General features: G+C 57.8%; 109 protein-coding genes and 3 tRNA genes (2 of these 112 cut by a window edge). 54 read left to right on the forward strand and 58 right to left on the reverse strand.

The window, feature by feature from the left end:
* Together WC529_01150 and WC529_01155 are read right to left on the reverse strand one after the other, a co-directional pair.
* Positions 1-184, reverse strand: the beginning of a protein-coding gene (locus WC529_01150) for a hypothetical protein (protein MFA5112882.1). 986 nt of this gene lie to the left of the window's left edge; the window shows 184 of its 1170 coding nt (coding positions 1-184); the start codon lies at positions 182-184; its stop codon lies beyond the left edge, outside the window.
* Between the two features lie 6 nt (positions 185-190).
* Positions 191-694, reverse strand: a complete 504-nt coding sequence (locus tag WC529_01155) for a hypothetical protein (GenBank protein MFA5112883.1) — start codon at positions 692-694, stop codon at positions 191-193.
* A gap of 52 nt (positions 695-746) precedes the next feature.
* Between WC529_01155 and WC529_01160 the strand changes: the two genes are divergently transcribed.
* From WC529_01160 to WC529_01190, 7 genes are read left to right on the forward strand one after another with little or no spacing between them, the layout of a single operon-like run.
* Positions 747-1388, forward strand: a complete 642-nt coding sequence (locus WC529_01160) for an HAD-IA family hydrolase (protein MFA5112884.1) — start codon at positions 747-749, stop codon at positions 1386-1388.
* Positions 1385-1963, forward strand: a complete 579-nt coding sequence (locus tag WC529_01165) for an MBL fold metallo-hydrolase (GenBank protein ID MFA5112885.1) — start codon at positions 1385-1387, stop codon at positions 1961-1963. Before WC529_01160 ends, WC529_01165 begins: the two co-directional genes overlap by 4 nt.
* Before the next feature lie 22 nt (positions 1964-1985).
* Positions 1986-2621, forward strand: coding sequence for a hypothetical protein (locus WC529_01170; GenBank protein ID MFA5112886.1), 636 nt, complete (start codon positions 1986-1988; stop codon positions 2619-2621).
* Between the two features lie 7 nt (positions 2622-2628).
* Positions 2629-3552 carry a DUF475 domain-containing protein gene (locus WC529_01175; protein ID MFA5112887.1) on the forward strand — a complete coding sequence of 308 codons (924 nt, stop codon included), beginning with the start codon at positions 2629-2631 and terminating at the stop codon, positions 3550-3552.
* Between the two features lie 31 nt (positions 3553-3583).
* Positions 3584-4708, forward strand: coding sequence for a hypothetical protein (locus WC529_01180; GenBank protein MFA5112888.1), 1125 nt, complete (start codon positions 3584-3586; stop codon positions 4706-4708).
* Between the two features lie 57 nt (positions 4709-4765).
* Entirely contained in the window at positions 4766-5770 is a 1005-nt protein-coding gene (locus tag WC529_01185; protein MFA5112889.1) for a choloylglycine hydrolase family protein, read from the forward strand.
* Positions 5767-6648, forward strand: coding sequence for a UbiA family prenyltransferase (locus WC529_01190; protein ID MFA5112890.1), 882 nt, complete (start codon positions 5767-5769; stop codon positions 6646-6648). Before WC529_01185 ends, WC529_01190 begins: the two co-directional genes overlap by 4 nt.
* Here WC529_01190 and WC529_01195 read toward each other — a convergent pair.
* The gene (locus WC529_01195) at positions 6621-7754 is read right to left on the reverse strand and encodes a radical SAM protein (GenBank protein MFA5112891.1); all 1134 of its coding nucleotides are present in this window, start codon (positions 7752-7754) and stop codon (positions 6621-6623) included. The genes WC529_01190 and WC529_01195 overlap by 28 nt on opposite strands.
* Positions 7755-7854: 100 nt before the next feature.
* Between WC529_01195 and WC529_01200 the strand changes: the two genes are divergently transcribed.
* Positions 7855-8592: a hypothetical protein gene (locus WC529_01200; protein ID MFA5112892.1), complete on the forward strand. Its 738-nt coding sequence runs from the start codon at positions 7855-7857 to the stop codon at positions 8590-8592.
* Here WC529_01200 and WC529_01205 read toward each other — a convergent pair.
* Entirely contained in the window at positions 8567-9400 is an 834-nt protein-coding gene (locus WC529_01205) for a hypothetical protein (protein ID MFA5112893.1), read from the reverse strand. The two genes, WC529_01200 and WC529_01205, sit on opposite strands and share 26 nt — an antisense overlap.
* 107 nt (positions 9401-9507) lie before the next feature.
* On the opposite strand from WC529_01205, the gene WC529_01210 reads away from it, so the two are divergent.
* The gene (locus WC529_01210; protein MFA5112894.1) at positions 9508-10326 is read left to right on the forward strand and encodes an SDR family oxidoreductase; all 819 of its coding nucleotides are present in this window, start codon (positions 9508-9510) and stop codon (positions 10324-10326) included.
* Positions 10323-10772, forward strand: a complete 450-nt coding sequence (locus WC529_01215) for a flavodoxin family protein (GenBank protein ID MFA5112895.1) — start codon at positions 10323-10325, stop codon at positions 10770-10772. Before WC529_01210 ends, WC529_01215 begins: the two co-directional genes overlap by 4 nt.
* Here WC529_01215 and WC529_01220 read toward each other — a convergent pair.
* The 3 genes from WC529_01220 to WC529_01230 form a co-directional block, all read right to left on the reverse strand.
* The gene (locus WC529_01220; protein ID MFA5112896.1) at positions 10765-11289 is read right to left on the reverse strand and encodes an ORF6N domain-containing protein; all 525 of its coding nucleotides are present in this window, start codon (positions 11287-11289) and stop codon (positions 10765-10767) included. The two genes, WC529_01215 and WC529_01220, sit on opposite strands and share 8 nt — an antisense overlap.
* A 128-nt stretch (positions 11290-11417) precedes the next feature.
* Positions 11418-11819, reverse strand: coding sequence for a copper resistance protein NlpE (locus WC529_01225; GenBank protein MFA5112897.1), 402 nt, complete (start codon positions 11817-11819; stop codon positions 11418-11420).
* A gap of 27 nt (positions 11820-11846) precedes the next feature.
* Positions 11847-12821 carry a hypothetical protein gene (locus tag WC529_01230; protein MFA5112898.1) on the reverse strand — a complete coding sequence of 325 codons (975 nt, stop codon included), beginning with the start codon at positions 12819-12821 and terminating at the stop codon, positions 11847-11849.
* A gap of 82 nt (positions 12822-12903) precedes the next feature.
* Between WC529_01230 and WC529_01235 the strand changes: the two genes are divergently transcribed.
* Both WC529_01235 and WC529_01240 read left to right on the forward strand, forming a co-directional pair.
* Complete coding sequence (locus WC529_01235; protein MFA5112899.1) at positions 12904-13914, forward strand: linear amide C-N hydrolase; 1011 nt, start codon at positions 12904-12906, stop codon at positions 13912-13914.
* Positions 13914-15119, forward strand: a complete 1206-nt coding sequence (locus WC529_01240) for a serine hydrolase domain-containing protein (protein MFA5112900.1) — start codon at positions 13914-13916, stop codon at positions 15117-15119. Before WC529_01235 ends, WC529_01240 begins: the two co-directional genes overlap by 1 nt.
* Here WC529_01240 and WC529_01245 read toward each other — a convergent pair.
* Together WC529_01245 and WC529_01250 are read right to left on the reverse strand one after the other, a co-directional pair.
* On the reverse strand, positions 15079-15570 hold the full coding sequence (locus WC529_01245; protein ID MFA5112901.1) for a DUF6790 family protein: 492 nt from the start codon (positions 15568-15570) through the stop codon (positions 15079-15081). The two genes, WC529_01240 and WC529_01245, sit on opposite strands and share 41 nt — an antisense overlap.
* Before the next feature lie 12 nt (positions 15571-15582).
* Positions 15583-15924, reverse strand: coding sequence for a hypothetical protein (locus tag WC529_01250; GenBank protein MFA5112902.1), 342 nt, complete (start codon positions 15922-15924; stop codon positions 15583-15585).
* 74 nt (positions 15925-15998) lie between these two features.
* Between WC529_01250 and WC529_01255 the strand changes: the two genes are divergently transcribed.
* Complete coding sequence (locus WC529_01255) at positions 15999-16370, forward strand: EamA family transporter (protein ID MFA5112903.1); 372 nt, start codon at positions 15999-16001, stop codon at positions 16368-16370.
* Positions 16371-16376: 6 nt separating this feature from the next.
* On the opposite strand, the gene rsgA is transcribed toward WC529_01255, so the two are convergent.
* From rsgA to WC529_01300, 9 genes are all read right to left on the reverse strand, one after another.
* A complete protein-coding gene (rsgA, locus tag WC529_01260) occupies positions 16377-17372 on the reverse strand; it encodes a ribosome small subunit-dependent GTPase A (protein ID MFA5112904.1) in 996 nt (331 codons plus the stop codon).
* A gap of 97 nt (positions 17373-17469) precedes the next feature.
* Entirely contained in the window at positions 17470-19002 is a 1533-nt protein-coding gene (locus WC529_01265) for a recombinase family protein (protein MFA5112905.1), read from the reverse strand.
* Positions 19003-19005: 3 nt separating this feature from the next.
* A complete protein-coding gene (locus WC529_01270) occupies positions 19006-19134 on the reverse strand; it encodes a hypothetical protein (GenBank protein ID MFA5112906.1) in 129 nt (42 codons plus the stop codon).
* Between the two features lie 274 nt (positions 19135-19408).
* On the reverse strand, positions 19409-21889 hold the full coding sequence (locus WC529_01275; GenBank protein MFA5112907.1) for a toprim domain-containing protein: 2481 nt from the start codon (positions 21887-21889) through the stop codon (positions 19409-19411).
* A gap of 56 nt (positions 21890-21945) precedes the next feature.
* Positions 21946-22512: a hypothetical protein gene (locus WC529_01280; protein ID MFA5112908.1), complete on the reverse strand. Its 567-nt coding sequence runs from the start codon at positions 22510-22512 to the stop codon at positions 21946-21948.
* A 120-nt stretch (positions 22513-22632) separates the two neighbouring features.
* A complete protein-coding gene (locus WC529_01285) occupies positions 22633-22803 on the reverse strand; it encodes a hypothetical protein (GenBank protein ID MFA5112909.1) in 171 nt (56 codons plus the stop codon).
* 123 nt (positions 22804-22926) lie between these two features.
* Positions 22927-23547, reverse strand: a complete 621-nt coding sequence (locus tag WC529_01290) for a hypothetical protein (GenBank protein MFA5112910.1) — start codon at positions 23545-23547, stop codon at positions 22927-22929.
* Positions 23548-23742: 195 nt separating this feature from the next.
* Positions 23743-24606 carry a hypothetical protein gene (locus WC529_01295; GenBank protein ID MFA5112911.1) on the reverse strand — a complete coding sequence of 288 codons (864 nt, stop codon included), beginning with the start codon at positions 24604-24606 and terminating at the stop codon, positions 23743-23745.
* A 136-nt stretch (positions 24607-24742) separates the two neighbouring features.
* Positions 24743-25282 (reverse strand): recombinase family protein, encoded by a 540-nt coding sequence (locus WC529_01300; GenBank protein ID MFA5112912.1) that lies wholly within the window; start codon positions 25280-25282, stop codon positions 24743-24745.
* Between the two features lie 140 nt (positions 25283-25422).
* Between WC529_01300 and WC529_01305 the strand changes: the two genes are divergently transcribed.
* Complete coding sequence (locus WC529_01305) at positions 25423-26394, forward strand: hypothetical protein (GenBank protein MFA5112913.1); 972 nt, start codon at positions 25423-25425, stop codon at positions 26392-26394.
* 60 nt (positions 26395-26454) lie between these two features.
* Here WC529_01305 and WC529_01310 read toward each other — a convergent pair whose 3' ends face one another.
* The 5 genes from WC529_01310 to WC529_01330 form a co-directional block, all read right to left on the reverse strand.
* Positions 26455-26661, reverse strand: a complete 207-nt coding sequence (locus tag WC529_01310) for a hypothetical protein (GenBank protein ID MFA5112914.1) — start codon at positions 26659-26661, stop codon at positions 26455-26457.
* Between the two features lie 667 nt (positions 26662-27328).
* Entirely contained in the window at positions 27329-27964 is a 636-nt protein-coding gene (locus WC529_01315; protein MFA5112915.1) for a hypothetical protein, read from the reverse strand.
* Positions 27965-28307: 343 nt separating this feature from the next.
* On the reverse strand, positions 28308-28733 hold the full coding sequence (locus WC529_01320) for a very short patch repair endonuclease (GenBank protein MFA5112916.1): 426 nt from the start codon (positions 28731-28733) through the stop codon (positions 28308-28310).
* Positions 28734-28741: 8 nt separating this feature from the next.
* Positions 28742-29752: a restriction endonuclease PLD domain-containing protein gene (locus WC529_01325; protein ID MFA5112917.1), complete on the reverse strand. Its 1011-nt coding sequence runs from the start codon at positions 29750-29752 to the stop codon at positions 28742-28744.
* Positions 29749-30753 carry a DNA cytosine methyltransferase gene (locus WC529_01330; GenBank protein MFA5112918.1) on the reverse strand — a complete coding sequence of 335 codons (1005 nt, stop codon included), beginning with the start codon at positions 30751-30753 and terminating at the stop codon, positions 29749-29751. Before WC529_01330 ends, WC529_01325 begins: the two co-directional genes overlap by 4 nt.
* Positions 30754-31019: 266 nt before the next feature.
* On the opposite strand from WC529_01330, the gene WC529_01335 reads away from it, so the two are divergent.
* The 7 genes from WC529_01335 (at position 31020) to gatB (ending at position 38278) form a co-directional block, all read left to right on the forward strand.
* Entirely contained in the window at positions 31020-31424 is a 405-nt protein-coding gene (locus WC529_01335; protein ID MFA5112919.1) for a hypothetical protein, read from the forward strand.
* A gap of 278 nt (positions 31425-31702) precedes the next feature.
* Positions 31703-32731: a tRNA (adenosine(37)-N6)-threonylcarbamoyltransferase complex transferase subunit TsaD gene (tsaD, locus tag WC529_01340; GenBank protein ID MFA5112920.1), complete on the forward strand. Its 1029-nt coding sequence runs from the start codon at positions 31703-31705 to the stop codon at positions 32729-32731.
* Positions 32732-32746: 15 nt separating this feature from the next.
* Positions 32747-34027, forward strand: a complete 1281-nt coding sequence (locus WC529_01345) for a HAMP domain-containing sensor histidine kinase (protein MFA5112921.1) — start codon at positions 32747-32749, stop codon at positions 34025-34027.
* Between the two features lie 18 nt (positions 34028-34045).
* The gene (gatC, locus tag WC529_01350; protein ID MFA5112922.1) at positions 34046-34327 is read left to right on the forward strand and encodes an Asp-tRNA(Asn)/Glu-tRNA(Gln) amidotransferase subunit GatC; all 282 of its coding nucleotides are present in this window, start codon (positions 34046-34048) and stop codon (positions 34325-34327) included.
* Positions 34327-35778 (forward strand): Asp-tRNA(Asn)/Glu-tRNA(Gln) amidotransferase subunit GatA, encoded by a 1452-nt coding sequence (gene gatA / locus WC529_01355; protein MFA5112923.1) that lies wholly within the window; start codon positions 34327-34329, stop codon positions 35776-35778. The genes gatC and gatA overlap by 1 nt, the downstream gene beginning before the upstream one ends.
* A complete protein-coding gene (locus tag WC529_01360; GenBank protein ID MFA5112924.1) occupies positions 35751-36857 on the forward strand; it encodes a hypothetical protein in 1107 nt (368 codons plus the stop codon). Before gatA ends, WC529_01360 begins: the two co-directional genes overlap by 28 nt.
* Positions 36839-38278, forward strand: a complete 1440-nt coding sequence (gene gatB, locus WC529_01365) for an Asp-tRNA(Asn)/Glu-tRNA(Gln) amidotransferase subunit GatB (GenBank protein ID MFA5112925.1) — start codon at positions 36839-36841, stop codon at positions 38276-38278. The genes WC529_01360 and gatB overlap by 19 nt, the downstream gene beginning before the upstream one ends.
* On the opposite strand, the gene WC529_01370 is transcribed toward gatB, so the two are convergent.
* The gene (locus tag WC529_01370; GenBank protein ID MFA5112926.1) at positions 38270-40153 is read right to left on the reverse strand and encodes a hypothetical protein; all 1884 of its coding nucleotides are present in this window, start codon (positions 40151-40153) and stop codon (positions 38270-38272) included. The two genes, gatB and WC529_01370, sit on opposite strands and share 9 nt — an antisense overlap.
* Before the next feature lie 57 nt (positions 40154-40210).
* Here WC529_01370 and WC529_01375 point away from each other — a divergent pair, with 57 nt between their 5' ends.
* A complete protein-coding gene (locus tag WC529_01375; GenBank protein MFA5112927.1) occupies positions 40211-40822 on the forward strand; it encodes a TatD family nuclease-associated radical SAM protein in 612 nt (203 codons plus the stop codon).
* Positions 40812-42134 carry a dihydrolipoyl dehydrogenase gene (lpdA, locus tag WC529_01380; protein ID MFA5112928.1) on the forward strand — a complete coding sequence of 441 codons (1323 nt, stop codon included), beginning with the start codon at positions 40812-40814 and terminating at the stop codon, positions 42132-42134. The genes WC529_01375 and lpdA overlap by 11 nt, the downstream gene beginning before the upstream one ends.
* Here the strand turns inward: lpdA and WC529_01385 are convergent.
* Positions 42131-43402: a 6-phosphofructokinase gene (locus WC529_01385; protein ID MFA5112929.1), complete on the reverse strand. Its 1272-nt coding sequence runs from the start codon at positions 43400-43402 to the stop codon at positions 42131-42133. The two genes, lpdA and WC529_01385, sit on opposite strands and share 4 nt — an antisense overlap.
* Before the next feature lie 86 nt (positions 43403-43488).
* Here WC529_01385 and WC529_01390 point away from each other — a divergent pair, with 86 nt between their 5' ends.
* A complete protein-coding gene (locus WC529_01390) occupies positions 43489-44097 on the forward strand; it encodes a hypothetical protein (protein MFA5112930.1) in 609 nt (202 codons plus the stop codon).
* A complete protein-coding gene (locus WC529_01395; protein MFA5112931.1) occupies positions 44094-44681 on the forward strand; it encodes a hypothetical protein in 588 nt (195 codons plus the stop codon). Before WC529_01390 ends, WC529_01395 begins: the two co-directional genes overlap by 4 nt.
* Here the strand turns inward: WC529_01395 and gpmI are convergent.
* The 4 genes from gpmI to WC529_01415 are packed head-to-tail and all read right to left on the reverse strand — an operon-like array spanning position 44658 to position 50617.
* Positions 44658-46301: a 2,3-bisphosphoglycerate-independent phosphoglycerate mutase gene (gene gpmI / locus WC529_01400; GenBank protein MFA5112932.1), complete on the reverse strand. Its 1644-nt coding sequence runs from the start codon at positions 46299-46301 to the stop codon at positions 44658-44660. The genes WC529_01395 and gpmI overlap by 24 nt on opposite strands.
* 26 nt (positions 46302-46327) lie before the next feature.
* Complete coding sequence (locus tag WC529_01405) at positions 46328-48259, reverse strand: fructose-bisphosphatase class III (GenBank protein ID MFA5112933.1); 1932 nt, start codon at positions 48257-48259, stop codon at positions 46328-46330.
* 13 nt (positions 48260-48272) lie between these two features.
* Positions 48273-48476 carry a Com family DNA-binding transcriptional regulator gene (locus tag WC529_01410; GenBank protein ID MFA5112934.1) on the reverse strand — a complete coding sequence of 68 codons (204 nt, stop codon included), beginning with the start codon at positions 48474-48476 and terminating at the stop codon, positions 48273-48275.
* 59 nt (positions 48477-48535) lie between these two features.
* Positions 48536-50617 (reverse strand): hypothetical protein, encoded by a 2082-nt coding sequence (locus tag WC529_01415; protein MFA5112935.1) that lies wholly within the window; start codon positions 50615-50617, stop codon positions 48536-48538.
* A 67-nt stretch (positions 50618-50684) separates the two neighbouring features.
* Between WC529_01415 and WC529_01420 the strand changes: the two genes are divergently transcribed.
* Both WC529_01420 and eno read left to right on the forward strand, forming a co-directional pair.
* Positions 50685-50760: transfer RNA gene (locus tag WC529_01420), tRNA-Gly, on the forward strand.
* Between the two features lie 38 nt (positions 50761-50798).
* Positions 50799-52133 (forward strand): phosphopyruvate hydratase, encoded by a 1335-nt coding sequence (gene eno, locus WC529_01425; protein MFA5112936.1) that lies wholly within the window; start codon positions 50799-50801, stop codon positions 52131-52133.
* Here the strand turns inward: eno and WC529_01430 are convergent, their stop codons facing one another.
* The 8 genes from WC529_01430 to metG form a co-directional block, all read right to left on the reverse strand.
* Positions 52134-52856 (reverse strand): ATP-binding cassette domain-containing protein, encoded by a 723-nt coding sequence (locus tag WC529_01430; GenBank protein ID MFA5112937.1) that lies wholly within the window; start codon positions 52854-52856, stop codon positions 52134-52136. It lies immediately after the preceding gene.
* A complete protein-coding gene (locus WC529_01435; protein MFA5112938.1) occupies positions 52847-53641 on the reverse strand; it encodes an ABC transporter ATP-binding protein in 795 nt (264 codons plus the stop codon). The genes WC529_01430 and WC529_01435 overlap by 10 nt, the downstream gene beginning before the upstream one ends.
* The gene (locus WC529_01440; GenBank protein ID MFA5112939.1) at positions 53628-54422 is read right to left on the reverse strand and encodes an ABC transporter permease; all 795 of its coding nucleotides are present in this window, start codon (positions 54420-54422) and stop codon (positions 53628-53630) included. The genes WC529_01435 and WC529_01440 overlap by 14 nt, the downstream gene beginning before the upstream one ends.
* Entirely contained in the window at positions 54406-55320 is a 915-nt protein-coding gene (locus WC529_01445; GenBank protein MFA5112940.1) for an ABC transporter permease, read from the reverse strand. Before WC529_01445 ends, WC529_01440 begins: the two co-directional genes overlap by 17 nt.
* Positions 55317-56855, reverse strand: coding sequence for a peptide-binding protein (locus WC529_01450; GenBank protein ID MFA5112941.1), 1539 nt, complete (start codon positions 56853-56855; stop codon positions 55317-55319). Before WC529_01450 ends, WC529_01445 begins: the two co-directional genes overlap by 4 nt.
* Positions 56818-57225 (reverse strand): DUF3939 domain-containing protein, encoded by a 408-nt coding sequence (locus tag WC529_01455; GenBank protein MFA5112942.1) that lies wholly within the window; start codon positions 57223-57225, stop codon positions 56818-56820. Before WC529_01455 ends, WC529_01450 begins: the two co-directional genes overlap by 38 nt.
* A 26-nt stretch (positions 57226-57251) precedes the next feature.
* On the reverse strand, positions 57252-58271 hold the full coding sequence (locus WC529_01460) for a type II secretion system F family protein (protein ID MFA5112943.1): 1020 nt from the start codon (positions 58269-58271) through the stop codon (positions 57252-57254).
* A 65-nt stretch (positions 58272-58336) separates the two neighbouring features.
* The gene (gene metG / locus WC529_01465; GenBank protein ID MFA5112944.1) at positions 58337-59839 is read right to left on the reverse strand and encodes a methionine--tRNA ligase; all 1503 of its coding nucleotides are present in this window, start codon (positions 59837-59839) and stop codon (positions 58337-58339) included.
* 58 nt (positions 59840-59897) lie between these two features.
* Here metG and WC529_01470 point away from each other — a divergent pair, with 58 nt between their 5' ends.
* Entirely contained in the window at positions 59898-60842 is a 945-nt protein-coding gene (locus WC529_01470) for a hypothetical protein (protein ID MFA5112945.1), read from the forward strand.
* Positions 60843-60845: 3 nt separating this feature from the next.
* Here the strand turns inward: WC529_01470 and WC529_01475 are convergent, their stop codons facing one another.
* The 15 genes from WC529_01475 to WC529_01545 are packed head-to-tail and all read right to left on the reverse strand — an operon-like array spanning position 60846 to position 77287.
* Positions 60846-61985 carry a hypothetical protein gene (locus tag WC529_01475; GenBank protein MFA5112946.1) on the reverse strand — a complete coding sequence of 380 codons (1140 nt, stop codon included), beginning with the start codon at positions 61983-61985 and terminating at the stop codon, positions 60846-60848.
* Positions 61982-63469, reverse strand: a complete 1488-nt coding sequence (locus WC529_01480; GenBank protein MFA5112947.1) for a leucyl aminopeptidase — start codon at positions 63467-63469, stop codon at positions 61982-61984. Before WC529_01480 ends, WC529_01475 begins: the two co-directional genes overlap by 4 nt.
* A gap of 2 nt (positions 63470-63471) precedes the next feature.
* On the reverse strand, positions 63472-64035 hold the full coding sequence (locus WC529_01485) for a LemA family protein (protein MFA5112948.1): 564 nt from the start codon (positions 64033-64035) through the stop codon (positions 63472-63474).
* Positions 64036-64051: 16 nt separating this feature from the next.
* Positions 64052-64918, reverse strand: a complete 867-nt coding sequence (locus tag WC529_01490; GenBank protein MFA5112949.1) for a TPM domain-containing protein — start codon at positions 64916-64918, stop codon at positions 64052-64054.
* Positions 64902-65699, reverse strand: coding sequence for a TPM domain-containing protein (locus WC529_01495; GenBank protein MFA5112950.1), 798 nt, complete (start codon positions 65697-65699; stop codon positions 64902-64904). The genes WC529_01490 and WC529_01495 overlap by 17 nt, the downstream gene beginning before the upstream one ends.
* On the reverse strand, positions 65699-66103 hold the full coding sequence (locus WC529_01500; GenBank protein MFA5112951.1) for a nucleoside-diphosphate kinase: 405 nt from the start codon (positions 66101-66103) through the stop codon (positions 65699-65701). Before WC529_01500 ends, WC529_01495 begins: the two co-directional genes overlap by 1 nt.
* Positions 66090-67484 carry an argininosuccinate lyase gene (gene argH / locus WC529_01505; protein ID MFA5112952.1) on the reverse strand — a complete coding sequence of 465 codons (1395 nt, stop codon included), beginning with the start codon at positions 67482-67484 and terminating at the stop codon, positions 66090-66092. Before argH ends, WC529_01500 begins: the two co-directional genes overlap by 14 nt.
* Positions 67481-68818 (reverse strand): histidine kinase N-terminal 7TM domain-containing protein, encoded by a 1338-nt coding sequence (locus WC529_01510; protein ID MFA5112953.1) that lies wholly within the window; start codon positions 68816-68818, stop codon positions 67481-67483. Before WC529_01510 ends, argH begins: the two co-directional genes overlap by 4 nt.
* On the reverse strand, positions 68815-70128 hold the full coding sequence (locus tag WC529_01515; protein ID MFA5112954.1) for a histidine kinase N-terminal 7TM domain-containing protein: 1314 nt from the start codon (positions 70126-70128) through the stop codon (positions 68815-68817). Before WC529_01515 ends, WC529_01510 begins: the two co-directional genes overlap by 4 nt.
* Positions 70125-71324, reverse strand: a complete 1200-nt coding sequence (locus WC529_01520; GenBank protein ID MFA5112955.1) for an argininosuccinate synthase — start codon at positions 71322-71324, stop codon at positions 70125-70127. The genes WC529_01515 and WC529_01520 overlap by 4 nt, the downstream gene beginning before the upstream one ends.
* On the reverse strand, positions 71308-72249 hold the full coding sequence (gene argF / locus WC529_01525) for an ornithine carbamoyltransferase (GenBank protein MFA5112956.1): 942 nt from the start codon (positions 72247-72249) through the stop codon (positions 71308-71310). The genes WC529_01520 and argF overlap by 17 nt, the downstream gene beginning before the upstream one ends.
* Complete coding sequence (locus WC529_01530) at positions 72250-73173, reverse strand: hypothetical protein (protein ID MFA5112957.1); 924 nt, start codon at positions 73171-73173, stop codon at positions 72250-72252.
* Between the two features lie 18 nt (positions 73174-73191).
* Complete coding sequence (gene lon, locus WC529_01535) at positions 73192-75624, reverse strand: endopeptidase La (protein MFA5112958.1); 2433 nt, start codon at positions 75622-75624, stop codon at positions 73192-73194.
* Positions 75624-76241, reverse strand: a complete 618-nt coding sequence (clpP, locus tag WC529_01540; GenBank protein MFA5112959.1) for an ATP-dependent Clp endopeptidase proteolytic subunit ClpP — start codon at positions 76239-76241, stop codon at positions 75624-75626. Before clpP ends, lon begins: the two co-directional genes overlap by 1 nt.
* Positions 76238-77287, reverse strand: coding sequence for a trigger factor (locus WC529_01545; protein MFA5112960.1), 1050 nt, complete (start codon positions 77285-77287; stop codon positions 76238-76240). Before WC529_01545 ends, clpP begins: the two co-directional genes overlap by 4 nt.
* A 57-nt stretch (positions 77288-77344) precedes the next feature.
* Between WC529_01545 and WC529_01550 the strand changes: the two genes are divergently transcribed.
* The 7 genes from WC529_01550 to WC529_01580 all read left to right on the forward strand — a co-directional run bounded on the left by WC529_01550 (position 77345) and on the right by WC529_01580 (position 83977).
* Entirely contained in the window at positions 77345-79123 is a 1779-nt protein-coding gene (locus tag WC529_01550; protein MFA5112961.1) for a phosphoenolpyruvate carboxykinase (GTP), read from the forward strand.
* Positions 79124-79143: 20 nt separating this feature from the next.
* A tRNA-Met gene (locus tag WC529_01555) sits at positions 79144-79217 on the forward strand.
* Positions 79218-79231: 14 nt separating this feature from the next.
* A complete protein-coding gene (gene rpoN / locus WC529_01560; protein MFA5112962.1) occupies positions 79232-80572 on the forward strand; it encodes an RNA polymerase factor sigma-54 in 1341 nt (446 codons plus the stop codon).
* On the forward strand, positions 80569-81927 hold the full coding sequence (locus WC529_01565; GenBank protein ID MFA5112963.1) for a sigma-54 dependent transcriptional regulator: 1359 nt from the start codon (positions 80569-80571) through the stop codon (positions 81925-81927). The genes rpoN and WC529_01565 overlap by 4 nt, the downstream gene beginning before the upstream one ends.
* Positions 81928-82317 carry a hypothetical protein gene (locus tag WC529_01570; protein ID MFA5112964.1) on the forward strand — a complete coding sequence of 130 codons (390 nt, stop codon included), beginning with the start codon at positions 81928-81930 and terminating at the stop codon, positions 82315-82317.
* Positions 82318-82426: 109 nt separating this feature from the next.
* Positions 82427-82762, forward strand: a complete 336-nt coding sequence (locus tag WC529_01575) for a hypothetical protein (protein MFA5112965.1) — start codon at positions 82427-82429, stop codon at positions 82760-82762.
* 3 nt (positions 82763-82765) lie between these two features.
* Positions 82766-83977 (forward strand): response regulator, encoded by a 1212-nt coding sequence (locus WC529_01580; protein ID MFA5112966.1) that lies wholly within the window; start codon positions 82766-82768, stop codon positions 83975-83977.
* Between the two features lies 1 nt (position 83978).
* Here the strand turns inward: WC529_01580 and WC529_01585 are convergent.
* The 4 genes from WC529_01585 to WC529_01600 form a co-directional block, all read right to left on the reverse strand.
* Positions 83979-84063, reverse strand: a tRNA-Leu gene (locus WC529_01585).
* 8 nt (positions 84064-84071) lie between these two features.
* Positions 84072-84479 (reverse strand): S1 RNA-binding domain-containing protein, encoded by a 408-nt coding sequence (locus WC529_01590; protein ID MFA5112967.1) that lies wholly within the window; start codon positions 84477-84479, stop codon positions 84072-84074.
* A 17-nt stretch (positions 84480-84496) separates the two neighbouring features.
* Positions 84497-84757: a septum formation initiator family protein gene (locus WC529_01595; GenBank protein ID MFA5112968.1), complete on the reverse strand. Its 261-nt coding sequence runs from the start codon at positions 84755-84757 to the stop codon at positions 84497-84499.
* A gap of 4 nt (positions 84758-84761) precedes the next feature.
* Entirely contained in the window at positions 84762-85538 is a 777-nt protein-coding gene (locus tag WC529_01600) for a prepilin peptidase (GenBank protein ID MFA5112969.1), read from the reverse strand.
* A 34-nt stretch (positions 85539-85572) separates the two neighbouring features.
* Here WC529_01600 and WC529_01605 point away from each other — a divergent pair, with 34 nt between their 5' ends.
* The 11 genes from WC529_01605 to WC529_01655 are packed head-to-tail and all read left to right on the forward strand — an operon-like array spanning position 85573 to position 94150.
* A complete protein-coding gene (locus WC529_01605) occupies positions 85573-86640 on the forward strand; it encodes a PilT/PilU family type 4a pilus ATPase (GenBank protein ID MFA5112970.1) in 1068 nt (355 codons plus the stop codon).
* Between the two features lie 9 nt (positions 86641-86649).
* The gene (gene lipA, locus WC529_01610) at positions 86650-87531 is read left to right on the forward strand and encodes a lipoyl synthase (GenBank protein MFA5112971.1); all 882 of its coding nucleotides are present in this window, start codon (positions 86650-86652) and stop codon (positions 87529-87531) included.
* On the forward strand, positions 87497-88678 hold the full coding sequence (locus tag WC529_01615) for an LL-diaminopimelate aminotransferase (protein MFA5112972.1): 1182 nt from the start codon (positions 87497-87499) through the stop codon (positions 88676-88678). The genes lipA and WC529_01615 overlap by 35 nt, the downstream gene beginning before the upstream one ends.
* The gene (gene pdxA, locus WC529_01620) at positions 88671-89588 is read left to right on the forward strand and encodes a 4-hydroxythreonine-4-phosphate dehydrogenase PdxA (protein MFA5112973.1); all 918 of its coding nucleotides are present in this window, start codon (positions 88671-88673) and stop codon (positions 89586-89588) included. Before WC529_01615 ends, pdxA begins: the two co-directional genes overlap by 8 nt.
* Complete coding sequence (rsmA, locus tag WC529_01625; GenBank protein ID MFA5112974.1) at positions 89588-90394, forward strand: 16S rRNA (adenine(1518)-N(6)/adenine(1519)-N(6))-dimethyltransferase RsmA; 807 nt, start codon at positions 89588-89590, stop codon at positions 90392-90394. Before pdxA ends, rsmA begins: the two co-directional genes overlap by 1 nt.
* Positions 90395-90402: 8 nt before the next feature.
* On the forward strand, positions 90403-91326 hold the full coding sequence (mdh, locus tag WC529_01630) for a malate dehydrogenase (GenBank protein ID MFA5112975.1): 924 nt from the start codon (positions 90403-90405) through the stop codon (positions 91324-91326).
* A gap of 2 nt (positions 91327-91328) precedes the next feature.
* Positions 91329-92171: a fumarate hydratase gene (locus WC529_01635; protein ID MFA5112976.1), complete on the forward strand. Its 843-nt coding sequence runs from the start codon at positions 91329-91331 to the stop codon at positions 92169-92171.
* On the forward strand, positions 92140-92652 hold the full coding sequence (locus tag WC529_01640) for a FumA C-terminus/TtdB family hydratase beta subunit (protein MFA5112977.1): 513 nt from the start codon (positions 92140-92142) through the stop codon (positions 92650-92652). The genes WC529_01635 and WC529_01640 overlap by 32 nt, the downstream gene beginning before the upstream one ends.
* The gene (locus tag WC529_01645) at positions 92642-93430 is read left to right on the forward strand and encodes an ABC transporter substrate-binding protein (protein ID MFA5112978.1); all 789 of its coding nucleotides are present in this window, start codon (positions 92642-92644) and stop codon (positions 93428-93430) included. The genes WC529_01640 and WC529_01645 overlap by 11 nt, the downstream gene beginning before the upstream one ends.
* The gene (locus WC529_01650; GenBank protein ID MFA5112979.1) at positions 93427-93651 is read left to right on the forward strand and encodes a DUF4911 domain-containing protein; all 225 of its coding nucleotides are present in this window, start codon (positions 93427-93429) and stop codon (positions 93649-93651) included. The genes WC529_01645 and WC529_01650 overlap by 4 nt, the downstream gene beginning before the upstream one ends.
* A complete protein-coding gene (locus WC529_01655) occupies positions 93626-94150 on the forward strand; it encodes a YqeG family HAD IIIA-type phosphatase (protein MFA5112980.1) in 525 nt (174 codons plus the stop codon). Before WC529_01650 ends, WC529_01655 begins: the two co-directional genes overlap by 26 nt.
* On the opposite strand, the gene ruvA is transcribed toward WC529_01655, so the two are convergent.
* Both ruvA and ruvC read right to left on the reverse strand, forming a co-directional pair.
* Positions 94122-94718 carry a Holliday junction branch migration protein RuvA gene (gene ruvA, locus WC529_01660; GenBank protein MFA5112981.1) on the reverse strand — a complete coding sequence of 199 codons (597 nt, stop codon included), beginning with the start codon at positions 94716-94718 and terminating at the stop codon, positions 94122-94124. The two genes, WC529_01655 and ruvA, sit on opposite strands and share 29 nt — an antisense overlap.
* Positions 94715-95206: a crossover junction endodeoxyribonuclease RuvC gene (ruvC, locus tag WC529_01665; protein ID MFA5112982.1), complete on the reverse strand. Its 492-nt coding sequence runs from the start codon at positions 95204-95206 to the stop codon at positions 94715-94717. Before ruvC ends, ruvA begins: the two co-directional genes overlap by 4 nt.
* Before the next feature lie 63 nt (positions 95207-95269).
* Between ruvC and WC529_01670 the strand changes: the two genes are divergently transcribed.
* From WC529_01670 to WC529_01705, 8 genes are all read left to right on the forward strand, one after another.
* Positions 95270-95974, forward strand: coding sequence for a type III pantothenate kinase (locus tag WC529_01670; protein MFA5112983.1), 705 nt, complete (start codon positions 95270-95272; stop codon positions 95972-95974).
* On the forward strand, positions 95959-97452 hold the full coding sequence (lysS, locus tag WC529_01675) for a lysine--tRNA ligase (GenBank protein MFA5112984.1): 1494 nt from the start codon (positions 95959-95961) through the stop codon (positions 97450-97452). Before WC529_01670 ends, lysS begins: the two co-directional genes overlap by 16 nt.
* Positions 97439-98296, forward strand: coding sequence for a methylenetetrahydrofolate reductase [NAD(P)H] (metF, locus tag WC529_01680; protein MFA5112985.1), 858 nt, complete (start codon positions 97439-97441; stop codon positions 98294-98296). Before lysS ends, metF begins: the two co-directional genes overlap by 14 nt.
* Positions 98297-98356: 60 nt before the next feature.
* Entirely contained in the window at positions 98357-100594 is a 2238-nt protein-coding gene (locus WC529_01685) for a hypothetical protein (GenBank protein MFA5112986.1), read from the forward strand.
* 97 nt (positions 100595-100691) lie between these two features.
* Positions 100692-100883 carry a hypothetical protein gene (locus WC529_01690; GenBank protein ID MFA5112987.1) on the forward strand — a complete coding sequence of 64 codons (192 nt, stop codon included), beginning with the start codon at positions 100692-100694 and terminating at the stop codon, positions 100881-100883.
* A 172-nt stretch (positions 100884-101055) separates the two neighbouring features.
* Positions 101056-104034 (forward strand): hypothetical protein, encoded by a 2979-nt coding sequence (locus WC529_01695; GenBank protein ID MFA5112988.1) that lies wholly within the window; start codon positions 101056-101058, stop codon positions 104032-104034.
* Between the two features lie 338 nt (positions 104035-104372).
* Positions 104373-114092, forward strand: coding sequence for a hypothetical protein (locus WC529_01700; protein ID MFA5112989.1), 9720 nt, complete (start codon positions 104373-104375; stop codon positions 114090-114092).
* Positions 114093-114147: 55 nt separating this feature from the next.
* Positions 114148-114271, forward strand: partial view of a hypothetical protein gene (locus tag WC529_01705; GenBank protein MFA5112990.1) — the 5' portion only. 866 nt of this gene lie beyond the right edge of the window; the window shows 124 of its 990 coding nt (coding positions 1-124); its start codon is at positions 114148-114150; its stop codon lies off the right edge, out of view.

Genomic DNA, 114271 nt, shown 5'->3' on the forward strand with positions numbered 1-114271 from the left:
TCTCGCCGGAAAACATGACGAGAGAAATGCGGAAGTCGGCGCCGGCCAGCTCAACAATGTCGCGCAGGGAGTAAAAAAGCGCCGGCCCCTCTTTGGGCTTGACGCGCAGGCCGTCCTCAAGCAGGGCAAGCTGGCATTCCGCCGGCGGGGCCGCGTTCAGCGCGTAACTGCCATTTAGCTCCACGGCCGGTTAAATGTTGAAGCTTTGCGAGAAACCGCCCTGGACGTACGCGGTGGAGTTGGAGGTGGAAGTGGACTTGGTGGCATCGGGTACCATATAGCGATACTCAATACCGGCCGTCAATCCGCCAACCCCCATTCTGGCCCCGATCTCCGCCTGATAACCGGTCGTCGAGTTGGTCGACCCGCCTCTGGTGACCGAATGGTAACCGAGACCGGCGCCGGCGTAGGGAGTGACCACCCCGGCAAAAGTCTGGCTGAAGATCAGGTCGACGGTCGCCGGCATGTAAGTGACCGAGCCGAGCGCGTCATTGTAAGTGGTGGTATCGACTGCGCCGCGGAGCGAAACGTTCGGCACTAAAGTGTACTCAGCCGCCACGCCGTACATCATTGAAGAGCTGACGCCGGACCCGGGATTGTACATACCCGCCCGGCCGGAAACGTTGAGCGTATTCGCCAGTACCGAACCAGCCATGAGACCAAGCACCAAAGCAACCAATAAACATTTTTTCATTTTACCCCCCTGTTTTGGGTAGATAATAGCACTATGTTATACTTAAAATCAAATGATACCGGTCGACCTGCTCCTCTTTGACTTTGACGGCACGCTGGCGGACTCGCTGCCGGCGGCGGTCGCCGCGATCCAGGCGATGCTGGAGGAACTTAAGTACCCGCCCAAAACCGCCGCGGAGATCAACAGCTACATCGGCTTTGGCGAAGTAGCCCTGGTCGCCGGCGCGATCGGGAGCGACGACCCGGCTAAGCTCCGGCAGGCGCGCGACCGTTATTACCATCAGGTCCGGGCCAGGGTCCCGGAGATCCGGCTTTACCCCCACGTCCGGGAAACTCTTAAATACTTCAAGGACAAGATCAAGATCGTCCTCTCCAACAAGCGGGACGAATTCATCCACCTGATCCTGGAGGAACAGGGGGTACGCCCCTACTTCACGCAGATCCTGGGCGGCGATTCCTCGACCTGCCTTAAGCCCGACCCTTGCACGATCAACGAACTCGTAAAAAAGGAGCGGATCAGCAAAGAAAAAACGCTCCTCGTCGGCGACATGACCGTGGACGTCGAGACCGGCAAGAACGCCGGAATCCGCACCTGCGCCGTCACCTACGGGTTCGACAGCCGCGAAAAGTTGGCCGCCCAAAAGCCGGACTTCCTGATCGACGATTTCGGCAAGCTCCGGGAGCTGGTCGGGTGAAGGTCCAGCGGCTCAAGGCCGGTCCGATCCGGACCAACTGCTATGTCGTGGCAGACGAAGCGAGCAAGCAGGCGTTGGTCATCGATTGCGGCGGGGAACCGGAAAAGATCCTCGCCCTGCTCGCCAAGAACGGGCTGAAATTAACGCTGATCGTCGCCACGCACGGCCATTGGGACCATCTGGAGGGGATCCGCTTGCTCAAGGAGAAGACCGGCGCCCGCTTCCTGATGCACCAGGCCGACCTATTCGGCTTAAAAACGACCGACGCCCCCCAGCCCGACGGCTTGCTCCAGGACGGGGATAAGGTGGAATGCGGAACGCTGAATTTTGCGGTTATGCACACGCCGGGCCATTCGCCCGGCGGCATCTCGCTTTACAATGAACGGGAAAAAGTCCTGTTTAGCGGCGACACGCTCTTCCTCGGGACATGCGGCCGGGTCGATCTCCCCTATTCCGACGAAGCGGCCATGGTCGATTCGCTCAAGCGTTTGCTCAAGCTCCCGCCCGAGACCGCCGTCTACCCCGGCCACGGCAACCCGACTACTATCGCCGCTGAACAAAACATTATGCTATAATCCGCCCAGGAGGCGATGAAAAATGATAGCAGAAAGTGCCAAACAGGCCCAGGCGATCCTCCGCGATCCCGCGCATTTTCAATGGTACGTTGTTCCGCTGCTCCTGGTCGTCCTGTACATCTATTCCGTCGAGGTCGAAAGAAAGAACTGGAACATCGTGTTTGGCGGCCTGGCCCTGTGGGGGATGGACTGGTTCAACGAGATCTGGAACGGGCTCTTTTTCCATTTCAATAAATTCGCTCCGGTCTGGGGAACGCCGGGCGCCACCGCTTACAATATATTGATCGGCCTGAATATCGAGATCACCTTCATGTTCGCCATTATGGGCGTTTACGCCTGCAAAATGCTTCCGGCCGACAAGAAGCTGAAGATCTGGGGCATCCCGAACCGCTGGTTCTTCGCCGTGCTCAATTCCCTGCTCGCCGTCGGCATCGAAGTCGTTCTCAACCTGGTCGGCGCGCTGACCTGGGAGTTCCCGTGGTGGAACCTTGGGGCGCCGTGGCTGATCTTCCTGATCGGTTATCTCCCCTTCTTCGTGGTCTGTTTCTGGGTCCACGATATGAAGAAGGTCCGGGATAAGGTGGTTGCCGTCAGCGCGATCCTCGGCTTTGACGCGCTTTGCTTGATCGTTTTCGGCGCGGTCCTGGGCTGGATCTAGAGTCCTGATGAACCTTTTTTCAGCCTTGTTAGTGATCGCCGGGCTTTGCCTGTTCGAGATCATCTCGAGCATTGATAACGCCATTATCAATGCCGAAGTCCTGACCACGATGGGGCAAAAAGCGCGGCGCTGGTTCCTGATTTGGGGCATTCTGATAGCGGTCTTTGTGATCCGCGGTTTCCTCCCCTGGTTAATTGTCTGGTCGGTCAATCCCGCGCTCGGCCCGCTTGGCGCGCTGACCGCCTCTTTTTCCAGCGACCCGGCGGTCGTGGCGGCGGTTGAAAGTTCCGCTCCGATCCTCCTGGCCGGCGGCGGGATATTTCTGATCTTTCTCTTTCTCCATTGGCTTTTTCTGGAGGACAAGAACTTCGGCCTGCCGAAGACGGAAAAATTCTTTCTCCGTCAGGGGGTCTGGTTTTACGCCGTCGTTTCCCTCATGCTGACGCTGGTTTCCTGGTTCGCGCTGCAGCGCGACGCGATGATGGCGTTCGGGGCGATCGTCGGCTCGACCGCTTTCTTTATCACCCACGGCTTCAAGCAAAACGCCGAGGAGAACGAAAAAAAGCTGCTCGGCAGCAACTACTCTGATATCAGCAAGATTTTTTACCTGGAGATAATTGACGCCACCTTTTCGATCGACGGGGTACTGGGGGCGTTCGCCTTTACGCTGTCGATCCCGCTGATCCTGATCGGTAACGGCCTGGGCGCCATAGTCGTCCGCCAGCTAACGATCACCGGCATCAGCCAGATCAGGAAGTATCTCTATCTGAAGAACGGGGCGATGTACTCGATCGTGGCGCTGGGGATAATCATGTTATTACGCGCCTTTGGCTTTCAGCTGCCGGAATGGCTCTCCCCGGTCATTACCTTCGGGATAATTGGCTTCTTCTACTCCAAGTCGCGGCAGCACCTGGCCAGCGTTTCCGCCTGAAATCACCCGGGTTTCCGGGCGATAAAAGGGCATGGTAAGCGTTTCCACCATCGCCCCCCGGCGGACAATGACGCTCCGGAGCAGCGAACTGCTCAATGACCACGGCAGTTTTTCCGGAGCGAACCGGGCCCGCGCGCTGTTCGACCAGCTCCGGCCGGATCACCCGGAGGTGGGCGCCCAGTTGGGCAACGCTTTTACCAGGCGGTATTCCCTCGCCCTGCTCGGCCTGGAAAAAAACCTGCTGGCCGAAGCCGACCGGGTCAAGGGGCTGACCGGCCGCGAACCGCTCGATTACGAAACCAATCCAACGGCCACTTTTTCCTCCCAGCTGAACTATATGCGGAACTTCGCGCTGCTTAGCGCCTTTGTCCGCTCCGGCGGAACGCTGGAGCTCGACCTGCTGTCCGACAATCTCGGGATGGACTTCTTCCAGTTGTTCATCGCCCTGCAGCGGGGGAAAAAATACGGCCTGGCCCGGAGCGAGAACGGTTTTAGCCTGCGGCGGTTCGCCGGGGAGCCGAGCAGCGCCCCATACCTGCAAAAGGTCAGGGATTCCCTGCTGCTGGGCGGCGACCACGACCTGACCCCCCTGGAAAAAAAGGTTTTCGAGATCGCCCTGCAAAAGTCGAACGTCAGGCTGATCGCCGATCCCACGCGCGCCGAATCCCTCCCCCTCGTCACGGGGAGCACCGGCCAGATCTTCATCGGCAATACGCTGACGCTCCCCCGCCCGATCAAGCCGAGCGAACGGCACCTGGCGCTGAAAGACGGGCACGGCGCGTATCTCTTTGCCGGGCTGCCGGGGATCACCGACGACGCGTCGCTTATCCTCCCGAAGATCAGCCGGATGGACAACCGGGATTTTGTCGGCGCGGACGGCGAACACAGCGAGTGCGTTAAGATGTTCTCGCCGGTTTTCCTCGAGCTTTACGGCGACCGGGTCTACCGGGCGGCCGTCAGTTACACCGGGGGATACGTCCGGCTGGCGATCACCGGCCTGGTCAAATCGTTCGATCCCGCCGTTCCGGCGGAATTCTTCGTCCGGGAAAACGACCTGCCGAAGATCGCGCTCGCCTGCCGGCGGGCGTTCGGCGAACAGTTCTCCCGGTTCGATCTGGTCTGCCCCTTTTCTCTCCCTCTATCCAATCTACTGTAAGGCCCCGGCCATTTTGCTATAATACTGCCCGGACCCCGCACTAACCGGGAGGAAAAAATGAACAAATCAAGATCGGTCTTCGTGCTCCTGCCCCTGATCGTCTGTTTGCTTGCTCCGCTTGCCGCCGCCTGCAGCGATTTCCGGGTCAAAGCCCAGGACGGCACGATCGTGGTCGGTCGTTCAATGGAATTCCCGGTCGATCTTAAATCCGAGGTCTGCGTCGTCCCGCGCGGCGCCGGGCAATACGGTTTCCTGGCGATCAACGCGTTCGGCATCAAGGACGCTTACGTGGAAGGCTTCAACGAAAAAGGGCTGTCGCTCGACGGGCTGATGTACGCCGGCGCGGAATATGAGCCGGCAGTCGCCGGCCGCTCCCTGCCGGTCGACTCTTTCGGCCCCTGGCTGCTCGGCAGCTTTGCCACCGTCGACGAAGTGAAAGCGGCGCTGACGACGGTCAGCATTACCGCCCCCCGCAACAAAAAGCTCAAGGACCTGGGGATGCACATCGCCGTGCACGACGCGTCCGGCCGCAGCCTGGTGATCGAGTTCATCGGCGGGAAAAGGCAGGTCTATGACAATCCGCTCGGGGTGATGACCAACCGCCCCGGTTTCGACTGGCAGCTGAGCAACCTGCGTAATTACGTCAACCTGAACGCCCGCGACGTCGCGGCGAAAACGCTCAACGGCGTCAAGATCGAAGCGACCGGCGTCGGCAGCGGTTTGCACGGGTTGCCGGGCGACTGGACGCCGCCCTCCCGCTTCGTCCGCCTGGCCTTCGCCCTGGACGCCGCCCTCCCGCCGAAAAACGCGGCCGGGGCCGTCAACCTGGCCGAACACCTGCTTAACATCGTCGATATCCCGAAAGGGGCGGTCAAGGAACCGACCGAAGTGCCCGACGTCTTTTTATACGGCTTCGCCCAGTGGGTAGTGATTAAAGACCTGACCAATCGGGTCCTTTACTTCAAGACCTACGATAATACCGCCTGGAAAACGGTCGACCTGAAGAAATTCAACCTGGCCGCCGGCGCACCGCGCCAGTCCTTCGCCATAGCGGTTAAATGAAACAATTTAAAGCCTATCTCGACCTGCTCCGGCTCCATTTCCTTCCCGCCTGGCCGGCGATCTTCTGCGGCGGGCTGTTCCTCGGCTTTATTCTCCACGGCGGCTTCTCGGTCGGACTGGTCGTCAAGGCGGTCCTGATCGCCGCGTTCGGCTTTGAATGCGGTTTTATCCTGAACGACCTGATCGACGTCGATCACGACAAGAAAGACGTCGAACCGGACCTGACCAATTATTTCCGCCCCTTCCATACCCGGCCGCTGGCCAACGGCACGATCAGCGTCCGCGCCGCCTGGGGGTTGTTCGCCGCCTGTTTCCTGGGCGCGGTCGGCTTAACGCTCTCGCTTCCTTTCCCGCACTCGCTCTACGTCATGGCGATCGGCTGTTACAGTTTTGCGGCGGAGGCTTTCTACCAATTGAAGAAACGGCGGCAGTCTTTCCCCTGGTCGCAACTGATCGGCCGGACCGATTTCGCCCTCTTTCCCGTCGCCGGCTACTTGTGCGTGGCGCATCCCGACCCGGCGGCGCTGCTGATCTTCCTCTTTTTCTATCCGCTGGCGGAAGCTCACCTGGGGATCAACGACTTGATCGACGTGAAGAACGACCGGGCCCGGGGGATGAAGGCGATCCCGATCCTGTACGGGATCAACGGGGCAAAAGCGTGGATCGCCGGGTTTTCACTGCTCCACCTGCTGGTCGGCGGCTCACTCTTGTATTTTTATGGCAGCGTCGTTCCCGTCTGGTTCCTGCTCGGCTTTATCCTGATCATTATCGCCAATGTTATCTGCCTGCAGGAAAAACTGCCGATCCCGAAGCTGGCCGCCTTGCCTCTCATCCACCTGACGATGTTCGTCTATTCCCTGGCGGTGATCTTCAGGTAATCGGCCGCTTTGTCCATGATCGCCAGGGCTTTGTCCGGCTCTTCCAGAATGTCGGCGATCACTTCGAACGGGTCGGCGCACGTTGCCGTTAACCGGCCGAACTCGGGATAGAGGTTAGCAGCCAGCCGATACAAGTCGCCCGCCATTCCCCGGCTGATCATGATCAGGACCGGGTCAAAATTGGCGTCGGCAATGATCCGGGGAAGCGTGTTCTCGACCAGGTCGCCGATCGGGTACAACCCGAGATACATGTATAATCCGGCCGGGTAGACAAAACCGAGCGGATCAACGGCAATAGTATCCTCGGCGATTTGCTCGACCCGGCGGTAAGAATCGAGCTCCAGCAACGGACTATTTTCCCGGATGATCGCCCCGAGCGGCATTTCTCTTAGGACCTTCGCGCGGCCTACCATTAAAGGGAAATTGTTCAAGACCCTGAGGCGCTTCTCTCCGGTCTGGAACAGGTACCCCAAACCGGTTAGCCTGTCGCCCAACCGGTGATTCATGATCTCGATCCCTTCCTCTGCGGGGATCGGCTGGTCGTGCAAAGCCTCGATGACGATCTGTCCATTAAGGCCGCTCTCACCGAACAAGCGGACAAAATTAATAAGCCCCCTGGCTTCCTCTTCGGAACGCGACAAAGCGTAAGAAAGGTTGAATTGTAAAACGTTCTCTGTCCGGCTTCCCCACCCGTTCTGCCAGAGCCGGTCGAACAATCTGACGGCGGTCAACTCCGGCATTTTGGTGTTGGTCTGGATCGCCAGCAGCCATGCCGCCCTGATAGCCAGCGCCGCCGCTCCCAGTAAAGTTTCAAAGCGGGTGGTCGGTTCTCCGCCGGTCAAAACGACCGCGGGAATACCGCTCTCTCTTGCTCCAACAAGCGCTTTGGCCATGATCTCCGGCGACATTAACTCTTTCCCGTCAGGCCCAACGCTGGCGGAACAGTAAGCGCACCGAGAATTACAGCGATCGGTCAAGCCAAGGCCGAGTTTTAACGGATGGAAATCGCCCGCCCCGCCAACACCGGCGCTTTTGACCCGGTTGATAATCGCCTGCCGGGTGGCAAGAAAATTACTGGCCTGCCTGGTTTTGTTTGCCGCGAGCATACCCTTTTTATCGCCCGGCAGTCCCCGACATTTCACCCATTAATGCTTTTGGTTCCTCAGTTCCCCAGTCCCTTTTCCCCATTTCTGTTATAATACCAGCGTGAAAAAACGAGCCGTTGATCTTTTCCTGCTGGCGATCGGCCTTTTTGCGCTTGTCGGTTGCGGCCAGCAAAGCCAACCCTCGACCGGCCCGATCTTTACCGATCCGCTCGTTAAACTGGCCGAACTTTCCAGCCAGGACTTTACCACGAAGCTTTTTTATGAAGCGGTGGTGCTGGAACCGAAACTGCAACGGGCCGGCGTCCGCGTCAGCTACGGGTTCTGGTCGCGTTCGCCGAACCGCGACAACCTGATCGTGCTCCTTAACGCGATCAACGGCTATACCTCGACCGAAACTTACCGGGCGATCTGGGATGAAGGGACGACGACGTCGACCGCCCAGCAATATCCCTCTTATATCACGATGAACAAGGAATACTGGTACGAACGCGCTTACCCGCTGAGCGACGGGACCGTCTCGATCGAAGGGGTCCATTACACCGACCCGCACCCGGTCACCACGTTTGAAGCCGACCTGATCTGGGGAGAATATTCCCAGCGTTATGCCGATATGGCGACATTGATCCGGCAGGCAACGGGGATAACAGTGGAGGCGTGGTGTTTCGTCCAGGGGGCGCGGGCGACCAGGATATTTTACGCTTTTGAGTTACCGGAGCTGACCTTGCTGGAAGCGGCCGGCGATGCTTATGTCCACTTCGCGACGACCTACGAAGCGAGCTGGTTGAACCCGGGCCAGTGGATAACGGGGACGACTAACGCGCCGACGCCGGAGCCTTGATCCCTTTCTCCAGCCGGTCCGCGAGCTGGGAATAAGACGTCCGTTTCTCCGGATCACTTACCTGCCGCGCGTAACGCCGGTAGGCGGACACCGCTCTTTTCAACGGGCTAACCGCTCTCGGCAGGGCCGCCAAGGCATCTTTGATCAGCTCGTACATGGCAAGCGCTCGTTCGGCGGCTTTTAAGTAACATTCCGCGTCGAACCGTTCCCCTTTTTCGAAATAGAGCGAGACCAGGTTATCGAGCTCAAAGGTCGCGCCGCGCATTTCCCGCTTATCGGAGAACAACCGGTAAGCCCGCTCCTTATTCTCGATCACCTCTTCCAGATTGGCGAGCGTGTCGAATCCCGGGGCGTTCTTGCGCAGGAAGCTCAAGGCGTTGGCCCGGTAAGAGAGCGCGTAGGCGATCTGCAGGGTCGATCTTTTCAGCCGCTGGAACTGCTGCAGCGATGCGGTGCGCAAAGCGAGCGCTTCCTGCAAAAGGGTAACCGCTTCCGGCTGGCTCACCGGCAGGGGGTCGCCCGTCCGCTCCTGCACCAGAAAATATTTGGCAAAAATTTCGACGGCGGAAGAGGCGTGGCCGAGCTGGAAACCGGCGTTCAGGAAATCGTTCCCGGCGGCGTATTCCGCGGCCGCCTGTTTACGGCCTTCGACGATCTCCCTGACCAGTCCTTTGACCGACGGGTCCCGGAAACCGCTCAGTGGCAGCCGGTTGAATTGCTCCTGTTTCCGCCGCGTGATCCGTTCGAAATTGTTTACCGGCCGGGTCGGGCCGGCCGTGCGCGCCGGTCCAACAGTTGTAACCCCCATTTATTTGCTCCTTATTGCGCCAAAACCGTTCAAAGCTATTTTCGGCGATGTTCGGCGGTTATTTCAACATATTTGACAGAAAGGGTCGCGGGTGGGAAAATCGTGATATGGACAAGAAAACCATTTTGCTCACTGGCGCTTCGCAAGGAATCGGCAAAGAAACGGCCCTCCTCTTCCAGGCGCGCGGCTGGAACGTGGCGGCGACGATGCGCCAGCCGGGGAAAAGCGCCCTGCCGGGGATCTTTTGCCCGGCGCTCGACGTCACGGAACCGGAAACGATCGAGGCGGCGGTCGCCGCGACGATCGCCAGGTTCGGCGGGATCGACGTCTTATTGAACAACGCCGGCTACGGCGCGGTCGGTCCTTTTGAGGCGGCGACCCGGGAGCAGATCGTGCGCCAGTACGAGACGAACCTGTTCGGTTTAATGGCAGTTACCAGAGCGGTCCTTCCCCATTTCCGTCAGCGCCGGAATGGCCTGATCATCAACGTCACTTCGGTCGCCGGGCGGACGACTTTCCCGCTCTACACGCTTTACAATTCGACCAAATGGGCGGTGGAAGGTTTTTCCGAAGCGCTCCGTTTTGAGCTGGAACCGTTAAATATCAAGGTGAAGGTCGTCGAGCCGGCGGGGATCAAGACCGAGTTCAGCCACTCCTCGGCCGATATTCTGGTCGACCCCAAGCTGACCGATTACGAGCCCTTTATCGCCCGGGTCAAACCGTGGATCGAGCAGATGGATAAGGGCGGCCACCCGCCCCGGGAAGCGGCCGAGGTGATCTACCGCGCGGCCTCCGACAACCGCAACAAGTTCCGCTACGTGGTCGGAACGGACGGCAAATTCCTTTTGTTCCTGAAACGCCTGCTGCCCGACAACTGGGTCTTCGCTTTCTCGAAAATGCTGTTCGTTAAAGGAGCTTCCCGATGAAAACGTTACTAATCTGCGCTTCCTACCATCACCAGAACACGCTAAAGGTCGCCCGGGCGATAGCCGAGGTCCTGGGTGCGAAGATCGCGGCGCCGGCGGATGTTGATCCGACCTCCCTAGCCGGCTACGACCTGATCGGGTTCGGTTCCGGGGTTTACGACAGCAAATTCCATGTCGGCATCCTGGACCTGGTCGCCAGGCTGCCCGAGCTAAAAGGGAAAAAGGCCTTTGTTTTTTCCACCAACACGTTCGGTTTGAAACTTTTTAACGACCGGTTCAAACCGCTGTTGGCACAAAAGGGGTTTGCGGTGATCGGTGATTTTACCTGCCCGGGGTTTATCGACTTCAGTTTCATCAAGTACTTTTTCGGCGGCATCAGCAAGGGCCGGCCGAACGAAAAGGATATCCAAAACGCGCGGGAATTTGCTAAGCAGCTTCTCAAATAAACCCTATTCGCTTCTTTGGCCTCTCTTCCACGATCAACATTTTGCGGATCGCTTCAAAGATCGCGCCGATCTCCCGCTCATGCTTATCCAATCGTTTGCCAAACCGCTCTTCCAATAGGTCGAGCTTCAGCGCCAGTTCCTTATGGAAAAATAGCGCCTGTTTGAACTTCACAAACGCCCGCATGATCTGAATATTAACCTGTATTGCCCGTTCGCTATTAAGGACCGATGAAAGCATTGCGACGCCTTGTTCGGTAAAGGCGTAAGGGCGCCACCGCAACCCCATCCTATCCGCGTTGGAGGTCACAAATTGTGACCTCCAATCATCGAACTCTTTCCGATCAAGTTCAAACATGAAGTCCTCTGGAAACCGGTCCAGATTCCTATTTACCGCTTGTTTTAGCACTTTAGTCGCCACTCCATACAGGGCGGCCAGATCCCGATCCAGCATCACCTTTTGTCCCCTGATCAAGTATATTTTGCTTTCGATCCGCTCAAGCGGGACAAGTTCGTTCATGTCCAGCCTATAGCAATCTTATTGCCACGAGGAACAACGGGGGAAATGTAGTGATTTTCGACAGTTGATCTTAAGACACTTCTACAAACAGATTATCTGATATTTATAAGCCAAACAGACGAGTCTTATTATTTCTTTCTGCTCAACGTCAAATTCATCGGACAATCGATCATTTTTAGCTCTTTATCGACAACGACAAGATGATCGGCGTCTTTTTGGCGGAAGTTGTAGATCTCTTGCGGTTTGTTGTAGTTCAACTGGATGATCTCGTACTTACCGAACTTGACCGTCTGCCACTTACCGGCGGAAGTGAATGTTTTGTCCCCGTCCCGCGTCGCCAGATAGGTTTCCTTCAAGAAATAAGTGCCGTCCTGGTACAAAGTCAGCTCGGTCTTTAAGCCCGCGCAATCGGCGCCGGGGAGGACGCCCTCGTAGGTTGTCCCCGGCTCTTTCCGGTTAATAAAGAAAAACCCCAAGCCGAGGCAAATCACGATCAGCAAGATCAACGCGAGGCCAAGCCATTTATTCATGACTCATCATTATAATCCGGGTTTTTGTTAAAGAACAGCGTCAAAGGGGTAATAAGGGACGGCGGCTTGCCGCTCGCCGGCCGCGTGGAAGATCCGCGCGTCGCCGAATTCGGTCAGCGGCCGGCTGTCCTTGACCAGCAGCGCCAGCTCGTCGAGCATGACATCTTCGCCCCAATTCCAGCCGAGATCTTTTTTCATGGTCGACGGAATGACCAGATAATCCGCGGCGGTCGCCCGAGCACGCACATGGTCAACAACGGCCCCTGAATGGCAGGCCATAAAAACCAGCACCTTTTTACCGGCAATGGCGTCGAGCTTGTCCAGCAGCTCCCGGTAAAGCAGGTCCCCGATCCGGTCCGGCAGGCCGTGCGCCCGGACAAACATGAGCGTCAAAGTATCCTTATCCGCGACTTGCGAGAAAGACGCCAGCGCGCGGTAAACGGCGGCCTGGGGATCCGCCAGGTCGGGGAATACTTTGAGGATTTGTTCATAAGCAACCCTTGAGCCGGCCCGATATTTGTAAACATCAACGGCACAATGGATATTGAAGCACATCTGCGCCAGCCCCCAACTTAGGTCGTCGGAAAAATTCGCCCGCCGCTCGATCACTCCGTATCCCCAGGCCGGGTCTTTATTGTCGATCATTTCATTGTAAGCGATCTCGACCGTCCCGCAGGCCTCAGCTACGCGCCGGTCGCGCTCCGGCCCGGTTATTTTCTCCCGGTGTTCCAGATGATAGGCCGCGTCCGACCGGAGGTCCAGCCGCCCGCCCCTTAGGGCCGCTTCCAGCTGATAGATCGAGCAATTCCCTCTCCCCCAGTTCCCTGACCGGGCCAAGATCCGGGAATACGGGATCGACCAGTCAGCCGGCTGGTCCGCCTGGTTGACCAATAGGGCCAGCCTTCTTTTGGGCTGGATTATTCGCGGTGCGATCCTGGCAATTGCCATGTTAACTTCCGGATAACTGTCGTCATAAAGAAGACAATATTTCAACATTTTCATCTTTATTGCTCTATCGCGTCGCGGACTCCATTGACAAGGAAAGGCGGGAGTGGCAAAATCATTCTTAACTATGGAGGTTTCAATGAAAAAAACATTGTTCGTTCTGCTGGCCGCGGTCTTGGCCCTGCCCGCCCTCGCCTGTTCCGACTTCCTGCTTAATAATTCCGGTTCCCAGGTGGTCTCCGCCCGGACAATGGACTTTGGTCTCGAACTGCAGGCGCAGGTCGTGGTCGTCCCCCGCGGCGAGAAGTGCGTTTCCGCCCTCTCGGAGACCGACACTTACATGAAGTGGACGTCAAAGTACGGTTTTGTCGGGACCAACGTCGCCCACCTCCCCGCTTTTACCGATGGCTTGAACGAGAAAGGGTTATCAATCGGGACCCTTTGGCTGACGGCGACCAAATATCCCGACGTCTCCAAAGTTGACCGGAGCAAAGTGATCCAGATCGGCGACGTCGCCCACTGGATACTTGGCAGTTTTGCCACCGTCGACGAGGTCAAACTGGCGTTAACAAAAACGGTCGTCACCGGCGTGCCGTATAAACAGATGAATAACATGCTCCTGCCGCTCCATCTGGCGATTCACGACCGGAACAAGAAGAGCCTGGTCGTCGAGTTCGTCGGCGGCAAGTGGCAGATCTACGATAATCCGTACAACGTCATGACCAACGACCCGCCGTTCCCGGAGATGGTCAAAACCCTGGCCCGGTACAATAAACTGAACAACGACCGGGGCGGTATGCTCGGTTTACCGGGCGACTCGCTCCCGCCGAGCCGTTTTGCCCGGATCTATGTTTTAAACAAGTTCGTCGCCCGGTCCAGGAATGCCCGCGAGGCGGTCAATAACGCCAGGCATATCCTCGATCGGGTAACGCTGGTCAACGGGGAAGTGAAGAACAGCATCACCGAATACGGCCTGGTCCGCGACCATAAGAACCTCGTTTATTACGTGATCGACGATGAAAATACCAACCTAAGGGCCATCGACCTGAAGAAGCTTGACTTCAAACCGGGCGCGAAACAATCGGCAACGCCGATCGCGGCCGACAACTGGTTCGTCCCGGCCAACGGTGAATTAACGCCGTTATTATAATGAATAACAAATTATTTATTCTGGGCCTGGCCGCGATCCTTGGTCTCTCGCTCCTCTCCGGTTGCAGCACCAGCAGCTCCGGGCCCGGCCAGTACCAGCCGTACCTTAATGCCTTACTGGCGGCCGAGTGGGCGAACTATAGCGCGGGGAAAGCGAACTTTGGCGGCGGTTTGGCGATGTACATCATTTCCCCCAAAGGGAGTTTCTACGTGTCGGCCAACATGCCGGGCGGGACCGCGGACACCCATTTCCGCGGGGCCAGTACTACTAAGAGTTATACCGCGGCGGCCATTATGCTCCTCCATCAGCAGGGGAAGCTGAATATCGACGACCTGATCACCGCTAACATCCCCGGCTCGACCGAACCATATGTCCCGAACACCGCCAATTATAATATCCCCAACAAGAACGCAATCACGATCAAGCTGCTCCTCAACCACCGGGCCGGCGTGTGGGACATCACTAACCAGGATATTCCTTCCACGGAAACCGAGCCGTATGCCGGGTATAACTACCTCGATTACGTCAAGGGAATCGATCCGGAGCATACATTCACCTGTGACGAGCTGGTCGGGGTCGTGGCAACCTGTGAACTATGCAATTTTACCCCCAGCGCTTCTTACGAATACAGCGATACCGGCTATTCCCTGCTCGGTAAGATCATCGAGCGGGTTTCCGGCCTGCGCTACGATCAGTTCATGCAGGCAAACCTGTTAATACCGAACGGCTTGACCAAGACCAGTTTCCCTTACCTGGGGACGGACCGAACTATCCCCACTCCGTTCGAGACCGGGTACCAGTACCTGTCCGGCGCCCTGACCGACGTCACGGTCGATAACATGTCCGGCCATTTGGCTGAAGGGAACGTGATCACCACGCCGGCCGACCTGGCTAAGTGGATGAGAGCGCTGATCGAAGGAACAGCGGGCTTGAACGCCGCGACCGTCGGCCTGATGACGACCGAAGCCACGGCCAGGAACTACGGCCTGGGGATCTTTAGGATACCGGGGCTTGGTTACGGTCATAACGGGGCGCATAACGGATATTTAACGACCGCGCTCTGCGATCCGGTCCAGGATGTGACGGTCGTCATGTCCGCCTCCGTCATCAACTGGAACGACCTGGCGGGCGAAATGGCCTGTCTCTATAACACCAGCCGCGCGGTCAAGAACCTGCTCGGCTATTCCACCGCCGAAGGATACTGACCAGCGTTAAGAGGGCGATAGGCATCAGAACAGTCTCGATCCAGATGCCGAGGCCGGCGTTATACGGCGACCAGTTGTTGTTGTAGATGATCTCCCGCACGTGACCAACGCCGCAGCCGACCATCGTAATCGAAGCAACGATCGCGGTCGCCAGCCAGAAATCTTTCCGGAACCAGATACAGAGGATCCCAAGCACGCCCTGGCCCAAGTTCATCATCCCGACCTCGTACTGGAACGGGCTGCCGGCCGGCCAACCGATCAGCGCGGCGATCGCCGCCCCGTTCCACACATGGTTAATATAAGCCAGCAGGCCCATGACCCCGACCTGGAAAACCAATAGATAAAGCAGGATGATCTCAATGATATTCGCCGCCGTCCGGGGTTTCTTGGACCAAACAATATTAACGGTCGAGAAGATGGCAACCAGAGCCAGACAAATTAACCAGATCAAAATAACTCCTCCTTATTTTCCCGGGGTGTGGAACTTATGCAAGAAACGGTGGATGATCGGCGCTAGGAGGATCGCCGCCGTGGTCAAAAAGGCGATGCCGCTGTAAAGCGCGTAAAATGTGGCAAAGACTTTGCCGGACGATGTCCGCAATACGTCAACCGGTCCCATGCCGGCCAGGATCATGGAGGCGTTGAGCGTAGCGTCCAGCCAGGATAATCCCTCCGTATAATGATAACCGACCGCGCCCAGCCATAACGAGAAGGCGATAAAACCGAGGGCGATAAAGATACTCTTGGTTAGCCGAACGATAAAATGCTTAAAGGGGAGCAGCGGCTGTTTATGGTGCTCGTACATCGGGACTATTATATTACTTTACAGCGGTCAGGAGCAAGGGGGGTGAATCATTAATATGCTATAATTCACCAGTCATGCGGCATTTATTGACCTGGATGTTTATTTATACTTTGGTCATGGCTTTAGGCCAGATATTCCTGAAACTGGGAATGAGCAAAATGGCCGGCTTTTCGCTGCAAAGCACCAAAGACGCTTTTCTAATCTTGCCGGGCTTGTTAAGAAGTCCCTACATATTGCTGGGCGCCGGACTGATGGCCGCTTCCTTTGTTCTCTGGCTGTTCATTCTCTCCTGGTTCAGATTAAGCCTGGTTTTTCCCTTGACCGCCCTGACTTACGTCTTTGTCGTTCTGCTCTCCTATTTTATGCTTGGGGAAAAGTTGTTAAGCCAAAATTACGCGGGCATCGTCCTGATCGCTTTCGGGATCTTCTTTCTGCTCTACAAATAAAAGGCGTTAGCCAGCTTGCTTCTTATAGTTCTTGAGCATTCGCCCAAAACTGCGCTCTTTCTGCTTCCTTTCCAGGCTCGATAGATCATAATGAGCGGATTCCTTTTTCAGCTTAAGATAGTTCTGATACTTGGCCTCGCTTAATTCCCCGGAGCGGACCGCAGCCAGAACGGCGCAACCCGGTTCGTGGTCGTGGGTGCAATCGGCAAATTTACAAGCCTTAGCTATCGCAGAGATATCACTGAAAACATCCGCCACCGCTTCGCCTACCTGAGCCAAGCCAACCTCCCTGATCCCCGGATTATCGATGACCATGCCGCCGTTTTTAAGGACAAACAGTTCACGGTGAGTGGTGGCATGTCTCCCCTTTTTGGTGGAGGCGCTGATCATTTTCGTCTTTAACAGCTCTTGGCCCAGCAACTCGTTAATAAGCGATGACTTGCCCACCCCGGAAGATCCGACAAAACAATAGACCTTTCCTTTGCTGATGGCTTGACGCAATCCGGCGATCCCGGAGCCGTCGGCCGCGCTGGTCGTGACGATCTCGATATCCCGGAATCGCTCTTTGAGCTGCGCGACTTTGTCCGCTAATTCCTCTTCTGACGCCAGATCGCTTTTGTTCAGCACAATGACCGGCTCGATCTTGCCCGCTTTAACGATCGTCAAATACCGCTCCAACCGGTTCAGATTGAAGTCCCGGTCAACCGCCTGGACCACAAAAGCCACATCTATATTAGCCGCGATCGGCTGTACATCATCCTGGCCCGCAGCTTTACGGGACAGAATAGTTCTGCGGGACAATATTTCCCGGATCACCGCATGGCCGGGCTCCAACTCTGATATTATGACCAGATCGCCAACGACCGGATAATCGGTCTTGGCTGCGGCGGAGAACATCATTTTGCCGGTCACTTCGGCCCAGCACTCGGCGGCGCCGCTTCTGACGCGGTATTTACCCCGATACTGGGCGACGACCCGGGCGGTTAGATCCTGATCTGGCATATAGTAACTGATTATAGCAAAAATGTTATAATTAATTATGCTGATCCTTGCCGTCGAAACTTCATTAGCCCCATAAACACATCAGTGATTATTTGGCTTAATAGCCATGAATTATTTTCTCTGTTTCCCATCCATTTAGCTTTAAATGCTTGAATTTAATCACCGCCCTATCCTTCTTTACGATTATTACCTCGATCAATTCTCGTAAGAACATCTTGCGCTTTACGTCAGTCATCTTTCTCCAGATTGATGTGAATTTTTTCATTTTACCTATTGAGACGGCTTGCTTGGTTTCATTCTTTGATGATTGGAACAGGTCTGCCTTCTCTTTATCCAAAGCCTCTTTTCTTTGTTTTAGCTGATCCAGAGTAATTAATCCATTTTCATACATCTCAATTTGCTTGCTATATTTCTCATTGAGCCGCTTAACATATGGCTCAATGTCGACAATTTCTTTCTTTTTCCTGCTTTTGAGGTGCTCATTAAACTCATCAACAAAAGTTGTCCCCTCAATATTCTCTTTTACCGCTTGAACAACAGCATCATTTAATCGCTTATAATTAGCATTAACACCTTTACAGTAATGTTTCCCCCCATAAAGATATCCACGACAGTAATATGTGCTAAATGACGTCTTCCTGGGGTGCTTAGGGGTTGATCTACATGTTTTAACTCCCATTGAATAGCCACACAAACCACAACGGATTAGCCCGGTTAAAAGATGATACCTTTTGAGCCGACTAAAAGATGCGGTCTTTTTCCTTTCTCCCAGCATCTTTTGAGCCGTTCTGAATTCCTCTTCATCAATTATCGGCTTATGTAATCCCTTAGCTATTTGCCAGTCTTTTGATTCTGCTTGTTTCCACCATCTCTTGTCGCTTCTCGTAGTACTTAAAACAGGCCTTCGTCTACCATAAGCAATTTTACCGGTGTAGATCGGATTCCTTATAACTGCTAAGACTCTTTGGCTCATCCACATTTTGCCGGCCTTAGTGAACACTTTCATCGCATTTAACTTGTCGGCGATCGCCCTTCCGCTCAATAAGTCTTTTGTAAACCAACGAAATATCATTTTGATCGTTGATGACTCATCACTATTGATCTTTAGCCCTTTATTATCCTTATCGTCTTTATCATAGTCATAACCATAAGGCGCATATTGCCCTCCTGTCCATCTACCAGAAGCTGCTGTTGCCGCATTAGTCTCCCTTATTCTTTCCCCATCTAATTTAGCTTCAAATTGTGCGATTGATGAGACAATGTTGACTAAAAGATCTCCGATAGCATTAGAAGTATCTATATGCTCCGAAAGAGAAACGAACTTTACGTCCTGCTGTTTATATACCTTTAGCTTTTCGCTACAATCAGCAACATTTCTGAACATCCGGTCAAGTCGGTTAACAACAATATAATCGAACTCTTTAAGCTTCTTTATTAGCAGCTTCCCCGATTCTCTGTTGTTGATTTCAATTGTGCCCGAACAAATATCAGAAAAGACTTCGTGATCAAAGCCTGATGGAAATTGATGTTTACACCATTCAATACATCGCAGCTGTTGGGTATCCAAAGACCGATCCTCGCGATCCTCTTTTTCAGCAGATATTCTTATATATATTGCAACCCTTACCAATGGTTACCCCTTGCTCGATTGTTCGCCTTCTTCGTCCTCCCTGACCCACCCTTCCAATAGCTCATAGATATCTTTCATCTCTTTCCCCGTCACTTCAGTATCATATTGATCAATATCCGGATCTTGGAACATGTTTATTGCCCCCTTTTTTTAGACAGTCCGTCAACCTATAAACCTATAAAAATCATATAAAAATCAATTTTTATAACTTTTTTATTATCCTGCCAAGAAATAATGAAACCTAGAAACTAATAAAAGCCAACCTTATACATTTATTTATTAATCCACTTCTAAAATATTTCCTATAGCCTTCCCTTTCTATCTTTTCAACGTTATTGTTTTTGTTATAGCAATAACAAATAACCTATAAATAACTAATATTTAAAGCTTTTTTCATACCTTTATTCTACGGCTCGTCCTCCGGCCCTCCTGGCTCAGATCCATGCTCTGAAGCTGTTGCCTCACCTTCCTGCTCATCATCATCGTCTTCTTCTCCAAACAAGGATTCCTTCGCATCCTCAGCCGCCTTAATAGCTTTTTCTAATAATATTTGCTTTTCATAGTCGCCCTTTTCAATTTTATCTTTGAGTTCTTCTGGCGTAAGCAAGACACTTACAAACATCTTCTCTCGCGAGATTAACCTGTAGTGGCAGAGCCTTCCTCTCCCGCCCTCAACCAAAATAATCGCCCCTGTTGAGCATGCTTCCTTGAGATACTTCGTAATGGTCGGCACCGACCAATCCAATCTTGTCGTTATGTCTTCAACGGTAAATGTTTGTTTGCGATAGTCTTTCTCTTCCCATTTACGAGATATGTCTATGAGCATTGCATCGACCACCTGAACCAGTTGTTCTGTTTTTGGCGCAACTTCCTTTGCGGTTCGCAGAATGACCTGCTCGGCCATTTTATACGCCACAGCATAGTCATCAAGGGTTGCGATAATGTATTTATCTCCGCTAATATCATGCTTTTCTCTCTGATACTGATGTAACAAGGCGGAGGTTTCGATCAACGCCAAGAATCTTGGAAAATCCCTTCGGCTTCGAAGCAATTCCTGCGAGAATTCAATGTATCTAACGTAAGGGATCATTACCTTATTCGTCTCCAGCAGCCTCTGGCTATTGCGGTGGAGATTTATAATATTTTCTGTCCGCTTCGCCGATAGCTTCTCTTCCGGCAAATACTCTGATAATTGAATTTGCTGGATTCTTTTGGTTTGCTCAACAGATTCATCAATAAATAGATCGAAATTACGAGTTTCGTTCTCCGGGTGGATAGATACTTTGGTTGTTGTTTCAATATAACAAACAGGCCCCTCAATGCTCTTCTCTACGGTGATCATCTGTTTTGTCTCAGGATTAACTTGGACTACGGACATAGACAGGCCACCCTCGCTCTGCAAACTACGGATAGAGTAATCGCTCGATTCAGCACCATTTCTCTCATAAATAATAAGCACCCTGTGCTTCAGCGCATTTTTATCCTCTAAATAGAACAGAGCTTTGGCTGAAACCATCGTTCTGGCTATGACATCTTCTTCAGGGAATAAATCGGATACTTTCTCTACTATGTATGACTTTCCGCCCGAGCTTTCCCCCTTTACCACAAGGCTTATCGGTCGTTTTAACTTCCTTGATGTCATCGAAAGATACAGCAATAGCTTATTAAGGTTTTCTCCCACGCACCCTAGCGATTCCAGGTCCGCAAGCACCTGATCAATTAGCTTCGGATTCCTCAGGAACGCCATAGCTTCCTCTTTTTCTTCGGCGCTGAGCACTTTAACGGCCTTGCTTTTATCTGCAACGCTTTTCTTATTAAACGCTATCAATGCTTTTTCAAGCATGACCAACTGCTTCTCAATGTCGGGGGCAGCCTTCATTTTGCATTTCTTCATAAAAGCGTCCCGTGAAGACCCTTTCCACAGCTTGACCTCATCTTTATTAATCAGATCCTTGCTGGAATAAAGCTCGATTACTGCCGTTATGTTCCCGCCTTTCCCAGCAAATGAATGCTCCTTAACAAGGTAATCCAGTTCACCAATCCGATAAATCAGCTCATCTTCGCCATGCCGATCTAAGAACGGCTCATAACATGCCGCCCTTTTTGCGCCACGGAGCAGGTCACCATAATCCTTCTTGCTGTTTCCTTCCTTAAAATAGCTATTAATATCAACTTTTGTCTTGTCCTCAGCTGGCAGCTCAACTATCCGAGCGTCAGGGATAATCCTCCCTAGCTCTAACGCCGCTTTTCTGCCCCTGTTGATCTTTTGATCTGAGTCATTATCAAAACATATAAATACTTTCTTGCCTCTTAGCTTTCTTAACAGGTCGATTTGTTCTTCGGATGGCTTGATCCCGCATACCGCCATTGCGCCAGGGTAACCTCTGCTTATAAGCGTCATACAGTCAATAATGGACTCAGTTAATATAATCGCCTCCGCCTCTTTACCAGCATCATAATTAAATATCCCCTTCCCAAGCCCCTTGAGGAACAGGTGCTTTGCTTGCCGATCTGAAAGCGCCCTGCTATAGAGGTTAACAACTAAACCATCCCGAACAATAGGGACAATCAAACTATCCTTAAAGAACCAGCTATGCTCATCCCCCATAAATTCATAGCAGTTAATTTCTTCCGCTTTGCCTCCTGACAGCAAAAGCATTTCCCTGATCTCCCCGCAAGAATGATCGGAATGGTATGCCCTGAGCCCCGACAAGTCGTCAATGCTAATGCCCCGTTCCTTTCTTAAATATTTGGTCGCCTTGTCATTGTCCCCCTCGGCCTCCAAGAACTTCAGAACCTTGGTTAACACACCATTCAGAGCCTGACTCTCCTTGGTCGTCAGCCGTCTAATGTTTTGATCTTTGCCCGCCGCTTCATAATCGGACATTTCATTCCCCTCCTATCGAGAATAGATTATAATCATCTTTTCAGCTCCCGAACACGTTAATTGTCGTCGCTATTAGCCATTATGGTATCTATAATGGTCAACATTTCAGCCTCGGTCCTATCGCCCCGCTTGATCAACCATTCCAGGTCTACCTCCTTGATTCGATCAATTTCTGCCTGTGTCAGCAGAACCGGGAGTTTAACAATCGGGATCATTTCATATGTATCTTTCCCCTTTTTTCCTTCATTACGCTTAATAACAAAATCGCTCTGCGTAATACTGCCGTTCAGCTTATAAAACTGTAACAGCGTATTTTTGATGGTTCGCCCTCCCTCGAATACCCTGACCTTGTCATCGGTTCGGTCAATTAACGGGGCAAGGAACGTATCCTTGGCCTTGGTGATCGGAGCGCCCCACTCAGCGCTCGCCTTTGAGCACAGCGGGCAGTCGGCTCCTATACAATGAATATAGCCATACCCCTTTGCCCAGTGCCTTGTTATAACGGCCATGTCTTCAGGTTCTTGCAGGAGCCGCACTAGCGCCTTCCCTCCCGCCTTCAGCAGCAACAAATCATTATTCACGGAATTATCCTTGAAGCTCTCTAATCCATATCTTTTGGTCATTTTATTTACCTCCTAAGTGTTTTCCAACCAAGAGACGAAACATGAGCCCAATAAGGTCAAATTGGCGCTTGAGCGGCTAGCTGATACTTGCTAGCGCCCATGTTTATCTGAACACGGACCTTATTTCTTATTGTGAATGGTCTTTTTCTTCGGGACAAAAGCCATCTCACGATCCTCAGCTTCCATCAAGGCAAAGAATTCCTTTACCAATTCAAGATGCTCGGGGCGTACAACATATTCAACAACAGCATTCATACATAACCGATCCAACGGCGACATTTCGTCATCCATGAATATTTTCACCTCCTTGACCCAATATTTTGCGCATCGGCAAAAAAAATGCCGACCACATTATTGGTCGACATTCATTTTAAATTGGGGAAGGAGGCCTGGATAGGTTGCAGAAAAGGGATTTTATGTGTCCGGCTGTTTTTTGTTGATCTGAAGCCTATTTATATATCTTCTACATGCTTTTCCGACCTCGTCATGTGATAAGTGAAGGCCCATTATTTCCGATATTTCCTTATACGATTTTCCTTCATTATGCAACGAATATATTTCTCTGTCTCGGCTCAGATTTTCAATGGGCTTCAAACTGGCTCGGTCTTTGCCAAAAACCATCTTTTTAAATTTCTCGATAACTGACCAATTATCTCTTATGTCATTGATTGTCGAATTAACACCAAGCTCAATAATAATTTTTTGTTTCAACGGATCATACTGGATGTTAATTCGTGAGGGGGGCGGGAAGATTTTTTCCCCCGAGAATATGTACTCCAATATGCCGAACTCCCACTCGGGGCCCAAGCGGAATTCTTTTCGGATTACCGCTAAGTCATCTTCATACATATTTTTTACCTGATAACGGTCTTCCCCTTCTATCTCAGCCTCCCACCAGTTTTTTGTGCCCCATTTTTGTTTAAAGCTTTCGCAGAGCTGCTTAAATCTTGGGCTTTGTTCTAGGATGGCAATAGTGTCTTTTTGCTTTAAATAGGTATTTCGTGACGCTGAGCTTTCCGTCCGTTTCTTTTTCATAAGATATTGATATTATACCGCGAATCTGGTTATTAGTAGACTAGAGTTAGCCGCCATAATCTAAGCAATATTAGGTTGGTTGCCCGGGAGCGCCTCCCAATGGTCATGCTGAACTGCCAACTACGAGGATATATTTACACACTACGATGAAAGACCTGAGAAAAGCCGCTGAAAAACATCCTCTTGAGTAACTATTTAAATAATATTATGGCCAATCCTAACCATAGCTATTTTATTTATGAGTACGCCCAAAGGTTTATAAAGGTTCACAAGCAACCCGTAATAAGAAAGGAAATACTCCTTAAATTGTTCGTCGTGGATGTCCTTGTTCAGATACTCAAGATCCCTATAGTTGGCTTTTATCCTGTACCAATAGAAGAAGTCGAATAGGCTTATGAAGCTTTCATCTATATATTTTGAATACATAGCCTTACTTTTCTTATTATGCAACGTTTTTATCCTATTCGTTCTTCTAAATTCCTCAATACTATAATTTGCTAATTTCTTAAATATTTGCGTCAGCCTTTCCTCAACATCAACGGGCGATCTCTTAATGTTTGAGCCTGATTTAATCTTTAGCTTTAATGCCTCCCTAATATTCACAAGCCGGTTGAATTTCTCATCACTAAATAATATCTCTTTTCTCTCAATGTGGTCTTTGAGCCAGCCCAAGACACTTGAATGGGTAGAATTAAACGCATCCTTATTACAGGTTACAAGGTACTTCAACAACAGACACATATTGAATATAACGTAATATGCCTTTACGGATATCCAAGATACACAGACCACGGCATATTCCGGGTTCTTTTGTATAAGAACCTTTTCTTGTTCGAGGCTGTCCAAAGTCAGCTTGATTAGATTTACCTTGTTTTTTACATTGATATTGCATTCAATAGCTTTTTCAATGCTTAAACTCGTATCTAAAGATATATCCTTAGAAATAGCTTCTAAGCATTTAACATAATTCAAATGCGTAATAAAATCTGGCGGGTTTTGTTTTTCGTATTCCTCGCCCAATTGTTTTGCGATTTCCTTGAAACTATATACAATTTTCATACTAATGTAGTCAATTATGAATTAGTAACAAACGGACTTCAAGCAGGAGGGATAAAACAAACCATAGTAAATATACCACCGGTTGTTTATTTAGGGATAAATATGATCAAAAGAGGTTAAATAAGCGGGGGGAGGATTATTTACTGCCCTGTTTAGCCCATCTCTGATGATAACCAGACACTTTTCTTCGTTTGGTATCCTTACTACCTTGAGGTCTGCCTAATACCTTCCCCTGCTTAACAGCCCTGTAAAGACCAGCCTTTGTCCTGGCGACTATCAGCTCCCGTTCATATTCAGCGAAAACACCCAGCATCTGCCAGAACATCTTCCCCTCAGGTGTTTGCGTATTGATATTTTGTGTTATTGAGATAAATTCGACCTTTTGGCTCTTGAATTCCTCAAATAGGTTTAACAAGTGCTGTAATGAACGCCCTATCCGATCTAGCTTGTATACAACGACGCAACCAATCTTGTTTGCCCTTATATCAGTTATAAGCCGCTCAAAAGCTGGTCTTTTATCGTTTTTACCGCTATACCCATCATCAACATAATGAGCTGTAACCTTATATTTCATTCTGGCGCAATACTCTCTTATCGCCAACATCTGATTCTCAGGGGTCTGCTCCGTTGTTGAGGTCCTTGCATACAAAACCACTTCTTTTTCTCCATTAATCATATCGCCCTCCTATTTACGGGTTTTTAGAGGGATATCTTAATATAGTCTTCAGCGCTTGTACATCCGCGGTCTGTTCTATTGACTTAGAATAGCGAGGGACTATAATCATAATCATCTTCAACTCATAAAGCCACTAATTTATGGTTATCATAACTAATATATTAAGTGATCCGCAAGAATTTACTGTATATAAGAATTATATTGTTGCTCTCGATCTATTAATTAGGAAACTATTTAAGGATGATTACCGCCTCTTACGAGACAGCTTTAATAAGCGCCTAAACAATGTGGACTGTTCCAACGATTTAGATATATTAAGAAAGCTTCTTTATAACGCTTGGAATACGGAAGTCTTGCTTAATCTGCCTTCGAGATTTGATAACCAATATATTAGGCTGACCAATCATTGGGCGCCTGTTCAAGGCTATTATGTTTTGTATCTCCTCTTAAGGGCATTGATTATCGCAAAAGGCATGCGTCCAAAAGCTGAGCACCGAAAGATATTAAATATTGTTGCTAACAACCTATTGTCTCAAGAAAAGATATTCCCCAATCCATGGGGGATATGCTGTAGTGAAGACTGCGATATACCCAAATACACCAATTTGCCAGCAGAATATATTCCTACCACAATATGTAGCTTATCGAATCCAATGCTATTTAATGATAATGATCTTTATAGCTCATTATGCATGTTATTAAGAACAACAAGAGAAAGAATATTAGAGCAGAGAGGCAATGATTGGAAACAAAAGAACCCAACTACCCGGGGACCAAGAAAGAATCTTCCAAGAGGGGTCAAAGAGACATTGGATCACAATTTACCGCCAACTTCAGTATTCGATGCCTTCTACAGACTAAGAACAAGGTCGAATTACAGGGATGCAGATGCATTCTTGTTAACAGTAAATGAAAACAGCTCCAGATTGTTTTTCAATTCATTGACAAATGTCATAGACAAAACAGCGTTCATGATTGAACAATTAATCGTGGATTTAACAACCAAGACAACATTCAGCAAGTTAACAGATGCGTATTTCTCTATAGGGGACAAAGACCTTCTCAGCAAAATGCCCTTTGGCATATATAAAAGGCATCAACATTTCAACTAATCCTTGTTCTTTCCTGGCGTCTTTTCCATAGCTGAGCCTCATACACAGCCCAATTGCCTGTTATAGATCAATTACAACTCCGCACTTTGAACATTTGATCGTTGCATCCATGATATCAAGCTCTGGACAACCACCTTCAACGATCATTCCCATTTTTCCGGCTGAGATCGTTACTTTATCCTTGAACTTTGCCATGCCTTCCTGAATGAATGCATTGTTACCACAGCCTGGGCATACATATGCAGACTTATTGCTATTATTCTTCATTTCAGTTTACCGTGCTTTCGATGTTACTTTGCCTTGAAAACATATATATTCTGTTGTCTATTTTATACACATAGCCATTCAGATAATACGCCGTACCGCTCACATATTCTAATATTCTCTTGGCGTCATTTTTCCCAACCTTAGTCAGAACTAAAACAACGTCATTCCCATCTATAAGGCTATTTGATATATATTTCACATGCTCATATCTACGAGGCAAGCAAACAATCGTTCCTTTGTCGTTCAATTTAGTTCCCTCAAGTAGAACCCGATCTGGATATTACATTTTTTGCACATAAACAGCCACCCTGCTCTTCCATATAAGGCAGCCCAGGTCTCCTGTGGGCTCCTAAAATACAGGCGTAATAGATCGCTACTGTTGCATTTCGGGCATTGAACCTTCGTTTGATTAAGCTTTTTTAATAGCTCACTATCATTATTCACCGCCTCAGTTTGCATGTCGTGATCCTGAATACATGTATTAATATCTTCACATGGGAAATTGATATTATTATTAACACTACCTGTGATTAAGGGGAGATTATAGTAAGAATCATTATTTAATTTATATTCGCTCATATTATTACTCGTACAACTGATTGCCTTTGGATTATATTCCTTTTTGATCAACTCGAACATCTTTCACAACGCTTTTGCATATATCAGGTCAGCGCCGCTCAGCCTTACTAATTTCCTCAAATAGTGGCTCAATATGATTAGCGATATTGTCTGGGCCTATAATATCTTCCTTGATTTTCGTTCCCGCAATAGGATCGCCCTTTGTCAGCACCCAAACATCATTTGGCTTGTCTTGTATATCCCAATTGGTCGCGCTCATAACAACCATCTGTATCCTTTCACCTGGCAGTTTAAATATTTTACTAAGCTCTTTTTTCCTTTTTATAAAGTCTGCGCCCCAGGTCAGTCTCGTTCTGCCCAATTGAGTTTTTGCTTCCAGTATATATATTGGTTTTCCTGCTTTTTTAATAATTATGTCGGGTCGATATTGCTTCATTTTTTCTTCAATAACTACGTCATATTTATTACCCAGATATGCTTTTAGATATGAAGCCACAGCGTCCTCGAAATAGTTTGATCCGGCAGGCTTGAGGTTTCTATTTATATTATCGCAATATTCTTCCTGCGCCTTATAGAAATAATACATTCTTAGCAATATGCCAATTGTAAATGCTTTTGATTTCAATCCGAGCTTTTTTGATGGTAATTTTGCTTTTGCTAAACTGTTTAGATAGCCCTGATAATGCCCATAAATCTGCTTCTCATTATTATCAATATTACTCATTTTATGCCCCCCACTCAACCACTGGCTCTGGCCCTATGGATACTATCGGTTGTGTTGATAATTATAGTCCGCGGATACAATAGTGTCCACAATGAAAGCATCCTCGTTCTATAAACCAGACGCTGAGTTGCTTAAGGCTATAGCCCTTGAGCTTAAGAATCTTCGCCAAGCAAAAGGGCTAACATTTGAAGGATTGTCCGAGCGCTCTGGCCTCCATGAGAAATATCTCCAGACCATCGAAAGAAATCACAGAAACATGTCTATAGCAGTATTTGTTCAGATAGCCAAATCGCTCCATGCGTCACCGGTCAAATTACTTGAGAAGGCAATGAAATCTAAATAGCTACTTAGAAGAACGAATAATCTTAACGATACTTGCGACTTCCCTCAAAGGAGCTTTTTTGATCTGATGCTCCCATATTCTTATTACCCTCCATCCCATCTTTTGTAGCGTGCGGTTTATTTTTCTGTCTCGCGATATATTCGATTCGATTTTATTTAGCCAGTATCTTCTGGGCAATCGCTGTTTTTGCACCCTAAACTTGTAGCCGTGCCAAAAATCTCCGTCAATAAATACAGCAATCTTTTTGCTCACAAATACTATGTCCGGCTTGCCCGGAAGTCCAGCGTAATGCTTTCTATATCTCAGACCTTGCGGATAAATAACAGAGCTTAATAATTGAAGAAAATGCTGTTCTAACTTAGTGTTCTTGCTTCTAATGAGGCTCATTATTCGACTTCGTTCAGGCCGAGAAAACACGTCAACCATAAAAAGCCTTAGAATTCCATGTAATATTCGCCGTCTCTAATTTTATAAAAACGGATTGTATCGTTTCCATACCTATCTAAGGTCTCTTGTGTTACGGGCGTTAGAGGGATAAGCGCCCCTGACCTTTGAAGCTTGTTTTTTATCCACTGGCCAAGAATCTGAAGATTGCTTCGTGAGCGGATATTTTTAAAATAATCACCGCTTGTTTTCATTGGGATAATATAGTCATCATCAGTATATGCTAGAAAATCGCCTTTTGGATATAAAGGATTAGCACTAATGCTTACTGGCGCAATAAGCTCGACTTCATACCATGGACGAGGAATAACCTTGCCTGTCGTACGCGCCCACCTACCCTTACCGAAATAAACATTTAAGCTAGATTTATCAGAAGATACAATGCGGGATAATGGGTAATCGAACCCATGCAAGACCGATTTATCAATAGTTGAAGAGTCGTACCTGTCCAGATCATCAAGATTTTGTGGCAATAGCTCGCGAGAGCCTGGGATGGTAATTTCAGCTTTCAGAATTGATGTTGATGTATCTTCTGAAAACAGAAATTCAATAAACGATTTTGCCTCTGCCTTTGTCCGCTCATCAATTATTTCTGCCGTACATTCAAGATTTTGCGATAAGCCGCTTCGAGAAAAGTTAGACGAACCAACGTAAACATTTTCATGATGACCGGGATGGCTAAAATAGTAGACCTTGCCATGGAAACGACGAGTATAGCAAACAAATATTCCGCTGTTTCCTTCAATGCTTCGCAGTCGATTTTCGACACTCAGTAAGTGCCTTAGATTTCTTTCTGCTAGGCCCTCATAAAAGGCCATGCCAACGAGAAGCCTAACAATTCCGCCTTTGTCAGCTATGCGATAGAAATCCTCTTCATATCTAGTGATAATATCGTCTGAAACATAACCGCTAGCGATAGCAACAGAACTTGAGCTTTTTATTTGCTTATCAACAACCTCAAGTAATTCTCCGCCATGGTCGTCATTATTCGCGTAAATCATTTCAACTTCCTAAAAAACTCATAAACTGCTTTTGCGATTGGTCTAATCCCTAAAGGTGGCACGGAATTGCCGATTTGTCTTCTTACTTCGGTTATTGACCCTGCAAATATAAAATCATCAGGATACCCAAACAAACGAGCGCGTTCCCGATTTGTTAAAGGACGAGGTTCTGCATAGTGGTACCCCCAAGTTCCTCCACCCCCACCAGCGATTATTGTAGTTGAAGGCTCATCTGGGTGTAACCGGCGATAAACATGGCTAATCATTCCTTTAACATAATAAGGCGAAGATTTTGGGATCGATGTGAAATTGCCTCCCGGCGGAATAAGCTCTAGCATTTTGCGGGTTTTATTGGCTATGTTTTGATGCTCATTGTTATGGGATACTTTTTCTACGCCAGCAAGAGCTTTTTTCGAAGACATATAATTATCAGGGGAATGGGTGGGCAAAGGCATCTCAAAATCAATGCGAATATTTTTTCGAACCCCAACAATTAATACCCGGTGCCTTTGCTGTGGTGCGCCATAATCAGCAAAGTTAATTCTATTAACCTTAACCCTGTATCCAACCTTGTCGAAATCGCCTACAATTTGCTCAACCGCCTTCCCGTCATTAGCGGTTAAAATCCCTTTAACATTCTCAGCAATAAACATTTGAGGCCTTTTTGCGTCAACCATTCGAACATAATGTCGATACAGGTTGCCACGCTCTGTGTTTATTCCACCTCGTTTCCACAACATTGAAAAATCTTGGCATGGGAAACCCCCAAGTATCAAATCACAGTCGGGAATATCCTTCGTTTTTATATCTGCTATGTCGCCTTCAACAATATGATTTCCAAAATTAATTTTATATGTTTCGCAAGCCCAATGATTAAAATCGTTCGCCCATAAAACAGAAAACCCCTCTTGCGTAAACCCAAGATCTAATCCCCCACACCCTGCAAACAATGAAATTGCCTTGGGGCTGAGCCTTGAGTTCTTCTTTTGTTTATTCAGCATATTTGTTCATATTTTACGACAAAAGCTTTGGCATTTACAAGACTATTGCTTTTGCCTGGACCTTGTACTTGTTGACAGCACCATTATGAATTAGAGCGATCTCCACTGCAAGCTTCCTTTTCGAATAAAATAGCACCGCCGGCCTAAATTCTAATTGTTTGCAATCAAACACTTGGAGGCTTAACATTTGAGGCTGCTCATACATTTACTATCTTTTTCAGATATAATATAATAACAAGGATAGAGAGTTACGGCAAAGGCGCTTTATGACAAAGTTAAAAAGATTGAATGACAGCAAAGACATCATAAGAGGTTCGATTGTAAAACTTGTACTGGGACGGAGAGATCCGGGCGAGGGAGAAGAGAAGTACAGGGTCGTAGAGGATAATGGCAATCGCATAGTGATAGAGCTGCTGAATTCATCGATGCAAATTATTCCACAACAGACGGTATTGAAATCCGATGTAATGCTTGCAGATTCGAGTGGCAATGTTGATAGATCTGAAGTTATCAAGCTCCTAGATCAAGGATTAGAAGTTGATCAAGTTGCAGAGAAAATACTCAAAGCAAAGGGCATTAGGCCATCTGATATTCCAACTTATGTAAATCCAAAGGCAGAATTGCTTGAGGATGAGATCGGTAAAATCTATCAAGAGTGGTTGAACAAGTAACTCCCCCATACTTAGTTTCATAGTTGCCTAAATTTTACTTTATCGATTACCCAGGGTTAAATCGCACCCTCAATATTTGTTGGTAGAATAACAAATACGATTTTAATGTAAAATCAATCATGAGAAAGCAATAAATATGCCGTCTGAAGTCAGTTTAGTTTATATCCAGACCACGCTAGAACGCAGCTAGATGAATTATTGATGCCAACCCGGCATATTTCATCATTTAGCCTTAGCAAGTGAATCTAATAGCATCTCTGGTATATGTTATAATCTCAATGAATATTGAAAGGAGAAACCTGGCTGTGCTCTTGTTAGCTATCGAAACTTCCTGCGACGAAACTTCCGCCGCCGTTCTGAAGGACGGGCGGGAAGTATTGTCTAACGTCATCTCCTCGCAGATCGAGTTCCATAAAAAGTACGGCGGGATCGTGCCGGAGGTCGCCGCCCGGAAGCATATCGAGGTCATTACCCCGGTCATCCAGGAGGCGATCGATAAGGCCGGCGTCGGCTTTAAAGAGCTCGACGCCGTCGCCGTCACCTACGGGCCGGGCTTGGTCGGCTCGCTGATCGTCGGCCTCTGCGCAGCAAAGGCCATGGCTTGGTCGCTTGGCAAACCGCTTATCGGGGTTAACCATCTGGAAGGGCATATCTATGCGAACTTTCTACTCCCTACTAACCACCCCCCGTTCCCTTTCATCTGTCTCCTCGTCTCCGGCGGACACACCATGATCATCAAGGTTAACGGGCACGGACAGTACGAGACCCTCGGCCGGACTAGGGACGATGCGGCCGGCGAAGCGTACGACAAGGTCGCGCGACTCCTCGGCCTCGGCTACCCCGGCGGGCCGGTGATCGACCAATTGGCCAAAACCGGCGACCCGAAAGCCGTCCGCTTCACCCGCCCGATGCTGCATGACGGGTACGATTTTAGTTTCAGCGGGATCAAGACTGCCGTGGTCAATCTGGCGACCCGCGACCCGCGACCCGCGACCCAAGATATCGCGGCCAGCTTTCAACAGGCAGTGGTCGACGTCCTAGTCGAGAAAACGGTCCGCGCGGCGCTGGATCACGGCTGCAAAACAGTGACGATCGCCGGCGGCGTTTCGGCTAATTCGCTTTTAAGGTCTCAATTGCCGGAACGCGGAAAAGCCGAAGGATTGAACGTCCTGATCCCCCCGTTCGAATATTGCACGGACAACGCGGCGATGATCGCCTGCGCCGCTTTTTATCAAATATCGACCCGCGACTCGCGACCCGTGACCCGTGACCTGGAGCTTTCCCCCGTTGCCAGCCTAAAGATATAGGTCTATAATCTGCCCATGCCCGTAAAGCTGACCGAGAAGCAGCAGATCGCCCTCTGGTACGTCCGCCTCCGCTGGGGCGCGATCATCATTATGCTGATGGTGATCTGGACCTCGCTCTATCCCGGCAAACTTCAGTTCCCGCTCCTCCCCTGTCTGGCGATCATTTTTCTGGCGGCCGTTTACAACCTGATCTTCCCTTCCCTGATCAAGCGCTTTGGTTTTTTCTCCGAGAGCGTCCTTTTCACCTACCTGCGCGCTTCGCTCGACATCCTGGTCATTTCCTTGATGGTCCATTTTACCGGCGGCGTGGAAAGCCCTTTTACCTTTCTTTACATTCTTGAGCTGGCGACCCTCGCCTTTTTCAGTTATGAACAGATCGCTTATCTGCTGGCCGCCCAATCGGCCGTTTTTTACGTTGTCGTCCTCCACCTGGAAGCTTACAATTTTATCGAACACTATCGGCTGATCTCCTTGCCCGGCACTCTTTACCTGAGCGCGCCGTACGGGTTGTCCAAAGCGCTCTCCCTGTTCCTGTGCTCCTGCCTCATGGTCTACATCGCCGCCTACCTCGCCGACAAGCTCCGGGAAAAACAGCGGCAGATCGAGGCGCTGAGCAACGCGCAGGCCGACTTCGTCAACATGGTAATGCACGAGACCAAAAGCCCGCTTACCTCGATCATCGGCTACACCGACATCCTCGCCTCCGGCGGCCTGGGCGAGGTCGCAGAGAAGTTCCGGGACCCCCTGAACGTCATCAAGCGGCAATCGAACCGCATCCTGTTAATGGTCAACGACCTGCTCAGTCTCGCCCGCCTCGAATCGGGCCGGACCAAGATCGATAAAAAACCGGCCGAGCTGGCAGAGCTCGCCAACCACGTGATCGAGGAGATCGGCCCGTCGCTGAACGCGAAGAACCTGAAACTGATCCAGGAGATCGATCCGAAGACCCCGCCGGTCGGCATCGACGAAGACAAGATCCTCGAGGTCTTGACCAACCTCTTGTCCAACGCGATCAAGTTCTCGAGCGACGGCGGCCGGATCTTCCTGACGATCGCTCCCCAGGGAAAAGAGGTCCAGGTCGCTATCCGGGACGAAGGGATCGGGATCCGGTCGGTCGATCTCCCCCACATTTTCGAGAAGTTCTACCGGGCCAGCAAGGAATCGGCCGAGCGCAAGGGGACCGGGCTCGGGCTGGCGCTCACCAAGCTGATCGTCGAAGCGCACGGCGGCCGGCTCTGGGCGGTCTCGGCCGGCCCGGGCCAGGGCGCGGTTTTTTACTTTACCCTCCCCCTTTAAGCTTGCTATAATGGCCGCATGGATATCGACGTCGAACATGTCGCCCGCCTAGCGCGGCTCGGCCTGTCGGAAGAAGAAAAAAAACTTTTCGCCAAGCAACTCTCCGCCATCCTCGATTTTGCCGCCAGTCTGCAAAAATTGGACACCGGCAGCGTTCCGCCGACGGCGCACGCCATCCCCATGAAGAACGTCCTGCGCGAGGATAAAGCCGTCCCCTGCGCCAACGTCGACGATATCCTGGCCAACGGGCCGGATGTCGAAGACCACATGTTCAAAGTGCCCAAGATAATCGAGGGCTAATGCACAATAAAACGGCGCACGAACTGAATAGTTTACTGACCGGCAAAAAGGTCGGTTCCGTGGAGTTGACCAAGGCACTTTACGACCGGATCGCCGCTACGGACGACAAAGTCAAAGGCTATGTCACCCTGACCCGGGACGAAGCGCTCAAACAGGCCGCGGCGGCCGATGAGCGGATCAAAAAAAACGATCACGTTACCCCGCTGACCGGCATCCCGATCGCGGTCAAGGACAATTTTTGCACCAAAGGGATCAAGACCACCTGCAGCTCCAAAATATTGGCTAATTACCTCCCGCCCTACGACGCCACGGTCGTGACCAAATTAAAAGAGGCCGGCGCCGTGCTCCTCGGCAAGACGAACATGGACGAATTTGCCATGGGCTCTTCGACCGAGAACTCCGCCTTCTTCCCGACCCGCAACCCCTGGGACCTGGGGACGGTACCGGGCGGTTCGTCCGGCGGTTCCGCCGCCGTGGTCGCCGCCCGTGAAGCGGTCATGGCGACCGGTTCGGACACCGGCGGTTCGATCCGCCAACCGGCCTCGTTCTGCGGCGTCGTCGGCCTGAAGCCGACCTACGGCCGCGTTTCCCGCTACGGCCTGGTCGCTTTCGCTTCTTCGCTCGACCAGATCGGCCCGCTGACCCGCGACGTGACCGATACGGCGCTGCTGCTCGGCGCGATCGCCGGCCACGACCCGCTCGACGCCACTTCGGTCGACCGGCCGGTCCCTGACTACCGCCAGGCGCTGGTCAATGACGTGAAAAAAGTCCGGGTCGGTCTGATCAAAGAGCTGATGGGCGCAGGGATCGCGCCGGAAGTGCGGCAAGCGGTCAAGACGGCGGCCGACCGGCTTGCCGGTTTGGGGGCGGAGATCGTGGAAGTCTCGCTCCCCTCTTTCGCCTACGCGGTCGCCACCTATTATTTGATCGCCCCGGCCGAAGCGAGCTCGAACTTGGCCCGTTACGACGGCGTTAAATACGGGCACCGGAGCACCGACCACAAAGACCTGATCTCGATGTATTACAGCACCCGGCGCGCCGGGTTCGGCGCGGAAGTCAAACGCCGGATCATGCTCGGCACCTACGCCCTCTCCGCCGGCTATTACGACGCTTATTACCTGAAGGCGTTGAAAGTCCGGACGCTGATCAAGCAGGACTTTGAAAAAGCTTTCAGCCGCTGCGACGTCCTGGCCTCGCCCACGGCGCCGACCGTCGCCTTTAAGCTCGGGGAAAAAGCGGCCGACCCGCTCGCTATGTACCTGTCGGACATCGCCACGATCCCGGTCAATCTGGCCGGGCTGCCCGCCCTCTCCCTCCCTTGCGGATTTACCGGCAACCTGCCGATCGGCTTGCAGCTGATCGGCCAGGCCTTCGCCGAAGAGACGCTCCTGCGCGTCGCCTTTACTTACGAACAGAACAGCGAATGGCACCAGAAATCCGCTGCAATTTAACGCTCGCCCTTCTCGTTTGCCTGGCGGCGGCCGCCCTGGCGGCCAGCAAGGCCGACATTAAAAAGTTCCCCCCGGTCGCCGGCGAGATCTACGGCCAGGCGGCGTCCGGCGTCCGCTCGATCTCGGTCAACGGCAAACCGGTCACTTTTGACGCCAGCCAGAATTTTAAGGCAAATGTCCGGATGAAAGCGGGGGAAAAATATCTGGTCCTGCGGATCAACTACGAGGGCTTAAGGATCATCAAGAAATACCTGATCCTGCGCAAATCGGCGATCAAGAAGTTCAAGGTCTTCGTGCCGAAAGAAAAGCTGGAGAAAGAGCTCAAGGCGATCAAGCTTTCCCCCGAGGAAAAGCTCCGGCAGAAGCGGGAAAAACTGCTGGCGCAGAAGAAAAAAGCGGAAGCCGCCCGGTTGTTCGCGCAAGAGCGGAAGCTGCAGGCGGAGAACAACTGGCTCAAGCGGGTCGCCTCGCCCAAATTCTACCAGAACGAGTTCAAGCTGAAGCCCGGCTCGACTCCCGAAGGATTGGCGCTGGCGATCGCGCTGGACAATCCACAGCTCAAGCTGCAGCCGGCCGGCACGGCGCTGGAACAGCTGAACACCATCCTGAAAGTGCCCGATTTTTACGACCTGATCAAGCGGAGCGGCAAGAAACCGAAGTTGACGCCGCAGCTCAAGCGGCTGATCGCCGAGACGGCGGCGTTCCGCGGCAAACCGTTCGCCAAATTGTCGGCCTATCAGCAGAAGAAAGTGATGCTGCTCAACCGTTTATTGATCGAGACCCTGTACGCCGCCGCGCCGGCCCGCCAGGTCTGGGAAACCGCGGCCGGGCAAAAAGCGGGCCCGGCGGGGCCGAAAACGGTCGAATACCTCTATGTCTGGGAATTCGGCGACGGCAAGCTCCTCCTGGTCAAGGAGTACAAAGGGCAGTATTCGGCCGAGATCAATATCCCGGTCTCCAAACAGTGGCTCGACCTGAAAGGGTTGTCGGAAAAAGAGCTGCGGGAACTGATCGAACAACCGGTCTCCCAACCGAAAAAGAAATGGAATATAATAAAACCATGGGGCTCGAAACAGTAATCGGGCTGGAGGTCCACGCCCAGCTCCTAACGGAGAGCAAGATGTTCTGCGCCTGCCCGAACAAGTTCGGGGCGCGGCCGAACACCAATATCTGCCCGATCTGCACCGGCCAGCCGGGCGTCCTGCCGGTCACGAACCGGAAAGCGGTCGAACTGGCGATCAAGACGGCGATCGCGCTCGGCTGCACGATCGAGCCGAGCAGCGTTTTTGCCCGCAAGCACTACTTCTACCCCGACCTGCCGAAGAACCTCCAGATCTCGCAGTACGAGCTGCCGCTGGCGACCAAGGGTTCCCTGGAGATCGAGGTTGACGGCGTAAAGAGGAAGATCGGGATCACCCGCGTCCATCTGGAAGAGGACGCCGGCAAGCTGGTCCACAAGGGAGCGGCCCGGATCATGGGGGCCGGGGAATCGCTGGTCGACTACAACCGGACCGGCACCCCGCTGATGGAGATCGTCTCCGAACCGGATATCCGCTCGGCGAAAGAAGCGGCCGTTTACACCGAAACGCTGGCGAACCTCCTCCGCTACCTTGCCGTCTGCGACGCCAAGATGGAAGAAGGCTCGCTCCGCTGCGACGCCAACATATCCCTCCGTCCGGCCGGGCAAAAGGAGTTCGGCACCAAGACCGAGGTCAAGAACATCAACTCGTTCCGGGCGATCGAGAAAGCGCTTCTGGCCGAGGAAAAACGCCATGCTGAGGTCCTGGCGGAAGGCGGTAAGATCATTCAGGAAACCCGCTTCTTCGATGACGTTACGGAGACGACGACCGGGATGCGCGGCAAAGAGTACGCCCACGATTACCGTTACTTCCCCGAACCAGACCTGGTCCCGGTCGAACCGCCGGCGGAATGGGTCGAGCAGATCAAACAGACGATCGGCGAACTCCCCTGGCAAAGAAAAGAACGCTTTATCGGCCTCGGCATCCCGGCGGAAACCGCCGGACTTATCGTTAACGACAAGTCGCTGGCCGACTTCCTGGACGAAGCGGTCAAGCTAAAGGCAAAAGCAGCGGCCGTCGCCAACTGGCTGATCGGTGACCTGACCGCTTATAGTAAAGAGACCAAAAAAGCGTTCGCCGAGCTCAACTTCAAGCCGGCCCAGCTGGCCGAGCTGCTGCAGCTGATCGAACAAGGGACATTGAGCAATAAGATCGCCAAGGAAGTTCTTTTCACCGTGCTAAAGACCGGCAAACAGGTCAAGGACGTTATTGCCGAATCGGGGATGACGCAGATCAGCGGTGAAGATGAGCTTCTAAAGATCGCTCAGGAAGTGGTCAAGAATAATCCGCAGCAGGTCGAACAGTACAAGGGCGGCAAGGAAGCGGTGATGATGTTCTTTGTCGGCCAGATGATGAAAGCGACCAAGGGGCGAGCGAACCCGGAAGTGGCGACGAAACTGCTAAAACAAGCTTTAGGCTGATATTTCCCGAAAACGGAGCCCCATCGCTACTGCTTCCCGCCGAAAGGCCCGGCCCAAAACTTCCCCATCGGTCCCCAGCGTTTCCACCAGCTCGCTGGCCAGCGCGGGAAAAGCCGGCGCCTGCGCCTGGACCTCTTTAGGCTCGACCGTCCGCTCGTGCCGGTTGGCGAAATCGGCGTTCATCAGCACCAGATACCTGGCCGCGTTGCTCAGGCCAACCTGCAGCTCGGCGTTGATCTTGGCGATGGTTTCCAGGTTCTTGCCGACCAGGCCGAGGACTTCCCGCCTTAGCCGGGCAAGCTCCTTTTTTTTCGTCGCCAGCGACGTCCGGGCCTCCCAGATCTGCCCCCGCTCGACCTGAAAATTGAGCCTGATCTCATTAGTCAGCTGGAGAAAATGCTGTTTTTGTTCCAGCCGCCCGCGGACCCGCTGCAAAGCCTGTTTAACACCGACCACCCGGCTCTTCGCCCGCCGGAGCCAGTCTTCCCGCAGTTCGCCCCGTAAAAAAGTCCCCATATAGGCGCCCAACCGGGCTTCTACCTTAAAAACGGTTTCCAGATCAAAAAGCATTTCCGGCCGGACGATCTCGGCGACGACTTGCCCGGCGAAATCGGCCAGCTGCCGCCCGATCTTCTCTTCCACTTCCCTTTCCAGGGTGACAAAACGCCAGTGCTGGGCGGCTAGCTCCTCGTTGCGCGCTTCCAGGTCGTTCTCGGCCAGCGACAGCAAACTTTTGGCCATGCGGAGCGCCTGGTCGGTGCCGACCCGGGCAAGCTCCAGCGCCCCTTCCATTTCGCTCCGCGCCTTCTCTTTCTTGGCCGCGTTAAAAGCGGAAAAACTTAAATAGAGCTCGAATAACCGGTCCCAGCGGTCGGGATAATGCTGCTTGAGGGCGGCGACGTCCATCATCGTCAGGAAGTTCTCCGTCCGCTCCTCCTCGATCGACTCCCGGATATGCCCGAGCATGCTGAGCAGCTCCGGCGTCCGGACCTCGCTGACCACTTTATCTTTCTGCTTGAGGCCAAGCTCGGTCCGGCGGAAACCGCTGGTTCGCACCTGCCAGAGCCCTTTGTTCCGGTATTCGATCTTGACCTCTTTCGGCCGGGCGGCGGTCCGCTCCACGATCTGGCGGGTCAAGACCGTTTCCAGGGAGTCAAAGACCGACGTCAGTTTCGCTTCGGCCGCCGGGTTGTTCTGGAGGCCGATCAGCACGGCGGCGATCTCGATCCCCTCTTTGAGCTGCTGCCGTTCGGTCGTTCGGCCGAACGGGAAATCGGCCGCCAGGCGGCCGCAAAATTCTTGCAACGCGATAAAAGCCGGGGTCAGGCCCGGTTTCTCCCCGCGCTTGACCAGTTTGGAGCGCTCTTCCCCGGCGACGAACAGGTCGATCCGCAGGCGCATGACCGCCTTGAACAGGAAGAGGGTCGCGAGCATCTGGTCGCCTTTCATTTTGGGGAGGGCGTCGTCCATGATCCGGCGGAAATCGGCCAGCTGGAGCGGTTGGTATTTCGGGGTCAGGTCGATAAAGCCCAGCTCCTGTTTCAAGCCGGCCTTGCGCAGGTCAAGCACGCCGTCGTTCGCGCAGATCAGGTTGCCGACAAAACCCATCGACCGGAGCTCCTGCAGGACCTTTTGGTTCTGGACCTCGGCCAGCACTGCCGGCACCACGAGCTTTTCAATCGGCAAAGCCAACCGGTCCAGGCGAACCAGGGTCTTGATAAACTCCCGGGTCATTTCCGGCCGGAGCAGAGCCAGCCTTTTCAGGTTCGCTTCCGACTCACGGCTGATCAGCGCGCGGGCCGGCTTGCCGTGGCGCAGCAGGTCGATCACCCGTCCTACCCGCCGATCGATCTTGGGGGTCGAGGTCATTGCCATATCAATTGTTTTTCGCTTGTTATACGGGCAAATTTCACAATATGTTATAATTTAACCATGAGCGCGATCGCCTACCCGGTCGGGAATTCCCTGTACCTGAATATCACCAACCGCTGCACCAACGAATGCCCGTTCTGTATCCGGAGCAAGAGCCGGAAGTTCAACCGGGAGTTCGACCTCTGGCTGGACAAAGAACCGACCGCGGACGAGCTGCTCGCCGCCATCGGCGATCCCCATAAGTATGACCAGATCGTCTTCTGCGGCTACGGCGAACCGACTATCCGGCTGGAAGTTATCAAAGAGGTTTCCGCCCGACTCGCGACCCGTGACCCGCGACCCGTGACCCGGTTGGACACGAACGGCCACGGAAACCTGTTCTGGGGCAGGAATATCCTCCCGGAGCTGAAAGGGTTGATCGACAAGGTCTCTGTCAGCCTCAACGCGGAGAACGCGGAAGTTTATAACCGGATCTGCAAGCCGCTGCAAGGCGTCAAAGCATACGGCGCGATGATCGATTTCATTAAGGAAGCGAAGAAATACATACCCGAAGTCGAAGCGACGGTCGTCGATCTCCCCGGGATCGACAAGGAAAAATGCCGGCAGATCGCCGCCGATCTTGGTGTACAATTCCGGCTAAGACCGTATTACGAGGAGACTTATGTCCGATAAGTTCGATGTCATCGTTTTAGGCGGCGGGCCGGGCGGCTACGTGGCCGCGCTCCGGGCAGCGCAGCTCGGCGCGAAAGTCGCCCTGATCGAAAAAGACCAGGTCGGCGGGACCTGCCTCAACCGCGGCTGCATCCCGACCAAGGCGCTGATCGCCTGCACCAACCTCTACGAAAAGATCAAGAAGGCCGACAGCTACGGCATCACCGTCGGCAGCCCCGCCATCGATCCGGCCAAGATCGTCGAACGGAAAAACCTACTTGTCGGCAAGATCGTCAAGAATCTCCAGAAACTGATCGAGCAGAACGGGATCGAGGTTATCCAGGGCGAAGGCAAGGTAAAAGACCCGGGCCTTGTGCGAGTTGGAAACCGCGACGTTCAGTCGCGGGCGCTCATCCTCGCTACCGGCTCCTCCCCTGCCTCCCTGCCGGGAATAAAGTTCGACGGCGACCGCTATCTCTGCAGCGACGACGCTCTGGAGCTCAAGTCGGTGCCGGACAAGATCAACCTGGTCGGCGGCGGGGTGATCGGTATCCACTTCGCGCTGATCTACAGCGCCCTCGGCGCCGCGGTCACGATCTACGAAGCGCTCCCCGAGATCCTCGCCGGGATCGACGAAGAGGTCGTCGCCACCGTCAAGCGGCTCCTGAACCGGCGGAAGATCAATGTCCTGACCGGTACGCGGTTCGACCCGGCTAAGGCCGAAGGAAAAACTTTGATCTGCGTCGGACGGACGCCAAATGTAAAAGGGACTGAGGGACTGGGGACCAGGATGGAAGGGAAGAGTATCTGGGTCAATGAGAAGATGGAGACGAGCGTTCCCGGCGTCTACGCGGTCGGCGACCTGGTCAGCAAAAAGATGCTCGCCCACGTCGCTTATGAACAGGGGGCGATCGCGGCAGAGAACGCCCTGGGCGGCAATAAGATTTTTAACTACGATTGCGTCCCGATCGGCATCTACACCAACCCGGAAATCGCCAGCGTCGGCCTGACGGAAAAAGAGGCGCGGGAAAAAGGGCTGACCGTTAGGATCGGCAAGTTCCCTATGGCCGCCCTGGGGATCGCTCAGGCGATGGGCGAGATCGAAGGGTTCGTCAAAGTCGTGGCCGACGACCAGGGCAAACTGCTCGGCGTCCATATTTTGGGAGCGGAAGCGACCAGCATCATCGGCGCGGCGACTTTAGCGTTAAAACAAGGCTTAAAGATCGAGCAATTAGCGGCAACTTTCCAGGCTCACCCCAGCTACCCCGAAGCTCTCCACGAAGCGTCGCTGGCGGTCCTCAGCCGCAGCCTGCATAACCTCAACCAGCGTTAAAGCGGTTTCTTGTCCTTGAGGAACGGATACTGCGCCGCCATGATCAACCGCATAAAATCACCCCGGGGATCGATAAAGCGGTTCCGCACCTTCATTGTCGTCCGGTCGATCAGGTCGGCGAACGGCATGCTGCCGATCTGGAATCCCTGGTGCAGGTCGTTATAGACCGAGACCATCTGCCCAAACTTGCCGGCGGCGACCAGGTCGAACGCGCCGAGCCCGAGCGCCAGTCCCAGGACCACGTCGTAAGCGCACGGGTCCTCGCAGCGGGTGACATAACCTTCCGGTTCGGAGAGCGCTTTTTTCACGTAGACCGCTTTTTCCTTGAGCCTGATCTGGATCCTTTTCGCCAGCATGTCGCCGATCTTGGCGGCGGCAAGTTTAACATGGCCGTGTTCGTCCTGTTCCTTGGGCTTCTGTGAGTTCGGTAATTTTTCGACCAGCCCTTCGGAAATGACCACGATCGTGTAGAGCTTGCCCGCTTTCTCCCGCTCCAGGATCAGCGCGGTGGTCCGGTCGGCGATCTGGTCGATATTGATCCGCCCCGGGAACATCTCGGGGGTCAGGATCAAATTGGCGTTGCCGTGCAGGCCGGTGCCGGCCGTCAACCAGCCGGCCTTGCGCCCCATGCATTCGATGATGAAGCAGGCGTCGGTCGTCTGGGCGTCTTTCCGGTAGTTGCGCAGGTCTTCGCCCCCTTTCTGGGCGGCGGTCCAGAAACCGAACGTCCACGGGATGCCGTAGTAATCATTATCGATCGTTTTCGGCACGTGGACGGTCGGCATGCCGAGCCGGGAAAGGTAATAAGCGGTCTTGAGCGTATCGTCGCCGCCGATCGAGATTAGCGCGCCGACCCGCAGCTGCCGGAACACTTCGATCACCTGCCGCAGTTTTTTGGTCTTTTCCGGGTCCTTGAGGTCGGCCTCGCTCCTAATCTCCACCTCGCCCAGTTTGCCGGGATTGGCCCGCGAAGTCTTAAGGATAACGCCCCCCTTCTCCCTGAGCCCGTCGACCATTTGGTGGGTCATCTCCAGATAATGGGTCCCGGGCTTAAAAGCGTCGGCCGGCAATTTTTCCAGATAATTATAACCGCGATAAAAACCGAGGACCGGGATATGCCGGTTAAGCAGCAGGTGGGTCGCCATCTCGATCACCGCGTTGGCGCCGGCCGCCGGACCGCCGGAGAAGACGATGCCGACTTTCTCCTGCCGCTGCGCCAGCCTGTTGAGATAACGGCTGTTCTTGCAGATACTGGTGACCGGACTCATGCCTGTTTATCGCCCCCCGCCCGGCGTAATTTCACTTTTTTTAGTGAAATATTGCGTGATTTTTCGCGATATATATAGGGAAGAATATGTTGAACATATCAGCTAAAACAATCACGATCATCACGCATGTCCAGCGCCGCTATATCGGCGGTTTTTTACCGGTCGCTAAAAACTGCCAGCGGTTAGCCGATAGCCCTCTCGCCGGCCGCGTCTTTGAGCACCGCTCCAGCACTCTTCCCCCGCTGTTGCAGCATTCCGGCCAGGTCAATCTGCAGACCGGGATGGATTACAACCTGGGGGCCATCGAGGCGGAAAACGTGATCATGGCCGGCGGCAGCATGCTCCTGCCGGCAAGCTACTATCCCGGCTTCCCGGAAAACCAGATCGGCCGCTGCCAGTTCAACGCCTTTAACGCTTTGCTCGACGACCTGCGGCTGAACGAGAGGCCGCGGGAAAACCCGGTTAATATCCACTTTGCCGCCGACACCCTTTACTACAGCGGAGTCAAGATCGAAGAGTACGACGGCGAACAGGAGACCACCGAGCTCAAGGAACTCCCGCCGGCGCGGCCCGATGTTCTGGGACGTTACGAGGAAATCCTCGCCGCCCGCGGCCTGGATTCCCAGGTTCAGCTCCATTTCTGGCGCTCGGTCGACGAACTGCTGGCCCATCTGGCCAAAGAGGCCGCCGCGTGATCGGCAATACGACCGGCCCGGGACCAAAGCCGACCGGCCTGCGGGTACTCCCTCCGGTCTGCCGGCGGCAACTGCTCAGCGTCCGGGTCCCGGCGCTCGGTGACGGCCACCGGGGCGACCTGATCATGGCCGCGAGCCTGATCTTCGACCAGGAGATCGGCCGGCTGCTCTCCCATTTCCCCCTGCCGCGCGGCGGCCGCATCGCCGTCAGCGAATTGTTTTATAACGTCGCCCTGCACGGCGGCGGCGGGAGGATGACAGTCAGCATGCTGCGGGAGAACGGGCGCCGCTTTTTGGAAATTTTGACCGAGGACCAGGGGCCGGGGATCGACGACCTACCCAAGCTCTTTAAACAAAGTTTGTGGGCCCACAGCGAAGCCACCCGAAGTGAAGAAGCGGGGGAACTGCCGGAACAAACGAGCGGGATGGGAATGTTAAACATTTGCCTGAGACCCGATTCGTTCGAACTCGAGTCGCGCGGTAAAAGGTGGGTCGCGACCCAGCGGACGGGCTTCACGGCCTACCCCAGCGAGGTCACGACCGGCAGCCGCTTCCGGCTTCTATTTATTCTCCCTGACCAGTAAACTGGCGGCGGTCATCGCCGGCGGCTTGGCCAAACCCATCAGGTCGAGGATCGTGACGCCGATATCGGGAATGATCCCCGCCTCTTTCAGTTTTACCGCGCCGCCCAATACCCAGAACGGGACCGGATTGAGCGAATGCTGCGTGCTGACGACCTCTTGCCCTTTGTTCTCCAGCATCATTTCGTCGGCGTTGCCGTGATCGGCGGTAACGATGAACAAGCCCCCTTTGGCCGTCCAGGCCGGGACCAGTTTTGCCAAACAGGCGGAAAGGTCGCCGATCGCTTCGGTCGCCGCCGCCAGGTTGCCGGTGTGGCCGACCATGTCGCCGTTCTGGAAATTATGGACGACCAGCGCATACTTATCGCTGGCGATCGCGCCGAGCGCGTAATCGGTCTCGAGGAACGCGGTCATTTCCGGCACCCAGTCGTAATGCTTTCCCTCTTCGGTCCGCTCTTTCAGCGACATGTCCTGGGCCAGGTGGCGGTCTTCCCCGTCGAACGGCGCGGTCCGCCGGCCGGAGAACCAGCCGGTGACGTGAGCGAACTTTTCCGGACCGGCCAGGCGGAGCTGTTTTAAACCCGCTTCGGAGACGATCTGGCCGACGGTATCGGGGATCTCTTTCTCGGGAAAAGCGGTCAGGCCGTTCAAGCCGGGATAATATTCGGTCATGGCGACAAAGAGCAGCCCTTTGACCTTGTTCTGCAGGGCGATGATCCCGGCGTACACCTGGTCGTCGATCGGCTTGGTCCCCTTCTTATAGTTAAAGTACTGCTTGTCCTGCTCGCAAAAGGCGGCAGTCAGTTGGATCGTCCGGTCCTGGCGGAAATTGAAATAGATGACCGCGTCCTGCGGCTGCATCCCGGCGTAGCCGCCGATCACGGTCGGCCGGATGAACTCGTCGGTCTCGTTGCGCGCGTAGGAAGACTCGATCGCCTCGCGGGCGGTCGCCGCCTTGTGCTCCCCTTCCCCGTTCACCAGACACTTCATAGCAATGAGGGTCTTATCCCACGAAGTATCCCGATCCATGGCAATCTCCCGGCCCATGATGGTAGCGATCCTCGCCCCAGTCCCCAGCCCCATAGTCCCCAGTTCCTGTTCCAGCATCGGCAGATAAATTTCCCCGGCCGCCTGCGGGTTCGTATCCCGGCCGTCGGTAAAAAGGTGGATCGCCACGTTATTTAAACCGTTCTTCTTGGCGAGTGCCAGCAGGGCGAACAGGTGTTTGATGCTCCCGTGGACCGTGCCGCCGTGACCTTGCAGGATGCCCATCAGGTGGAGAGTAGAGTTTTTCTGTTTACAGCGGGCGACCGCGGCAGTGAGCGCTTCGTTGGTGAAAAAACTGCCGTCCTCGATGGCAACGTTGATCCGCTCGATCGACTGGTAAACTACCCGGCCCGCCCCCATGTTCAGGTGGTTGACTTCGGAGTTCCCCATCGTCCCGGCCGGCAGGCCGACCGCCAGGCCGGAGCATTCGAGCTTAGCGTACGGGTGTTTAGCGAAGAGTTCGGCGATAAAGGGGGCTTTCCCCTGCGAAATGGCGTCGTAGATGGCGTTCTTTTGCTTGTTCTCGCCGAGGGCGAAACCGTCGAGGATGCAGAGATAAACCGGCGTTGCTTTCATCACCGGCCATTATAACAAAAAAACGGCTAAATATCCTTGATCAGCTGTTTGCGCTGGGGAGCGATCGAGATCTCGATCATTTCGCCCCGGTCGGTCGTGACCAGGATCAAGCCGTAACCTTGTTCGACGTCGGCGGCCGGTCCCGACATGGCCGCGTCGATGTTAGCGTAGCGGCCGTCGAAGTGGACGGTCGGCTTGCCGATGTTATCGCCCTTTTCCGGCTTGTGTCCTTTGATCAAAGAGGCGGTCTCCGGATCAAGACCAAACGCGGCGACGAGCCGGGCGACCACGTCCCGCCCCTGTTTCAGCTTGTCCGAGTATTTGGCCATTTCGACTTTCCCGTCCCCTTCTTCCCACGCTTTCAGCTTCTTCTTGTCCTTAGCTTTCTTCGGGTCCGCAGGGAGCGGCCGTTTCGGTTCGACAAAACTATAGAACGGGTCCTCCGGCTCGTTGTAAGTCCCCGACTCCTCTTTTAGGTAAGCCCGTTCCCAGGTCTGCATGACGCGGCCGTAGAGCGGTGATTCGTAGTCCCAAGCGAGGAACCGCATCCAGCGGACGTCTTCCTGGACCTTGTCCAGCTCGGCGCGGTCGCCGGTCTCGTGGAAAACACGCAGGGCGGCGCCGACCTTCTTGACCCGTTCGGTGATCGCGTCAAAAGCTTCCTTGCCGACCCGGCCGTCGATCGGCCGCAGGTCCCCGTTCTTGTCGACCGGGTAATGGCTATGGGTGTAAAGGTTCCCGTCGGCGATCGTGTACATCCCGCCCTTTTCGATGAACCAGAGGGTCATTTCGCGGAAGATTTTACTGTTAAGCAGCTGGTTGGCCAAGTCGTCGACGATCTCCTGCTCGGCGTCGTTAAGGCGGCGGTCGGCGGCCTTCAGCCGGTCGACGATCGCCAGCAGGTCCGCACCCTCTCTCTTGATCCGGGTCAGCTCGCTCAGCTCCTGGACCTCGGCGGCTGTCAGCGAATCCCGCTTGCTCAGCTCGGACCACCGTTTTGCCTCTTCCTTATCGAGGCCGAAGATCTTTTTCGCCGTCAGCCGTTCGAATACCGGCCTTTCCATCTGGGTCAACTCGTCGACCGCCCCGGTATGCCGCAGCGCCCGAAGGAGCCGCATTTCGCTCTCGCTCAGCGGCTGGGCGGGCGCCGGATAGCGGTCCTGCGCTTCCAGTTTCAACTTGATCGCGGTCAGCGCCGCTTCCATCATCTTGCCGATATCCTCTTTCCCTTTCCTGACCTTGGCCTTGTAGCTGCCGGCCGCGTCGCCGTAATTCGCCCGGGCGTAGGCCTCTAGCTTGTCGAAATTGATGCCGAATTTTTCGGCGAAGGACTGTTGTTCGTTGTAGCGGAAAAGCCAGCGGAAGAGCTCGGCGACCAGCGGCTTGTTGCCGACGCCGGCGCCGAACCACATCGCGTCGTGGTTTCCCCAGTTGTAGTGCAGGTCGGTAAAGCCGGTCAGCACCATATAGATCCGCCACCAGCCGGGGCCGCGGTCGACGATGTCGCCGTTGACCACCACTTTTTCCGCCTCCGGCAGTTCGAACATCAGCTGAGCCAGGCGATAAGCTTCGCCGTGCAGGTCGGACACGGCCAGCGTCTTGACCCCCATCACGTGGTTCTCGTTCCGGACCGGCGTGCCGAGGTTGCTCATCGGCAGTGAATGCTTGTCGAACGGGAAGACCGCGCCGGGGATATCATTCCCTTGCCGGTCGACCAGCTGGCGAAACAGTATGCCGAGCTTCTGCAACGGGAGCATCCGGTAACCGCCGATCTTGTGGATCTTGCCGTCGGAGCCGGTGATGACGCGCTGGGCGTCGTTATAGCTGGTGCTCCCCAAGATCGCTTCCCGGGTGCTGCGGGCTGAGGTCGGATTGTAGTGAACGAACCAGGTGGCCCGTCTTGTTTCTAGGGAAACGCTTCCCCCCATCGTTCTGTTCATCGATGAATAAACCGGCATACTCTCCCCTTTTCTAGTTCTGCAGCAGGTCGTACTTAATTAAGCCGCGTTCGATGATCTTCTTGGTGACGTTGTTCTCGGGGATCTCGTAAACGATGACCGTCTCTTCGCTGTACAGGCTCATCGTTTTGCATTTGGGGCACTTGATCTCGACCTTGCTCCCCTCGGCCACCTTGGCGAGCAGGCGATGGCAAAATTTGCAGCGGAATTCTTTCATAATATATTGCCTCCTTGATCCGGGGTCCTATTTTTTATCGGGTCGGCTCGGCGAAAATTTCACCGGTTTTTTTCCAGATACTCGGCCAGCGCTTCCGCGACCGCCGCCAGTCGGTCGGGCGGGAAAGTTATGCCGTATTCCCAGATCTCCTGAGTATGCTGGGACGGCTTGGATTTGCTGGTATGGCGGAACACCAACAAGCCGCGCTCCTTCAGAAAAGCGATGATCGGCGTCACATCCGTTATCCCCAGGGTAATGGCGCCCCCGCTGCTATCGTAGGCTTCGTTATCGTCCATCGCCCCGGTCACGATCAAAAGACGGTCGCCGGCCCGCTTCAGGTTAAAATCGCTTTTTTCCAAACCCGGCACGCGTTCAAATGTCCCGTCCGCAAGCGCGACATCCAGGTTAACCTGCAATTCGTTCTTGCCCAGCGCCTCCCCTTGCTCCTGGACCATCAGATGGATAAAATGGGTAACCAGCTCGATCCTGGTCTTTTTCTCCTGGCCGGATTGATCGGCCAACGGCGGCGAGAAAGTGCGCGATCGCCCGGCGTACTCGGCGTGCCGCTGGAGCAGCTCCTGATAGTCCAGAGCGCCGAACTTTTTCCTGATCGCCCGGAACATCCGGTCGCCGTCGATCGCATAAGGGGCCCAGATCTCGTGGCCGTTCTCGACCAGTATCTCTTCCCGGCCGGAGGTCAAGAGCAGGCCGGAATCGCCGTCCAGAATGACCCGGTCGCCTTCCTTAACAGGCCGTGTCGGCCCTTTCAGCCCCATGACGGCCGGTAAATGGCTGGCCCGGGCGGCGACTTCGTCGTGGACGCTGAAATAGGTGGCGGCAAAACCGTCGATCTCCCGCTTCAAGATCATGTTCAAGGCCCGCTCATCCGGCGCCACGGTCAACAAGATCACCGATTTGCCGCGCCTTTTTGCCCTGATGGCCTCGCGCGGATCAAGGATCAACACTCCTTCGACCGCGCCGGGCGAGACCGGCCGGCCGCGGTCGACCACCTGATGCTCCACCTTCGGGTCCAATTTATATCTTTTGATCACCAGCGCTCGCCGGATCTCTTCGATCCGCGGCATCCCCTCCGCCCCAACGATCCCCTCCGCCCGGAGGTCGTTTTCCACTTTGGCGTGGACCTCGGCCGGCATGATGAAGTCATTGACTTGCAAGACGATCAACTGGCCGTCGGGCATAATGATCGTTTCAAAATCCTGCGGCCGCTTATACAAACGCTCCGCCTCCCGGGCGACCGCAGATATTAGGTCGAACGTCCCGGGAAAATGCTCGTCGATCGTCCGGATATCCCGCCTGGCCTGGCAGATACCGCGCATCATAGAGCGCCCTTCGGTCCCGAGCGCGTAATCGCCGGTGATCCCCCGTTCGCCGGTCAGCGGGTTGCGGGTCGAAAAAGAAGCGTAAGCGCGGTCGACGAACGCCGCGTACTCTTTTTTTTGCACCATGATCGATGGATAAGTGTCGGCACCAAGCTTGAAAGTATCGACAAAACTCTGGCTGGACGAACCAAGCCAGGAGAGGGCGACCGCCCTGACCGCTTCGGTCAATTGCCAATTAAGGTCCTGGGGGAGCGTGTAGCCGTAAGCGCGCGCCCTGATCACCAACTCACCGAGCTTTTGGACGTCGGCCGGTTTCCGTTTCATCTCCTGGAGCAGGTCGCGCATCGCCTCCCGCGTCAGGCCGCCCGCTTTCAGGTTCATGTCGACATGGAGATCAAGGTACATTCGCCAGAGCGAAGGGGCGTTCTCGTGGCCGTATTTGGCGATCAAGCTGTTCAGGGTCCGGTCGTTCATCCCGACATTTAACAAGGTTGTCATCGTTCCCACCATCGAGATCGGGTCGCCGGAACGGACCGCCAAAAGAAGCGGATCGAACACCCCGCCGAAGATCTGGCCGGTCTCGGCCTCCAACTCCTTGACGCGTTCGGCCAGTTCCGGCCGCAGCGCGTCCGGCACCCGACCGGCGTCGATGATTTGTTTGACGCAAGGCGCGGTCAAGGCAAAGAATGGGGGGACGCCGACTCCCAGGCGGGCTTTGACGTCGGCCAGCCGGGCGCACTTCTGCCCGAGGACCGGCAGGTGTTCTTTCCTGATCTCTCTCCAGTGGAGCGTCATGGCCATAACACCTTGATATCGCCTCCGGGTTTTGAAAATTTCATGGTATTGTGCTAAAATCAGAGGACAACGGGCGGGAGTAGCTCAGTTGGTAGAGCACGACCTTGCCAAGGTCGGGGTCGCGAGTTCGAGCCTCGTCTCCCGCTCCATTTTTTTGTCCAAATATAAGTTTAAGGGGGAAAGTAAAATGGTCAGATTGTCTGAAGAGTATTTCTTTGTCGGAGAGAGAGCGAAGAGCGGCGCCCGGATCGAAGTTATCAAGGCGCGGCAGATCCTCGATTCGCGGGGTAACCCGACCGTTGAGGTCGACGTCACCCTGAAGGACGGAACGCTCGGCAGAGCGGCCGTCCCCTCCGGCGCTTCCACCGGCGAACACGAAGCGCTCGAACTCCGAGACAAGGACGACAAGCGGTACGGCGGCAAGGGCGTTTATACCGCGGTCAAGAACGTTAACGAGCAAATCGCTCCCAAAGTGGTCGGTATGCCGGCCCACCAGCAGCTGAAGATCGATAATCTGCTGCTGGAGCTCGACGGGACCGAGTTCAAGAGCAACCTCGGCGCCAATGCCCTGCTCGGCGTCTCCCTGGCGGTCGCCCGGGCGGCCTCGCTCTCCTACGGCGTTCCTTTATTCCAGTATATCGGCGGCGACCAGGCCGTCACCCTCCCCGTCCCGAACATGAACGTGATGAACGGCGGCGCCCACGCCGGCTGGAACTACGAGCTCCAGGAGTTCATGATCTCCCCGGCCGGGGCCAAGACGTACTCTGACGCCCTCCGGATCGGCGCCGAAGTCTACCAGACCCTTAAAAAGGTCCTCAAAGACAAAGGCTACCCGACCGGCGTCGGCGACGAAGGCGGCTTCGCCCCCAAGCTGACGAAGAACGAGGAAGCGATCCAGGTCATCATGGAAGCGATCGAAAAAGCCGGTTATGTCCCGGGCAAGGATGTCTTCCTTTCGCTCGATCCGGCCGCCAGCGAGTTCTTTAAGGACGGCAAGTACCAGCTGAAGAGCGAAGGGAAAGCGCTGACGCCCGCCGAAATGGTCGCCATGTACGAAGAGTGGGTCAAGAAATACCCGATCATCTCGATCGAGGACGGCTGTTCGGAAAAGGACTGGGACGGCTGGAAGCTGATCACCGAGCGGCTCGGCGGCAAGATCCAGCTGGTCGGCGACGACCTCTTCGTCACCAATCCTGAGATCCTCAAGAAGGGGATCAAAGCCAAGGTCGCCAACTCGATCCTGATCAAGCTGAACCAGATCGGCACCCTGTCGGAAACCTTGCTGGCGATGGAGATCGCCGACAAGGCCGGCTACACCTATATGACCTCCCACCGCTCGGGGGAAACGGAAGACTCGACGATCGCCGACCTCGCGGTCGCCACCAACTCCGGCCAGATCAAGACCGGCGCCCCTGCCCGTTCGGAACGGGTCTGCAAGTATAACCAGCTGCTACGGATCGAGGAATTGCTCGGCGCCAAGGCGAAATATATCGGCCTGGCCGGGTTCAACCCGAAGAAGTAGCTAAAGTTTCAGCGTCGAGGCAAGGAGTTTCTGCGTGTAGGGATGGTGCGGCGTGGAGAGGATCTCCGCCGGCGCGCCGAGTTCCACCAGCTTCCCCTCTTTCAGCACCGCGATCCGGTCGCTCATGTAGCCGATCACTTGCAGATCGTGCGCGATAAAAAGATAGGTCAATTTCAGCCGCTCCCTGATCTCCTTGAGCAGTTGGAGAATATCGACCTGGATCGAAACGTCGAGCGCCGAGACCGGCTCGTCCAGGATCAGGAACTTCGGGTTGGAGGCTAACGCCCGGGCAATCCCGACCCTTTGCCTCTCCCCGCCCGACAGCTCGTGCGGGTAACGCTGGGCGTAAGCCAGCGGCAGCTTGACCGCCGCCAGCAGCTCGATGGTCCGGTCGCGGACCTTATCTTTCGGTAATAATTGCTGGATAACGATCGGCTCCGCGATCGCTTCCCCGATCCTGATCCGCGGGTTGAGCGAGGTTTGCGGGTCCTGGAAGACGATCTGGCAGTCGCGGCGGATGCCGGCGATCTCGCTCCCGTAAGCGATCGTCCCGGCGTCCGGTTCGATCAGCTTCAGGATCAGCCGGGCCAGCGTGCTTTTGCCGGAACCCGATTCGCCGACCAGGCCAAGCGTCTCTCCCTTGATGATATCAAGCGACAGATGGTCGACCGCCGTCGTCGGCCCGAACACCTTGGTTAAATTCTTGATCTCAATTAACGCCATCCGGTCCCTCTTATCACTTTCAGGCAGTTGATCAGTTTTTGGGTGTACGCCTCTCGCGGCGCGCTCAACACCTGGCCGGTCTCCCCCGTTTCGACCACTTTCCCCCGATGGATGACGGCCACGTGCCCGCAAAGCTCTTTGACGATCCCGAAATTATGGGTGATATAGATGATCGACAGGCCGAGCTGGCGCTGCAGCTCCCGGAGCAGGCGGAGGATCTCCGCCTGGATCGTGACGTCGAGCGCCGTGGTCGGCTCGTCGGCGATCAGCAGCGCCGGCTGGCAGGCCAGCGCCATGGCGATCATCACCCGCTGCCGCATCCCGCCGGAGAACTGGTGCGGGTAGTCGCCGGCCCGCTGGGCCGGGTCCTTGATCTGGACCAGGGCCAGCATCTCGATCGCCTTGCGCCAGGCCATCCTTTTACTTAGGCCCTGGTGCATCTGGACCGCTTCGGCGATCTGGTCGCCGACGGTAAAGACCGGGTTAAGGGAGGTGAACGGGTCCTGGAAGATCATCGAGATCTGGCCGCCGCGGACCTTGATCATCTCGCGCTCGCTCAATTTGAGCAGGTCGCGCCCTTTAAAGATGATCTCGCCCCGCTCGATCCTGCCCGGATTGGCCAGCAGCCGCATGATCGCCAGCGCGATGGTCGATTTGCCCGAACCCGACTCCCCCACTATCCCCAATGAGCCTCCCGGCGCAACGCGCAGGCTGACTCGATCGACCGCCGTGACCGGCGTTCCCTCGCCTTTGTAAGTAACGGTCAGCTCTTTAACCTCTAACATTCAACTTCTCCCGCAATCCTTCACCGACAAAATAAAGCGACAGCACCGTTAACAGGATCAACACCCCGGGGATGATCGCCATCCAGGGAGCGTCGCGCATGTAAGCCTGCGAATCCATCAGCATGTTCCCCCAGGAGGACATCGGCGGCTGGACGCCGAGACCGAGGAACGACAACGCGGACTCGGTCAGGACCGCGCCGGCCATGCCGAGCGTCCCCGCCACGATGATCGGGCCCGCAGCGTTCGGCAGGATGTGGCGGAAAATGATCCGGAGATCGGAACAACCGATGGCGCGGGCCGCTTCGACGTATTGCAGCTCCCTGATCCTCAGGAATTCCCCCCGGACCAACCGGGCAACGCCCATCCAGGAAGTTAACCCGATGACGATCATGACGTTGTAAATGTTCGGCGTCAGCATCGTCTGGATCGCCAGGATCAGGAAGATCGAGGGGAACGCCAGCATCACGTCGACGAACCGCATTATTAAATTATCGGGCCAGCCGCCGTAGTAACCGGACAACGCGCCGAGGACCGTGCCGATGATCACGGCGATCACCACGGCTACCGCGCCGACCGAGAGCGAGATCCGCGCCCCGTAGAGCGACCGGCTGTAAAGGTCGCGCCCCAGGTCGTCGGTCCCGAACCAGTGCCGGGCGGACGGCCCCTGGATCTCGGACTCGGTAATATCATCCGGATTAAATGGCGCCAAAGCGGGGGCAAAGAGCGCGCCGGCGATCATTAGCAAGATCAAAATAATCCCGAACTTAGTCGCGTTTCCCATATCTTATCCTCGGGTCGACCAAAGCGTAACCGACGTCGGCCAGCATGTTGCCGAGCACGATCAAAACCGCGGAGAACATGACGACCCCCATGATGACCGGATAGTTCCGCTGGAAAATGCACTGGACGCCGAGCCGCCCCATCCCCGGCCAGGCAAAGATCGTCTCGATGATAAAAGCGCCGCCGAACAGGTCGGGGAGCGAGAGCCCAAGGATCGTAACGATCGGGATCAGGGCGTTGCGCAAGGCGTGTTTAAAGATCACTACCCTTTCCGGCAGCCCTTTGGCCCTGGCAGTCCGGATAAAGTCCTGGTTAAGGACCTCCAGCATCGCCGCCCGCTGGTAACGGGTCAACCCCGCCAGCGAACCGATCGTCATCGTCATTAAAGGCAAAACTATGCCGCCTACCGCCGGCAGCCAGTGGAGCTGGACGGAGAAAAGGAGCATCAGCATTAAACCGAGCCAGAAGGTCGGTATCGCCATCCCGGCAAAGGAGAGGACCGTAAAGACGTTGTCGAACCAGGAGTTCTTTTTGACCGCCGAGATCACGCCGAGCGGGATGCAGATCAGCAAGGTCAGGATGTACGACGGGATCATCAGCAGCATGGTCATTGGCAACCGCTCGGCGATCTCCTTGATCACCGGCTGGCCGGTCGTGTAGCTCCGGCCAAAATCGAGCAACACGGCGTTCTTTAACCAGAGAAAATACTGGACGTAGATCGGCTGGTCCAATCCCCAATTTGCCCTGACCCTGGCCAATTCTTCCGGCCTGACGTTCGGGTCGATAAAAAGCGCGGTCGGATCGCCGGGCGCCAGGTGCATGACGAAGAAAGAGATCAGCGAGATCCCGATCAGGAGCGGGACCAGCTGCAGCAGGCGGCGAAAAATATATTTTCTCATTTTTTGATGAAGACTTTTTCAATGTGCAGGAAAAGCCCGGCCGGGCTGGGCTTAGCCAGGCCGCCGACCCGCTCGTTGACCCCGGCGATCGCTTTCGGATACCAGAGGAAAATGTACGGCTGATCGTCGGCGATCGTTTTCCACAGCTTGGCGTAGACCGCCTGGCGTTTGGACCGGTCCACGGTCGTCCGCCCCTCTTCCAGCAGCCGGTCGGCCGTCGGGTTACTGTACTTGATAAAGTTAAAACCTTGGGGATATTGGCTGGAATGCCAGATCGAATATGAGTCCGGGTCCAGGCCGAGCGACCACCCCATGATGATCGCCTCGAAATCTTTCGGGTCTTTGTCGGCGTTAACGATCTTGAGGATCGCCGACCACTCCATGACCCGGATGTTGAGCTTGACGCCGATCTTCTTGTACTGCTGCTGCAGGATCACGGCCGCTTTCTCCCGCTCCTTGTTCCCCTGGTTGACCAGCACGGTGAATTCCAGGTTTTCCGCGCCGGCCTCCTTGAGCAGCCGCCGCGCTTTTTCCGGGTCGTAGGGATATTTGGGCACCGCGTCCGAATAAGCCCAGGAGATCGGGGCGGACGGCGCGTAGGCCGGCGACGCCAGCCCGCGGAAGATCAGGCCGATCAGCTGCCGGCGGTCGGTCGCGTAAGCCAGCGCCCGCCTGACCCGCTGGTCGGCGAACTTCGGGTTGGCCAGGTTGAGCCCGAGATAAACGTAGAGCAGCACGTCCGATTCGTAGACCTTGATCCCCTTGACCGTTTTCAGCCGGGTGTAATCTTTGGGCGGGATGTCGGCCTCGTCGATCTCCCCCGCTTCCAGGGCGACCAGGGAGGAATTGTCGTCGGGGATGATCCGGTAGTTGATCTCCTTCAGCAGCGGCGCTCCTTTATAGTAGCGCGGATTACGGGTCACCGTAATATGATCGCCGGTCTGCCATTCCTTGAAGATGAACGGTCCCGTGCCGACCGGTTTCCGGTTGAACGCCGCGGTATTGATATCTTGCCCCTGCAACAGGTGTTGCGGGATAATGCTCATCGCCGCGTGGATCAGGAAAGGGGCAAAGGGCTTGGGTAAGGAAGCCAGAACGGTATATTTATCGGGCGCGGAAAAGACGATCGGCTTGCCGTCGATGATGTAATCGCTCCGGCGGACCGAGTTGACCTTGGGGTCAAGGATCGAATTGAACGTAAAGACGACGTCGTCGGCCGTCAGGGGAGCGCCGTCGTGCCATTTGACGTCTTGCCGGAGCTTGAACGTCCAGGTTTTGCCGTCTTTGGAAACCGTCCAGCTCTTGGCCAGGTCGGGGACCGGCTCCAGGTTCTCGTTAAAGGTGACCATCCCCGAAAAGATGACCCCCTCCACCGCCGAGGAAACGGTATCGGTCGAGAGGATCGGGTTGAGGACCGAGACTTCGCCGCCGAGGGAGAAACGGAGGATGCCGTCCGGATCGTGGCCGGCCGCCAGGACACTGGTGGCCAGCACCAGGCTACATATTAGAGAGTTCTTGCAGTTTCGCCAGCCCATTCCGCTTATATCCGGTCAACGTGTATTTACCGGCAGTATCGTCGTAGCTGTAGACGATCTTGCCGGACAGGTCCCCATCGGCATATTTGGCACCGGTGAACGGGTTTTTGGGGACGTCGGCCAGGTAATCGCCGGCCATTAGATAGTTCTTGCAGAGCGACTCGAGCGGCAAATTCTTGGCGACCGGGTAAATGTCGTTCTCCATCTGGTAAGCTTCCAGCGCCAGCTGGACCGAATGCATGACCCCTTTGACCGCGGCTTCTTTCGCCCGATCGCGCGCGCCGAGCAGGTTCGGCACCAAGAAGACCGCCAGCAAGCCGATGATGCCGATGACGACCAGGATCTCGACCAGAGTAAAACCTTTTCTCATTGTCAGTTCACCTCCGTAATTATACCCTACTGCAGGCTGGAAATCATATTGACCAGGGGGAGGAACAAAGCCAGGACGACCAGGGCGACCGCCCCGCCGACGGTCAGGGTCAACGCCGGCTCCAGCAAGGTGGTTAACCGCTTCAGCGCCGCTTCCCGCTGTCTGGCCTGAAATCCAGCGGAGCTAACCAGTATCTCCGCCAGCTGGCCGCTCCCCTCGCCGATCCCGATCATCTGGATAGCCTCGGCCGGGAAAAATCGTGATGACCGGAACGCTTCGCTCAACCTTACCCCATCCTCCACCCGCTCGCGGCTCCGGCCGATGACCCGGCGGCAATAAGGGCTGCTGACGGATCCCGCCGTGATCGTCAGCGCTTCCAGGATCGGCGTCCCGCCCCGCAATAAGGCTCCCAGCGTCCCGAACGACTGAATGGTCAGTTCTTGCCGGTACAAGCCACCTAGGAGCGGAACCTTGAGAAGGAGCTGCTCCAGCCTGATCGGCTGCCGCTGCCGCAAGACGACGAGCCAGGCAACTGCCGTTAGAATTGAACCGAGCCAGAGCGGCCAGGCACGGGCCAACCCGTCACTGCCGTTCAACACCAAGCTGGTCAAGGGGGGCAAGGCGGTATTGAGATCGCTGAACAGGCCTTTCATCCCCGGCAGGACAAAGAAGACCAGGAGGAAGAGCGAGGCCAGGCAGAGGATCAGGACAAAGACGGGATAGATCAGCGAGCCGATCAGCTTCTCTTGCAGTTCCGCCTTGTTCTCATAATGGACGGCAAGCCTCCCCAGGCATTCTTCCAGGTCTCCCGCTCTTTCGGCCGCCCCGATCGCGCCCAGCGCCATCACCGGCAGCAATCCGCCGGCCGCTTGGCTTAAAGGATTGCCATCATTGATCAGCGCGATCGCTCCGGCTAATTGGGCAGAGCACTTTTTGTTCTGCGTTAAACTACGGACGATCCCCAAAGCCTCCAACAGAGGCATGCCCGACGCTAACAAAGCTTTTAATTGGGAACAGAACACGGCAGTTTGGCGGTTGTTAAGCATGAATACTTGATCAGCAATTTTATTGCCACGAGGAAAACGAGGAGGATTGTAGCGTTTTTCGACAGCTACTTCTTCTGCAAGCGGGGGAAAAGCGGATCACCCTTGGCGATCTTCTCACCGCTCAGGTTCAACTGGGCCAGGATCTTCTGGGCGGTCTCGGGCATGAAGGAGGTTAAATTGTCAGCCGCGACCTTAAGCGCCTGGACCAGCGTGGCAAGGACCACGGCTAACTTGTCGGTCTCCCCTTTCTTCGCCAGCGACCAGGGGGCTTGTTTTTCGATGTAAACGTTCGCGCTGCTGACCAGGTTCCAGATAGCCGCCAAAGCGTCGGAAAAGGCCAGCTTATCCATCGCCTGGTCAACGGCCGCCGGTGTTCGGGCGATCAGTTCGTTGAGCTCCCTTGTCAATTGGTCATTGTTCGCCATTTGGATGTTGGATGTTGGATGTTGGGAGTTGAAGTACTTCTCCACCATGGTCAACGTCCTGCTCAACAGGTTGCCCAGGTCATTCGCCAAGTCCGCGTTGAACCGGTTGACGAACGAGTTCAGGGAGAAATCACCGTCGACGCCAAAGGGGACCTCGCGCAGGATAAAGTAGCGGACCGGTTCGACGCCGTACTCGGCGCTCAAGGCGAGCGGATCGACAACGTTCCCCCGGCTCTTGCTCATCTTCTGGCCTTCCACCGTCCACCAGCCGTGGCCAAAGACCTTGCGGGGGAGCGGCAGGTCCAGGGCCATGAGCATCGCCGGCCAGATCACGGCGTGGAAACGGACGATCTCCTTCCCCATCAGGTGGACGTCGGCCGGCCACCATTTATTCAGTTGCGCGTCGTCCGTCCCGTAACCGATCGCCGAAATGTAGTTGATCAGCGCGTCGAACCAGACGTAGACGACATGTTTCGGGTCTTCCGGCACGGCGACCCCCCAGGGAAAAGCGGTCCGGGTGATCGAAAGGTCCTTGAGGCCCTGTTTGACGAACTGGACGACTTCGTTCCGCCGGGCATCGGGTTGGACGGAAGCGGGATTCACTTCCAAATGCTTGAGCAGCCGGTCCTGATACTGGGAAAGTTTAAAGTAGTAAGTCTCTTCTTTCAACAGATCGGTGACCCGGCCGCAGTCGGGGCAAATTTTCCGCCCCTCCATGTCCTCTTTCAGCTCCCCCTCCGCCCAGAACGTCTCGCACGGCACGCAATACCAACCCTCGTACTCCCCTTTATAGATATCGCCCTGCTTGAGCAGCTTGCTGAAGATGGCTTGAACGGCCTTTTCGTGCCGCGGCTCGGTCGTCCGGATAAAATCGTCATAAGTGATACCGAGCTTCTGCCAGGCGTCCTTAAAACGGCCGACGATATCGTCGACGAACTGCTGCGGCGTCTTGCCGGCCGCCTCAGCCGCTTTCCAGACCTTTTGCCCGTGCTCGTCGGTCCCGGTCAGAAAATGGACGTCATACCCCTTCCGCCTTTTATAGCGGGCCAGGACGTCGGCGGCGATCGTCGTGTAAGCGTGCCCGATGTGGGGGACGTCATTGACGTAATAAAGGGGGGTAGTTAAGTAGAACTTCTCCGCCATATAGCTAATTATAGTATAAATAACTGAAATTTTCCCCTGCTGGCTCCGATAATAACGCATGGACGTACTTCCGCCGCTTGGCGCAAATAGTCAATTTACTCCGTTCCGTCAGACCAGGGCAAAAAGTACGGAACCCGCGCCGGCCCAGGCAACGGAGGTCAAAGAGCAACCGGAGGCGGCCGAACCGCCGCCGGACACTTTCGACCGGCACGCGTTCTTCTCGCTCAATAACACCCTGCACCGAAGCGAACTTCAGTTCGGCGTCCTGCCGATCAACAACGAGACCGACCGGCTCCTTTTCTCCGGCCAGATCATCGATCAGCGGGAGCCGGCGGCGGACAACTTCTATCATTCGCAACACCAGCACGTCGATTATGTCCTGGAGCCGCAGTACCAGCGGCACCTGGGCGACGGCTGGGAGCTCTATGCCCGGCTCCCGCTGACCGTCCACAGCCCCTACGACGAGGTTCCCTCTTCGCTCGACCTGCTGACCGACGTCACGGTCGGCCACAACTGGGACGAGACGGTATTCCGGCTGGAATACGGGGCAAATAACCTGGGCAATGACGGCGAGCCGTCCCAGTACGTGACTTTTACTCCCTACTACCGGTTCAACCTGTACGAGGATTACCTGACCTTCCGCCTCGGCGCCAAGTACGCTTGCTACTTCGGCAACGATTACGACAACCATGTCCTGACGCTGGAAGCGAAGATCGGCGGCATGATCCGTTCCGAACCGTGGTCCGGCTGGGGGATCCAGGCCTTTGTGCCGGTCGCCCTCGATCCGGAGCTCGACGAAGGCCAGCGGCGGATCGAACTGGGCGGGATCTACGCCTGGCTGGGAAGCGTTCTCCCCCGCAACTGGTTCGGCCCCGGTTTCTTCATTGAGGGGGGAGTCTGGATCGGCGGCCGGATCGGCGAATCGCCGACCCCGGGCCAGGATATCGCCGCCGGGATCAACATCAAGCTCAAGTACGGGACCGAAGGCCGCTGGTGGCAGTAAGACTTATTGCGGCGCGAGCGGGAACAGGATCCTGATCGCGGTTATCTCGCGCAGCGCGTTGTTCGCCCAATTCGGCACCGGACCGGTCAAAAAATAATCGTCAAATTCCCACTCCGTCAGCGGCTGCCACTTGTCCGACCCTTTTAACTTAACTTCGACCAGGAACCGGTCGAGCAGTTTTTCCTCCCACGCTTCGGCCGATAAGTCTTCCGGCCCGTAGGCCGGCCTGATGAAGTACTTAAAGAACGGCGCCCGCCCCTCGTACGCTTCGCCGCTCGCGTCCGCCGGACCGAGCACCAGCCACTGGGAAGAAGCCAGCGGATATTTCAAGTTCGCGCCGTGCTGGGCCGGCACAATCTGGAAGCCGCCGATCGCGCCGAGCCGCGAGGTCGAAACGTCGATCACCCCGGCATGGTTGGCCCTGATCCGGCCGACCGAAGCGTACTTGGTTCCCTCGAACCGGCCGACGCCGGCGACCGGCCGCACGACGCGGCCGATCGTTCTGGCCGAGCCGTTAAAGTAGGTAATGGTCACCGCGCCGTCCTTTTTATTCTCCAGCACGATCTCTTTCGGATAATCGACCGGCTTGTCGACCAGAATGTAGATCTTGTCGTCGACCTGCGGCGGATAACCGGTCGGCCAGGCGACGATCGCGTAGCCCGGGCGGGAAAGCAAAATAATATTGCCGACATAGGGGGCGTAAGCGCCGCCGAAGATCGCCGTGCCGGCCGGGATATCGGTGTAGATCGAAGAGGTCGGATTAAAATAAGAGCGGTACCCTGGCGGCTTGACCGGCAGTTCGCGCGGCAGCAGGCTGAAGATCACGCCGCGGCCGTCCGCTTCGGCCGAGACTTTCAGGTGGATGGCGTTGACCGCCGTGGCGGCGACCTTGCCGTCCGGCACCCAGGCGGCGGCCGCGTAAGCGTCGGAATTGGTCCGCGCCGACGGATAGATCACCCGGCCGACCTGCCGCCAGCTCTTCCCTTTGTCCGGGCTGACTTCGATCGTCCCCCCTGCCGAGTTCCAGATCTTGATCCGGTACTGCTCGGCGAACTCCGGGTTGTTTTCGTGATCGAGCGGGGACAGGGCCGCGGCCGTCCCGACAACGGCCAGCAGGAAAAGGACGGGGAGGAAAGGCCTCATCCGTTCAGGAGCTCGATCAGGGTGCGGACCGGCACGCCGGTCGCTCCGGCCGGCAGGTAACCGCGCCCCTTTTGCAGGAAAGCGGTGCCGGCGATGTCCAGGTGCGCCCACGGCGTCTCGCCGACGAACTTGGCGAGAAACGCCGCGCCGGTGCTCGGCTGGGCTTTGCCGGTGCCGGCCGTGTTCTTCAGGTCCGCCACCTCGCTCTTCATCGATTCCTTGTATTCGTCGTAGATCGGCAGCTGCCACATCTTCTGGCCGCTCCGGTTGCCGGCGCCCAGCACTTCGTCGACCAACGCCTGGTCGTTCCCCATCACCGCGGTCGCCGCGTCGCCCAGCGCCACGATCGCGCCGCCGGTCAGCGTGGCGATATCGATCATTTTGGTCGCTTTCCGCTGCCGGGCGTAAGTGATCGCGTCGGCCAGGATCATCCGCCCTTCGGCGTCGGTGTTGGTGACTTCAACGGTGTAACCGGAGAGCGAACCGACGATGTCGCCCGGCTTGGTGGCGTGCCCCGACGGCATGTTCTCGGTCAGCGGGATGACGCCAAGCACGTTCTGTTTCGGCTTCAGGTCGGCCAGCAGGCTCATGACGCCGAGCACGGCGGCCGCCCCGGCCATGTCCGACTTCATCTCGTCCATGTTCTTGGACGGCTTCAGGGAGATGCCGCCCGAATCAAAAGTGATCCCTTTGCCGATCAAGGCGAGCTTTTCCTTGCTGCGCGGGTTCCCCCGGTACTCCAGAGCGACCAGCTTGGGCGGCTCGTTCGAGCCTTTGGCGACCGCCCAGAACAGTTCCATCCCCGCGGTCTTCGGGTTGAGCTGGGTGAACTTCAGGCGATTGATCCGGGCGATCCGCCGGGCCAGCGCGGCGAACACGCTCGGCGTCATCCGGTTGGCCGGTTCGTTGACCAGGTCGCGGGCGTGGTTTTCCGCTTCGGCGATGATCAGCCCAAGCTTGGCGCCGCGGCTCAGTTTGCCGATCTTGGCCCGGTCGCGGTCGACCAGCACCAGCTCGGCCGGGGAAAATTCCGGCTCATCCTTCTCTTTGGCGTAGCCGGCGAACTTGTAAATACCGAGGACCGCGCCTTCGACCAGCGCCTTGGCCGCTTCCGCCGCCGCCAGGTCGTCGCAGCCGCAGCCGTGCACGATGGTGGCGACCTTTTTCGCCCGGGCGTCGCGCGCTTTCTTGATCGCCGCGGCCGACGCCGTCCGGACCGTTTCCAGGTCCAGCTTGTCGTGTTCGCCCAGGCCGACGACCGCCACCTTCTTCGCCTTGAGGCGCCCGCGGCAGTGGAGGAGCGTCACCTTGCCCGCCTTGCCGTCGATCTCGCCGTCCTTGATCAGGCTGGAGATCAGGCCGCCCAGCGCCTGATCGACCGCCGCGGTCGCTCCCGTCAGCTTCTTTTGGCCGGCAAAAACGTTGACGACCAGCAAGTCGCAGGGATATTTTTCCAGCGCGCCGCACTCCACCCTGATCTTCATGGTTAGAACTTCACCTTGGGTGCTTCCTGCGCTTCCTTGACCGCCTGGAAGAACGTTTTTTCCCGGTCGAACCCGAACAGGCCGACAAAGAAAGCGGTCGGGATGCTGCGGGCGGAAGTGTTGTAGTCCTGGACCGCTTCGTTGTAGTTCTGCCGGGCGAAGCTGATCCGGTTCTCGGTGCCGGCCAGTTCATCCTGCAGCGCGCGGAAGTTTTCCGACGCTTTCAGCTGCGGATAGTTCTCGACCACGACCATCAGGCGGCCCAGCGCCCCTTCGACCTGATTGGCCGCGGCGACCTTTTCGCCGGTCGTCTTGGCGCCCGCCCAGGCCGAGCGCGCCGCGGTGATGTTCTCCAGCAGCTCTTTTTCGTGCTTGGCATAGCCCTTGACCGTTTCCACCAGGTTCGGGATCAGGTCGTAGCGCCGCTGCAGCTGGTTCTCGATCTGCGCCCAGTATTGCTTGACGTTCTGGTCCTTGCCGACCAGCCCGTTATAAAGGCCGACTACCCACATTCCGATCACCAGCGCCACGACCAGAGCCCCGATCAACCATTTTCCTGCGTTCATTGTTTTTCCTCCTTGATTACCAGCTTCGCCCCGCGCCGCCGCCGCCGCTGCCTCCGCCGCCAAACCCGCCAAAACCACCGCCGCCGCCGCTCCAGCCGCCCCCGCCCCAGCTGCCGCCGGTCCAACCGCCGCCGTACCAGCGGCCGCGGCCGAACGAGAAATATGATACCACAAAACCGAGAAGCGCTCCAACCAGCCCGCCGAACAGGCCGCCGATCGCAAAACCGAGCGCCCCGCCGACTATCGCGCCGATGATCCCGAAAGCGAGCCCCTGCGCGAACATCATTAATAATATCAGGATCGTGACCGCGGCCGTGCCCCAGGGGTCGTCTTCCTCGCTGGCTCCCCGCCCCGCGACCGCTTTGGCCTGATAATCGTCGCCCAGCTCGACCTTGGCCTCTTTGGCGACCTCGGCCGCCAGCGCGGCCGCTCCTTCGTAAAGACCTTCCCCGAACCGGCCCTGTTTAAAATAAGGGATGACGTATTTATCCAGGACCGCGCCCGCCTTGGCGTCGTTGATCGCCCCTTCCAGGCCGGAGCCGACCTCGATCTCCACCCGCCGTTCTGCCATCGCCAGGAAGATCAGCAGGCCGTTGTCTTTCCCTTTCTGGCCGATCCCCCATTTATTGAACAATTCGTGGGCGTAGGTCTTTGGGTCGGCCGGGGCGGCCGTTGATACGATCGCCACCGCCATTTCCGCGCCGGTCTTGGCCTTTACCGCCTGGGCCAGACTTTCAAGCTTGGCCGCTTCTTCCCGGCTCAGGACCGCCGCGTAGTCATTGACGAAACCGGAGTACTCCGGCAAGGACAGGCCCGCAGCCCAAACCGTTCCCCCCAGCAAAACAGCGCAAACCACGACGATCAGCTTACTTTTTGTTCTCATCTTTCACCTTACCGTATGACATCTCTTCGACCGCTTTCTTCCCCTCATACAGGGACAACAGTTCCTGCTGGTCGTTGCGCTTGTAAAAGAGAAAAAAACCGAGCATCCCCCCCATGATCAGGCCGAACATCCCGAGAAAGATATAACCGAACAGGCCGCCGACCGTCGTGCCGAAAGCCATCAGGAACCCGCCGCCGACGACCAGCGTCAAGGCCACCGCCACGACCAAAAGTAAAAAGAGCGGCATTGACGCTTTTTGCCAGTTCACTTTTAAACCCGGCTTTTCGTCTTTCGGCCAGTTGGTCATGATCGTCTGGCTGATGGCGATCACCCCTAGGTCGACGCCTTCCGAGAACATCCCCTTGGAAAGCTGGGCCAGGACCGACCACTCGATGTCTTCCCGCAGTTTGGGGGTCAGGACCCGGCCGACTTCCTTGCCGACCACGATCTTGACCCGCCGGTCGAGCAGCGAGACCAAGAGCAAGACCCCGTGGTCCAACCCCGCCGACCGCCGGCCGACATCCCAGCGGTCGTATAGCTGCTGGCTGTAACCTTCGATGTCCGGCGTTTCCAGCGTCCGGACCACCAGCACCTGCAGGTTGACCGAGGTGACCTTGCGCAGCTGGCCGGCCATCTCCACGATCTTCGCGCTGGCCGCCGGCTCGATTATTTCCGCGTAATCGGAAACGACGCCCTGCGGTTCGGGGAGCTGTTCGAGCTTTTGCGCCGCCAGCGGGCAGGCGCAGCTGAGGAGTAAAATAAGGGCGAGCAGCCGGCGCATTACGAGGAAAAGAAGATCGCCAGTTCCCTGGCCGCCGATTCCGGGCTGTCCGAGCCGTGGATCAGGTTCTTGATGATGCCGTCCTCATTGATCACGTCCGGTTCGCGCAGGTCGCCGCGGATCGTCCCTCTTTCCGCGGCCAGCGGGTCGGTATCGCCCATCAGCTGCCGCAGGCGGCCGATCGCGCCGTCGCCCGCCACCCGGCAAACGGTGACCGGACCGGAGGTGATGAACTTGACGAGGCCGGGATAGAATTTTTTGCCGGCGTGCGGTTGGTACAAATCGGCCGCCTCCGCCGGGGTCAGCGCGACCGTCCGGCTAACTTCGACCTGGAGGCCGGTCTTTTCGATCCGGGACAAGATCGTTTTTTCCAACCCGCGGGCTATCCCGTCAGGCTTTATCATGCAAAAGGTCTTTTCGGGCACGCTTAATTGCCTCCTTCACTCTGGTGGGCGCCGTCCCCCCCAGCATGTCGCGGCTGGCAATGCTGCTTTCCGCCGAGAGGATGCGGGTCACGTCGTAAGAGAACGCGTCCGAGAACTGTTTGAGCTGCGTCAGCGACATGTATTCCAGCTGCATGTTCGACTCTTCGCAATACGCCACGATCTTACCGACGATCGCGTGCGCTTCGCGGAACGGGACGCCGCGCCGGACCAGGTAATAAGCCAGGTCGGTCGCGGTCAGGAAACCTTTCTTGGAGGCCGCTTTCATCTCTTCGGCGTTGACCTTCATGGTTGCCAGCATTTCCGGGAAAATGCCGAGCACGCCCTTGACCGTGTCCGCCGCGTCGAAGACCGCTTCCTTGTCTTCCTGGATGTCGCGGTTGTAAGCGAGCGGCAAGCCTTTCATCACCGTCAGCAGGGCAAGCAGGTCGCCGAAGACGCGCCCGGTCTTGCCGCGCGAGAGCTCCGCCACGTCGGGGTTCTTTTTCTGCGGCATGATCGACGAGCCGGTCGTGTATTTATCCGACAGGGCGATGAAATTGAACTCGTAGGTCGACCAAATGACCAGCTCTTCCGACAACCGGGAGAGGTGCATCATCAGCAGGGCACAAGCGGCGATAAAATCGAGCGCAAAATCGCGGTCGGCCACGGCGTCCAGGCTGTTCCGCGACAGTTTGCCAAAACCGAGCTCTTTCGCCAGCCCTTCCCGGTCGATGTCAAAGGCCGTCCCGGCCAGCGCGCCGGAACCGAGCGTCATGACGTCGGCCTCCCGGCCGGCCGCCAGAAAACGCTCCTTATCGCGCTGCAGCATTTCAAAATAGGCCATGAAGTGGTGGGAGAGGAGCAGCGGCTGGGCGCGCTGCAGGTGGGTATAGCCGGGCATGATCACCTTGATGTTCGCTTCGGCCTGGTCCAGCAGAACGGCCTGGAGCTTCTTGATCAGAAGCAGGACCTCGGTCACCTCGTATTTGAGGTACATCCGCAGATCGGTCGCCACCTGGTCGTTGCGGCTCCGGCCGGCGTGCAGTTTTTTTCCCATCTCGCCGACCTTTTCGATCAGGGCGGACTCGATGTTCATGTGGACGTCCTCGAGGCTGATGTCGAGCTTGCGCCGGCCGCCCTCGATCTCCCGCATGATCGCTTCCAGCGCCTGGACGATCTTTTTGCATTCCGCCGCGCTCAGGACGCGTACCTTCAATAAAGCGCGCGCGTAAGCGATGCTCTGGACAATGTCCTGTTTATAGAGGCGGACGTCGTAATGGACCGAGCTGGTGAACTCTTCCGTCGCTTTAGCCGTCGGCTGGCGGAACCGGCCGGCCCACGGTTTTTTCTCCTTGCTCATATCCCTTTTGCCTCCTTGAGTGCCTGGATCTGCTTTTTTAATTCTATCATTTCCAGCTCCCTTTGGACACCGGCTTTGTGCGTCGCCGTGACCTCCGGCAGCTTGGCGGCCAGCGAACGCTGATCAGCTTCGATCTCCGCCAGCAGCCGCTGCCGGTCGCCGGCCAGCTCGGCCATCCGGCTGAGCGCGGTCAGGTCCTGCGGCCCCAGCTGTTGTTCTTGCCGGATCTTATCGAGCAAAGCGGCGGCGGCGCCCGGCTCATTCGTCCTGGCGATCGCCGTGAGCAGTTCCCTGATCTTCCTGGTCTTTTCCAGCTGGACGTGCAAGGCGGCCTGGGCTTTTTTCAGTTCCGCCGCTTCTTTTTCCAGCTCGTTGATATCGTGGATGACTATCACGATCCCGCCGCCGGTGGTCAGAAAACGGGCCGAGAGGCTGACCATGACCGGGCCCAACTGGGTGTAATAATTATCGACCGCGTCGCGGGCGACGACCTCTCTGATCAACTCCCCGATCACCCCGGCCGGCAACGGCTCCCCGGCCGCTCCGCGGTAAAGCACCTCGCCGTTCAGGTCGCAAACCAGGACCCGGTCGCCGAGCGACCGCAAAATATCGGCCGCCGCCACCTGAGGCGTGACCAGGAAAAGCCGGTAGCGGGCGATGGCGTAAGCGACCAGCAGGAACGGGACGATCAGGGAGATCGGCCCGATCGCGTCAAATTGAGCCACTCCCAGCCGCGGCAGCCACAGGGTAAAAAAGTTGGTGGCCAGCGCGCCGATAAAGATCGCCGCCGTCAGCAGGGCGCTGCTCTTCCGCTCCACGCCGGTGTAGTAGAGCAATTTCCGGACCGACATCCCGATCGCGCCGACGATGAGCAGCAGAGAATACAGTTCGTAAATTAAATGATAACGGCCGTAGCGGATCGGTTCCAAATACAGGTAAGGCTTACCGGTCGGTACGATCCCTGCGACAAAAATATCGGTAAAAATGACCAAACCGCAAAAAACGGCCGCCACCCCGAACAGCAGCAGCTTGAGAACAAGCTTGATGTCTTTCCCCTGGGGGAAAACGATCACAAAATAGACCAGGAAAATTTCGCCGATGATCCCGCCAAAGTAACTTAGTCTAATCAAGAGGTCCGCCTGGCCCGGTAAAGTACAGAAATGGTCCAGCAGGGTCGTGGCGATCCAGATCAGGATCGCGGCGCCCAGCCAGCCGAACGAGCGGTTGACGAGCGCGCGGCGGTTCTGCCGCCAGACAAAAACGGTGATCCCGAAAATGACCGTCAGGGAAAGGGCGAGGCCGACGAGATCGAAATAATAGGCTAAGCGGATCATCCCTGCAGCCTCCGGTATTCCTCTTTTAATTCGCTGAAAGTGCGGTCCCGGCCGACCAGCAATTCATTAAGCATTGTCAGCTGCCTGGTCTGGCTCAGGAGCGCGTCGCGCGTCCTTTCGGTCTCAGCCAGGATCCGCGCGTAATCGCGCATCAGCTGGTAAACCGGCTGCAGGGTCGCCTGCAACTCCAGCCCTTCCCGCTTGATCTTGTCCCAGGCCAATTCGAGCGCCGCTTCATCTTTCTGCCGTGACAGTTCAAAAAGGAAAGTGATGGTCCGCTCTTCGCGTTTGACCAGCCCGTTTAGCTCGGCGGTCGCCCGCTGCGTCGCGGCCCGGGAACGGGCGATCGGCCCCAGCGCCCGGGCCAGGTAAATGAAGCCCCGACCGCCGGTAATCGGGAAAGAGCGCATCTCTACCGGCTCAAAAACGCCGGACTTTTGCCGGATCGCCTCCGCCTGGCCGTTGTCGTGCCGATAAACCGTCCCGAGCTCTTTCCCGAGCAATTCATCGGCGCGGCAGCCGACCAACCGGCAGGCGGCCTGGTTGACGTAATTGATGGTCTGGCGTTCATCGGTCAGGAAGAGCGGGTCGGACAAGGCCAGCGCGGCCGCCTCCGCCGCCTCTCCGGGGGAAACGGTCCGCAAAGGAAAGAACTTGATAATGATGTAACCGATCGAACCGCTGGTCAGCGCCGCGAAGAAGACCGCCAGGGGGAACAGCGTCAGCTGGCTGACGACCGCCAGCTGGTCAAAGAGCAAGCCAAAGACCTGCGGCAGCAGCGTTGCAATGATAATGTACCGGGCCTGTTTGCGCCGGTAAAACTCCGGCGCCCGGAGGAGAACGCCGGTGATAAAGCCGAGCCCGACCAGCAAGTACAGCTGCAGCGTCGTCAGGTATAGCGGATATAAGAACCCGGGTTTGAACAACAAGCCGAACGGCGTCCGAACGAAGCCCGTCGTCGTCAGGCCGGTCGCCGCCGCCAGGACCAGGACCGGCAGGCCAACCAGGTAGATCAGGATCGGGTATTTTGGCTCTCGCCTGGCAAAGATCAGGGCAAAATGCAGGTATGACGTCATCATGACCACCCAGCCGACCGTGGCCAGGTCCCAGCAGAGGTCGGCCAGTATCAGGTCGGGCGCGATCCGCAGCAGCGCTTGAAAGCCGCCGGCCAGGGCGAGGCCGAGCGTGATGCTAAGGAACGCGGCCGTCAGCCGGTCCTGCAGCCGGTAGCGGACAACTAAACCGACACTGAGGCAAAACAATCCGGCCAACAGCTCGCTGGCCGCGAATAACCAGCTGAAGTCGATCACCGGCGGAGCAAAGCGGCGACTTTGAGCGGCAAGCCGAAGAGATTGATGAACCCTTCGGCGTCCTGCTGGTTATAAACGGCTTCTTTTTCAAAGGTCGCCAGGTCCGGCCGGTAGAGCGACCGTTTGGCCTTGCGGCCGACCACGGTGCAGCTCCCCTTGTATAGTTTCAACCGGGCGACGCCGCTGACGTGCTCCTGGGTCCGGTCGATGAAGGCGTCGAGCGCTTCCTTGAGCGGCGTGAACCACTGGCCGTAGTAGACCAGTTCGGCGTAGCGCTGGGCGACCTGCGATTTGTAATGCTGGACGTCGCGGTCGAGCGTCAGCGTCTCCACCGCCTGGTGGGCGGCGTAGAGGATCGTGCCGCCCGGCGTCTCGTAGACGCCGCGCGATTTGATGCCGACCAGCCGGTTCTCTACGATATCGACGCGGCCGACCCCGTGCCGGCCGCCGATCTTGTTCAGCGCGGCGATCAGCCGGACCGGCGGCATTTTCCGGCCGTTGACCGCCACCGGTTCGCCTTTAACAAATTCAATTTCGACGTATTCCGGCTTATTCGGCGCTTTTTCCGGGGCGACGGTCAGCAGGAACATGTCCTCTTTCGGTTCGAACCACGGGTCTTCGAGGATCCCGCCTTCATAGCTGATGTGCCAGAGGTTGCGGTCCGAGGAGTACGGTTTCTTCTTGGTCACCGGGACCGGGATATGATGCTCGCGCGCGTAGGCGATCTCCTCTTCCCGGCCGCCCAGTTCCCACTCCCGCCAGGGAGCGATTATCTTTAAATTCGGCGCCAGCGCCTTGAAGGTCAGCTCAAAACGGACCTGGTCGTTCCCTTTGCCGGTGGCGCCGTGGGCGACCGCGTCGGCCTTTTCCTTCTTGGCGATCTCCACCTGCCGCTTGGCGATCACCGGCCGGGCAACGGAGGTGCCGAGCAGGTACTGGTTCTCGTAGATCGCGCCCGCCTTGAGCATCGGGAAAACAAAATCGCGGGCGAACTCGTCTTTGAGGTCTTCAATGTAGATCTTGGCGGCGCCGGTCTTGAGCGCTTTCTGCCGCAAGCCGTTCAGCTCTTCCGCCTGGCCGACGTCGGCGGCGTAGCAGACGACCTGGCAGCCGTAATTATCCTTTAGCCACTTGATCATGATCGAAGTGTCCAGGCCGCCGGAATAAGCGAGTACGACTTTATTGATTTTGGGCATGATCCCCTCCTAACAATTTGACCAGGATCGCCTTCTGGACGTGAAGGCGGTTCTCCGCCTGGTCAAAAACGACCGAATTTTTGGATTCAATGACCTCTTCGGTCACTTCCTGGCCGCGGTGCGCCGGCAGGCAGTGCATGAAAATATAGTCCGGCTTAGCCAACTTGACCAGCTCTTTATTCACCTGATAATAACTGAAGATGCCGGCCCGTTTTTGCGCTTCGCTCTCCTGCCCCATCGAAGCCCAAACGTCGGTATAGATAATATCGGCGTCCTTGGCCGCCACGACCGGGTCATTTAAGATCGCCAGTTCCACTCCGGCCTTTTTCGCGTCCGTTAACGCTTTGGCGGTGACCGCTTCCGCCGGTTCGTAGCCGGGAGGAGTGGCGATCGCCATGTTCAGTCCGACCTTGGCCGCCGCGTACATCAGCGAATTACAGACGTTGTTGCCGTCGCCGATGTAGGCGAGCTTGAGCTTCTTCAGGTCGTGCCCCTTCTTTTCGATGATCGTAAAAACGTCGGAGAGCGCCTGGCACGGGTGCGATTCGTCGGACAGGGCGTTGATCACCGGGACCGAGGCGTACTTCGCCAGCTCGATCACCTTGGCGTGGGCGAAGGTCCGGATCAGGATCGCGTCGGCAAAACGGGAGAGCGTCCGGGCGACGTCGGGAATGGATTCCCGGGTCCCGAGGCCGGTCGCCTCCTGGTCCAGGTTGATGCCGAGGCCGCCCAGCTGCCAGATCCCGATCTCAAAGGAGACGCGGGTCCGGGTCGACGGTTTTTCGAAGATCATCGCCAGCGATTTGGCCCACAGGTACTCGTGCTTGACCTGTTTTTTCTGCTTGTCCTTCAGGTCGGCGGCCAGGTCCAGGATCTGGACGACCTCGCGGGCCGTCAGATCGTGAATAGAGAGGAAATCCTTCACTTACTTGACCTTGCTTTCCGCCGAGGTTGCCAGATCAAGCAGGTAGACACCGCTCTGTTCGCCCAGTTTGTCGTACACGATCTTGCCGCCCGCCTGGTTCAGCCGGGGGAGATCGGCCTTGCAGCCGGCCAGGACCTCGCTGGTCGCGGGAACGGCGGCGCCGGCATCGGTGCCGCAAAAACTGCCCCCCGCCAAGCCCCAAATGAGGTTATTGTTAAGCGGATCGATCTGCGGGTCGGCGACCGAAGCGGCGGCCGCCAGGTCGACCCGGCCGGTCCCGTCCGCCTTGATCAGGGAGAGCACGTTGTCGGTGCCGTTGTTATAGACGAAAGCGATGCGGCTCCCGTTCTTCCAGGCGACAAAGGAGAGCTCGTTCGCCGCGACCACCAGCGTGTCGCCGGTGCCGTCCAGGTTGACGGTGCGGACCTCGGCGGTCGTGCAATAAACGATCTTCTGGCCGTCGCTTGACCAGTCCGCCGCTTTGATCCCCGGGTTGAACGCCAGTTCGACCTTGTCCAGCCCCGTATGGGCGCCGGCCGCGATGTTGAGGATCACCGCCTTGCCGAACAGGCCGCTGCGCAGCTCGTCGAGATAGAGCAGATAATCGCTGACCGGGGAGACCGACATCGAGTACGGCGGCTTATTGGTCACGTCGAGCAGGAAAGTCTCCGCCGCCCCCGCCGTGCTCATGGTGACCAGCGATTCGGTGTAGCTGGAGCCGAGCTGGGTGCCGATCACGTCCTTGCGGACGGTCTGCAGCCCCTTGATCAGGATCAGGTCGCCGGCCCGCGTCCAGCTGGGGCCGTAATAGTACAGGGTGGTCTCCTGTCTTTCCCCGCAACCCGCGACCAGCGTGCTGAGGCCGATGAAACCCGCCAACCCAACCAGGCAAATGAACGCGATCCACTTCAAATCCTTTTTCATCCTGATCCCTCCCTTTACTTACGCGGACAACTGCGGGGGCTGCGCCCCCGGTAAATAGATCAGCCCTTTATCTTTCGCCTTGCCCTTGTCCTTGTCTTTCAGCTTTTTCGCCAGGGCGACCGCCAGGACATCTTCCATCTCCTTGGCCAAGGTAAAGTTCATGTCGGCCGGGATCTCTTTCCTGATCTCGTCCAGGTCCTTCTTGTTCTCGTGCGGAATTATAACATTTTTTATCCCGGCGCGGCGGGCGGCCAGCAGTTTTTCCTTCAGGCCGCCGATCGGCAGGACCTTGCCCCGGAGCGTGATCTCGCCGGTCATGGCGACGTCGCGCCGGACCGGGATGCCGGAGAGGGCCGAGGTCAGCGCGGTCGCGATGGTAATGCCGGCCGACGGGCCGTCTTTCGGCACCGCCCCTTCCGGCACGTGGATATGCACGTCGTATTTCCGGTAAAAATTCTCTTCCAGCCCGAGCTCGGCCGCCCGGGAGCGGACAAAGCTCATCGCCGCCTTGGCCGATTCCTGCATGACGTCGCCCAGCTGTCCCGTCAGCGTCAGGTTCCCCCGCCCCGTCATGGCGGTGACTTCGATCGGGATGGTGTCGCCGCCGACCGAGGTCCAAACGAGCCCGGTCGCGGTCCCGATCTGGTCCGTTTCCTCGGCCACGCCGAAGCTGTACTTGGGCGCGCCCAGATAATCGACCAGGTCGGACTTTTTGACGGTGAAGCGCTTGTCCGTTTTTTCCCGGACGATCTTGGTCGCGATCTTGCGCATGATCGTGCCGATCTCCCGCTCCAGGTTGCGCACCCCGGCCTCCCGGCTGTATTCGCGCACGATCTGCTGCAGGGCGTCCTCTTCGAGCTCCACTTTCCCTTTCTTCAGACCGTGTTTTTCCAGCTCGCGCGGGATCAAATACCCCTTGGCGATCCCCAGCTTTTCCTCCTCGGTGTAGCCGGACATCTCGATGATCTCCATCCGGTCCTGCAGGGGGCGCGGGATCGGTTCGCGGGTGTTGGCCGTGGTGATAAAGAAGACGTCGGAGAGGTCGAACTCCACCTCCAGGTAGTGGTCGGAGAATTCCTTGTTCATCTCCGGGTCGAGCACTTCCAAAAGGGCCGAGGCCGGGTCTCCCCGGAAATCGTTGCCGAGCTTGTCGATCTCGTCGAGCAGGAAAACGGGGTTGCTGACATTGACCTTGTGGATGGACTGGATGATCCGCCCCGGCAGCGAACCGACGTAAGTGCGGCGGTGGCCCCGGATCTCCGCCTCGTCGCGCACTCCGCCGAGCGCCACCCGGGTGAACTTGCGCCCCATGGCGTGGGCGATGGAGCGGGCGATCGAGGTCTTGCCGACGCCGGGCGGGCCGACGAAGCAGAGGATCGTGCCGCCGATCTTGCCGGTCAGCTGCAGCACCGCGAAATATTCCAGGATCCGTTCCTTGACCTTTTCCAGGCCGTAATGGTCGGCGTTCAGGATCTTTTCCACTTCGGCGATGTCCAGCCGCGACTTGGTCTTCTTTTTCCAGGGAAGCTCCACCAGCCAGTCCAGGTAAGTGCGGATCACGGCCGATTCCGACGACATCGCCGGCATCTGGTTCAGCCGCTCCAGCTCTTTGTCCGCCTTGGCCTTGACCTCGGGCGGCAGTTTCGCTTCGGCGATCTTCTTCTTGTATTCCGCCGCTTCCGGCTGGCCTTCCTCTTCCGCTTCGCCCAGCTCTTCCTGGATCGCGCGCAGCTTCTCTTTCAGGTAATACTCTTTCTGGACCTTCTCGATCTGTTTGCGCACTTTCCCCTGGAGCGCTTTTTCCACGCCGAGCACTTCGATCTCTTTTTCCAGGATATCCGAGAGCTTTTTCAGCCGCTTCTCGACCGTCAGCGCTTCCAGGATATCCTGCTTCTCCTCGACCTTCAGGGTCAGGTAGGAAGAGATCAGGTCGGCCAGGCGCCCCGGGTTATCGACGTTGATGATCGACATCAGCGTTTCGGACGGGATCCGGCGGTTCAGCTTGACGTATTCCTCGAACTGCTTGACGACGGTGCGCACCAGCGCCTCCGCCTCGGCCGAGAACTCTTCCGGCTCCGGCACGCGGGCGATGGCGACCCGGAAATACGGGGTTTCCTGGGTGAACTTCTCGATCTTGACCCGGCAGATCCCCTCGACCAGGACCTTGGTGGTGCCGTCGGGGAGCGCGAGCATCTGGACGATCTCCGCCAGGGTGCCGATCGCGCACAGGTCTTTCGGGCCCGGCTCTTCCACCTCTTCGTTCTTCTGCGAGGCGAAAATGACCATCTTTTCCCGGGCCAGGGTGTCTTCCAGCGCTTTGATCGAGCGGCTGCGGCCGATAAAGAGGGGAACGATCATCTGGGGGAACACGACCATGTTGCGCAAAGGGATCAGCGGAAGCTCTTCCTTCCACTCGCCGAGCTTTTCTGGCCTTGATTTTGACTCAGGCATTACTTCTTCTTGTCGGTCTTGCCTTTGATGGAGCTGATCACTTCGTCGATGATGCCGTATTTGACCGCTTCGTCCGGGCCCATGTAAAAATCGCGGTCGGTGTCTTTTTCCACTTTGGCCAGCGGCTGCCCGGTATGGGTCGCCATCACCTGGTTGAGCAGTTTCTTGATCCGGAGGATCTCCTGCGTCTGGATCTCGATGTCGGTCGCCGCCCCCTGGGCGCCGCCCAACGGCTGGTGGATCATGATCCGGGCGTTGGGGAGCGCGTAGCGCCGCCCTTTTTCGCCGGCCGCCAAAAGGACCGCGCCAAAGGAGGCCGCCTGGCCGATGCAGATCGTCGAGATCGGCGTGGAGAGGTAGCGCATCGTGTCGTAGATCGCCAGCCCGGCGGTCACTACTCCGCCCGGCGAATTGATGTACATGTAAATGTCCTTGCCCGCGTCCTCCGACTGGAGGAAGAGCAGTTCGGCGATGATGATGTTGGCCACGTCGTCGTCGATCGGCCCGCCGACAAAGATAATCCGGTCGCGCAGCAGGCGGGAATAGATATCGTAAGCGCGTTCGCCGCGGGTGGACTGTTCAACGACCATCGGGATCAATTGTGACGTCGGTTTCATGGTTTTTGCTCCTCCTTGATCTCTTTGACGTTCGCCTGGGCCAACACGAACTCGAGCGCTTTCTTCCGCAATAAATAATCCTGCATATAAGTGATCATTTCGGGGCTGATCTTTCCCCGGCTCTGCGCCGGATCTTCGCCCATGCCGACAAGCATCTCCTTGATCTCGGCCTCCAGCTCGGCCGGGGTCACGGCGAGGTTCTCGGCCGCCGCCACCGCTTTCAGGGCGACTTTGCCTTTGACCCGCATCAGCGCGGTCGCGGCCAGCTCCTGGCGCAGCCCGGCCACCGTCTTCTTGGCGCCTTTCAGGTAATCGTCCAGCGTCAGGCCGCTCTGGGACAGGGAGGAATGGAGCTCGTCGATAATGATGTCGGTCTCGCGCTCGATCATGGCCGGCGGGACCTCGGCTTGCGTCTCGGCCGAAACCGCCCTGAGCAGCTGGTCCCGGACGTCGCCGTCGGCTTCCGTCACCTTGTCCCGCAGGGTCACGGCCCGGACCTCTTCCTTCAGCTCGGCCAGCGTCCCGTACTTGCTGACCTTCTTGGCGAATTCGTCGTCAAGCGGCAGCACGGTCTTTTGCCCGGCCGCGTCGGTCACGGCGAACCGCTCCTGCAGCCGGCCCAGGATCGCCAGCACTTCCTCTTCGCTCACCGCCGCCGCTTTTTTCTCGACTTTGAGCCCCTTGTACTTGCCCAGTTTGGTCTCGGGATAAACGTCGACGGCGACCTTGAACTGGAACGGTTTTCCCGCTTCCAGCCGGGTGATCTCGACGCTCGGGTAGTCGACCGGCTCGAATTTGCCGGCGTCGATGAGCTCGGGGTAAACTTCGGCGATCAGCGCCTGCGCGGCGCGGTGCTCGATAAAATCGCGGTCAAGCGCCTTTTCGATCATTTCTTTGGGGGCTTTGCCGGGGCGAAAACCGGGGACTTTGACCTCTTTGCCCGCTTCGGCCATGGTCTTCTGGACGGCTTGCTGAAAACGGGAATAATCCTCTTCGACTTCCAGGAAAACCTTATTCCCCTCGCGCTTTTGGGAGATGATCTTCATCGGCATCATTATACTATATCCGCTGACCCCTATGCAATCGTATGATATAATGGACGCATGAGCAAGCATAAAGAATTGCACAAATGGGTCAAGGAGTGCGCGGAACTCTGCAAGCCGGACAAGATCGTCTGGTGCGACGGTTCGGCAGAAGAAAGGACCAGGCTGGAAAAGCAGGCTTTCAAGACCGGCGAACTGATCAAGCTTAACCAAAAGAAGCTCCCCGGCTGTACCTACCACCGGACCGCCCAGAACGACGTCGCCCGGACCGAGCATTTGACCTACATCTGCACCAAGAACAAGCACGACGCGGGCCCGACCAACAACTGGCTGTCGCCGGAAGACGGCTATAAGCGGGCCGGCGAAATATTCAAAGGCTCGATGAAGGGGCGGACGATGTATGTCATCCCCTATTCGATGGGGCCGGTCGGCTCCCCGTTCAGCAAGATCGGGGTGGAACTGACCGACAGCATCTACGTCGTCCTCAACATGCGGATCATGACCCGGATGGGCAAGGCCGTACTGCAGCAATTGGAAAAGACCGGCGGCGATTTCACCCGGTGCCTGCACAGCAAGGCCGATCTGAACGTCGACCGGCGGCTGATCCTCCACTTCCCGGAGGACAACACGATCTGGAGCGTCGGCTCCGGCTACGGCGGCAACGTTTTGCTCGGCAAAAAATGCCTCTCACTGCGGATCGGCAGCTATCTCGGCAAGACCGAAGGGTGGCTCGCCGAACATATGCTGATCATGGGGATCGAAGACCCGTCGGGCGCCGTCACTTACGTCGCCGCCGCCTTCCCCTCCGCCTGCGGCAAGACGAATCTGGCCATGCTCCTCCCTCCGGAAGGCCTGAAACGGAAAGGTTACCGGATCTGGACGGTGGGCGACGACATCGCCTGGATGCGGATCGATACCGACGGAAAACTGTGGGCCGTTAACCCGGAATACGGCCTTTTCGGCGTCGCCCCGGGGACCAACACCAAGACCAACCCGAACATCATGGCCGCCATCCAGAAGAACACCATCTACACCAACGTCCTGCTCAAGAAAGACAAGACCGTCTGGTGGGAAGGCGGCGATCCGCCGGTCCCGGGCGAAGGCCTCAACTGGCAGGGCAAGCCGTGGAAACCGGGGATGGTGGACGAGAACCGGCAGCCGAGCCTGGCCGCCCACCCCAACGCCCGGTTCACCGTGCCGATCCAGAACGTCCCGTCGATCACCAACCGGCTGGAGCACCACCACGGCGTGCCGATCTCGGCGATCATCTTCGGCGGCCGCCGGGCCAAGCTGGCTCCGCTCGTCTACGAATCGTTCGACTGGCAGCACGGCGTGTTCGTCGGCGCCACCATGGCGTCGGAACGGACCGCCGCCCAGTTCGGCGCCCAGGGCGAGGTGCGCCGCGACCCGATGGCGATGCTCCCCTTCTGCGGCTACAACATGGGCGAATATTTCGCCCACTGGCTGGAGATGGGGGCAAAAATGGCCCAGCCGCCCAAGATCTTCAACGTCAACTGGTTCCGTAAGGACGACGAAGGCCATTTTCTCTGGCCCGGTTTCGGCGAGAATCTCCGGGTCCTGGAATGGATCATCAGCCGGTGCAAGGACGAGGTGGAAGCGGTCAAGACGCCGATCGGCTACCTGCCGCACGAGAACGACATCGACCTGACCGGCCTGCGGATCCCGCGCGACAATATGAATAAACTACTGGCGATCAGCAAGGCGGACTGGAAAGAGGAAGCCGAAAGCGTCGCCGCGTTCTTCAAAACGTTCGGCAAAGACCTCCCCAAACCGTTGGCTGCCGAGCTCAAGGCTCTTGAGAAACGCCTGAAAAGCTGATATACTGCGCTTAAAGTTATCGCGGGGTGGAGCAGCCCGGTAGCTCGTCAGGCTCATAACCTGAAGGTCGTGGGTTCAAATCCCACCCCCGCTATTAACTTTACAACTATGGTCGACCTAAGGTTGCAAGTTGATCTAAAACAGACCCTCGACGTTCTCCTGGCCCCCCGCTTGCTCCAAATGCTCAAGATTCTCTCCCTGCCTTACCTGGAAGCGGTCGAAACGCTGACCAGGGAAGCCGAAGAAAACCCGGTCCTGGAGGTCGAGCGCCAGGACGAATATATCGAATTCCTCAACTACCTGACCTCGGACAAAAAAGTCCGCAAAGAGATCGATCTGCAGGAGCTGCCCGGGCTGTCGAACATCAGCCGGATGGAAAAATCGCTGGACCAGCACCTGCTCGACCAGCTTGACCTGGCCGACCTGGCGGAAGGCCAGAGAACGATCGCCCGGGAGATCATCGGCAATATCGACGACCAGGGCTACCTGCTCGCCTACCCCGAGCTGCGCGAGCGGATCATGAAAGAGCAGGACGTTTCCCGGCCGACCGTCGATAAGGTCTTAAAGATCGTCCAGGGCTTTGAGCCGGACGGGATCGGCGCGCGCGACCTGCAAGAATGCCTCCTCCTGCAAGTGGCGGCTTATTCTTTTGAGAACGAAGAGCTGGAAGACCTGCTGGCCAAAGTGATCAAGGAGCATCTGGAGGACCTGCAGGCCGGCGACCGGCCAAAAGTGGCCGCCGCCCTCGGCATCCCCGAGACCGGCGTCGCCGAGATCGCCAATTTTATTAAAAACAACCTTAATCCGTACCCGGGGGCCGCGTACGGCGACCTGCCGCGCCAGGTTATCCCCTCCTTCGCCGTGGAAAAAAGCGGCCCGGGCTACAAGCTGGTTAATCTGGAAACCCGCTACGGCCCCCGGATCAACCTCTCCCCCCAGTACCTGAAAATGCTCGACGATCCCAAGACCGACGCCCCGACCCGGGAGTTCCTGAAAGAGCGGGTCAAGCGGGCCCGGGAGCTGATGGAAGATTTCCAGAAAAGAAGTGAAACTTTGGAGAAGATCGCCCGAAAGATCATTGACTCGCAAACCGACTTTCTGGACCGGGGGGCGATCTGGCTCAAGCCCCTGACCCAGAAAAGCCTGGCTGACGAGTTCGGCCTGCACCCGTCAACGATCTCGCGGACCGTGGCGGAAAAATACGTGCAGACCCCGCAGGGGCTCTTTCCGCTCCGGATCATGTGCCCGCGGGGGCCCAAGGGAGTGACGGCGGCCCGGCTCAAGGCGATGCTGCAGGAGCTGGTCGACCAGGAGGATAAGCGCGAGCCCGGCAGCGACGAGCAGCTGGCCAAGTTAATGAAGGATAAAGGCGCGGCGATCGACCGGCGGACGGTCGCCTACTACCGCAAGGAACTGGGGATCCCGACCGCCCTGGAGAGAAAAAAATGACCGAGACCAAACCGAAAATACTGGTGGTGGACGACGAGAAGAGCATGCGCGATTCGATGCACATGCTGCTCAAGGACCGCTACCAGGTCCTGCTGGCCGCTTCCGGCCGGGAAGCGATCGCGCTGGTCAAGAAACAGCGGGTCGACCTGGTCCTGCTCGACATCCGCCTGCCGGAGATCGACGGCGTGGAAGTGCTCAGGATCATCAAGGGGCTGGACGATTCGATCGAAGTGATCATGGTCACCGCGGTGATCACCGTCGGCAAGGCGGTAGAGGCGATCCGCGCCGGCGCCTACGACTACCTGACCAAGCCGTTCGACATCGAGGCGCTAACCGAGCAGGTGGAAAAGATCATGGAGAAGCGCGCGCTCGCCCGGGAGAACCGGTCGCTGCGCCATTTGATCGAGTCCGAGTACCAGTACGAAAAGATCGTCGGCAAGAGCGCGGCGATCCGCGAGGTCTTCCGGGTGATCGAGGACGTCGCCCAGAGCAACGCCACCATCCTGATCACCGGCGAATCGGGGACCGGCAAGGAACTGGTCGCCCGGGCCATCCACAACCGGAGCCCGCGCCAGGACAAGCTGTTCGTGGCGGTCAACTGCGCCGCCATCCCGGAGAATCTCCTGGAATCGGAACTGTTCGGCCACGAGAAGGGCTCGTTCACCGGCGCGCTCGACCGGCAGATCGGCAAGTTCGAGATCGCCAGCGGCGGCACCCTGTTTCTGGACGAGATCGGCACCCTGCCGCTGCCGATGCAGGCCAAGCTGCTGCGGGCGCTGCAGGAAAAAGAGATCGAACGGATCGGCGGCAGCAAGCCGCTCCCCATCGACCTGCGGATCATCGCCGCCACCAACTCCGACCTGAAGGCCGAGACCAAGAACCGGCAGTTCCGCGAAGACCTGTACTACCGGATCAACGTCATCCCGCTCCACCTCCCGCCCCTGCGGGAACGGCCGGAAGACATCCCGCTGCTGGCCGAGCACTTCCTGCACAAGTACAACCACGAGTTCGGCAAGAAGATCAAAGGGTTCCACAAGGCCGTCGCCCCGCTGCTCATGGCCTACGACTGGCCGGGCAACGTCCGCGAGCTGGAAAACCTGGTCGAGCGGCTGGTCGTGCTGACCCGCGGCCCGCAGATCGAGACCGATAAGCTCCCGCCCGAGATCAAGGGGGAGCTGACCTGCCTGCCCGGGGCGGCCGAGACCCGCTTCAAGGACGCCGTCCGCAAGTTCGAATCGGAGTTCATCAAGCAAGCCATCGAGAAAGCCGGCGGCAAGAAAGGCGAAGCCGCCAAGATGATCGGCATCCACCGCAACACCCTGCTCCAGCTGGAACGCAAGTACCGGGTAAAGTAAATGAAAAACTTACTGATCGCCGCTTTGCTGATCGCCCTGGCCCCCGCGCTCTGCGCCGAGACCGGCGGCCCGCTCCGGCTGGTCGGTTTCTCTCCGCTCTGTTACCCGAGCCCGTTCTCCATCGCCCGCAATAAAGAGGTCGCCATCCAGTACAACCTGAGCACCGACGCCGACATCGACATTTACATCTATTCCAGCAGCGGCGAGATCGTCAAGAAGCTGGCCGTGCAGAGCGGCGAGGAAGGCGGCAAAGCGGCGGCCAACAAGGTCCGCTGGAACGGTTTTTCCGACCTCGGCCGGATCATCGGCAACGGCATCTACATGGGGACGATCATCTCCCGCGCGGAGAAAAAGGTCCTCGGCAAGTTCAAGCTCGTCGCCTACAATTAACCGCCCATAATCGCTTGCATCCCCCGTTTGCTTTGCACAACTATCTGTGCTAAATTAACCTCCTGAGCGTGGCAATAAGATTGCTGCTACTGTCGCGGAGGTGAGCAACATGCGCACACAAGTTAGAAAGTCCGAGTGGAAACCGACCAAGAATTTCCTGCCGTTGATCCTCGGGCAGGAACCGTCCGAGGCCCTGGACAAGAAAGAGCTGAAGAAGCTCGATCTTTTCGAGAAAGGGCTGGCCAAGGAGATCAAGCCGAGCGACAGCATCGAGCAGGCCGTGACCAAGATGGTCCGAATGGCCCTGGCCGCCGAGTTCGGGGCAACGCTGGTCGCCGCTCAGGGCGCCCGGCCGATGGTCGAATCCATCACCCGCGCCATCCTGACGGATTCCCAGCTGAAGAAACAGGCCCTGATCATCATCGACCGTTTCACCAATTCATAATTAATGAACAAGATACTGGTAGTTGACGACGAACTTTCGATCCGCGAGTCCTTCTCGCTGATCCTGGAAGGGAAATACAGCGTCACCACCGCCGCCTCGGGCGAAGCGGCGCTCAAGCACGTGGCCGACAGCCAGATCGACCTCGCCTACCTCGACGTCCGCATGCCCGGCCTCAACGGCCTGGAAACGCTGCAGCGCCTCAAGGCGATCGACCCCGGGGTCGAAGTCGTCATGGTCACCGCGGTCAACGACGTCCGCAAAGCAAGCGAAGCGATCAACCTCGGCGCCCGCGATTACCTGATCAAGCCGTTCGACGTCGAAGCGATCCTGAAAATGACCGAACGGATCCTGCGCCGGCGGGCATTGGCCCAGGAAAGCAGCGCGCTGATCCGCCGCGACAACCCGCAGCTGATCGGCCGGAGCGACAAGATCGAGGCGCTCGCCCAGCAGATCAAAAAGCTCGCCGAACAGGAGCAGCGGGTCCTGGTCCTGGGGGAACCGGGAACGGAAAAGGCCGAGATCGCCCGGTTGATCCACGAACAAGGCCCGCGCCGCGACCTGCCCTTTAAAACCTTTTACCTTTCCGCCGCCCTCTCTCCGGAAGCCGCCCAGGCCCGGCTGTACGGCCGCGACCAGGGGCGCACGACCGCCGACCTGCACAAGGATAGCGGCCTGCTGGAAGAGACCCGCGGCGGCACGCTTTTTCTCGGGCACATCGAGCACCTGAAATTCCAGCCGGTCGCCGTTACGGCCCGGCTGATCGGCGCCAGCGACCGGACCGATCTCGCGGAAACCAACCGTCCCCTCTTCGATCATTTCGCCGAAGCGGTCGTCACCGTCCCGCCGCTGCGCGAACGGATCGGCGACCTGCCGCTTTTGGTCAAGCATTACCTGGAGCTCTTTAACCGGCGCCACGGCCGGCAGCTTGGCGAACCGAGCGCGGCGGCGCTGGAGCTTTTAGCGGCCTACGCCTGGCCGGGGAATGCCCGCCAGCTCCGGCTGCTGCTGGAACGGGCGGTCTTGACGGTGGACGGGGCGCGGCTCGAGGCCGAGGACCTGCCGCTCGACCTGCTGCTCGGCGGCACGGCGGCTTACGGGCGCGATTATCCGGCGGCGTTCGAAAAAAAGTACGTTAAAAAGCTGGGCGAGATCTCCGGCCTGGCCGGGGCTGGCCTGGCGGCCGCGCTGCAAGTTAAACCTTCCTACCTCGAGTAAATGCCCAGGGCCGGACTCGAACCGGCACAGCTTATGCAGCCGAGGGATTTTAAGTCCCTTGCGTCTACCAATTCCGCCACCTGGGCTTTGGGGCTTAGCGCACCGGTTTCTTTTTCTTACCAGACTGCTTGGTCTCGAGGTTCCGTTTCCAGTCGATCAGCTTATCTTCGCTCTGCTTCAAGAACTGGGTGATCTTATCCTCAAAGGACCCGGGCGGATGTTTGCCCGCTTCATCTTTGGTCCGGCGCGGCCGGTTTTGCCAGGCCGGTTTCCCGACCTGTTTAATGGACAGGTCGTATTTGCCTTCCTTGGCCGAGCCCAGGACCTTGACCTTGACGGTTTGCCCCACCTGCAGGTGTTTGGTTATATCAGTGACATAGGAATCGGCGATCTGGGAAATGTGGACCAGGCCCACCTTACTTTCCGGCAGCTCAATGAAAGCCCCGAACTTGGTGATACCCGTCACTTTTCCTTCGATCTCCGAACCGATCTCGATCGGCAATAAATTCACCCCCTATGTCAATTGATCACTTTGTACGCGGTCTCGCCTTTTTTGATCAAACCGAGCCGTGTCCGCGCCAGCTCCTCGATCAATTCGTCCGCCTTGAGGCGGGAGAGGCGTTTCTGCCGCCACTCCAGGCCGGCCGATTGGCGGGACAGTTCGCGGGTCATTTTGCCCTTTTCGGCGCGCAGCTCAAGGTAGTCAATTATATCCTGACGGATCAGAAAAATAAAGTAAAGCAGGAAAAAAAAGAAGAGCAGCCAACCGAGCCGCTTCATCGTTTCAGATCATCAGGAACAGATACCAGTGGATGATCTGTTCCCCCCACAGCAAGACGATGACCCCGCCGGCGGCCAACGCCGGGCCAAAGGGCACCTGCTGCCCCATTTTGACCCGTCCGGCGGCCAATAAAACCAGCAAAACCAGCGCCGCGGCCAGGTAACCGAGAAAGACCGCCAGCAGCATCCCGCTCCAGCCCAGGCAAGCGCCCAGCATGGCGGCCAAATACATGTCGCCCTCGCCCAGGGCTTCCTGTTTGAACAAGAAGGTCCCCAGCTTGCCGATCAGGAACATCAGCAAGTAACCGGCGAACATCCCCGCCAGGGCGGGCAGGAAAAAGTCGGCCAGGCCGCGCGACAGATTGTAGACCAGGCCGGCGGCCGTCCCGGCAATGTTGACCGCGTCGGGGATAACCTGTAGCTCCAGGTCGATAAAAAAAACGACGATCAGGCAGCAGACGACAAAAGCGGTAAAGATCAGCCGCGCCGGGTCGCCGCCGCCCTGGCCGACGATCAGCAGGAAAAGCAGCCCGGTCAGGGCTTCCACCAGCGGATAACGGGGCGAGATCGGCGCCCGGCAGCCGCGGCACTTGCCGAGCAGCAGCAGGTAGCCGAAGATCGGGATCAGGTCGAACGCGTTAAGCCGGCGGCCGCAATGCGGACAGCGGGAAGCGGGGAACACTACCGATTCACCCCGCGGCAGGCGGTAAATGCAGACGTTCAGGAAACTGCCGATGACCGCGCCGAGCGCGAACCAGTAGAGGAGAGTTAAACTTGACATGGAGTTGGGGAAATTATATAGTAAGCGCACGATCATGTCAAAACTGGAGATCGGCAACTTACTCGCCCAGCTGAGCCAGGCCAAGGCTTCCGACCTGCTCCTGGCCGCTAAAAATCCCCCCTGCCTGCGGATCAATAACGCCCTGGTCAAGATCGAGGACCGGGCGCTGACCCCGGCCGAGGTCGAAGCGCTGATCACGCCGATCATCCGGCCGGAGGAGATCGAGGAGTTCAAGCGGGTCAAGGAGCTGGACACGTCTTACGAGGACGAGCACAGCCGCTACAGGATCAATCTCCATTTCCAGCTCGGCAGCATGGCGGCAACGATCCGCCGCATCCCCAAGGAGATCCCGCAGCTGGACGACCTCGGCTTGCCGCCGCTGGTCAAGAGCTTCACCGAGCTGGAGCGCGGTCTCTTCCTGGTGACCGGGCCGACCGGCTCCGGTAAATCGACCACCCAAGCGTCCATGATCGACCTGATCAACCGGACCAAGTCGTGCCACATCATCACCATCGAAGACCCGATCGAGTTCGTGCACACCCCCAAGCTTTCGGTCATCGAGCAGCGCGAGGTCGGCTTTGACACCGACAGCTTCGGCGAAGGGCTGAAACGGGTCCTCCGCCAGATCCCCGACGTTATCCTGGTCGGCGAAATGCGCGACCTGGAATCGATCCAGATGGCGGTCACCGCCGCGGAAACCGGCCACCTCGTCATCTCCACCCTGCACACCCAGGACGCCGTGCAGAGCGTCGACCGGATGATCGACGTCTTTCCGCCGTACCAGCAGGTCCAGATCCGGACCCAGCTCTCGCTGACGCTGAAAGGCATCCTCTCGCAGCAGCTGATCCCGCGGCAGGACGGAGCCGGCCTGATCGGCGCGTTCGAACTGCTGGTCACCACCCCGGCGATCAGCAACATCATCCGCAAAGGGGCGACCCAGGACATCTATTCGATGATGGAGCTGGGCGGCAGGTTCGGCATGCTGACGATGGACAACGCCCTTTACACTCTGTTCAAGAAAGGGCTCATCAGCAAAGAATCCGCCCTCGCCTATTCGATCAGCCGGGAAAAACTGGAAAAGATGATCGAAGGGAAGATCTGACCCCGGCCGATGGCCCAGCCACTCCCGGCTTTCCTGGTCAAAAAGGTCCCCAAACAAGAGAACATCCGGCGGATCCGCGCGCTGCTCGGCGACCGCTCGCTCTGCACCGTCTGCGAAGAGGCCAAATGCCCGAACATCGGCGAATGTTTCGCCGCCCGGACCTGCGCCTTTATGATCCTGGGCGACACCTGCACCCGGAACTGCGCTTTCTGCGGCGTAACGCACGGTAAACCGACGGCTCCGGACCCGACCGAGCCGGGGCGGCTGACTCGGGCAGTTGAGAAGCTGGGCCTTAAATATGTCGTTATTACTTCCGTTACCCGCGACGATTTGGCTGACGGAGGGGCTAGCCACTTTGCTTCGGTCATTGCCACGATCCGCAATCAGCATTCCGCAATCCGCATTGAGGTTTTGATCCCGGATTTTAAGGGGGATGAAGAGGCGCTGCGGACCGTGCTCGACGCGAAGCCGGACGTGCTGAACCATAACGTGGAAACCGCGCCGCGCCTGTATCCGGCGGTGCGCCCGCAGGCGGATTATCAACGGTCGTTAAGGCTGCTGGCCAGCGCGAAGCGCCTCTCCCCGGCGATTTACACCAAGAGCGGTTTTATGGTAGGATTGGGGGAGACAAAGGAAGAGGTCGCGGCGGTCCTTGCCGACCTGAAAACGGCCAACTGTGAGATCGTGACGATCGGCCAATACCTTCCCCCGTCCAAGGCGCACCGGCAGCCGGACCGTTACGTTACGCCCGCCGAGTTCAACGAGTATCGAGCGATCGGCCAACGGCTCGGTCTCGGCCAGGTAGTAGCCGGCCCGTTCGTCCGGAGCTCATATCACGCGGAGGCAACGATAAACAATGTTAAAAGTGCAGGAAGCCGACCGGTTACTTAAACTCCCGATCTACGTTTTTGCCCAGCTCGACAAGGTCAAGGCCGAAATGGCCGCCAAGGGGATGGACCTGATCGATCTCGGGATGGGCAATCCCGATATCCCGCCGCCGCCGGAGATCATCGATTCGCTGGTCGAATCGCTCAAGAACCCGGAAAACCACCGCTACCCGTCGTTCGAAGGGGCTCCCGAGTTCAAGCAGGCGGTCGTCAGCTGGTGCAAACGGCAGTACGGGATCAGCATCGACCCGGAACATGAGGTCGTGACCCTGATCGGCTCCAAAGAGGGCGTGGTTCACTTCGCTTTTGCTTACATCAATCCGGGCGATATCACGCTCGTCCCGATGCCCGCCTATCCCGCCCATTTCCGCGGCACGATCCTGGCCGGCGGCGACCCGTATATCCTGCCGACGACCGAACACAAGGGGTACATTCCCGACCTCAAGAACATCGACCCGGCGATCGCCGATAAGGCCAAGATCATGATCATCAGCTACCCGAGCAACCCGACCGGCGCGGTCGCCACCCGCGAGTTCTACGAAGAGTGCGTCGCCTTCTGCCGGAAGCACAACATCATTCTGGTCCACGACTTTGCCTACGCCGAGATCTATTTTGAGGGGAACAAGCCGATCTCGATGCTGTCGATCCCCGGGGCCAAAGACGTCTGCATCGAATTCCACACTACTTCCAAGACGTTCGGCATGCCCGGCTGGCGCTGCGGCTTTGCCGTCGGCAACCGGCAGCTGATCGAATCGCTCCGCAAGATCAAGACCAACCTCGACTACGGCCTCTTCACCGCCGTCCAGAAGGCGGCGATCGCGGCGATGACGCTCGACGAATCGGCCTACATCGCCAAGGTCCGCGCCACCTACCAGCGGCGCCGCGACCTGTTTGTGGAAGGGATGAACGCGCTCGGCTGGAAGATCAGCAAGCCGAAAGCGAGCATGTACGTCTGGTTCCCGGTACCGCAAGGCTACGACTCGACCGAGTTCTGCATGAAGATCGTCGAAAAGACCGGCGTCGTTTTTGCCCCCGGCGTCGCGTTCGGCGAGCTGGGCGAAGGCTACCTGCGGGCGGCGCTCGTCGCCAATGAAGCGCGTCTCGCCGAAGCGCTCGAACGGATCAAAAAAGCCGGCTTCCGGTATGCCTAACAAACCGGTCATCGGCATCACCATGGGCGACCCGGCCGGCATCGGCCCGGAGATCTGCGCCAAAGCCCTCGCCTCTGCCACGCTCGCTAAATTCGCCCGCTGTATCGTGATCGGCGATCAGCGCTGGCTGCCGAACCGGCTCGAGGTCGTCGATCTGCACAATGCCGACCCGGCCAAGATCAAGATCGGGCAAGTTTCCAAAGCGGCCGGCAAAGCGGCCATGGAATACCTGGAAAAAGCGGTCAAGCTGGCCAAGGCGAAAAAGATCGACGCCATCGTTACCGCCCCGCTCAACAAAGAAGCGATCCACCTGGCCGGCTATAACTTCCCGGGACATACCGAGTTCCTGGCGGCCCGGACCGGGACCAAAAGATACGCGATGATGTTCGTCTCCGACCGGCTCTGGGTGATGCTGGCCACGACCCATCTTCCGTTAGCGCAGGTCAGCCGGCAGCTCGACCGGAAAAAACTGGCCGGGCTGATCAAGCTGGCGCACGAGACGCTGACCCGGGTCCGCGGTAAAAAACCGAAGATCGGCGTCGCCGGGCTCAACCCGCACGCCGGCGAACACGGCCTCTTTGGCCATGAGGAAGAAAAGATCATCAAGCCGGCTGTCGACGAGGCGCGCCGGCACGGGATCAACGTCAAAGGGCCGATCTCGCCCGACGCGATCTTCAACCTGGCCGACCGGGGGCTGTTCGACATCGTCATCGCCATGTACCACGACCAGGGGCTGATCCCGCTCAAGCTCCTCTCGTTCAACCGCTCGGTCAACGTCACCGTCGGCCTGCCGTTCGTCCGGACCTCGGTCGATCACGGGACCGGCTTCGATATCGCCGGCAAAGGGATGGCCAATCCGCAAAGTCTGATCGAGGCGGTCAAGGTCGCCGCCCACTTCGCCCGCCGCTGATGGCGCCCACTCTCGCCCAAATCACCCGGGCACTGCTGATCGCGCACAACCGCTATCCGCGCAAGGAGCTCGGCCAGCATTTTCTGATCGATCCTAAAGTGGTGGAGCGGATCATCGCCGCCGCCGCGCTCAGCCGCGACGACCTGGCGATCGAGATCGGCTCCGGCCTCGGCGTCGTCACCGCCGAGCTGGCGCAGCACGTTTACCAGCTGATCGCCGTGGAGATCGATAAGGAACTGCTGCAGATCAGCCGGGAAGTCCTGAAAGCGTACCCGAACATCAGTTTTGTCGGCCAGGACATCCTGAAGGTCGACCTGGCGGAGCTGACGCTCGGACGCAAATATAAAGTGGTCGGCAACCTCCCCTACTACATTACCGCGCCGATCATCGACAAGATCCTGACCGCCCAAGAACGGCCGGAGTTAGCCGTCTTGATGACGCAAAAAGAGGTGGCGGAACGGATGGCGGCTAAGCCCGGCTCGAAGCGCTACGGCTCGTTCTCGGTCTTCTGCCAGTTCTACGCCGACGTTAAGCTCGAGTCGCTCGTCTCCAAATCATCGTTCCTGCCGTGGCCCGAGGTAAGCTCGGCCATCGTCTCCCTCACCCCCCATCCCTCACCCCTCTTCCCCGGTCTCGACGAAAAGAAGTTCTTCAAGATCGTCCACACCGCGTTCCAGCAGCGGCGAAAAAAACTGAGCACTTCACTTGATGAATTCGACCTGTCCGCGGCCGGGATCGACCTGAACCGCCGGCCGGAGACGCTCTCGGTGGCGGAGTTTGCCGCCTTGGCCAAATCTCTGTTATAATCAGCCATATGAAGCCAAAAGTCACCGTCGTCGGGGCCGGGAATGTCGGGGCGCAGTGCGCTTACCGGCTGGCCCAGCGCGAGGCCGCCAACGTCACGCTGATCGACGTCGTTGAGGGCCTTCCCCAGGGGAAAGCGCTTGATATGTCGCAGGCCGGCGCAATTGACGGTTTTGACTCGGTGATCACCGGGACGAACGATTACGCCGACACCAAAGATTCCGCGGTCGTCGTCATCACCGCCGGCCTCGCCCGCAAACCGGGAATGTCCCGCGACGACCTGATCCACAAGAACGCCGCGATCATGAAAAGCGTGGTGGAAAATTGCGTTAAGTATTCCCCGCACGCCGTCCTCCTGATCGTCACCAACCCGCTCGACGTGATGACCCATTACGCCCAACGGATCTCCGGTTTCCCGGCCAACCGGGTGCTCGGCATGGCCCCGCTCCTCGACGCCGCCCGGATGCAGTATTTTATCGCCCAGGCGCTGAAAGTCTCGATCAAGGATGTTTACGCGGAAGTGCTTGGCAGTCACGGCGACCTGATGGTCCCGGTCCCCCGGTTATCGACGGCTAAAGGGAAACCGATCACCGAACTGCTGACGCCGGAACAGATCAAACTTATAGTTGATAAAACGACGAGCGGCGGCGCCGAGATCGTCGGCCTGCTCAAGACCGGCTCCGCTTATTACGCCCCCGGCTCCGCCGCCGCCAAGATGGCCGAAGCGATCGTTAAGGATAAAAAAGAAGTAATCAGCAGCTGCTGCCGCCTGGACGGCCAGTTCGGGATCAAGGATGTTTACCTAGGGGTTCCGGCTAAACTCGGCAAAGCCGGCGTTGAGGAGCTCGTGGAGATCGAACTGACGGGCGAAGAAAGGTCCGCCCTGCAAAACGCGGCTAAAGCGGTCCAGGCGCTTTACCCGGTCCTGCCATAACCATGCGCGAACTATCCGCCAAGAAAATAACTGAAGCCGTCAAAACCCTCTGCATCGAGGCCAACACCAACCTGGGCGAAGATGTCGAGGCGGCGCTGAACAAGGCGCTGAAAGACGAAACTGCGGCGGACGCCCGCGAGATCATCCGTCAGATCATCCAGAACGCGGAAATAGCCCGCAAAGAAAAACTGCCGCTCTGCCAGGATACCGGCACCGCCGTCGTCTTTATCGAGCTCGGCCAGGAAGTCCATTTGACCGACGGCACGCTGGCCGAAGCGGTCAACGAAGGCGTCAGCCAGGGTTACAATAAAGGCTACCTGCGCAAGTCGATCGCCGCCGACCCGCTCAAACGGGGCAATACCGGCGACAACACGCCGGCCGTCATCCACACCGAGCTCGTTCCCGGCGACCAGGTCAAGATCGGCCTCCTCTGCAAAGGCGGCGGCGCCGAGAACAAGAGCGCCGTCCGGATGTTCCAGCCCACCACCCCAGCCAAGGAGATCGAGGAATTCGTCCTGGAAACGATCAAGAAAGCCGGACCGGACGCCTGCCCCCCCTTGATCGTCGGCGTCGGGATCGGCGGGAACTTTGACTCAGTAACTTTACTGGCCAAAAAAGCGCTGCTCCGCCCGGTCGGCCATCATCACAGCGCGTCTGACGTCGCTAAAATGGAAAAGTCGCTCTTTGACCGGGCCAACAAGCTGGGGATCGGGCCGATGGGGCTCGGCGGGCGAACGACCGTCCTGGCCGTCAACATCGAACAGAGACCTTGCCACATTTCGTCGCTCCCGGTCGCGGTCAACATTGAATGCCATGCCCATCGCTATAAAAACACCACTATCTGATAAGGATCGTAAAAAGCTGAAAGCGGGCGACCGGGTCCTGATCAGCGGGACGATCTATACCGCCCGCGACGCCGCCCACCAGCGGTTCGGGAACAACCCGCCTTTTGACCTGCCAGGGGCGATCCTCTATTACGCTTCGCCGACGCCGACCCCGCCCGGTAAAGTGATCGGCGCGATCGGGCCGACGACCAGCTCGCGGATGGACGCCTTTACCCCGGCCCTGCTGGCCAAAGGCTTGAGAGTGATGATTGGCAAAGGGCGCCGCGGGCCGGAAGTCAAAAAGGCGATGAAAAAATACGGCGCCGTTTTTCTCGTCGTTCCCGGCGGGACAGCCGCCCTCCTTTCCCAACAGGTCAGGAAAGCGGCCGTGCTCGCCTACCCCGAGCTTGGCGCCGAAGCGGTCCACCGGCTCGAGGTCGTCAACTTTCCCGCCATAGTTGCTATCGACAGTAAAGGAAAAGACTTGTTCGATGCGCTTTAGATCTTGCCGCTTAGTATTTCTTATTTGTTTCGTATTTAGTATTTCGTATTTCGTATTTCCGGCTAATGCCAAGGAGTACGACGGCATTTGGTTCCTCGGCTTCAACACCCAGTTGCCGCCGTTCGACAGTTTAAGGGTCCGGCAGGCGGTCGCCCACGCCCTGGATAAGGAGTTTATCGCCCGGACGATCGTCAGCGACGAGGTGGTCCCGGTCAGCTTTGTCCCGCCCGGCATGCCCGGCTACGATCCGGAGCTGCGGCCCTACAAACAGAACATCCCCTTCGCCAAGACCTTGCTGAAACGGGCCAAATACAACGTCAACGACCGCCGGCTCAAGAACATCCCGCTCCTGCACACCGACGGGGTCAAGACGATCGCGATCGCCCAACGGATCGCCGCCGATCTGCGGCGGATCGGCCTGCAGATCGAGCCGGTCCAGGTCAGTTACCAGGACCAGGCGCAGTGGGACCGGGAACTGGCTTCCGGCAAATACCCGCTCTTCCTGCTGGGCTATAAGGCAAACCCCGGCGCCCTGTTCACCACCGAAGCGACGGTCGCTACCGCCGACAGCGGCCAATTGCTGGCGCCGTTGTTCAAGCAGGGGGGCGAAGCGAATTTCGGCTATTTCAGCGACCCGGCCGTCAACCGGCAATTCGACCAGCTCTCGGTCCTTAATCCGGCGCTGACCCGCGAACGGGGACAAAAACTGCGCGAGATCAACCGGCTGCTCTACAAGCAGCTGCCGGCCGTCGTCCTGTTCTACATCGAGCGGCTATGAGCGATTCGCGGGACTGTTTCCTGAAGGTGAAAAAAGAGGACATCTTCCTGATCTGCCCGTTCTTCGAGGCGTTCGAAGGGATGGCGGCGATCCGCACGCCGAAGCCGGAGACGGGACCGTATGCAACGCTCAAATTAATGGTCGCGCCTGATTTTCAGGCCGGCTTTGAAAGGGTGCTGGAAAATCTTGGCAAACATGTTTGGTTTGAACGCGTTGCTTGAAGCCTGCCGGCCCCGGGCGGTCGTCAAGGATATCCGGGAGATCGATTTCCGGGCGCTGAAAGCGCGCGGGATAACCGCCCTCTTGTTCGATATCGACGACACCCTGCTCCCCCGCGCGGTCAACGACATCTACCCCGAGCTTTATGAGCGGATCGCCGCGCTCAAGCAAGAGGGTTTCCGGCTCTGCCTGACGTCGAACAGCCGGCACCCGCTCCGGGTCAAGTATATCGGCGACACGCTCGGCGTCCCGGCCATTTCGTTCGGCTTTAAACCGCTCCCCTTCGCTTTCCGGCGTTCGCTGGAGATCCTCAAGGCCAAGCCGGAGGAAACGGCGATGATCGGCGACCAGCTCTTCATGGATATCCTGGGGGCGAACCTGGTCGGATTATATTCGATCTTCATCTGGCACCGGATACCGGAGAGTTTCGCGCCGCGGATCTGGATGAGGCAGGCAGAGGACTGGGTGCTGGCTAAATTAGGTTTTTCAACGCCTCTTTGAGGATCGCTTCGACCGAAGCAAGGTGGTCGGTCTTTAACCGCATGATCGCTTCGCGGGCTTCTTTGGGCGAATAACCGAGCGAGATCAGCGCCGCGATCGCGTCGGAGACCAGCGCCCCCTCGCCCTTGATCCCCGCCGCCATTTCCGACGGCTTGACGGCATAGGTCTTGGCGATCTTTTCTTTCAACTCCACGACGATCAATTCCGCTTTCTTGCGGCCGACCCCGGAGATCGAGGAAAGGAGCGCAATATCGCCCTGGGCAATGCCGGCCACCAGCCGGTCGAGCGGAAAGCCGGAAATGAGCGCCATGGCAAGCTTGGGGCCGACGCCGGAAACGGAGAGCAGGAGGTTGAAAAGCGCCCGCTCTTCCCGGTTCAGGAAGCCGAAGAGCGAGATGTCGTCCTCGCGGACGATCTGGCTGGTGTACAGCTTGACCTGCTGGCCGACCTGGGGAAGGCGGGCCAGGACGGCGGAGGGGACGTTGACGCGGTAACCGATCCCGCCGACCTCGATCACCACGTGGCCCTGGTCGACATGCTCAAGGATACCCTGGAGATGCGCGATCATTTCTTGGCGGCGGTCGTCATTTTGTGGGAGTGGAGATGGCAGATCGCGACCGCCAGGGCGTCGGCGGCGTCGTCGGGCTTGGGGATGTCGGCCATCTTTAAGAGGAATTTGACCATCTGCTGGATCTGTTTCTTTTCCGCCTTGCCGTAACCGGTGACCGCGACCTTGACCTCGAGCGGCGTGTACTCGATGACCGGCAGGCCGTGCTCGGCCGCCGTCAGGAGGACGATCCCCCGCGCCTGGCCGACGGCCATGGCGGTCTTGGTGTTGACGCCGAAAAAGAGCCGTTCCACCGCCATGTGGGTCGGTTTGTGCTTGATGATCAGCTGTTTGAGCTCGGCGTGGATCTTGCGGAGACGGTCCTGGGGCGAATCTTTGGGAGTGGTGGTAATAACGCCGCAATGGACATGGTCGAGCTTATCTGCCAGTTGGCGGACCAGGCCGAAGCCAGTGGTAGCTGTTCCAGGGTCGATACCCAGGGTAAGCATTAGGGACATTATAGCACAGAACGGCCGGGCCGACACCTCTTAATTGTGCTAAAATTAGTCGTCATGCTGCTGACCATCGACGTCGGGAATACGAGCACGACCTGCGGGTTATTTAGCGGCGCGAAACTGGTAAAGACCTGGCGCGTGGCGACCGCGCAGTTACCCCGGGGACTAAGGGACTACGGGGCCAAGGAAGTCATCATCGGTTCGGTTGTCCCCAAGGCCGACAAAACGCTCCGGCGCCGCTTCCCCCGGGCCAGGTTCGTCACTTATCATGATGTCGGGCTTAAAGTGAAAATGGCCCGGCCGGCCGAGGTCGGGATCGACCGCCTGGTCGACGCCCTGGCCGCCGTCAAGCTGTACGGCGCGCCGGCGATCATCGTCGACTTCGGCACCGCCACCACGTTTGACGTCGTTTCGGCCAAAGGGGAATACCTGGGCGGGGCGATCGCCCCCGGGATCATGCTCTCGCGCGACATCCTCCACGAACGGACCGCCAAGCTCCCCCGGATCGACGTTAAAGCCCCCAAACATGTCGTCGGCAAGAGCACCGTTGAAGCGATGCAGAGCGGTCTAGTGTTCGGTTACGTCGCCATGGTCGAAGGGCTTATTAAACACATCAGTTCGGCATTAGGCATTAGGCATTCAGCCTTGAAGGTAATCGCGACTGGCGGGCTGGCGCGGCTGATTTGTAAGTACACGCCGGTTATTGATATAATAGACGATAACCTGACCCTGTACGGGTTAAGACTATGTCGGAAGAATTAAGCGATCTGTTAAAAGTTAGACGGGAAAAACTGGACGAGTTCCGCGCCCAAGGGATGGAGCCGTTCCCGTACAAATACGCGGCCGATGCGACCGCCGCCGGCGTGCTGGCCAGGTACCAGGCGCTCAAGGAGGGCGAAGAAAGCCCGGCCGAAGTCTCCCTGGCCGGGCGGGTCGTCCTGAAGCGCGGCCACGGCAAGGCGGCTTTCGCCCATATCCAGGACGAAAGCGGCAAGGTCCAGGTCTACGGCAAGCTGGACGTCCTGGGGGAAAAGCTCTACGGCCTCTACCAGAAGCTCGATCTCGGCGACATCATCGGGGTCAAGGGACACGTCTTCCGGACCAAGACCGGCGAGCTCACCGTCCGGCTGTCGTCCTTTACCCTGCTCTGCAAATCGCTCCACCCGCTCCCGGAAAAATGGCACGGCCTCTCCGACAAGGAGCTCCGCTACCGCGAGCGCTACGTCGACCTGATCGTCAATCCCGAGGTCAAGGACGTTTTCGTCAAGCGGAGCCGGATCGTCTCCTTTATCCGCCGCTTCCTGGAGGCCAAAGGTTTTCTCGAAGTGGAAACGCCGGTCCTCCACGTCCTGCAGGGGGGCGCCGCGGCCAAGCCGTTCGAGACCTTCCACGACGCGCTCAATATGCCGCTCTTCCTGCGGATCGCCCCGGAACTCTACCTGAAACGGCTGCTGGTCGGCGGTTTCGAGAAGGTCTTCGAAATGGGCCGCGTCTTCCGCAACGAAGGGATGTCCTTTAAGCACAACCCGGAATACACGATGATCGAGATCTACCAGGCGTACGCCGATTACGCCGACATCATGCAGCTGACGGAAGACCTGGTCGTCGCCGCCGCCCGGGAGGTCCTGGGGACGCTGGAGATCGAGTTCCGCGGCGAGAAGATCAACCTCGCCCCGCCCTGGAAAAAGATCTCGCTCCTCGACGCGCTCAAGGAGAACGGGATCGACCTGGCCGGCAAAGACGAAGCCGGGATCAGAAAGATCGCCAAGGCCAAAGGGGTTGAAGGGGCCGACGAGATCGGGATCGGCAAGATCATCAACGTCCTCTACGACAAGTTCGTCGAGGGGACGCTCCGCCAGCCGACCTTTATCACCGACCATCCGCTGGAAACCTCGCCGCTCGCCAAAAAGCACCGGAGCAAGCCGGGGCAGGTCGAGCGCTTTGAGCTGATCATCGCCGGCATGGAGCTGGCCAACGCTTTTTCCGAGCTGAACGACCCGCTCGACCAGCGCGCCCGGCTGAAGAAACAGGCCGACCTGAAGGCGGCCGGCGACGAGGAAGCGGAATCGATGGACGAGGATTTCCTCCGCGCCTTGGAGTACGGCATGCCGCCGGCCGGCGGCCTGGGGATCGGCATCGACCGGCTCGTCATGATCCTGACCAATCAGCCGTCGATCCGCGACGTTCTCTTTTTCCCGCACATGAAACCGCTTGGCACGAGCTCTAATGAAGGTCAGTGAAGCCCTCCGCCAGGGCGACCCGACCCTCTCCTTCGAGTTTTTCCCGCCCCGGACCCCCGAGCAGGAAGAGCGCCTCTTCGCGACGGTAAAAGAGCTTAAGCGGTTCGAACCGGACTTCGTTTCGGTCACCTACGGCGCCATGGGGCGGACGCGGGAAAAGACGGCGCACTGGGTCAAGGAAATTAAGGATAAATTCCAGATCGAACCGGTCGCCCACCTGACCTGCGTCAATGCCAGCCGCGCCGAGATCGCCCGGCAGCTCGACGAATTCGAAGCGCTGGGCGTCGGCAACATCCTTGCTTTGCGCGGCGATCCGCCGGAGGGCGAAAAAGATTTTGTCCCGCCGGCCGACGGTTTTAAACTGGCCAGCGAGCTGGTCGCTTTCATCAAAACGCGCAAACCGCGGTTTTGCGTCGGCGTCGCCGGTTTCCCCGAAGGCCATCCCAAAGCGCCCGACCTGAAAACCGATATTACCTACCTGAAACAGAAGATCGACGCCGGCGCGGAATACGTTATCACCCAGCTCTTTTTCGACAACCAGCACTACTTTGCTTTCCTGAAACGGTGCCGCGCGGCCGGGATCAACGTGCCGGTCATCCCCGGCCTGATGCCGATCAGCAGTCTCGGCCAGATCAAGCGGATGACCCAAACGTGCGGCGCCACGATCCCGCCGGAATTGCTGGCCCGGCTGGAAAAATATCCTGTTGAAACGCTGAAAATTGGGGGTCAACACGCCCTCGCCCAGGCCCAGGGACTACTGGCCGCCGGCGTCCCCGGGCTCCACTTTTTTGTCCTGAACCAGTCCGAACCAATTGCCTCGATCCTTTCCCAAATCGAATCTTAACCTCCGGTTCCCTCTTCCCTGAAATTCCGCCCGGAAAGTGACGATATATATGGAGAAATCATGCCACCGATCAGATCTATAGAACGCCGCAGCCCGACCGACATCCGCCGCACCCGGACCGTGCTCCGGGACGTGCTGACCCAATTCCGCAATTTCCTGTCGCTCTCCCGGCCGAACACCCTCGAGCTCCGGCTGCTCAGCAGCATTGACCTGCTCTCGCGCAAACTGCTGGAGAACAAACCGATCGTCCGGCTGGAAGTCGAACGGTTCGAACTGCTCCTGAAAGAATACCGGGAAAAGAGAAAACCGGCCGGACTGGAAAAAGAACTGATCGCCCGGCTCGAAACCGGCCTGGCCGAACTGAAAGAAACCAGGATCTTCGACCAGGGCGCCGCGACCCGCCCCCTTGTCGCTACCGACCCGCTCCGCGCCAATCACTCCATCACCGTGATCGACCGGGCACGGCCGGCGGAACGGGAGAGATTTTCGCTGGAGAGCACACTCTCGCTCAGCCGCCTTACCCAGCGCGACCGGACCGGACGGTTCGACCCGCGCGCTATCCTCCGCCTGTTGACCGGCCTGTTCCGCCTGGAAACGCGGAGCCGGTTCAGCGCCTTTGTCCTTCGCCTCTCTTCCCGCCTGCTGATCGAACGGTTGAGCCGGGAGATCGTCCGGCAGAGCGAGCGCTCCGGCCAGGTAACCCGGGAAGAGCTCGAGAACGCGGTCAAGGAGATCAACCGCCAGCTGAAGGAAACGGAACGGGTCCGGGAAAGGGCCGTGCCGATCAGCCGTGAACTGGCCTACGACCGGGAACAGAACACCGTCCGCGTGATGATCCGGGGGGAAGCGGCCAAAGAAGAATTGAGAGAGATCGTCTCCGAACTGGTCCGCGCCGACGCCGGCGCTACCGTCCCGCTCCTCGCGCCGACCATCGCGGAGATCAAAACCGCCGCGGCCACCGCGCCCGCCCGCGGGGAAACCAAGATCGAATCGGTCGCCCACAACGAGCTGGTTAAGTTCGTTGCCGAGGCGGTTGCCACCCCCGGGATACCCGAGCGCCAGCTGGTTGACGCCTTAACCAGTTTGATCAAGGGACCGGAACAGGCCTACGAACCGCTCTCCCTGGAACCCGCGCCCGCCGCACCCGCTGAGCCAACCGCTCCGGCTGCGCCCGCCGCACCGACCACCAGGCCGACCGCCGCTAAAACACCGGCCCGGGAGATCCAGGAGGCAAGCCAGGAAATAGCCCAGGCCGTGCTGCAGCAGCAGCCGGAAGCCGCCCTTCCCGCCCTGATCAGGGTCCACGCCCAGCAGATGAGCGCCGGCAACGAAGCGGCGGTCAAGACGGTGGAACAGGCGATCCTCGAGTTCGCCCGGTCGGAGACCGGCCAAAAAGCGGTCGTCCTCGCTTTTGCCAACGCCAAGGAACAACCGCTGACCGTGACGGCGATCGGCCAGAAAGCGATCGTCCAGGCGGTCAGGCAGATCGCCGCCGCCGCGCCGGCCCCCGTCGCGCCGACGGTCAAACTGGAACGGGCGCTCGACAATATCCGCGCCATCGCCGCGGCCAATCCGGCCCGGCTCAGCCCGGAAACGCTCAGCCTGGAAACCGCCAAAGCGGTGATCGGCCTGGCGGTCAAGCTCGAACGCTCCAGCGAAGTGGTCAAGAATCTCGACAACGTCAAGGCGACAAAAAGAGCGAAAGCGGCGGAAGCCCGCCAACGGGTGGCGCCGGTCAACCGGCAGACCGGGATCGTCAACTCCCTGGCCAAACGGGCGGCCAACCGGCACCCGGCGATCCAGGCCCGTTTCGCCGCCGCCCAAAAAAGCCTGCGCGCAGTAATGGCGGCGGCCGACCACGGCGGCTTCATCCTCCCCAAGAGCATCGTCGAATCGATCTACTCCGGCCTGGCCGGCATCCGGCTCGTCCCGTCGCTCCCCGGCCCCCAGCGGCCGCAAACCCCGGCCCAACTGGCGGAGTCCCGCGCCGCCAGCAGCCTGCGCAACGTCGTGCAGGCGCTGGAAGCCCAAGCCGCCCGCGGCGTCAGCGCCCGGGACCCGATCGCCTGGTCGAAGGTCTTTACCCTGTCGGCGCAAGTTATGATGTACGGCATTATCATGCGCCTGGTCCGCGGCCGGATGGATCAGGTCGATAAAGTGATCGAACTGCTGAAGCAGAAAAAAGAGCTGGCCAAGATCGTCGCCAAGATCAAAAAAGGCGAGATCGACACCGCCACCGACGACCTCTACGAAGCGGTGCTGGCAACGGCCAGCCTGCCCGAACTGCTCGCCGCTTAAGCCCTTTTAGCCCCTCCGGGCCCTTACGGGCCTTTTTCCCATTTTCTCCATGCAAGTTTTTCCGGCCTGCCTGCGATATATAGGTGGAGGAAGAACTATGGCAGAAGTAAATAAAGCAAGTTCCTACACCGGAAAAGGGATCGAGAATTACCAGGCGCTCGACGCCAGCAATAACAGCAAATTGCGGAATTCAGTGATGCAGCAGATGTTCAAGGCCTTTGCCCAAAGCCACCACCAGCGGAACATGAAGTCGATCTGGGCGCAAGGGAAAGGCGGCTCCCAGGCTTAAGATTTTTCGCTTGCCCGATGCAAGTTTTCCGGCTCCGGACCCGATAGTATATATGAAAGTGAATATTTGACCGGCTTGCCTGTAGCCGGTGAAATACCAGGATTATCTACAGGCATGATTCGAGCCTGTCGAGAATCTTGGTTTTTTGTTTATTTAGGGGGAATGAGTAAAGATGACAGCGCCAAACAATATCGGTCAGGGGGGACAAGCCTCCTTTGCTCTGCCGGTCACCCGGGGGAACGGCTATAACACCTCCATCCAGCGGCTGGACGACCTGTTCGAGGCTTCGCCCAGTACCGTTATCATCCTCGGCTCCGCCAACGGCAAAACCTACCTGGCCCGCGTGGAAGCCGGGCAGATCGTGGTCTACGAGCGGGGCGCCGACGGCACGACCGTTAAAAGCGACAAGAACATCCGCGACGTCTTGACCGCCATCTACGGCCGGGACACCAACAAGGAACACCTCTCCAAGGTCCTCAAACAGCTGATCACTCTGGCCGCCAGCGGCGGGCTGAACGGCGACGTTGTTGACCTGAAAGCGCTTTACGACGCCGTGGTCGCCGCCGACACCAACCAGCGGGACAAGAAAGTCGCTGATTCCGTCGTCACCGCGCAGGTAACGGACGCGGCGGTCGCCACCGCGACCAGCGCCCAGCTGCAGGCCGTGACCGACGTGGAAACGTACTGCGGCGCCAGTCTGACCGGCGCCACCGCCGAAGATATCGCCGCCCAACTGGCCGCCCTGACCGCGGCCGAAACCGCGCTCAAAGGGACTTACGGAGAAACCTTGCCGGCCGCGATCCGCGACCGGATCGACCAGGCCAAAGCAAAGCTGAACGGCAGGAACAACGAGATAACCGAAGCCGCAACAGCGGACGCCAGAGCTCAGGCCGCCGCCGCCGCCAAAGAGCAGGCCAGAACGGCCTTGAGCGTCCCCGGCCAAACCCTGGCGCAGCTGACGGCGGTTTATACCGCCAATTCAGCGGCTATCCAGGCCGATCCGGAACTGCAAACCTTGCTCGGTGAGCAAGCGCGCCTGGCCCTCCTTGCCGCGCCGACGACCGAGATCCCCAATTCGCTCCGGCCCGCCCTGAACGCCGCCCTCACCGCAGTCAACCAGCGGATCGTCTCCTTCTGGGAAGAAGGGGCCAGACGGACCCTGGTCGTCGAGGGAACCAACGAAAGCGGCTGGACAGTGGCCGCCGCCTCGGACGGCGCCGCTTACATTATAGGAGAAGGCGTTAAACTGGAAGAGAACCGGATCGCCGTGGAACGGGATGTCGCCTGGCGGATCAATCCTGAATTCACCGCCCGGGTCTACGATCTGACCGCCCCGGCCGTTTCCGGCTACCTGCCGGCCGAGTTCTACGTCAAGATCGGCGTGGCCGACGTCAACAACGACGGCACGGTCGACATCGGCGATATCGACACCGATAACAACGGCATTGACCGGAGCGAAGCGGCCAAATACGGGATCAACGAGCGGCTCTTTACCGTGGTCGACAACATGATGAGCCCGACCGGCACCGCCGGCAACGGCCTGATCACCGTCGCCGAGCTCCAGCGCTTCTACGAGATCGCCGAGTGGCACGCTATGCGGACCGGCATGGCACTCGACCAGGTCCTGATGCTCTATAAGACCCAGCCGATCATCTCCGTTTCCCGGGCCGACGTCGACGGCGCCGCGACCACCATCGCCGGCCGGATCGAAGCTGCCCGCAACGGCGCGCCGCTCGGCGCCGCCAACCTGGAAGGGATCCTGACCGGCGCCGGCTACGCCGCCCATATCGCCAAGTCGGTCGCCGCCCAGTTCGAAGGCCAGGCCAATATCGACGTTAACCAGGTCGTGCAGGCGATGATCCTGCGGCTCTACGCCTCGCGCTCCAGCGCCGCCGTCCAGCGCGAATACTACGGGATCACCGTCCCGCTCGAACGCCTTTTCCCGGCCGGCGCCGATTACACCGCCGCCAACATCAACGCTTATCTCTCCGGCCAGACGGTCCAGGTCGGCCGGACCGGTTCAGGCGCTTACACCACCCGGCAGATCAACAAGGCGCTGGAAGAGCTGTCGCTCAGCGATAATCCCGACCAGTATTACCGGGAACATCCGGAACTGGAAAACAACACCCGGGCCCTTGGCTTCCTGGCCGAATATTACCGTGACAGCGAATACGATCCGCAACTCGGCATGCATTACATCGGCTTAATGCAGCCGGGCGACGCGAAGTGGAAGGCTTACGCCCAGCTGGCCCAGACCGCGATGACCCAGGGCGACTATGCGCAAGCGAACGAGATCCTGCAGCAGCTCCCGGCCGAGAACGATTACAAGAACCAGCTGCTTGTCCAATTAGCGCAAAAAGCGGTCGCCTCCAACACCCAGGCGGACCGCGAACTGGCGCTGGCAGCCATCCGCCAGGTTGCGACGGAAACCGATACTTACCAGGTCTCGGCCGAAGGCCAGCAGCAGACCTCGATCCAGGAATACGTCCAGGTCATCCAGGCCAGGGCTTCCTTGCCGCAAGATCTGATCGAGATCAGGAACCGGGCTATCCCGGGCGGCACCTTGACCGACGTCACCGCCGCCCAGGCCCAAATAACCGCCCTGGAAGGACTGCGCGCCGCCGCGGCGAGCGACCCGGCCCGGCTCGGCTACATCAACATGATGATGGGCGAGATCTACGCCAAGCTGGCGGAAAAAGAGCCCGACCTCGGCAAGAAGCTGGAGCTCCTCAATAAGGCCCAGCTGGCGAACCGCGCCGCGTACGATAGCTTTAGCCCGCTGGCTAACCAGCCCAACACCCCTTACGAGGTCCTGGCCAAGCAGGTCTTGAACAGCATGGCCAGAACGGCGGAGACGGCGGTCCGCGCTTACGATAAGAGCAAAAAGAACACCCAGTTCACGGTCACTTACACCAACGGCCGGACGGCTAAATTGAAGCTCGGCAAGTTCATTCTCGCCCTGGCGGAGATGATCCCCGAAGGGCAGTCGGTCCAGCACAGCAGCCAGGGGCTCGTCGGGAGGAGCCAATTCATCGGTTATATCAATAATTCGATAGAGGTCGCCAATTCGGCGACCGGCAGCGGCGGCGGTGGCGGCGGTGGTGGTGACAGCGGCGGCACAGCCGCAGAAGAAGACCCGCTGGCGAGGTAAAATAACGCTCAAATAATAAAGGCCGGGGCCCCTCCCGGCCTTTGATTTTTCCCCTTTCTGATGCAAGTTTTTCCCCTCTAACTTCGATATATATGTAGATAGGGACCCAGCTCTCGGTTTGCCTGTTAACGGAGTTGGGCGCGATAACGGTTTAGGTATGGACCACGACGATAACAGGCAGGATCGGGCCTGTTGGGAATCGTGGTTTTTTTATGAATATTGGACCTTTATATAATCAATATCTGAATCCGCGGAATTACAGCTCCCTTCATCCGGAGGAATACACCTATTATTCCCCGGAGGAGCCGATCTGCGAACTCCCCGAGTATTACCAGCAGTTGAGCTTTACCAACGGCTTTCCGGAAGACACCATCCCCTACACCACTAACACCCAGATCAGCACGATCCCGGCCGTCAAACCGTTGATCGACGATATCAAACAGGCTATCGTCCGGTTCAACGCCGACGACCCGGCCAAAGGCCTGGAGCTGTCCACCGCGGTCGATGCCTGGACCGTCGCCGACCTGACCCGCTTTATCGGCGAGATCAAGAGCAAGTGGGCCGACCCGAAATACCGCGAAGCTTACGGGCCGCTCCTCTTCCCGCTGCGCGCCGCCCTCCTCCAGGGCCGCACCTCGCTCGATTTCGACTTCGCGGGGCTGGAGACCGGTGCCCTCTCCTACACCACCGTCGACCTCTTTACCGTGGAAGGCTTACCGGCCGGCAGCGACGTTTTCGAAGCGATCAGCAAAAAATACAAGCTGGACGCCCCGGCCTGGTCGACGCCCGAAGGGGCCGCCCTGAAAGCCCAGCTGATGGAAGCGTTCAAGGCCCTCTACGGCGAAGACAAATGGCTGGAAAAGTGGCAGAGCAAGAAGGTCGACGAGTGGAAGCTGTCCGACCTGCTCGACCAGTACAACATCATCCAGGAGAAACTGAACAACGCGGCGACCTCGCGCGAGACCCGCCGGAAACTGGAAAGAAGTTTCACCCCCGCAGTCATGGCGGCGATCGAACAACAGCTCAAGAAAACCGCCCCGTTCCTTTTCCAGCCGGCCTGGTCAACGCCGGAAGGGGCCGCGCTCAAGGCCAAACTGATCGAAGCTTACAAGGCGTTCTACGGCGACAAGTGGCAGGAAAAGTGGAACCAGCGGAAGATCGATAACTGGACGGTCAACGCCCTGATCGATAACTATCGCTACACCATGGGCCGCGCGCAGGACAGCACCCTGGCGGAAGGGGTCCGGGGGAAGATCGAAAGCAGCTTTTCCCCGCTGGGCAACCAGGTCCGCCTCTTCCTCCTGCGGGCTGCCGGCGTCAACTTTACGCCGGCCGCGGCGTCCAACGACCCCAAGGTCAAGTTCTTCCTGGAAACGATCATGCCGGAAGTCAGGGCGGCCGACGAAAAAGCGCTGCAGGAAATCGCCGCCCAGACCGGCGGGCGCAACCTCCCCGCTCACGCCCTCCCCGGCTATCCCACTTCGGAGATCATGACCCCCGAAGCGGTCAAATGGTTCATCAACACCTGGGGGATGCTCAAGCGCCAGGAACTCGCGGCCAAATACCAGCCCGACCTCGCGGTCGTCAACGCTTTCCAGGGATTGTTCCCCAAGATCGACGAACCGTCGGTCCCCGGCCGCTCTTACGTTGAGGGCCCTTACAAGCAGCTCGATTTTTACCGGAGCGAGATCGCCGGCCAACTGGCCAACGATCCCGCCCGCGCCGCCGGCGCCAACCTGACGACCGAACAGGTCTCCACCCTGTACAACCTGGTCCGCGACACCGTCGCCGGCAGGCAGTGGTACGCGCTGGTCAAGGGTTTACCGGCCGAACATCTCCGGGCGGTCGAAGAAGAGGCCAAAACGCGGGCGCTGACCGCCGCTCTCAACGACGGCGCCGACACCCCGGTCAAAGCGGCCCTGCAGCAGCTGCGCGACGACGTCAACCGCCTTTCTACCGAGCTTTATATCGCCCAGCGGCGCTACCAGAGCGTGCTGGAAGACGCCAAGCGGCAGAACAACTGGGACGAGACCCAGCTCCGGGCAAACCTGGATAAACTGACCCCCGAAAGCCGCGACCGGATCCGGGAGATCCTCGACGCTCCGGCCCGGCTGCAAGCCGAGCTCACCCAAAAGAAGAACAGCCTGCCGGCGGCCGAAGCCGCTTTTACCGCGTCGATCTCCGCCACCTGGCCCAGCTACGTGGAACAGTTCAAGATCGCCATTCTCTGGGAGCAGACCAAGACCTATTACAGCTATGTCGGCGGGCCGACCTTCGGCAGCACCCAGCTTCAGGCGGACGCCCGCCTCCTCTACAGCAGCCAGGGGGTGCAGAGCATCGTCGACCTGCAGCGGTTCGTCAACAATCTCGGCGTCCGCAACGCCGTGCCGGACGACGAAACTTACGCCCTGAACCTGGCCTACCAGCAGATCGAGAAAAAGAGCGCCGAAGGCGCGGTCCCTGCCGATTATCTCGCCCCGGTCTACGGCAAGACCTATCTCAGCACCCGCCTGCCGGTGATCTACGAGGTCCGCAAACAAGCGAAGAGCGATCCCAAGGCCGCCGATCAGTACACTTACCAGGCGATCAATATCCACGACCCGGCGTCGCGCAGCGGTCAGTTCCTGCTCGGCCTGCTCCAGCTCTCCACGCCCGACGGCAAGGTCAACGACCCGGCCGGCGCTTTTGACCAGGTCTTTAACGGCCAGCTCGACAGCCAGACCTGGCTCGGACTCTTCCCCAACGAGCGGATCGCCGAACAGCAGCAGTCCGACTACGTCCGCGGCCAGCTCCGGCTCAGCGAGGTCTGGAACAAGCCGGAAGAGATCGCCAAACTGGCCAACAATCTCGGTGTCGCCGTCGACAGCCCGGAGTTCGCCTTCCTGCGCGACGTTCTGACCGGCAAAGCGCGGCTGGTGGCCAAGGCAAAATACGAGAACGGCCTGATCGCCGGCGAGAACAACGTCGAGTTCTTCCGGATGAAGGACGGCGTGCTGACCCCCCTGACGGCCGCGGAAAACGGTTTGTTCCGTAAATTGTACGAGAGCTACTACGCCGGCAAGAGCGTGACCGAGCAGAACAAGGTCCAGTTCTTCCTGAACTCCTACTACCGCGATTTCGGCGCCCTCTCCCCTAATTTGGAAAGTATGGCGCTCGACCTGGCGACCGGCATCGCCCGCAGCCCGAAAGGGAGCGAGATCATCGCCCGGCTCAACAGCGACCCGGCCTACAAGTCGCTCTTCTTCCAGTGCCTGATCGAAGCGGTCAAAACGCTCGCCCTGGACACCAGCGAAAAACCGGCCCGGCTCAAGCTGGCGGGCGCCATCGAACAGATCTACCAGCTGCTCCGCGGCAACGAGCTTAACCAGGCCACCGTCACCGCCGCCATCAGCGGCCAGCAGGGGACCGCCGGCTCCCAGCTCAACGACAAGCTCCGGATGCTCGAGAACGTCAAAGCCGACCTGCTGGCGGTCACCGCCCAGCTGCTGCAGTCGCAGGTCATCTCCAGCGCTTCCAGCCAGGAAGACGCCAAGTGGGTCCTGGACACCGCTTCGCTGGTGACCGAACGGATCCTCTACTATCTAAAGTCCGATTTCGCCCCGCTTAACCTGGCTGCGATCTCCACGGCGGCCGGCGACCAAATGAACAAGACCTCGTTCTTCGTCGTCGACACTTTCGTCGCCGATCTGCTCGCCCGCGATTATGTCGCCGCCGGCGGCATCGAGATCGCCGCTCCTTCCCAGGCCGCGGTCGCCGAGCGGGCGCAGGATTGGCTGACCGACAAGAGCGCCGGCCTCGACCGTTTCCAGTCGATGCACCAGTGGCTGTGGCAGGAGCCGGCCGCGGTCGTTCTCCTTTACTTCCACGGCAACAGCCGGGTCGGCGGCAACTTTGTCCCGTTTGAACACCGCGACGGCAAACTGGTCGTCCGCAACCAGATCGTCTGGCAGGACGTGGAGAAGCTCGGTAACTGGCGGATATCCCGGGAAGGCGACGCCGAGAACGGCGAAAAGCTCCTCAAGGCCGCCCAGGTGATGCAGCGCTACGCTATCAAGTTCGGCAACGGGCTCTTTACCGAAGGGGCGACCCCGACCTGGCGCGAAGGGAGCGGGATCTCCGCTGCCGACCGCGAGCTGGTGGAGTTTGCCGCCCGCTATCTGCAGAACTGGTACGACAAGATCGCCCGCATTACCCAGCCGGTCGCCGGCGCCATGTACGAGGATATCGCCTTGGGGCAAATGCGCCGCGAGAGCGATACCGCCTGGTACTCTCCGTCCCAGCTCTTGGAGGCCGCCTCCCAGCTCCCCGCCCCGATCATGCTCAAGAAAATGCAGATGTTCGAGAGCGACCGGATCCTGGCGCTGAAAGAGGCGCTGCTCGGCGGCGTGGTAGCGGAACTGCGCCGCGGCAATAACGGCGGCCAGGTCGTCTCCGCGATCGACGGCAAGCCGGTCAGCTACGCAAGCCGCCGCTTCTTTGAGGGCTCCTCGCCCGACGCTTTTACCTGGGACGCCGAGCTGATCTACCGCTTTGCCGACAACTACAGCGCCCTGTTCGGCCACTCCTATTTCAACGAATTCGTGACCGGCGAGGGGGGCGAGGCCGGCATGCCGAGCGACCCGGCGGCCGCGCTGAAAGATTTTGCCCGCCGCCTGAAAGCTTCCGGCAAAACGATCCAGCTCGACATCAGCCCCGACGACGACGCGGAGACCCGCCAGATCAAGCTGATGCTCCAGGCCGGATTGATGCTCTGGCGGCCGGGGATGGAGAACCGGACCAGCGCGGTCGAGACCGAGCTCACCGCCCTGGAAAACTTCATCGGCATCAACGTCTTCGGCTACGACGACACCGCCCCGACCTTTGCCCTGCCGGCGAATCTCGGTTCGCTCTACTCGCTCCGTTTTAAATCGTTCCTGCTCAAGGCGGGGAACCAGGGAGCCGGCTACCACTTCACCCGCGGCTTCTCCCTGCTCGACGAAAACCTGTCGCCGGAGATGATCCGCTACGCCGGCCGGCTCTTCGCCGATTTTAACAAGATCCTCGACCCGCAGGCCAAGCAGGAATTGCTCAAGCTCTTCAAGAAGTCCGAAGGGGAAATGGCCGCCATGGCCGCCCTGATGCAAAGCTACAATGGCGGCGAGATCACCGGACTCAGCTTTACCGATAACAACGACTCGGCGATCGAAGCGGCCCTTGTCTTCTTTGTCCGCCAGATCATCCCGAACTACGGAATGGTCGCCGAAGGCGAAGCCGACACCAACTTCGTCAACATGCCGATCATCCTCGCCGCGCAGGCGAATCACTGGCAGATCGGCGACGGCGACATCGTCTTCGGCGGCGCGGCGGCGATGCCGGGCACGTCCGAACCGAACCAGCCGGCCTTGTCGTTCAGCGCCCCCGCCGCCCTCGACCGGGAAGGGAACGGGATCGGCGACCAGTTATGGAAAGGTCTCACCAAGGGATTCCAGTTCGGCCTCTTTATGCACCCGACGATCCAGCTCGGGATGCAGGCCGGCGTGATCGCCAAATTGACCCGCGCCTGGGCCGCCGGCGATTCCGCCGCCGCCGAAAAAGCGGTCGAAGAGCTGGTCAAGCTCCGGCTCAGCTTCCTCGCTTTCCAGTACAACTTTGTCTCCTTGTACGGCAGTGCCGCCAACAACTTCCTGCAGGGGAATTTTGCCGAAGGGTCTATTGACCTGATCTTCGGTAATATGGCGTTGCACAAATCCCTGCAGCTGCTCAAGATGGGAACGGACAAGCTGATCAAGTCGCTGGAAAAGAAATACGGCCGCAAGCTGATCACCAACCAGTGGCTCAGGGAGAAAATGACCAAGATCGCCGGTGAAGCCACGGTCCTGGCCGAGAACGCCCTTTTTGAAGAAGGAAAGTTCGACCCGAAACTAAAAGTAACGGTCCGCCGCCTCCTCTCCAGCGCCAAAGATATCGTTTTTGAGCCGCTGACCAAGCTCCAGGAGGCGACCGGCCTCAGTTTCGCCGAACAGCACATGTTCTGGAAGAACATGATCTACCTCGCCCAGAACCCGGAAGCGATCATTGAGATCAAGGACGCCCGGGTCCCGGTCCTTGACGCCAAAGGGAAACCGACCGGCGAGTTCCGGAACATCTCTTTCCGGGTCCGGGGCGCCGACCTGCTGAACCTCTACAAGCAGAATCTGTCGCCGTCGCTCTTCAATAAGATCGTCGGCGCAATGAAGCAGTTCACGACCGATCCGCTCTTCAAACTGCCGGTCGTCGGCCGGCAGTTATCGGCCCTGACCAATCTCTTTGCTAACATGGCGACCAGCACCCGCCCCGGCGCCTGGGCTCGGGAACACACTTCCCGGCTGCACGGCGAGATCGTCCCCAACCTCCTGGAACTGAACGCCGAAGCGCTCCGCAGCGGCCGGCTTTCCCTGCAGGACATCATGCAGGCGACGCAGATCGAATCCGGCAAAGTGATGGAGCACAAGTTCAAATTCTCCGCCGGTAGCATGGCCAAGCGGATCATCCGCTGGGCGACGCTCGGCGCCCTCGGCACCAACGACGCCGGCATGATGATGCGCGATATCAGCCGGAGCACGCCGCTCCAGGTCGGCTACAGCCGCCTCGGCGGCACCCACTTCCTGACCGATCTCTTCCGCTCCGGTTCGCTCGGCGAACCGGCCTACAAGAACTGGCAGGCGATCTACCGGGAAATGCTGGCCGAAGGAGCCGGCGACAAGTTCAGCCGGCGCCAGCTCAAGCAGGCGGCCGCCCAGCTCTATCAGGAATACTCGCTGAAACGGCTCGACACCGTCAAGGCGGTGGTCAAAGCGCTCGCCCCGCAGCATCTCTCGGCCGAGGAGCTGGCCGCGTTCAACCGCGACGGCGTCCTGACCGAGGCGCAGTTCCAGCGGATCTTTAACGCCGAAAAAGCGAAATTCCGGCAGGCGCTCTCCGGCATTGAAGAGGCGCTCCGGACCGAGATCGGCGGCAAGATCAGGTCGGCGGTCAGCGGCGGCGCGGCGGCCGAAACGGTCACCAGCCCGCGGCTGCTCACCGCCCCGGCCGCAGTCATCGAAGCCGAATTTAAGGCGCTGGAAGCGGCAACGCCGGCAGTAGCGGAGCAAGCTGCTCCGCCAGTGACCCCTCCTTCGCTGCCGATCGCCGACCTGGCCGCGCTCGGTATCGACGCCGGCAAAGCCCTGGACGGGGTCGACATCGAACTGCAGCGCCGCTTTGTCCGCGCGGTCGCCGAAGCAAAGGCCCAGGGGAAGATCAACAATATCGTTTTTGAAGAGAACGTCCGCTTCGGCCACGGCGGCGAAGCGTCGCTGGAAAAACTGGCCACCCTGATCGAACAAGGGAACGTCCCGGCCAAGTTCCAGGTCGTCGTCACCACCGTCGACGGCGTGGAAACGATCAATATCAAAGAAGGCCTGATCAGCCGGGTGGCGAACGGTTCGACCGTCGGCGCCAACGGCGCCCAGTTCTTCCAGGAGATCTGGGACCCGACGCTCAGGAAACTGGGCGGGAACGGCGCCGTTCAGGAAACGCCGGCCATCGCGATCGACCGGAACCTGACGCCCGACCAGCAGGCACTGGTCCGGAACATCCGCGAATATCTCCAGGCCAAGACCGGCGTCGCGCTCGGCGGCCAAACGCCGGCCGCGACCGCCGGCGAGATCGCCTGGCTCGTCAATAACAGCGAGACCGCTATCGCCGAAAAGTACCAGATCAGCGCCTCCCGGGCGCTGACGCTCAAGGCCGAAGCGCTGGCCGCCATCTCCCTGCCGCAACTGGAGAACGGCTCCGTGACCGTCGACCCGGCGACCGGCGAGATCCGCGTCACCGTCGGCCGGGAAAGCCGGACCTTTAGCGACCCGGTTCTCGCCCGCAACTTCGTCATGGAACAGCTCCAGAGCAAGAGCCTGACGTTCAAACTGGTCAACCTGCTCAACGCCCCGTCCGGCACCCCGGCCGGCATCGCCATGGGGGCCGGCAGCATGGCCTTGACCGGCGCCCTGGCCGAGTCTTTTGTCGCCGCCATTTTTGAAGGTTACGGCGCCATCTGGCAGGGACGCGCTTTTGATTTCGCCCACGTCGGCAACTCCGCGGTCAACGGCCTGACCGGCTGGGGCCTGATGGGAATGAAGATGGAGCTCGCCCGGGTCGCCGGCTTACCGGAAGCCGCTGTCATGGGATACGCCATCTTCCTGCCGATGCTCGACGCGACCCGCGACCTCTCCCTGCCGGTCGACGTCCGGATCACGACCGGCGTCGGCGGGACCTTGGGGCTGAGCGGTTTTATGCTCGGCGAACGGATGGTCACCGGCGGGCGCGCCGCGGCCTGGCCGCGCCAGGCGGGCGGCGCCGCGTTCGGCAGCCTGCTGGCCGCCGGCGGTTCGATCTTGTTCGACAAGCTGATCATCCAGTCCGACTGGTACCAGAACAACGTTTCTTACGCGACCAAGGCCGGGATCGCCGACGGCCTCGCCATTACCAGCGACCGGATCAACAGCTACGTCTACGGCGAATGGACCGGCGCGCTCGCCAATCTCGCCACCAAGGCGCTGTGGGGGATCGAGACCGGCGGCTGGGGGCTGATCTCGCTGGTTGCCGGCTCCGGCTTTGACCTGGCGATGACCGGCTACCACGGCGCGACCGGCTATAACAGCTGGGACGCGTACGCCGACCAGCTAACCCTGCAGAAGATGGATTACTGGAATTCCCTGGACAATCCGGACACCGCCTGGTACCGGGTCGACAAATGGCTGATCATGGATACGATCAACAAGGTCGACCAGGCCTTCTGGGGGACCAAGATGATGGCCGCGATCCAGTCTAACGGTTTCTTCGGCACCGGTTTCGGCGCCTGCTCCATGACCGACGGCAGCTCGTGCCGCGACTATGTCATTAAGACCACCGGCGACCGGTACTGGCAGAACGCCAACCGGTTCATGGCCGCCGAATTCCTCAAACACGCCGAAGTCCGGCTCGAGAACGGCGTCGCCAAGTTCACTTTCGACGTCGCCGCCATCAACCGGGACCTTAACGCCGAAGCCAACGGCGAGCTCCGCCAGTCGCTCGGCTTCAACGCTTATTTCAACCCGCAGTCGTTCTGGGCGATCGGCTGGGACAGCCAGAGCTACTTCCTGAAGGAAGACCAGGCCCAGGCTTATTTCCAGTTCCTGATCGACCACAACATCTCGCTCCCGATCCAGGACGAGAACGGCACGATCCGCGAAGTTGCCGTCCGCCAGATCGTGGCGGACCAGCAGGCCGAGATGGTCGCGTCCGAAAAATCCTCCCGCTATCTCCAGATCCAGCTCGGGCAGCGGAACGGCAGTTACCAGCTCGGCAGCGAACAGCACCGGAGCGACATCGCCCTCGGCGTGATCGACGCCGCCGGCCAGCTGACGACCGACCCTCAGGTCGTCGCCGGCGCCGACGAGATCAAGACCGCATTGACCATCCGCTCGGCGGAAAAGCTGATCGCCGAGACCGATCTCTACCTCGGCCTGCAGATCATCAACACCCTGGTCGACGCCGGGAAGCTCGATTTCGACCAGTGGGCGGCCGCTCTCCCGGTCCGCCTCCGGATCCCGGTCCAGGCGGCGGCCGGTTTCTCCGCCCGCGCCCAGGTGGTCAAAGCGGAACTCGACACGCTCAAGCCGGAGATCGCCTACCTGGAAGAGCGGATGGCCGGCGTCCCCACGCCGGACGATCGGCAGGCTTACGCCGCTAAGCTAGTTCAGCTTAGCCGCTATCTGCGCGAGCTGGAAACTTATTACCGGGTCGCCTACGACCAGGCCGGGGTCGAGGAAATGGCCACTTTCCGCGCCGGGATCATGTCCGACCTGGCCGCCGTCGCGCCGGTCGTCGCCTCCCGGCTCCGCGACGACGATGCGCCCAACAGCCAGGAAGAAACGATCGCCCGGCAGGTCCTGGATTCCCGCCGGGCCGCCGGCCGGACGACCATCGAACTGGCCGAACTGGCGGAGCGGCCCGTTCCCCAGCTCCAGCCGCAGCCGGTCGATATTGATCTGTCCCAGTTCGGGTACCATTCGATCATTTAGTTAATATTGGGGGCGGCGGTTAACAGGCCCGTCGCCCCCTTTTTAAATTTATATTATGGAAACAAATAACGTCAGTAAAATGCAATCGATCGACCCGCGGTACGACTACTACGACTGGGAAGCCCCGGTCTCCCAGCCGCAATCGATCCCGACCGACCCGACGCTGACCAGCGTCCGCC

It is taken from the genome of Candidatus Margulisiibacteriota bacterium, from assembly GCA_041650855.1.
Lineage (GTDB): Bacteria > Margulisbacteria > WOR-1 > O2-12-FULL-45-9 > XYB2-FULL-48-7 > JALOPZ01.

What these genes read in the sequence shown, in the direction of transcription:
- WC529_01210 (MFA5112894.1), top strand. Translation starts at nt 9,508, where the DNA reads ATGGACAAGAAAACCATTTTGCTCACTGGCGCTTCGCAAGGAATCGGC.
- WC529_01390 (MFA5112930.1), top strand. Translation starts at nt 43,489, where the DNA reads ATGTTGAACATATCAGCTAAAACAATCACGATCATCACGCATGTCCAG.
- WC529_01470 (MFA5112945.1), top strand. Translation starts at nt 59,898, where the DNA reads ATGGACGTACTTCCGCCGCTTGGCGCAAATAGTCAATTTACTCCGTTC.
- WC529_01300 (MFA5112912.1), bottom strand. Translation starts at nt 25,282, where the DNA reads ATGATTAATGGAGAAAAAGAAGTGGTTTTGTATGCAAGGACCTCAACA.
- WC529_01305 (MFA5112913.1), top strand. Translation starts at nt 25,423, where the DNA reads ATGGTTATCATAACTAATATATTAAGTGATCCGCAAGAATTTACTGTA.
- WC529_01310 (MFA5112914.1), bottom strand. Translation starts at nt 26,661, where the DNA reads ATGAAGAATAATAGCAATAAGTCTGCATATGTATGCCCAGGCTGTGGT.
- WC529_01360 (MFA5112924.1), top strand. Translation starts at nt 35,751, where the DNA reads ATGGCACCAGAAATCCGCTGCAATTTAACGCTCGCCCTTCTCGTTTGC.
- pdxA (MFA5112973.1), top strand. Translation starts at nt 88,671, where the DNA reads ATGCCTAACAAACCGGTCATCGGCATCACCATGGGCGACCCGGCCGGC.
- mdh (MFA5112975.1), top strand. Translation starts at nt 90,403, where the DNA reads ATGAAGCCAAAAGTCACCGTCGTCGGGGCCGGGAATGTCGGGGCGCAG.
- WC529_01295 (MFA5112911.1), bottom strand. Translation starts at nt 24,606, where the DNA reads ATGAAAATTGTATATAGTTTCAAGGAAATCGCAAAACAATTGGGCGAG.
- WC529_01180 (MFA5112888.1), top strand. Translation starts at nt 3,584, where the DNA reads ATGGTAAGCGTTTCCACCATCGCCCCCCGGCGGACAATGACGCTCCGG.
- WC529_01325 (MFA5112917.1), bottom strand. Translation starts at nt 29,752, where the DNA reads ATGATTTACGCGAATAATGACGACCATGGCGGAGAATTACTTGAGGTT.
- WC529_01280 (MFA5112908.1), bottom strand. Translation starts at nt 22,512, where the DNA reads ATGACCAAAAGATATGGATTAGAGAGCTTCAAGGATAATTCCGTGAAT.
- WC529_01285 (MFA5112909.1), bottom strand. Translation starts at nt 22,803, where the DNA reads ATGGATGACGAAATGTCGCCGTTGGATCGGTTATGTATGAATGCTGTT.
- WC529_01450 (MFA5112941.1), bottom strand. Translation starts at nt 56,855, where the DNA reads ATGGGCTGGCGAAACTGCAAGAACTCTCTAATATGTAGCCTGGTGCTG.
- WC529_01330 (MFA5112918.1), bottom strand. Translation starts at nt 30,753, where the DNA reads ATGCTGAATAAACAAAAGAAGAACTCAAGGCTCAGCCCCAAGGCAATT.
- lon (MFA5112958.1), bottom strand. Translation starts at nt 75,624, where the DNA reads ATGCCTGAGTCAAAATCAAGGCCAGAAAAGCTCGGCGAGTGGAAGGAA.
- tsaD (MFA5112920.1), top strand. Translation starts at nt 31,703, where the DNA reads ATGAATATTGAAAGGAGAAACCTGGCTGTGCTCTTGTTAGCTATCGAA.
- WC529_01550 (MFA5112961.1), top strand. Translation starts at nt 77,345, where the DNA reads ATGAGCAAGCATAAAGAATTGCACAAATGGGTCAAGGAGTGCGCGGAA.
- WC529_01370 (MFA5112926.1), bottom strand. Translation starts at nt 40,153, where the DNA reads ATGGCAATGACCTCGACCCCCAAGATCGATCGGCGGGTAGGACGGGTG.
- lpdA (MFA5112928.1), top strand. Translation starts at nt 40,812, where the DNA reads ATGTCCGATAAGTTCGATGTCATCGTTTTAGGCGGCGGGCCGGGCGGC.
- WC529_01475 (MFA5112946.1), bottom strand. Translation starts at nt 61,985, where the DNA reads ATGAGGCCTTTCCTCCCCGTCCTTTTCCTGCTGGCCGTTGTCGGGACG.
- lysS (MFA5112984.1), top strand. Translation starts at nt 95,959, where the DNA reads ATGTCGGAAGAATTAAGCGATCTGTTAAAAGTTAGACGGGAAAAACTG.
- WC529_01520 (MFA5112955.1), bottom strand. Translation starts at nt 71,324, where the DNA reads ATGCCCAAAATCAATAAAGTCGTACTCGCTTATTCCGGCGGCCTGGAC.
- metF (MFA5112985.1), top strand. Translation starts at nt 97,439, where the DNA reads ATGAAGGTCAGTGAAGCCCTCCGCCAGGGCGACCCGACCCTCTCCTTC.
- WC529_01275 (MFA5112907.1), bottom strand. Translation starts at nt 21,889, where the DNA reads ATGTCCGATTATGAAGCGGCGGGCAAAGATCAAAACATTAGACGGCTG.
- WC529_01215 (MFA5112895.1), top strand. Translation starts at nt 10,323, where the DNA reads ATGAAAACGTTACTAATCTGCGCTTCCTACCATCACCAGAACACGCTA.
- argH (MFA5112952.1), bottom strand. Translation starts at nt 67,484, where the DNA reads ATGAGCAAGGAGAAAAAACCGTGGGCCGGCCGGTTCCGCCAGCCGACG.
- WC529_01455 (MFA5112942.1), bottom strand. Translation starts at nt 57,225, where the DNA reads ATGAGAAAAGGTTTTACTCTGGTCGAGATCCTGGTCGTCATCGGCATC.
- rsmA (MFA5112974.1), top strand. Translation starts at nt 89,588, where the DNA reads ATGGCGCCCACTCTCGCCCAAATCACCCGGGCACTGCTGATCGCGCAC.
- eno (MFA5112936.1), top strand. Translation starts at nt 50,799, where the DNA reads ATGGTCAGATTGTCTGAAGAGTATTTCTTTGTCGGAGAGAGAGCGAAG.
- gpmI (MFA5112932.1), bottom strand. Translation starts at nt 46,301, where the DNA reads ATGAAAGCAACGCCGGTTTATCTCTGCATCCTCGACGGTTTCGCCCTC.
- WC529_01440 (MFA5112939.1), bottom strand. Translation starts at nt 54,422, where the DNA reads ATGGGAAACGCGACTAAGTTCGGGATTATTTTGATCTTGCTAATGATC.
- WC529_01375 (MFA5112927.1), top strand. Translation starts at nt 40,211, where the DNA reads ATGAGCGCGATCGCCTACCCGGTCGGGAATTCCCTGTACCTGAATATC.
- WC529_01460 (MFA5112943.1), bottom strand. Translation starts at nt 58,271, where the DNA reads ATGCTTAACAACCGCCAAACTGCCGTGTTCTGTTCCCAATTAAAAGCT.
- WC529_01250 (MFA5112902.1), bottom strand. Translation starts at nt 15,924, where the DNA reads ATGTACGAGCACCATAAACAGCCGCTGCTCCCCTTTAAGCATTTTATC.
- WC529_01335 (MFA5112919.1), top strand. Translation starts at nt 31,020, where the DNA reads ATGACAAAGTTAAAAAGATTGAATGACAGCAAAGACATCATAAGAGGT.
- WC529_01690 (MFA5112987.1), top strand. Translation starts at nt 100,692, where the DNA reads ATGGCAGAAGTAAATAAAGCAAGTTCCTACACCGGAAAAGGGATCGAG.
- WC529_01575 (MFA5112965.1), top strand. Translation starts at nt 82,427, where the DNA reads ATGCGCACACAAGTTAGAAAGTCCGAGTGGAAACCGACCAAGAATTTC.
- WC529_01240 (MFA5112900.1), top strand. Translation starts at nt 13,914, where the DNA reads ATGAATAACAAATTATTTATTCTGGGCCTGGCCGCGATCCTTGGTCTC.
- WC529_01565 (MFA5112963.1), top strand. Translation starts at nt 80,569, where the DNA reads ATGACCGAGACCAAACCGAAAATACTGGTGGTGGACGACGAGAAGAGC.
- WC529_01570 (MFA5112964.1), top strand. Translation starts at nt 81,928, where the DNA reads ATGAAAAACTTACTGATCGCCGCTTTGCTGATCGCCCTGGCCCCCGCG.
- WC529_01435 (MFA5112938.1), bottom strand. Translation starts at nt 53,641, where the DNA reads ATGTTAGAGGTTAAAGAGCTGACCGTTACTTACAAAGGCGAGGGAACG.
- WC529_01415 (MFA5112935.1), bottom strand. Translation starts at nt 50,617, where the DNA reads ATGGCCATGACGCTCCACTGGAGAGAGATCAGGAAAGAACACCTGCCG.
- WC529_01185 (MFA5112889.1), top strand. Translation starts at nt 4,766, where the DNA reads ATGAACAAATCAAGATCGGTCTTCGTGCTCCTGCCCCTGATCGTCTGT.
- WC529_01685 (MFA5112986.1), top strand. Translation starts at nt 98,357, where the DNA reads ATGCCACCGATCAGATCTATAGAACGCCGCAGCCCGACCGACATCCGC.
- WC529_01315 (MFA5112915.1), bottom strand. Translation starts at nt 27,964, where the DNA reads ATGAGTAATATTGATAATAATGAGAAGCAGATTTATGGGCATTATCAG.
- WC529_01345 (MFA5112921.1), top strand. Translation starts at nt 32,747, where the DNA reads ATGCCCGTAAAGCTGACCGAGAAGCAGCAGATCGCCCTCTGGTACGTC.
- WC529_01580 (MFA5112966.1), top strand. Translation starts at nt 82,766, where the DNA reads ATGAACAAGATACTGGTAGTTGACGACGAACTTTCGATCCGCGAGTCC.
- WC529_01640 (MFA5112977.1), top strand. Translation starts at nt 92,140, where the DNA reads ATGCCCATCGCTATAAAAACACCACTATCTGATAAGGATCGTAAAAAG.
- WC529_01530 (MFA5112957.1), bottom strand. Translation starts at nt 73,173, where the DNA reads ATGAAAAAGGATTTGAAGTGGATCGCGTTCATTTGCCTGGTTGGGTTG.
- WC529_01160 (MFA5112884.1), top strand. Translation starts at nt 747, where the DNA reads ATGATACCGGTCGACCTGCTCCTCTTTGACTTTGACGGCACGCTGGCG.
- clpP (MFA5112959.1), bottom strand. Translation starts at nt 76,241, where the DNA reads ATGAAACCGACGTCACAATTGATCCCGATGGTCGTTGAACAGTCCACC.
- WC529_01605 (MFA5112970.1), top strand. Translation starts at nt 85,573, where the DNA reads ATGTCAAAACTGGAGATCGGCAACTTACTCGCCCAGCTGAGCCAGGCC.
- WC529_01480 (MFA5112947.1), bottom strand. Translation starts at nt 63,469, where the DNA reads ATGAAGATCAGGGTGGAGTGCGGCGCGCTGGAAAAATATCCCTGCGAC.
- WC529_01545 (MFA5112960.1), bottom strand. Translation starts at nt 77,287, where the DNA reads ATGAAGATCATCTCCCAAAAGCGCGAGGGGAATAAGGTTTTCCTGGAA.
- WC529_01225 (MFA5112897.1), bottom strand. Translation starts at nt 11,819, where the DNA reads ATGAATAAATGGCTTGGCCTCGCGTTGATCTTGCTGATCGTGATTTGC.
- WC529_01255 (MFA5112903.1), top strand. Translation starts at nt 15,999, where the DNA reads ATGCGGCATTTATTGACCTGGATGTTTATTTATACTTTGGTCATGGCT.
- rpoN (MFA5112962.1), top strand. Translation starts at nt 79,232, where the DNA reads ATGGTCGACCTAAGGTTGCAAGTTGATCTAAAACAGACCCTCGACGTT.
- WC529_01190 (MFA5112890.1), top strand. Translation starts at nt 5,767, where the DNA reads ATGAAACAATTTAAAGCCTATCTCGACCTGCTCCGGCTCCATTTCCTT.
- WC529_01485 (MFA5112948.1), bottom strand. Translation starts at nt 64,035, where the DNA reads ATGAACGCAGGAAAATGGTTGATCGGGGCTCTGGTCGTGGCGCTGGTG.
- WC529_01645 (MFA5112978.1), top strand. Translation starts at nt 92,642, where the DNA reads ATGCGCTTTAGATCTTGCCGCTTAGTATTTCTTATTTGTTTCGTATTT.
- WC529_01220 (MFA5112896.1), bottom strand. Translation starts at nt 11,289, where the DNA reads ATGAACGAACTTGTCCCGCTTGAGCGGATCGAAAGCAAAATATACTTG.
- gatA (MFA5112923.1), top strand. Translation starts at nt 34,327, where the DNA reads ATGCACAATAAAACGGCGCACGAACTGAATAGTTTACTGACCGGCAAA.
- WC529_01670 (MFA5112983.1), top strand. Translation starts at nt 95,270, where the DNA reads ATGCTGCTGACCATCGACGTCGGGAATACGAGCACGACCTGCGGGTTA.
- WC529_01635 (MFA5112976.1), top strand. Translation starts at nt 91,329, where the DNA reads ATGCGCGAACTATCCGCCAAGAAAATAACTGAAGCCGTCAAAACCCTC.
- WC529_01410 (MFA5112934.1), bottom strand. Translation starts at nt 48,476, where the DNA reads ATGAAAGAATTCCGCTGCAAATTTTGCCATCGCCTGCTCGCCAAGGTG.
- WC529_01405 (MFA5112933.1), bottom strand. Translation starts at nt 48,259, where the DNA reads ATGCCGGTTTATTCATCGATGAACAGAACGATGGGGGGAAGCGTTTCC.
- ruvC (MFA5112982.1), bottom strand. Translation starts at nt 95,206, where the DNA reads ATGCTTACCCTGGGTATCGACCCTGGAACAGCTACCACTGGCTTCGGC.
- WC529_01615 (MFA5112972.1), top strand. Translation starts at nt 87,497, where the DNA reads ATGTTAAAAGTGCAGGAAGCCGACCGGTTACTTAAACTCCCGATCTAC.
- WC529_01320 (MFA5112916.1), bottom strand. Translation starts at nt 28,733, where the DNA reads ATGGTTGACGTGTTTTCTCGGCCTGAACGAAGTCGAATAATGAGCCTC.
- WC529_01155 (MFA5112883.1), bottom strand. Translation starts at nt 694, where the DNA reads ATGAAAAAATGTTTATTGGTTGCTTTGGTGCTTGGTCTCATGGCTGGT.
- WC529_01205 (MFA5112893.1), bottom strand. Translation starts at nt 9,400, where the DNA reads ATGGGGGTTACAACTGTTGGACCGGCGCGCACGGCCGGCCCGACCCGG.
- lipA (MFA5112971.1), top strand. Translation starts at nt 86,650, where the DNA reads ATGGCCCAGCCACTCCCGGCTTTCCTGGTCAAAAAGGTCCCCAAACAA.
- metG (MFA5112944.1), bottom strand. Translation starts at nt 59,839, where the DNA reads ATGGCGGAGAAGTTCTACTTAACTACCCCCCTTTATTACGTCAATGAC.
- WC529_01230 (MFA5112898.1), bottom strand. Translation starts at nt 12,821, where the DNA reads ATGAAAATGTTGAAATATTGTCTTCTTTATGACGACAGTTATCCGGAA.
- WC529_01500 (MFA5112951.1), bottom strand. Translation starts at nt 66,103, where the DNA reads ATGATAAAGCCTGACGGGATAGCCCGCGGGTTGGAAAAAACGATCTTG.
- WC529_01235 (MFA5112899.1), top strand. Translation starts at nt 12,904, where the DNA reads ATGAAAAAAACATTGTTCGTTCTGCTGGCCGCGGTCTTGGCCCTGCCC.
- rsgA (MFA5112904.1), bottom strand. Translation starts at nt 17,372, where the DNA reads ATGCCAGATCAGGATCTAACCGCCCGGGTCGTCGCCCAGTATCGGGGT.
- WC529_01430 (MFA5112937.1), bottom strand. Translation starts at nt 52,856, where the DNA reads ATGGCGTTAATTGAGATCAAGAATTTAACCAAGGTGTTCGGGCCGACG.
- gatB (MFA5112925.1), top strand. Translation starts at nt 36,839, where the DNA reads ATGGGGCTCGAAACAGTAATCGGGCTGGAGGTCCACGCCCAGCTCCTA.
- ruvA (MFA5112981.1), bottom strand. Translation starts at nt 94,718, where the DNA reads ATGATCGCGCATCTCCAGGGTATCCTTGAGCATGTCGACCAGGGCCAC.
- WC529_01385 (MFA5112929.1), bottom strand. Translation starts at nt 43,402, where the DNA reads ATGAGTCCGGTCACCAGTATCTGCAAGAACAGCCGTTATCTCAACAGG.
- WC529_01655 (MFA5112980.1), top strand. Translation starts at nt 93,626, where the DNA reads ATGTTTGGTTTGAACGCGTTGCTTGAAGCCTGCCGGCCCCGGGCGGTC.
- WC529_01495 (MFA5112950.1), bottom strand. Translation starts at nt 65,699, where the DNA reads ATGCGCCGGCTGCTCGCCCTTATTTTACTCCTCAGCTGCGCCTGCCCG.
- WC529_01175 (MFA5112887.1), top strand. Translation starts at nt 2,629, where the DNA reads ATGAACCTTTTTTCAGCCTTGTTAGTGATCGCCGGGCTTTGCCTGTTC.
- WC529_01270 (MFA5112906.1), bottom strand. Translation starts at nt 19,134, where the DNA reads ATGTTCCAAGATCCGGATATTGATCAATATGATACTGAAGTGACGGGG.
- gatC (MFA5112922.1), top strand. Translation starts at nt 34,046, where the DNA reads ATGGATATCGACGTCGAACATGTCGCCCGCCTAGCGCGGCTCGGCCTG.
- WC529_01445 (MFA5112940.1), bottom strand. Translation starts at nt 55,320, where the DNA reads ATGAGAAAATATATTTTTCGCCGCCTGCTGCAGCTGGTCCCGCTCCTG.
- WC529_01195 (MFA5112891.1), bottom strand. Translation starts at nt 7,754, where the DNA reads ATGCTCGCGGCAAACAAAACCAGGCAGGCCAGTAATTTTCTTGCCACC.
- WC529_01290 (MFA5112910.1), bottom strand. Translation starts at nt 23,547, where the DNA reads ATGAAAAAGAAACGGACGGAAAGCTCAGCGTCACGAAATACCTATTTA.
- WC529_01510 (MFA5112953.1), bottom strand. Translation starts at nt 68,818, where the DNA reads ATGATCCGCTTAGCCTATTATTTCGATCTCGTCGGCCTCGCCCTTTCC.
- WC529_01595 (MFA5112968.1), bottom strand. Translation starts at nt 84,757, where the DNA reads ATGAAGCGGCTCGGTTGGCTGCTCTTCTTTTTTTTCCTGCTTTACTTT.
- WC529_01170 (MFA5112886.1), top strand. Translation starts at nt 1,986, where the DNA reads ATGATAGCAGAAAGTGCCAAACAGGCCCAGGCGATCCTCCGCGATCCC.
- WC529_01490 (MFA5112949.1), bottom strand. Translation starts at nt 64,918, where the DNA reads ATGAGAACAAAAAGTAAGCTGATCGTCGTGGTTTGCGCTGTTTTGCTG.
- WC529_01695 (MFA5112988.1), top strand. Translation starts at nt 101,056, where the DNA reads ATGACAGCGCCAAACAATATCGGTCAGGGGGGACAAGCCTCCTTTGCT.
- WC529_01650 (MFA5112979.1), top strand. Translation starts at nt 93,427, where the DNA reads ATGAGCGATTCGCGGGACTGTTTCCTGAAGGTGAAAAAAGAGGACATC.
- WC529_01600 (MFA5112969.1), bottom strand. Translation starts at nt 85,538, where the DNA reads ATGTCAAGTTTAACTCTCCTCTACTGGTTCGCGCTCGGCGCGGTCATC.